Below are 115,343 nucleotides of genomic sequence, written 5' to 3' on the forward strand. Positions count from 1 at the left end.
CAGACGGTTGGTGTAGCCCCACTCGTTGTCGTACCAGCCGAAGACCTTCACCAGCTCGCCGTGCGCCTGCGTCAGCGGGGCGTCCAGGACGCACGAGGCGGGGTCTCCGACGACGTCACGGGAGACGATCGGGGCGTCCGAGACCCGCAGGATTCCCTTCAGCGGCCCGTCGGCGGCCTCCCGGAACGCGGCGTCGACCTCGTCAGCGGTCACGGGCCGCTCAAGGATCACGCTCAGGTCGGTCAGGGAGCCGTCCTCGACCGGCACGCGGACGGCGATGCCGTCCAAGGTCCCGGACAGCTCCGGCAGGACCAGGCCGACCGCGCGGGCGGCGCCGGTGGACGTGGGGATGATGTTGACGGCGGCGCTGCGGCCGCGCCGCAGGTCCTTGTGCGGGCCGTCGAGGACCACCTGGTCGTTGGTGTAGCCGTGGATGGTGGTCATCAGGCCCTTGACCAGGCCGAAGTGCTCGTCGAGGACCTTGACCATGGGGGCCGCGCAGTTGGTGGTGCAGGAGGCGTTGGAGAGGACGTGGTCGTTCTCCGGGTCGTACGTGCCCTCGTTGACGCCCATCACGATCGTGGCGTCGACTCCCTTGCCCGGTACGGAGAGCAGTACCTTGCGGGCGCCTGCCTTCAGGTGCAGGCCGGCCTGCTCGCGGGTGCGGAAGCGGCCGGTCGACTCGATGACCAGGTCCACGCCGGCGTCCGCCCAGTCCAGCTCGGCCGGGTCACGCTCCGCGGTCACCACGATGCGGTGGCCGTCGACGGTGGTCGAGTCGTCGTCGTGCTCCACGGTGCGGCCGAGGCGGCCGTACGTCGAGTCGTACGCCAGGAGATGGGCCAGCGCCTCCGGCGAGGTGAGGTCGTTGACCGCCACGACCTCGACCGGTGCGCCGGTACCGCTCTCCGCGCGCTCCAGCGCGCAGCGCAGGTAGTTGCGTCCGATGCGGCCGAAGCCGTTGATGCCCACGCGCACGCTCATGTCCGTCGCCCTCCCGATCAATGCTGCCCGGCGGTGTCCGGGTGTGCTGCCAGCCTGGGGGCCGGGGAGGGGGTCCGGCTTGGGCCGCACGGGGGTCAGGTGAGGGACGTTCGGCCCTGCGGGTTCCGACTGCGTGGGGAGGCTCAGTGTCCGTCGTGCCGCAGCCGGTCCTGGGCCTGCGTGGCGATGACCGCGGCCTGGATGCGCCGCTCCACGCCGAGCTTGGCGAGCAGGCGGGAGATGTGGTTCTTGACCGTCTTCTCGGCGAGGTAGAGCCGCTGGCCGATCTGGCGGTTGGTCAGGCCCTCGCCGATCAGGGCCAGGATCTCCCGCTCGCGGGCGGTGAGCCCCGGCAGGGCGTCCGGCTCCTCCTCCGGCTGCTGGTCCTGGCGCAGCCGGGCCATCACCTTGGCGGTGGCGCTCGGATCGAGCAGGGACTGGCCGGCGGCCACCGCGCGGACGGCCGAGACCAGGTCCGTGCCCTGGATCTGCTTCAGCACGTACCCGGAGGCGCCGGCCATGATCGAGTCGAGCAGGGCCTCCTCGTCGTCGAACGAGGTCAGCATCAGGCAGGACAGTTCCGGCATGCGGGAGCGCAGCTCGCGGCAGACGGTCACGCCGTCGCCGTCGGGCAGGCGCACGTCGAGCACGGCCACCTGCGGGCGCAGTGCGGGTACGCGCACCAGGGCCTGCTCGACGGTGCCGGCCTCGCCGATCACGGTGATGTCCGGCTCGTCGTTCAGCAGGTCGCGCACCCCGCGCCGTACCACCTCGTGGTCGTCCAGCAGGAAGACCCGGATCGGGTTGTCGGTACCGGGGCGCTCGCTGTCCGCCATCGACGGCTCCTGTCCTGTGTCGTCTGTTTCTGGAACCGGAAACCGCCGGATGGGCGGGACCGGTCCCTCCCTGTCGCAGATCCTGTGCGATTCCGGGCCGAACGGCCAGGGCCGACCGGCCCTTTTCGCTCTACCGTTCCCGCTTTCCCGCACGTACCGGTTTTGATCGCCTGCCCGGCGCCGGACGGTGCCGAACGCGGAGAAGACCGGAGGTCTCTCCCAACCTGCGCGACCCAGCTGTGTCGGACATAGCCCGATTATCGGGCAGCTGGCCCGCCAGGAAGGCGGCATCACGGGTCAGGCGGAGAAGGCACTGTCCGCTGCTCTCACGCCGTGGCGCGAGAAGTACCCGCAGGTCCCCGTCGCCCACACGGTCGATCTCGCCCGCCCCTCCGGAGTCGTGCTGAGAAGGCCGCCGCGCAGGCCGGACTCGTGGTGGTCGGCCGCCGGGTGCACCGTCCGGCGCTCGGTATGCGCCTCGGGCCGGTGGCCCATGCGGTTCTGCACCACGCCGCGGCCTCGGTCGCCGTAGTGCCCCACGACTGAGGGCCGGATTCCGCTCGGTTTGAGGGCCGAGCGGCCCTACAGGCGGGGACGTCCAGGACCTGCCCACCGCGTCGGAGCCCGTTCGACGCTGGAACCGCACCGACCAGACAGACCCGAGGAGCGTCACATGAAGGCAGCAGTCGTCCGGTCCTTCGGCGAGCCGTTGGTGCTCGAGGAGCGTCCCGATCCGGAGCCCGGCCCCGGACAGGTCCGCATCCGCCTGGAGGCGTCAGGACTGTGCCACACCGACATCCACGCCGCCCACGGTGACTGGCCGGTCAAGCCGACCCCGCCGTTCGTCCCCGGCCACGAGGGCGTCGGCATCGTCGAGGCGCTCGGCGACGGGGTGACCCACCTGGCCGTCGGCCAGCGGGTGGCCGTGCCCTGGCTGGGCTGGGCCTGCGGGCGGTGCGAGCACTGCCTGTCCGGCTGGGAGACGCTGTGCGAGAAGCAGCAGAACACCGGCTACAGCGTGGACGGCGGCTACGCCGAGAAGATGCTCGCCCCCGCGGACTTCGCCGCTGTGGTCCCCGACGGTATCGACCCGCGCGACGCGGCCCCGCTGACCTGCGCCGGCGTGACGACGTACAAGGCCCTGAAGGTCGCCGACGTACGCCCGACCCAGCTGGTGGCGATCTCCGGGATCGGCGGGCTCGGCCACCTCGCCGTGCAGTACGCGAAGATCGCCGGAGCCACCGTCGCCGCGATCGACGTCACCGACGACAAGCTCGAACTCGCCCGGGAACTCGGCGCGGACATCCTCATCGACGCCCGCAAGGAGGACCCGGCCGAGGTACTGAAGCAGCACGGCGGCGCCCACGCCGCGATCGCGCTGGCGGTCAACGAGCAGGCGTTCGCCTCCGTCTACGGCGGCCTGCGGCGCGGCGGCAAACTGGTCATGGTCGCCCTGCCCGCCGACGGCACCATCCAGGTGCCGATCTTCGACACCGTTCTCAACGGCACCTCCGTGATCGGCTCGATCGTCGGCACCCGCCAGGACCTGGACGAGGTGTTCCAGCTCCACGCCGCAGGACGCACCGAGGTCATCTACGAGACTCGTCCGCTGGCCGCCGTCAACGACTCCATCGCCGAGGTCCTCGACGGGCGGATCAAGGCACGCATCGTCTTCGAGATGTGACCCGCCCTCGCATGGCTGCTGCGCCCCATGCACCGACCGGGGCGCAGCTCGGTCAGTGGTCAAGGCCCGTACATCCCCCTGGGAAGCAGGAAGGAAGAACACCGTCATGGTCCGTTACGTGTACGACTTCACCGTGGGCGGCCGTGACATGGCCGGCCTGCTCGGCGGCAAGGGCGCCAACCTGGCCGAGATGACCCGGATGGGCCTGCCGGTCCCGCCCGGCTTCACCGTCACCACCGAAGCCTGCCGCGCTTTCCTGACCACCGGCACCGAACCGAACGGCCTGGCCCGCGAGATCTCCGATCACCTGACGGCATTGGAGGAGGCAGCCGGACGGCGGCTCGGGCAGCCCGACGATCCACTACTGCTGTCCGTCCGCTCCGGGGCCCGTTTCTCCATGCCCGGCATGATGGAGACGATCCTCGACATCGGCCTGGGCGACGAGTCCGTGCTGGGGCTGGCGAAGTCCTCCGGAAACGAGCGCTTCGCCTGGGACTCCTACCGCCGACTTGTGCAGATGTTCGGCAGCACCGTCATGGGCGTCGACAGCGCGCTGTTCGAGAAGGCCCTGGCCCGCCTCAAGGAGGCCCGCGGTGCGGCGGACGATCTGGGACTGGACGCGGCCGATCTGGCCGGGCTCGTCGAGATGTACAAGGAGCTGATCCGCCAGGAGACGGGCGAGTACTTCCCCCAGTCCCCGGCCGAGCAGCTGCGCCGGGCGGTCCTGGCCGTCTTCGCCTCCTGGAACGGCGAACGCGCCCGCCTCTACCGCCGCCGCGAGCACATCCCCGACGACCTGGGCACCGCCGTCAACGTGCAGACCATGGTCTTCGGCAACCTCGGCCCCGACTCCGGCAGCGGCGTCGCCTTCACCCGCGACCCGGCCACCGGCGCCCGAGGCGTGTACGGGGACTACCTGTCCAACGCGCAGGGTGAGGATGTCGTCGCCGGCATCCGCAACACCGTGCCGCTGGACGAACTGGGCCGCGTCAACCCCGAGGCGTTCGCCCAACTCCGCGACCACATGCGGACGTTGGAGGCCCACTACCGGGATCTGTGTGACATCGAGTTCACCATCGAGCGGGGCCGGCTGTGGATGCTGCAGACCCGGGTGGGCAAGCGCACCGCCGAGGCCGCGTTCGCCATCGCCGCCGAGCTGGCCGACGAGGGACTCATTACCTCCGACGAGGGTCTGGCGCGCGTCAGTGGCGACGGTCTCGCCCGTCTGATGTTCCCCCGCTTCGACACCTCTGCCGTCGGTGAGGCGCTCGCGCACGGCATCCCGGCTTCCCCGGGTGCCGCCGTCGGTGCGGCGGTGTTCGACTCCGCCGAGGCGGTACGGCGTGCCGCCGCCGGGGAGAAGGTCGTCCTCGTACGGCAGGAGACCACCCCCGACGACCTGCCCGGCATGGTCGCCGCCCAGGCCGTGCTGACCAGCCGGGGCGGCAAGACCAGCCACGCGGCGGTGGTCGCCCGCGGCATGGGCAAGGTGTGCGTCTGCGGTGCCGAGGAAATCACCGTGGACCTGCCGGGCCGCCGCTTCACCGTCGGCGGCACCACCGTCGAGGAGGGCACGGTCATCTCCGTCGACGGCTCCGACGGTGCCGTCTACGCCGGCGCGGCTCCGCTGGTCGACTCCGCGGTGATGCGGTACTTCGAGACCGGCGCGCCGGGTGAGCGGTCGGCCAGGCTGGTCGGCGCTGTCGTCGGCGCCATGCAACACGCCGACGGCGTACGGCGGTTGGGCGTGCGGGCGAACGCCGACACTCCCGAGGACGCGGCCCGCGCCCGCCGGTTCGGAGCGGAGGGCATCGGGTTGTGCCGCACCGAGCACATGTTTCTCGGCGATCGCCGGCAGCTGGTCGAGGCGATGATCCTGTCCCGTACCGACGCTGAGCGCGAGCGGGCGCTGGACGCGTTGCTGCCGCTGCAACGGCGGGACTTCATCGGGATCCTGGAGGCGATGGACGGCCTGCCGGTCACCATCCGCCTCCTTGACCCGCCGCTGCACGAGTTCCTGCCCGACCGCACCGAACTCGCCGTCCGCCTCGCGGCCGCCGAGGCCCACGGCACCCCGCCCAGCGCGCACGACGCCGAGCTGCTGGACGCCGTGAACCGCATGCACGAGGAGAACCCGATGCTCGGCCTGCGCGGCGTACGCCTGGGCCTGGTGGCGCCGGGCCTGGTCGCCATGCAGGTACGGGCCATCGCCGAGGCAGTCGTCGAACGCAAGCGCGCGGGCGGCGACCCGCGGGCCGAGATCATGGTGCCGCTGATCGACACGGTCAAGGAACTGCGACTCGTGCGCGAGGAGGTGGAGCAGGTCCTGGCCGACGTCTCCAAGGAGTCCGGCGTTCCCGTCGAGTGCCCGGTCGGCACGATGATCGAGCTGCCCAGGGCCGCGCTCACCGCGGGCCGGATCGCCGAGGAGGCGCAGTTCTTCTCCTTCGGCACCAACGACCTGACGCAGACCACCTGGGGCTTCTCCCGCGACGACGTCGAGGCGGCGTTCTTCTCCGCCTACCTCGACAAGGGCATCTTCACGGTCTCCCCCTTCGAGACCATCGACCGCGAGGGCGTCGGCCGACTGGTCGAGATCGCGGTCGCCGAGGGCCGTGCGGCCCGGCCCGGGCTGAAGATCGGTGTCTGCGGCGAGCACGGCGGAGACCCCGATTCCGTGCACTTCTTCCACGGCGTCGGACTTGACTACGTCTCCTGCTCACCGTTCCGTGTCCCGGTCGCCCGCCTGGAGGCCGGACGGGCCGCACTGCCCGAGACGAAGACCAGCGACAGCCGGTGACGCACGCCCGCGGGACCGGGGGTGAAAGACCCGGCCTCGGTCCTGCGGGCCGCCGACTGCACGTGACCCCGCGCACCCGGTTCGCCGACACCGGGACACTTCGATCCTTCGTCCGCCGAGGTGGTGCTTCGGACCCGGCCGTCAGTGCCCGTCGGTCGCGTCCGTCGGGCGACCGAGCCGTGTCCGGCCGTCCGGGGCCGCAGCGCGCGCGTGCTCCACCGCCTCGGCCACCAGACGGTCGGCCATGTTCCGGGTCCCGCCGTCGGGCGGGCCCAGCGGTGACGGGCCCAGGGGCACGTGCGGCGCGGGCCAGAAGAACGCGTGCACCACCCGTAGCCCCGCCCCGCGCAACCGCGCCTCCCGAGCCGCTGCCTCCACCGCGGCGAGACTGAGAGGGCGGTTCGGCCCGGGAGCTCGGGACCGGTTGGCCCTGCCCCGTCAAGCCCGTGCGCGGGAGGCTGAAGAAGCATCGACGGGTCGGCTACCCGGGGCAGTCCAATCCGGTGGCCCGCGACAGGCACCAGCGGAGAAGGGAACTGCCGTGAAGACCGCCAAGGTCGGTGAGGTGATGACCGCAGAGGTCATCCAGGCGCACCGGGAAACACCGTTCAAGGACGTGGCACGGCTGCTGGCCCGGTACCGAATCAGCGGCCTTCCGGTGGTGGACGCCGACGACAAGGTTCTCGGCGTCATCTCCGAGACCGACCTGGTGCACCGGCAGGCGGCGAAGGCCGAACGGGACCGGGAAGGCCGCCTCCGGCTGCCGGCACTGCGCCGGAAGGCACGTGTCGCCGCTGCCAAGGCCCGCGCCATGACCGCCGGGCAACTGATGTCGACACCCGCGATCACCGTGCACCCGGAACAACGCGTCGCGGACGCCGCACGGGTGATGGAGCGCGACCACATCGAACGGCTGCCCGTGGTGGACGAGGAGGACCGACTGATAGGCATCGCCACCCGCCGTGACCTGCTGCGGGTCTTCCTGCGCACGGACGAGGAGATCCGGCAGGAGATCATCGACGAGGTCCTCACCCGTGCCATGTGCCTGCCGCCCCGCACCGTCGTCGTCTCGGTCCACGACGGGACGGCCACGCTGGAGGGACGCCTGGAACGCCGCAGCGACATCCCGGTGGCGGTCCGACTGACCTGGCGGGTGGACGGCGTGGTGGGCGTGATGAACAGCCTCACCTTCCGCGACGACGACACCCGCCCACCCGAGAAGCACCCCTCCCGCCGGACCGCCCACCACTGGCTCCCCGAGCGGTGACCCCTCATCGTCAGGTCGCCGACCGGCCCCGACACCCCGGGACGCTCGGCCCCCGGTCGGGACCTTCGACGCCTGGGTGGCGGCTCCCGGCTGCGGGACGGTGGTGGTGGGAGCGGTACCGATGATCCGCAAAGCCCCGTACCCCCGCTCGGGCCCCCGCGGTGCTGCTCCCCACACGGCACGCTGCCGGTCTTCCGGCCCCCGACCTCGACGATGGAGGCGCAACCCCATGACCCGACAGGACGCCCGAACCCGCCCAGCCGCCCCGGGCGGCGAGCCGTCCGAGACCGTCATCGCCGTCGACCGGCTGGTCACGAACGGGCTCAAGGCGCTCGCCGACTACGAGGACCTGACGCAGGAGCAGGTCGACCACGTCGTCAAGAAGGCGTCGGTCGCCGCACTGGACCAGCACACGGCACTCGCACGGCTCGCGGTGGAGGAGACCGGCCGGGGTGTCTTCGAGGACAAGGCGGCCAAGAACATGTTCGCGTGCGAGCACGTCACGCACAGCATGGGCCGGATGAAGACCGTCGGCGTCATCGCCCGCGACGACATCGAGGACATGGTCGAGATAGCGGAACCGGTGGGTGTGGTCTGCGCGATCACGCCGGTCACCAATCCGACCTCGACCACGATCTTCAAGGCTTTGTTGGCGCTGAAGACCCGCAACCCGGTCGTGTTCGCCTTCCACCCCTCCGCCCAGCGGTGCAGTGCCGAGGCGGCCCGGATCGTGCGTGACGCGGCCGTCGCCGCAGGCGCGCCGGAGCAGTGCATCCAGTGGATCGAGACCCCGTCGGTCGAGGCGACCGGCACGCTCATGCGCCACCCGGGCGTCTCGCTGATCCTCGCCACCGGCGGCAACGCCATGGTCAAGGCCGCCTACTCGGCGGGCAAGCCCGCCCTGGGTGTGGGCGCCGGGAACGTCCCCGCCTACGTCCACCAGAGCGCCAAGCTGCGCCGCGCCGTCAACGACCTGGTGCTGTCGAAGTCGTTCGACAACGGCATGATCTGCGCCTCCGAACAGGCCGTCATCCTCGACAACGAGATCTACGACGAGGCGCTCGCCGAGTTCCGCACCCTGCACGCCCACCTGGCGACCCCCGAGGAGAAGCGGAAGCTGGAGGCGTACCTCTTCCCGGCGGACAAGTCCAACAGCGGCTGCGAGCCCAAGGTCAACGCGGCGGCCGTGGGACAGAGCCCGGCGTGGATCGCCGAGCAGGCCGGCTTCACCGTGCCCGCCGGCACCTCCCTCATCCTGGTCGAGGCCGAACGCGTCGGCCCGGACGAGCCGCTGACCCGCGAGAAGCTCTGCCCGGTGCTCGCCGTCCTGCGGGCCGGCTCCGAGCAGCAGGGCTTCGCCCTGGCCGCCGACATGGTCGCCTTCCACGGCCAGGGTCACAGCGCCGTCATCCACACCGAGGACCGAGAGCTGGCGGAGGCGTACGGCAAGCGCATCAAGACCGTACGGATCATCGTCAACGCGCCCTCCTCCCAGGGCGCCATCGGCGGCATCTACAACGGCCTCCTGCCGTCCCTCACCCTGGGCTGCGGCTCCTGGGGCAGCACATCGGTGTCCGACAACGTCTCCGCCGCCCAGCTCCTGAACGTCAAGCGGGTCGGCACGCGCCGCAACAACCTGCAGTGGTTCAAGGTCCCGCCGAAGATCTACTTCGAGCCGCAGGCCATCCGCTACCTGACCTCCATGCCGGACGTCCACCGCGTCACGATCGTGACCGACGCGGTCATGACCCGCCTCGGTTTCGTCGACCGCATCGACCGCGTGCTCCAACGCCGTCCCGAGCCCGTGACGCTGCAGATCATCGACAACGTCGAACCGGAACCCAGCATCGACTCCGTGCAGCGCGGTGCCCAGCTCATGCGGGACTTCCGCCCGGACACGATCATCGCGCTGGGCGGCGGCTCGCCCATGGACGCGGCGAAGGTGATGTGGCTGCTCTACGAGCACCCGGACATCGACTTCGCCGACATGCGGCACAAGTTCTCCGACATCCGTAAGCGCGCCTTCCGCTTCCCCGTCCTGGGCGAGCTCGCCCGCCTGGTGTGCGTGCCCACCACCTCCGGCACCGGCGCCGAGGTCACCCCGTTCGCGGTCATCTCCGACCCGGCCACCGGCAAGAAGTACCCGCTCGCCGACTACGCGCTCACCCCGAGCGTGGCCATCGTCGACCCCCTCCTCACCACCGCCCTGCCCCCGGCCCTGGCCGCCGACAGCGGCTTCGACGCCCTCACCCACGCCATCGAGGCGTACGTCTCCGTCTACGCCAACGACTTCACCGACGGCCTCGCCCTGCACGCGATCCGGCTGGTCTTCGGCCACCTCGAAGCGGCGGTGAACGACCGCGAGGACTCGGCTCAGGCCCGGGAGAAGATGCACAACGCCGGCACCATCGCGGGCATGGCCTTCGGCAACGCCTTCCTCGGCATCGTCCACGCCATGTCCCACACCCTCGGCGCCACCTTCCACATCGCCCACGGCCGCGCCAACGCCGTCCTGCTCCCCCACGTCATCCGCTACAACGGCACCGTCCCCACCAAGCTCACCGGCTGGCCCAAGTACGAGCACTACCGCGCCCCCGAACGCTTCCAGGACATCGCCCGCACCCTCGGCCTGCCCGCCGCCACCCCGCAGGCCGGCGTGGAGTCGCTCGCCTGGGCCGTCGAGCGACTGCGCGACGCCGTGGGCATCGAGCCGTCGTTCCAGTCCCTCGGCGTCGACGAGCGCGCCTTCCTCGACGCCCTGCCCCAGCAGGCCCTCAACGCCTACGAGGACCAGTGCGCCCCCGCCAACCCGCGGATGCCCATGCTCGACGACATGCAGGACCTCATGCGAGCGGCCTACTACGGCCCGGACCGGACAGTCGGCGCATAGTCCAGAAGCTGCCGGCGCCTGTTCAGAGCGCCCGCAGGCCGTGCTCCCGGAACTGCTCGCGCACTCGCTCAGTCAGGTCCGGGTGCGGCGCGGGTGTGTCGCGCAGCGGGAAGGGGATCCCCAGCGCGTCGTACTTGTGGGCGCCGAGCTTGTGGAACGGCAGGACGTCCACCCGGTCGACGTTGCCCAGCCCGGCGAGGAAACCGCCGAGTCCGTCGATGGCCGCCGGGTTGTCGGTCCAGCCCGGCACGAGGACGTAGCGGATCCACACCGGGACGCCGAGGCGGTTCAGGCGGGTGGCGAAGCCGAGGGTCGGGGCGAGGTCGCCGCCGGTCAGCTTCCGATAGGCCCGGATGTCGAAGGACTTGATGTCCAGCAGGACCAGGTCGGTGTCGGCGAGGAGTTCGTCGGTGGCGCGGGCGCCGAGGAAGCCGGAGGTGTCGAGGGCCGTGTGCACGCCGAGTTCCTTGCAGCGGTGGAAGATCTCGGCCGTGAACGCGGGCTGCAGCAGGGCCTCGCCGCCGGTGAGGGTCACTCCCCCGCCCGCGGTGGTGATGAACGGCCGGTACTTCTCGATCTCGGCCATCACCTCGTCGACTGTGGTCTGCTTACCGTCGCGCATGTGCCAGGTGTCAGGGTTGGCGCAGTACAGGCAGCGCAGCGGGCAACCGGAGAGGAAGAGTACGAACCGGGTCCCGGGACCGTCCACTCCCGTGGACAGGTCCCAGGAGTGGATTCGGCCCGTCACCGGCTCAACGGTGGTGTTCACAGCGATCCGTGGAAGGTGCGACTGATCACGTCGAGCTGCTGCTCGCGGGTCAGGCGGACGAAGTTGACGGCGTATCCGGAGACCCGGACCGTCAGCTCCGGGTACTCCTCCGGGTGTTCCATGGCGTCTTCGAGCGTCGCGCGGTCAAGGACGTTGACGTTCATGTGGAATCCGCCGGAGGCCATGTAGGCGTCGAGGATGCCGGCCAGGTGCGCGGCGCGCTCGTCCGGGTCGTGGCCCAGGCCCTCGGGCGTGATCGTCGTCGTGAGCGAGATGCCGTCGCGGGCCTGCTCGTACGGCAACTTGGCCACCGACAGCGCGGAGGCGGCCACCCCGTGGCGGTCCCGGCCGTTCATCGGGTTGGCGCCGGGCGCGAAGGGCTGTCCTGCGCGGCGGCCGTCGGGGGTGTTGCCGGTGTGCTTGCCGTACACCACGTTGGAGGTGATGGTCAGCACCGACTGCGTGTGCTCGGCATCCCGGTATGTGGGGTTGCGGCGCACCTTGGCCATGAACGACTGGACCAGGTCGGCGGCGAGGGCGTCCGCGCGGTCGTCGTTGTTGCCGTACGCCGGGTACTCGCCCTCGATCTCGTAGTCGACGGCCAGCCCGGTGGAGTCGCGGATCACCTTCACCCGGGCGTGCTTGACGGCCGAGAGGCTGTCCGCCGCCACGGAGAGCCCGGCGATGCCACACGCCATGAAACGGTGCACGGGGTAGTCGTGCAGGGCTATCTCGATGCGCTCGTAGGCGTACTTGTCGTGCATGTAGTGGATGACGTTGAGCGCGTTGACGTACGTGGCAGCCAGCCACTCCAGCATGCGGTCGTACGCCGCCGACAACTCCTCGTACTCCAGGTGCTCGCCCATCAGCGGTGGCATCGCGGGCGCCACCTGCTCGCCGGTCATCTCGTCCCGGCCTCCGTTGATCGCGTACAGCAGCGCCTTGGCCAGGTTGACCCGTGCCCCGAAGAACTGCATCTGCCGGCCCACCGCCATCGCCGAGACACAGCAGGCGATCGCCGTGTCGTCACCGGTACGCGGACGCATCAGGTCGTCGGACTCGTACTGGATCGCGCTGGTGTCGATGGAGACCTGGGCGCAGAACCGCTTGAAGCCCTCGGGCAGCCGCGGCGACCACAGGACGGTCAGGTTCGGCTCAGGGGCCGGGCCGAGGTTGTACAGGGTCTGCAGGAAGCGGAAGGACGTACGGGTGACCAGGGGGCGGCCGTCGGTGCCGATGCCGCCGATGGACTCCGTCACCCAGGTCGGGTCGCCGGAGAACAGGGCGTCGTACTCGGGGGTGCGCAGGAACCGTACGATCCGCAGCTTGATCACGAAGTCGTCGATCAGCTCCTGGGCGCGGGTCTCCGCGAGGGTGCCCTCGTCCAGGTCGCGCTGGAGGTAGACGTCCAGGAAGGTGGAGGTGCGGCCGAGCGACATGGCGGCGCCGTTCTGCTCCTTGACCGCCGCCAGGAAGCCGAGGTGGAGCCACTGCACGGCCTCGTGGGCGGTAGCGGCGGGACGGGAGACGTCGCAGCCGTACGAAGCCGCCATCTGCGTCAGCTCGCCCAATGCCCTTATCTGCTCGGCCAGTTCCTCGCGGTCGCGGATGACGTCGGGTGTGGAGGGATGCGCGTCCAGCCGGGCCCGCTCGGCCCGCTTGGCCTGGATCAGCCGGTCCGTGCCGTACAGCGCGACGCGCCGATAGTCGCCGATGATCCGGCCGCGGCCGTAGGCGTCCGGCAGGCCGGTGATGATGCCGACCTTGCGGGCGGGGCGCATCTCGGGGGTGTAGGCGTCGAAGACGCCGTCGTTGTGGGTCTTGCGGTAGGTGCTGAAGACACGGGTGACGAAGGGGTCGGCCTGGTAGCCGTACGCCTTCAGCCCGTTCTCGACCATCCGCAGCCCGCCGTTGGGCATGATCGCCCGCCTCAGCGGGGCGTCGGTCTGCAGACCGACGATCAGTTCGCGGTCGCGGTCGATGAAGCCCGGCCGGTGCGAGGTGATCGTGGACGGCAGGCCCGTGTCGACGTCGAGGATGCCCCGGCGCCGCTCCTCGGGGAACAGACGGGCGACCTTGCCCCAGACGGCGAGCGTGCGCTCGGTCGGCCCGGCCAGGAACGTGGAATCTCCTTCGTAGGGCGAGTAGTTGGCCTGGATGAAGTCGCGCACGTCGATCTGGTCCCGCCAGTGTGTACCGGCGAAGCCTCGCCATGCCTCGGTCGCCGCTCGTGCTCCAGCTGTCACCGTTGCCGTCATCGCCGGTCTCTCCCTCACTCTGCCCGTGGAACTTCTTCGCCTTTGATGCTCGTCGTCGGCGACGCCCCCGGGGAGGGCCTCTCGGCGCACCTGGGGCGCGCCACCCGTCCCTCGCGTGCCGGGCCATAGGTCCCTGTCAGGCCCTGACAGGGCGAACCCGGCATCGCCCGGCCGCTGACGCACATGCGACCGGGGCACCTCCGCTCGTCGGCGGAGGTGCCCCGGTGTGACGAGCGCGCGGTCCTCAGAGGAGCCAGCGGTTGCGGCTGACGAACGGCAGCCGCGCCCACGCCCTGCCCAGTCCCCAGGTGGCGCCGGCGCCCGCGGCCGCCAGGGCGATCAGGACGACGGCGTAGATGAGGTGGTAGTCGGCGAACGGGTTGGTCGACATGCTCGCCGAGCCGTCGGACAGGTGCTTGGCCGGCGGCCATTCGGCGATCCACATCAGCGCCATCATCGCGGTGCCGGCGACCGCCGCGAGCCGCAGGCCGATGCCCGCGGTCAGGGCGAGGCCGATGCCGAGCAGGCCGAGCATGAACAGCCAGTCGGCCCAGGTGGCGCCGGCCCAGTCGTGGAAGGTGGACTCCATCGGTCCGACCGCGACGCCGCTGAGGAAGCCCATGGTGGTGGACGACTCTCGTTGCACCTTCAATGTCCCGCGTCGTCGACGCCCGCCGGAGGGGCTGCAGGGCCCTGAACAGCGGGCCGAACGGCCCCCGATTCGGGCCCCGTCGGCGTCGGTCAGCCGTCCCAGGACCAGTCGGCGACCTCTGGCAGGTCGGTGCCGTGGACGCGGATCCAGTCGTGGTGGCGCAGGCGGGTGTCCTCCATCCGCTGCCGTACCGCTGCGGCGCGCACGGCGAGGCCGGGGACGCGGTCGATGACGTCCATGACGAGGCGGTAGCGGTCCATGTCGTTGCGGACGACCATGTCGAACGGAGTGGTCATGGTGCCGATCTCCTTGTAGCCGCGCACGTGCAGGTTCTTGTGGCCGGTGCGGTCAGCCAGTCGAAGCAGGGCTGTTTGCTAAAACCGGGCAGTAGGGTCCATCGGCCCTATCCACTCCTCGTCCTTCCCTGTTGTCTCGGACCATGTCCGCTATCGACCCCAGGTCCGCGCCTCACCACACGGAACGCACCGTCGGTGACACAACCGTCGTGGAACTGCGCGGCGAGATCGACATCTTCACCGCGCCGCACATCGCGGCCCAGCTGGAGGCCCTGACGGCCGGCCCGCACCCCGATCTGGTGCTGGACCTGCGCTCGATGGCGTTCATCGACTGCACCGGTCTGGGTGTCCTGTGCCGGGCTCGGAACCGAGCCGTGGCCCGGCACGGTCGGTTGCGGCTGGTCACCGACAACCGCAGCTTCCGGCGCATCCTTCGCATCGTGGGCCTGGCCGGCGTCTTCGAGCTGCACCCCAGCCTGAGTACGGTCCTGACCCCTGCAACGGAGGAGGTCACCGCGCCTGCCGCCGGGGGCTGAAGGCCAGGCGGACCGGCTGGCGACTCGCCATCACGCCGTCGAGCACCGTGCGCGGGGCGCGCCGCGGGGTCGCGGAGCCTTCCGGGCCGTATCCGAAGCGGATGAGCATCTGCGCGTGACCGGTCCGACCGGGAACCGGACTCATGGACCTGCGCAGGTCCGGCCACTCCAGCGCCTGGTGCAGCAGGGACGCGCGCAGGCCGTCGGCCGTGGCGAGGAGCCACACGTGCTGCAGAGCCTGCCCCGCCCGCAGCCAGTCGGCGCGACGGTCGTGCTCGGTGATCAGCACAGCGATCTGCGGGCCGGCCTCGAACGGCCGGGCGACCAGCCGCTCGGTGTGCCGTTGCGCGGTGAAGTTCCGCATGGGAAGGAGTTCGCGGGTGTCCTGAGGGCCGAGCACCGCCCGCGGCAGTCCTACGTCGGGAATGGGCTCCAGGTTTCGGTGCACCCAGCGGCTGTTCTCCGTGGCACGGTCGGTGTCGAGGCGTTGCGGCGCTCGGCCTCCGCGGTCAGGCGGAGCAGACGCGCCGTCCCGGCGGCGTCGGGGAACCACAGACGCGCGCCTTCCACCCGGGCGGCCTCTCCGAGTTCGTTGCGCAGGTACGAGGGCAGCGGCCGGCCCGAGAACGGGAGGCGGCTGCTGTGCCTGCGCCAGATCGCCTCGTAGAGGTCGGCCCGATGGCCGGTCCTGGACACCGGGTCGGTGTGCCGCAGGCCGCGCTCAGGGACGGCGCGTACCTGGAGGGTGAGCGTCTCGGGGGCCAGGCCGAAGCGCCACGGCTGGGTGTTGTGGATCGAGGGCGCGGCGACCGCGGCGGCCACGGACCTCTCCACCATCGCGGCGTCCAGGGACGGGGATGCGCTGTGCATGATGCCCTCCTCACGAGTCGGCGCGCGACAGATCGTGCCGTCCTCCGAGCGTGGGTCCCTGACCACGATCCGGTGAGGGGCCGATGGTCCCGCCCTCGGGGTCCCGGACGGGCCACACCGGCCTGAGTATCATTCCGGCGGTATCTCAGCCGAGGTCCGACCTTCCGTGGACGATCTCGTACGCCGCGTCCAGGGCGCCGATGGCGGCCAGTCCCCCGGTGCGTTCGACGAACCGGGCGGCGGCCTCCGTCTTGGGACCCATGGAGTCGGCGGGAAACCCTGCGCGGCGCAGGTCGTCGGGCGTGGCGTCGAGGACGGGCTGCCGTTCGGCGGTGCCGTAGCCGGTGTAGACGCACGGAACGTCGGTGAGGATGAGCAGGAAGTCGGCCTTGAGTTCCTCAGCGAGCAGGGCGGCGGTGAGGTCCTTGTCGACGACCGCGTCCACTCCGTGCAGCGCGCCGGTGTCGCTGTCGGCGGTGACGGGCACACCTCCGCCGCCGGCACAGATGACCAGCGCTCCGCAGGTGAGCAGGTCGTGGATGGTCTCGGTCTCGACGATGCCCTCGGGCATGGGTGAGGCGACGACCTGGCGCCACCCGGTGGCGTCCTTGGCTATGTGCCAACCGCGCCTTCGCGCGAGGGTGCGGGCGACGTCACGCGGGTACACGGGGCCGACGCGCTTTGTGGGCCGCGCGAAGGCGGGGTCGTCGGCCCGGACCAGGGTGTGGGTGACGAGCGCGGCGATCTTGTGGCCGGGCAGCGCGTCGTGCAGGGCCCGGACCAGCAGCGAGCCGATCAGACCCTCGGTCTGGGCACCCAGCAGGTCCAGCGGGTAGGGGGCGGTCAGGACAGGGTCGGCCGCGCTCTCCATGGCGAGCAGGCCGATCTGCGGTTCGTTGCCGTGGGTGAGAACGACCTCGTGTTCGAGGGCGAGAGCGGCGACGGCGGTGGTCACCCGGTCGATGTTCGCCTGCTGCACAGCCGCGTCGGGGCGATCACCCCGGCGCAGCAGGGCGTTGCCGCCGAGAGCGATGACGATGCGCATGGCTTTGGGTCCTCCAGGGGCCACGAGTGCGGCCTTGACGGTGTGCAGCCGATTCGTTCTGCGCCCGGTGGAAGTCGGGCGGGTGAGGGATTACGCACCGCCGGCGCTTCGACTCCATGGCGGGCAGGGCGTGCCTGACGTTCGGGCTGCCGGCGGCGGCCGGCGGTGACCGGTGTCTTGCCATTGACCTGATACGGCAGCGCCGGGCTTCTCCGGCTCAGCGATGGACCGCGATTCGATCAGGTCGGCAGGGCGGCTCCGTCGCCCGCCCGAGGGCCGGCCGACGATGGATGCGGCGCCGCTGTGCCCGCAGCACCAGCGCGTCGAGCGCGGCGCTGAGAACAAAGGTGGCCGCGGTGAAGATCACCAGGAGAACGGCGAACAGCCTCCAGAACTCCGAGGTCAGTGACGTGCCCACCATGTACCCCCTCGGGTTGGCTCTTTTCTCCATCGAACCTCCGGTCCCGTCCAGGCGCAGGGTCCCGAAGGGCCCGGACTCGGTGCCGGGCGGCCCAGTCATGGGGCCGGGTGGCCCATCGCCCGATACGAGACACGGGAACACGCTGGACGGGGCAGTTTCGTACGCCCGTACAGGAGGCATGTCATGAACGCTCCCGCCACGGCCGGCATGCTTCAGGCACTCCCGACCGAACACAGGCAGCGGCTGATGCGCTGTGCCCGGGAGGTGTCGTTCCCCCCAGGGCACCCGGCTCTTCGAGGAAGGGGGCCGCGCCGACCGGTTCTGACGGTGTACTGGCCCACCGTCTGCGCTCGGCCCGCACCCGGCTGCTGGACCTGTACGCCCCCTACGGCAGCGGCAGCCTCCTGTGACGGCGCCCACGACTCGAAGCACGACCGCTACCACCAGGGAGGGATGATGCACGGCACCCCGCACATCGTCAGCGACGTGATGACCCACACCGTGGCCGCCATCGGCCGCGGCGCCGCCTTCAAGGAGGTCGTGCGGATAATGCACGACTGGAAGGTCAGCGCCCTGCCCGTCCTGGAGGGCGAGGGCCGCGTCGTCGGCGTCGTCTCCGAGGCCGACCTGCTCCTCAAGGAGGAGTTCCGCGACGAGGACCCCGACCGGCACACCCAGCTCCAGCGCCTGACGGACCTCGCGAAGGCCGGCGCCGTGACCGCCGGGGAGCTGATGACCGCGCCGGCCCTCACCGTGCGTGCGGACGCGACGCTCGCGCAGGCCGCGCGAGTGATGGCACGCGCCAAGGTCAAGCGGCTTCCGGTCGTCGATGAGCTGGGCATGCTGCAGGGCATCGTCAGCCGCGCCGATCTGCTGAAGGTGTTCCTGCGCGACGACGAGGACATCGCCGAGGAGGTCCGCCGGGAGGTGGTGTCGTACCTCTTCCCCGCGCCCACGTCGGCCGTACGGGTGGCCGTGCGGGAGGGGGTCGTGAAGCTCGGCGGCCGTATCCGGGACACGTCCCTGGTCCCGGTGGCCGCACGTCTGATCCGGGCCGTCGCGGGGGTCGTGGACATCGAGTTCGACCTCTCCGAGCACGACCGTTCCTCCGAGTCGACCACGGTACCGTCAGCTCATGGCGAGAGCGCCTGGCCGTTGTGACCCGTCCCGAACGGCGGCGGTGAGACGTCCGCAGCGCAGGCAGGGCTCGCTGCATTGACTTGCTCCTCGGGCTGAAGCCCAAGGGTTCTGGCCTTCCCTGACTGGTTGCTGTGCCGCTACGCGGCAAGGTTTCCGGTCGGGAATCCGTGGCTTCCTGCTTCTTCGCGCTGTGCCGGGATTGCTCCTGGTCTTACCGGCGCTCCACAGGCTGACACCGCCAGTCCGGCGGCCGTCTTGATGTTGCGTGCGGCATTGGTGTCCCGGTCGTGGACGGTACCGCAGGCGGTGCAGGTCCATTCCCGCACATTCAGGGGTTTGGGCCCGTCCACGGCGCCGCAGGTGGAGCAGGTCTGGGAGGTCGGTTCGAACCGGCCGATCTTCACCAGGGTGCGTCCGTACCGGGCGGCTTTGTACTCCAGCATGCCGATGAACTGCGCCCATCCAGCGTCGTGCACGGACTTGGCCAGGCGCGTGCGAGCCAGTCCCACCACTGACAGGTCCTCCACGGCGATCCCTTGGTTCTCGCAGATCAGCTTCGTGGAGAGCTGGTGGTGGAACTCACGGCGTGCGTCGGCAACTTTGGCGTGGGCGCGGGCGACCTTCAGGCGGGCCTTGGCCCGGTTCTTCGATCCCTTCTGCTTGCGGGACAGCTCCCTTTGGGCCTTCTTCAGCTTCTTCTCAGCGCGCCGCAGAAAGCGCGGGGAGTCGATCTTCGTGCCGTCGGAGAGGACCGCGAAGTGGGTCAGGCCGAGATCGATACCGATGCTGCGGTCGGTCTCGGGCATCCGGGCCGCGTCGACGGCGGGGTCAGTGTCGATGACGAAGGAGGCGAAGAACCTGCCTGCCGCGTCCCTGACGACGGTGACGGAAGTGGGCGTGGCGGGCAGGGCGCGGGACCATTTCACCTTCACCGCGCCGATCTTCGGCAGGTTCAGACGGCCACTGTCGGTCATGTTCCAGCGAGCGTTGGCGGTGAACCGGATCGACTGCCGTGCGTCCTTGCGGGACTTGAAGCAGGGCGCACCCAGTTTCGGGCCCTTGCGGGTGCCCTTTAGGGAGGCGAAGAAGTTGCGGTACGCGGTCTCGGCGTCCCGCAGGGACTGCTGGAGCACCACCGCGGAAACCTCACTCAGCCAGGAGCGTTCCTTCGTCTGCTTGGCCTCGGTGATCAGCTTCCGGGACAGCTGACCGGCCGTCGGGAACGGCTGCCCGGCCGTGCGGGCGTCCTCGCGGGCGCGGACCGCGTCGTTGAACACGACGCGGGCGCACCCGAACGCCCTGGCCAGCGCGGCACGCTGAGCGACGTCGGGGTACAACCTGAAGGCGTACCGGAGCTGCATGACGATCACACTAGGCACGTCGAACCCACGTCGTCATCGGGAACATACGAGCGACCAGTCACCGTCACGACGCAGGTCCGGCTCCGCCGGAACGCCACTGCGACGCTCCGCGTCCCAGCCACAAGATTCGCTTCACCCCCGGCCTGAAGGCCGGAGCACTGCGAATGAATCCCTGTAGCGTGCTGTCCGGAGTCCCCCAGGTCCCCGTATGTCCCAGGCGATGGAGGCGGCATGGCTGGCGAGAAGGCGGCGACGCTGCCGCGCAGGACGTATGAGAAGGAACTGCTGCGCCTGCAGACGGAGTTGGTGAAGCTGCAGGAGTGGGTGCGGGCCGAGGGTGCCCGGCTCGTCGTCATCTTCGAGGGACGGGACGCGGCGGGCAAGGGCGGCACCATCAAACGGGTCGCCGAGCACCTCAACCCGCGCGTGGCCCGAATCGTGGCCCTGCCGAAGCCGACCGAGCGCGAGCGCACCCAGTGGTACTTCCAGCGCTACATCGAGCACCTGCCCGCCGCCGGCGAGATCGTGCTGTTCGACCGGTCCTGGTACAACCGCGCCGGAGTCGAGCACGTGATGGACTTCTGCACCAAGGAGGAGCACCAGCTGTTCCTGCGCCAGTGTCCGATCTTCGAGCGGATGCTGGTGGAGGACGGAATCCTGCTGCGCAAGTACTGGTTCTCCGTGAGCGACGACGTGCAGCAGGAGCGGTTCCGGCAGCGGCTGGAGGACCCGACGAAGCGCTGGAAGCTCTCGCCGATGGACCTGGAGTCGATCACCCGCTGGGAGGCGTACTCCCGGGCCAAGGACGAGATGCTCGTGCACACCGACATCGCCGAGGCGCCGTGGTACGTCGTCGAGAGCGACGACAAGCGGCGCGCCCGGCTGAACATGATCGCGCACCTGCTGAGCACCGTGCCGTACCACGAGGTACCCCCGCCGGTGCTCGACCTGCCCCCTCGTCCGCCGTCGACCGGCTACGTACGGCCGCCGCGCGATCTGCAGACCTACGTCCCCGATCACGCGGCGAGCCTCTGAGGCCGTTCGTCGTATCAACTGCGCTGCGGCACAACGGCGACCGGGCAGGCGGAGTGGTGCAGCACCGTGTGGGCGACCCGCCCGAGCTGAAGCCCGAAGGTCTGCTTCTGCCGCCGCGCCCCGACGACCACCAGGTCAGCGGTGGCCGAGGCGTCGAGCAGCACCTTGCGGGCCGGCCCCTCGGCGGTGCGCCGGTGCACCTCCACGGACGGGTGCTCGGCGGCCATCTCGTTCAGCGCGGCCTCCAGCGTCTCGGCGGCCCGCTGTTCGTGCAGGTGGGCGGGCTCTCCCGCGAGGAGGGGGTGGTCGGTGGTCTCGTGCGCGGGGCACCGCCAGGCCCGTACGGCCTCCAGCACGGCCCCGCGGCGCTCCGCCTCCTCGAAGGCGAACCGCACGGCCGCCGGACCGTGCGCCTCCTCGCCGACACCGAGCAGGATCCGCCCGTGCGTCACAAGCTGTGCCCTCTTGTCCCGGCCGCCGCGCAGCACGATCACCGGGCAGGTGGCGTAGGCAGCCACGGTCAGGCTGACGGAACCGAGCAGCAGCTCGGCGATGCCGCCCCGTCCCCGGCTGCCCAGGACCAGTGCAGAGGCGTGCCGTCCCTCCCGCACCAGCGCGTACTCCGGCTCCTCGGGCAGTACCTCGGTGGACACCTTCAGGTCCGGTTGCCGGGTGCGCGCCCGCCGGGCGGCGCCGTCGACGATGCCGTCGGCGAGCACCTGCTCGGACGGCTTGCCGAGGTCCTCGGCAAGCGCTGCACCCTCGTACCACTGCCACAGCGAGGCGTGCACCAGCCGCAGCGGCACCCCGCGCAGCACGGCCTCGTCCGCCGCCCAGTCGACGGCCCGCAGACTCGGCTCGGAGCCGTCCACGCCCACTACCAGGGGCAGTTCCAGGGCGGTGCGGTGTACCTCGTTCATGAGGTTCCTCCTCGTGGACTCGGGAGCGTCAGTCGTGTGCGACGACGGCGACGGGGGCGGTGGCGTGGTGCAGCACGGCGTGCGTGACGGGGCCGATGTGGGCGCCGAGCGGGTGACGGCGGATCCTGCGGCCGACGACGACCAGGGACGCCTCGCGGGAGGCCTCGACCAGGTGAACGGCGGCACTGCCGGAACGGGACTCCTCGATGACCTCGACGGCCGGGTACGTCTCCTCCCAGCGGTGCAGCACCTCGGCCAGCGTGGCAGCGTCCTGCTTGCCCAGCATGGCGTTGAGCTCGGGGTCTGCGGGCAGGCCGTACGCGAAGTACGGCGGCAGGTTCCAGGCGTGGACGACCCGCAGGGGTGTGACACGGCGGGCGGCCGCCTCGAATGCGTAGGCGATCACCGCGTCGTCAGGGTGGTCGGTGTCGAGCCCGAGGACGACGGGCCCGCCGACGGCCTGCTCCCTGTCACGGACCAGAATCACAGGCTGCTCGGCGTGCGCCACGACGGCCTGACCCACGGAGCCGACGAGGAATCCGCCGATGCCGCTCAGCCCTCGGGAGCCGAGGACCAGTAGCTCGGCGTCCTTCGCCGCATCGGTCAGCACCTCGGCGGGCCTGCCGGGGACCTGCTCCATGGACACGTCCAGTCCAGGGTGACGAAGCTTCAGCCCTTCGACCACCTCGCGCGGGATCTTCCCCCGGCCTCCGACCGGGGGTACCGCCCTCTCGCTTCGCTCGCTCCAGCGCTGCTGCGTCTCGGCTCCGAGGAACTGCGCCAGAGCCATGGGCTCGGGGACCGCCTCCAAGGCGTGGACCAGCTTGAGCGAAAGACCACGCCGCTTCGCCTCACGGGCCGCCCACTCCGCGGCGGCACGGCTCTCGGGCGAGCCGTCGAGACCTACGACAACATTGCGGATCACGGTTCTGCCTCCTCATCGGGGATTCGAACCAGCGTCGTGGCGTGGGAGCCGGTGGGACAGGGGCCGCAGGTCCCCGACCGGGGCCAGTGGGCCCTGCGGGCGGCGGCAAGGCGGCGGCACGGTGTGTGCCAACGGCCCTCTTCCAAGGACCCGTTGGACAGCGATCAGGAGTTCCCCGCCCTGGGCGCGGGCGCGCTGCACGGCTTCCCGGTCAGCAGCAGCGCCACCCGTACCGCGCTGGCCTCCTCGGCGGGCGCCCGCAGTCAGGTGTACCCGCTCGTCGCCGGCGCGGCCGTCCTGGCCGTGCTGCGCTACGACTCCCCGCTGTTCTTCGCCAACGCGGAGGACTTCCACCGCCGGGCCCTGACCACGGTCGACGAACAGACCAGCCCGGTCCGCTGGTTCGTCCTCAACACCGAGGCCAACGTCGAGGTCGACATCACCGCCCTGGACGCCGTCGACGCACTCCGCCGCGAACTCACCGGCCGCGGCATCGTCTTCGCCCTCGCCCGCGTCAAGCAGGACCTGATGGATGACCTGACGGCGTACGGCCTCACGGACACCGCTGTCAGCATGACCTGCAGGACGTACGGGTCGACGCGCGGGTCCAGAAGGGAGAGGAACGCCCGGTGCCCGGCCAGGTGCTTCTTCTCGCCGCCGGAGCCACGGGGGCTGCTGTTCGGCAGGCGGGCGCGGCCAGGATGGTGAGGCCGGGCCGGTGGGGCGGCCCGAGCGGGCGGGCGGCCAGGGGGTGCCGATCGTCGAACGGCCTGATCGCCGCCGGCGGCCCGGGGCCGCCGGCGGCGGAGTCGGCGGTGAGCGCCGCGCCACGGGGGGAGCGCGGCGTTCCGTCCGCCGGTCGGGGGTCCGCCAGGCCGTGGACGCAACCCCCGGTAACACCGTGCCCACGTCCACTCGAAGCCCGCTGGGATGTCCCTGGTGCCTGCGGTGGGTGCCGCGCTGGTTGCTCGCTCCAGCGGTCCTCGAGGCGGGCCCTCTAGCTTCGGGGCCCGGCACGTGGCGAAGGGAGGCCGTGGTGCGCAGGGTGCGGGCATGGCTGGGGCGGGCATGGCACGACATGGCGGCGGGACTGGTCGCCGTGGGGCACTGCTTCGGCGCCCTGACCCCGCCCGAGTGCTACGGCTTCGCCCCGTACGGCCTCCCGCCGACGCTGCCGGCGAACGACGGCCCGCGAACGCCGGGCCCCTCGGTGCCGGGCCCCGTGGCGGGCCACCCCGAACGCCTGGTCACGACCCCGCTCTCGGCCCTCCCCGCGCACGAACGCGCCCTGTGGGGCGACCTGGCGGACGTCTGGGACCGACCAGGCCCGGGGTGACGCGCCCGCGTCGGCGACCCGAGCCTGCCTGCTGACCCACCTTCGCCCCGGGAGTCCCGGCATCCGCGCTCCCGGTCCGCCGGCACCACCACGCCCGTCCGGGCGGCGGGGCCCGCCGCCCGGAAGCTCCGGTCCCGGCCCGAGCCGGTCGACGCGCGCCCTGCCGCTTCCCGCCCGTCGGCAGGCCACCCGGCGCGGAGCCGCCGCCGAGATCACCGACCTGAGCCGCTCGGATGCGGGTTCCGGGTTCCGGGACCCGCGAAGCACCGGGCGACCCGACCACTCCCTCCCGCACCACCGCTGCCCGAGCGGGTCGGGAGCACGGCGCGGCGGGTCGGACGCGGGGTGTGGCTGGTGGGGGCACGCGGCCGGTTGAACGCGGGGCGCGGCCGGTTGAACGCGAGGGCGCGGCCGGTTGGCCGCAGGCCCCGCCGGCCAGGCGCAGGGCCCGGCCAGTCAGGCGCAGGGCGCCGCCAGTCAGGCGCAGGGCCCCGCCCACCCGCCGGCCGAGGCCGGCGCCCCCGTCCGGCAGACCGGGGCATCCGGCACCCGGCAGCCCGGACGACCGGAGCATCCGGTATCCGGCAACCCCGGCCCAGGCCGTCAGACAGGTAACCGTCAGGCAGGTGGCCGCCAGCAGGCAGCCGTCAGGCAGGCACCCGGCAGCCCGGGCCCGTCACCGACGCCCCCGCCGCTCAGCCCCCGCCGACCGGCTTCGTATCCGGCCCCTCGGACCCACCGCGCCCCGCCGCTCCACCGGGACCGCCCTGCCCGCCAGGTCCGCCAGGACCGGCACCCGGCCCTCCCGGTCCGCCGCCCGGGCCCCCCGCCCCCCGCGCCGGCAAGCGGTCGTTCTTCAGCAGCAAGGACAAGGCCAGTCCGAGCAGGAGGATCGGGACCGCGGAGAGGAAGACGGTGGACATGGCCCTGCCGTAGACCTCGGAGACCGCGTCGGCGGTGCCGGGGGCGAGGGAGGCGGTGCGGGCGGGGTCCCAGGTGCCCGAGACGATCTGGTCCGCCGTCGTCGCGGGCAGCAGGTGTGGCGCCTCGGAGGCGAGCCGGGCGTTGAGGATCGAGCCGAAGACGGTGGCGCCGAAAGCCGTGCCCAGGTTGCGGGCGAGCCCCACCGTGGAGGTGCTGACGCCCATGTGCTCCCGGGGCGCGGTGCTCTGGGCGACGAGCGTGGTCACCTGCGAGGACAGTCCGACGCCGATGCCCATGACGGCGAGCAGCAGCGCGACGGTCGTGACGCCGGTGTCCTCGGACGTCAGTGACATGACCGCGGCGGCCCCCGCGGCCAGCGCGGTGCTCGCCACCGGGAACCACTTGTAGCGGCCGGTCTTCGCGATCACCTGTCCCGCCACCACCGTGGCCACCGCCATGCCGATCATCGCCGGCAGGAAGAGCAGGCCGGTGCGGGTGGCGCTCACGCCCAGCGCCGCCTGGTAGAAGAGCGGCACGAAGTTGACGCAGCCGAAGAAGGCGAAGCTGACCCCGAACGCCACGGCCACGCAGATGGTGAACGTCCGGTCCGCGAACAGGCCGAGCGGGACCACCGGTTCGGCCGCGGACCGCTCCTGGCGCAGCCACAGCACGGCCAGCAGCACGGCGCCGGCGTAGAGGGCGAGGACCGCCGGGTCGCCCCAGCCGTCCCGTCCGGCGAGGTCGGTGCCGAGGACCAGACAGCCGATGAGGAGACAGAGCAGCACCGTGCCGACGTGGTCGACGCGCGGCCGGACCGCTCGTCCCGCGCTGCCCGGCAGCAGGATGGCGAGGCCCGCGAGCGCGAGGAGCCCGAGCGGGATGTTGACGTAGAAGATCCAGCGCCAGCCGAGCTGGTCGGTGAGCACACCGCCGACGAGCGGTCCCGCCAGGTTGGCGATCACCATGACGCCCGCGAACCAGCCCTGGTACTTGGCGCGCTGACGCGGCGGCATCAGATCGCCGAGCACGGAGAAGGCGCTCACCTGGAGCCCGCCGCCACCCAGTCCCTGAAGGGCGCGGAAGGCGATGAGCTGGCCCATCGAACCGGCGGCTCCGCAGGCGATGGACCCCACGAGGAAGATGACGACGGCGGAGAGGTAGACCGTCCGGCGACCGAACAAATCGCCGAGCTTGCCGTAGATGGGCATGGACACGCTGAACGTGAGCATATACGCCGTGAACGTCCAGCCGTACAGGTTCAACGCGCCCAGGTCAGCGGTCAGACTCGGGCCCGCCGTGGCGACGATCGACTGGTCCAGCATCGACATCGCACTGGTCAGCAAGAGGGACGCAAGGAGGAGGGGGAAGCGCGACGGCAGCGGTCGAGAAGGCGCGGGTGTGGGGGCGGCCGCTCCGCTCGGGCGGCCCGAGCCGGTGTGCGTCATCGGGACTCCTTGTCAGGCACATACACAGCCGATCGGCAACTACATGCTTTTAGCACATGAATGCCATGTGTAGCATAGTTCGGCAGAGCCTTGCGATGTCGAGGGGGTATTGAGACAGACATCGGATCGCCAAGCACCTGTCGAGCGCACCTCAAGCAGAAGTCAAGGGGCCAACCCCAGGCTCACGACGAGCATCAGGCCGTGTCAGATGCGATCAACGGGAGGGCCAGTGCTGCAGATCGGGTTACTCGGAACCCTGCAAGTCGTCCATGAGGGCGTGCACGTCACGCCGTCCGCCCCGAAGGTACGTCAAGTCCTCGCGCTGTTGGCCCTCAGGGCCAACACCACGGTTCCGCTCCATCAACTGGTAGAGGAGCTGTGGGAGGAACGCCCGCCGTGCAGCGCCGCCACCACCCTTCAGACGTACATCTACCAACTGCGCAAGCTGCCCGGACTCTGCGAGCCGCGGCCCTCGGGCGGCACCGGAGGCTCCCCGGCGCTGCTGACCACCCCGGGCGGCTACCGGCTCTCCCTGCCCCAGGGCTGCCTGGACGCCCAGCAGTTCACCGACCTGGCGACACGCGGGAGACAGGCCATGGAGCGCGGCGCGGTCGCGGAGGCCGCCGACCTGCTCCACGGGGCGCTCGCCGTCTGGCGTGGGCCGGCCCTCAGCGATCTGGCCCCCGGCCCGATCGTCGGCATCGACGCCCTCCGGCTCGAGGAACAGCGCTACGAAGTCCTGGAGGAACGGATCGACGCGGATCTGCTCCTCGGCCGCCACCACCGTCTGATCAGCGAACTCACCGGACTGGCCGCCGACAACCCGACCCGGGAGGGGCTGCACGCCAAGCTCATGCTCTCGCTCTACCGGGCGGGCCGGCGGCCGGACGCCCTGGAGGTCTTCCAGCGCATCCGCCGCGTCCTCACCCGGGAGCTGGGCCTGGAGCCCTGCGCGGAACTCCAGCGGCTGCACCAGCAGGTACTGGCCGGGGATCGCGGGCTCGACCTGCCCGTGGAGCGGGCCACCGTGATCGGCGCGCACGCGGCCGTCGCGGACTCCGAGCCGCCGGTGACGCTGCCCCCCGATGTGCCGCTGCGCGGGCGGGCGGCCGAGATCTCCCGGATCACCCGGCTGCTGACGGAGCCGGGCGGCACGGACCGCGCCCGCTGTGTCGCCGTCGCCGGGCCGCCCGGCGCGGGCGTCACGGCCCTCGCCGTCGCCGTCGCCCACCGCCTGGGCGACGCGTTCCCCGACGGACGGCTGTACGTGACCTTCGGGGACCCGGCCGCGCCGCGGACCGCGGAGGACGTCCTGGCGGATCTGCTCGAGGCGGTCGGATGCCGGCGCTCCGACCTGCCCACGACCAGATCCGGGCGGGCCAGGATGCTCCAGGCCTGGCTCGCCCCACGCCGAGTCCTGCTGGTGGCCGACGACGTGGCGGCGGCCCACCAGGTCACCGATCTGGTGCCGGGGCACGCCGGGTCGGCCCTCCTGGTGGCCGGCTACCGACGCCTGTGCGGCGGTCAGCTCGGCACGCCCGTGGACGTCCCGCCGCTCCCCGCGGACCTGTCGGGGGAACTCCTCCTGGAGGCCCTGGGCGGCAACCGTCTGCTGGACGACCCCTCGTCGCTGCGCAGGATGGTCGACCTGTGCGGCGGCCTGCCCGGCCCGGTCCTGGAGGCCGCCGACCTGCTCGCGCTGCGTCCGCACTGGTCGATGCGCCAGCTCATCGACTGGATGGGCCGGGACCGCCCGACGACGGTCTCCCCGCAGCGCCCGCACCCCTTCCACCACGTCGTGCGGCGCTGTCGCGGCCTCGCCCCGCATCTGCGCGAGGTGCTCGGCAAACTGGCCGGGGCGGGTGAGGGCGTGCTGACGGTGGAGAACGCGGCCCACGTCCTGGGGACGGGCCTCGACGAGACCGAGGAACTCCTCGAAGAGCTGGTCGAGTTCCTCCTGCTGGAGGTGGACCTCGTCAGCGACGGCTCGTCGGAACGGTACTTCCAGTACCGCCTCCCGGCCCTGCTGCGGACCGCCCTGCGCGTGCCCATGACACCTGCCTACACCTGACCGCCACCCCCCATGGCTCAGGGGCGCCCTTCCTGGGCGCCCCTGAGTCGTGCCCGTCGGGGCCACCGGCCCGGGCTCACAGCTCCAGGCAGTCCCCGTGGGCCAGCAGCCAGCTGTTGACCTGGAGCGCCATCTCGACGTTCATGCGGTGCAGCCAGTCCCGCGTCTCCGCCTCACCCTCGGGGCCGACGACATGCCGCGCCCGGTCCAGGTCCAGCAGCGGCAGCACGGGCGAGGCCGGATCGGCCAGCACCTCCGCGAACTCCGCGTGCAGGGCCTTGGTGTAGGTGCTGTCCTGGCTCACCGGGAAGGGCGCCTTGGGCCGCTCCAGCACCTGCTCGGGCAGGAGGTCCGCGACGGCCGCCCGCAGCAGGCTCTTCTCCCTGCCGTCGAAGGTCTTCATCGCCCACGGGATGTTGTACGCGTACTGCACGAGCCGGTGGTCGCAGAACGGAACCCGCACCTCCAGACCGGAGATCATGCTCAGCCGGTCGTTGCGCTCCAGCAGCCGGGGCAGCCAGTGGGTCAGATGGAGATGGCAGATCTCGCGGGCGCGGCGCTCCTCCGCGTCCTCCCCGGCCAGCCGGGGGATGCCGGCCATGGCCTGCGCGTACCGCTCCGCGTAGTAGGCGCCCATGTCGAGCCGGTCCTTGAAGGCGGCGGACAGCAGCCCCTGCCCCAGTCCCTCGCGGGTGCCCGGATGCCACTGCTCGAAGGCGACCCAGGGGAACTGCTCCTCGTACGCCAGGTCGGGGATGTGCACCCAGCTGTAGCCGCCGAAGATCTCGTCGGCGCTCTCGCCGGTGAGCGCCACCTTGGTGTGCCGGCGCACGCCCGCGAAGGCCTGGTACGTCGAGGTGTCCATGTCCCCGAACGGGGCCGGGACGTCCTGGGCGCGCAGCACGCTGCGGCGTGCCGTCGGGTCGATCAGGTCCGCGGTGCTGAGCTCGATCTCCAGGTGGTCGGCGCCGATGTGGTCGGCGACGGCCCGCGCGTAGGGGGCGTCGGGGGCGCTGCGCACCAGGTCGGGCTGGAAGTTGTCGCTGTAGCCGCTGTAGGTGACGGTGGCGGTGCGGACCGGGCCGCCGCCCTCGCGGGCCAGGGCGCGGGCGGCGAGTGCCGCGACGGTGCTGGAGTCGAGACCGCCGGAGAGCAGCACGCTCAACGGCACGTCGGAGACCAGCTCGCGGGAGACGCTGCTCTCCAGCAGCTCCCGCACGGTGCGCACGGTGTCGTCGAGGCCGTCCTCGTGCGGGCGGGCCTCCAACTGCCAGTAGCGGCGCAGCCGTACGCCGCCGGGGCCGTAGGTCAGGGTGTGACCGGGCGGGAGGTCGCGGATGTCGCGGTAGACGCTCTCGCCGGGAGCGCGGGCCATCGAGAACAGCACCCGCAGCCCGTCGAGGTCGACGGTCGGACGCACCGCGGGGTGGGCGAGCAGCGTCTTGGGTTCGGAGCCGAAGACCAGCCCGTCGGCGGTCGGCGCGTAGTAGAGCGGCTTGATGCCGAAGCGGTCCCGGGCCAGCAGCAGTGTGCGGCGGCGCGGGTCCCACACGGCGAAGGCGAACATGCCTTCCAGGTGCTCCACGCACCGCTCGCCCCACTCCAGGTAGGCGTGGAGCACCACCTCGGTGTCGCTGCGGGTGACGAAGTGGTGGCCGCGGCCGGTCAACTCGGTGCGCAGCTCACGGAAGTTGTAGACCTCCCCGTTGTAGGCGAGTACCGCGGCCGGGTCCTCGCCGGCCGCGGTCGCGTCGGTCCCGGTCCGTCCGTCGGGCCGGGCGGTCATGGGCTGGCGGCCACCGCTCACGTCGATGACCGCCAGCCTGGTGTGGATCAGTGTCGCCCTGCCGTCCGCCCAGACGCCGGAGTCGTCCGGGCCCCGGCAGGCCATCGTCCGCGCCATGCCGGCCGCGACGGCGGGCTGCTGCCCGGCCGGTCCGTCCTCGCGGCCGGCCCAGCCTGCGATGCCGCACATAGGGGATCTCCTTCCGTGGCGTTCGGTGCCTGGGTTCCAAGATCTCCCCGGGCGCTCGAATCCACGTGGAGGGGCGCTGGACCCCCGTGCGCCGGCCGGGCGGCCGGTGTCAGGCGGTCCGGGCGTCCCGGCGGAAGGCCGGGACGAGGATCGCGCCCACCGAGAGGTGCAGCAGCACCAGCGTGACCCGGTTGCCCGCCTCCAGCCCCTCGCCGAACAGCGGCGCGAAGAGCGAGAGGACGAGGACGAGGAGCGCGGCGACGGTCCACAGGACGCGGGCGCGGGCGGTCACCCGTTCCAGTACGGCCAGCAGGGCCCAGCCCAGCAGGGAGACGACCGCCGTGCCGATCAGCACGGCCGGGAGGGCGAGTTCGGTGGTGGTGGTCGAGCCGGGGCCGTCCGGCACCCGCAGGTCGATGTCGAGGACCGAGTGGGCGACCAGCCAGATCAGCCCGCCGACGGCCACGGTGGCCAGGACGGCGAGGGCTCGGGTGCGCACCGGGCCCGCGGTGCGCGTGGCCGTGGAGTTGCTGGACATCTGTGCCTCCTCAGGGCTTCGTGGGACGTTCGAGCCGCGCCCGCATGATTGCCACGAGCACATGAATGACTTTCTCACATAAGTGTCTCACGCCCAGGAATGCACGGTCCAGTCGTATGCGAGTAGCCTCGAACTTGTGAGTAATAAGGACACCGTGGTGAACGAGGCCGTGCTCAACGCCGTGGAGCTGGCGATGATCCGGATCCGGCGGCGCCAGTCCCGGCGCAGTCTGGCCAGGCCGGTGGTGGAGGGCATGGCCGAGCCGCTGGACCTCAACACGCTCGCCGTCATCGACGTGGTCGACGAGGGGTCCAGCGAGGGCGACCGGGACGTCACCGTCGGTTTCGTCGCGGACCGGCTCGCCATCGACCCCTCGCGCGCCAGCCGGATCGTCGCCGACGCCGTCCGGTCCGGCTTCGTGCGCCGGATCGCCTCGCAGGAGGACGGCCGGCGCAGCTGTCTGGAGCTCACCGGGTCGGGCCGGGCCGCCGTGGCCGCCGCCCACCGTACCCGCCAGGACTTCTACTCCCGGGTGCTGGAGGACTGGGACCCGGACGAGCAGCAGGAGTTCGCCCGGCTGCTCACCAAGTTCGTGCTCTCCCTGGACGACACCGACCGCGGCTGACCGGCCGGGGGCCCTGCCACCGACCGCGGCCGACCGCCGCGGCCCCCTGTCACCGTCCACCGTGTTTCGAGTGGGCTTCGAGTTCGCCCCGGAACGCTGATCGCGCCACGAACCCGCTACCGACGGCGCATCAGAGCCCCGCTGCCGTGGGGCGGACGCGCCTTGTCCCGAAGGAGGCGCGACGGTGAGTACGACAGACCGGACCGGGCGCGAGAGGGTCGCGGAGGCGACCGCTCCCGCCCGACCGCCCGCCCGGGCGGTCCGCCCGGCTCCCCCGGCAGCCGCGACCGCGGCGCCCGTTCCCCGCCCGCCGGCGGCCATCGGCTGGGCCTACGCCATGGTGATCGTGGCGACGCTCGCCGCGATCGCGAGCAATGTCTTCGAGATCGCCCACCAGGTCGAGACCGGCGCCGCCGGCGCGGCGACCACCGGCGACCTGGCCCTGACCATCGCCTTCTGCGCGCTGTTCGGCTTCTTCGCCGAGATGCTGCGGGCCGGCCGTCAGTGGGGCCGGGTGCTGCTGACGGTGTTCACCTCCCTGGGCCTGCTGTTCACCGGCCTCGGGCTCGCGCAGCTCGGCGGCCGCCCCCTGGTCGGGCCGCTCCAGGCGAGCCTCGCCGTCGCCAGCCTGATCCCCTCCGTCGTCGGCCTGGTCCTGCTCTACGTGCCCTCCGTCAACCGGTGGATGGCGAGCGTGCGCGAGGAGGGCCGTACGATCTCGCAGCGCCTGCGCAAGGCGGTCCTCACGGCCCATGTGGCCATCTCGGTCGGCTGGCTGGGGCTGGTGACCGGCATGTTCGCCATGTCGGTGGCGGGCGCCACCACGCACAACGCCGAGCAGCAGGCCTCCATGTACCGCACGATGTCGATGCTCGACGAGATCTTCCTCGGCATGACCAGCATGTTCGCGCTGATCACCGGGATCGTGGTGGGCGCGGGCACCAAGTGGCGGCTGCTGCACCGCAGATGGGTGGCGGTGAAGTTCTTCCTGACGATGGGCGTCATGGTGCTCGGCTTCTCGGTCATCCACCAGCTGATCCTGCGGGCCAACGAACTCGTCGACGAAAAGGCCCCGGTGCGCGGCGGCGAACTCGACACCGTCGGCTGGAGCATGGCCGGCTCGGCCCTCCTCGCCCTGCTCTGCCTGGTCTTCATGACGGCCGTCTCCACGTACAAGCCCTGGGGCCTGACCTCCCGGGGCCGCCGGCACTCCCCCGCGAAGACCACCCGTGCCCCTCGAAAGGACGTCCACGCGTCATGATCACTCTCCAGGACACCCAGGTCCTGCGCCACAGCCGTCTGCTGGGCGTCGGCACCTACCGGCCCGAACGGTCCGTGCCCAACACCGAGATCGCCGAGCGGACCGGGCTCGACCCCGACTGGATCGAGAAACGCTCGGGCATCCGCTCCCGCCGTTACGCCTCCCCGGACGAGACGCTGCCGACGATGGCGACCGCCGCCGCCGAGAAGGCGCTCGCCGCCGCGGGGATCGGCGCCGACCAGCTCGGCGCGGTCATCGTGGCCACCATCACCTCCATGGAGCAGATGCCGGCCGTGGCCGTGGAGGTCGCGCACCGGCTGCGGGCCGAGCGGGCCGCCGCCTTCGACGTCTCGGCGGCCTGCGCGGGCTTCTGCCACGCGGTCGCGCTCGCCAGTGACCTGGTGCGCATGGCCCGCGCGGACCACGTCCTGGTGATCGGCGCCGAGCGGATGACGGACATCCTCGACCACTCCGACCGCGACACGGCGTTCCTCTTCGCCGACGGCGCCGGCGCGGTCGTCGTCGGCCCGTCCGACGAGCCGGGCATCGGACCGGTGGTGTGGCACGCCGACGGCTCGCGCAACGCGGCGCTGAAGATGACCTCACCCTGGCACGACGGCACCGGGGCCCGCCCGGACGCCCGGCCCGCCATCACGATGGCCGGCTGGAAGGTCTTCCGCTGGGCGACCGGCGAACTCGTCCCCGCCGCCCGGCGGATGCTGGACCTCGCGGGCGTCACCGTGGACCAGCTCGACGCGTTCATCCCGCACCAGGCCAACATGCTCATCACGGACTTCGTCGTCGAACAGCTGGGCCTGTCCGAGCGGACCGCCGTGGCCCGGGACATCGTCACCAGCGGCAACACCTCGGCCGCCTCGATCCCGCTGGCCATGGACGAGCTGCTGTCCACCGGCCGCGCCCCCAGCGGCGGCCTCGCCCTCCTGACCGGCTTCGGCGCCGGCCTGGTCTACGCGGGGCAGGTGGTACGCCTGCCCTGAGCAGGCCGTATCGGCGACAGGAAGCGGGCACCCGGTTCGGGTGCCCGCTTCCTGTGGTACCACGACCAGCCGCACGACCAGCCGCACGACGGGTTCCACGCCCAACCCCACGCCCACGCCGTACGCGGACACCCGCGCCCAAGGCACGCGGACGCCCGCACACACGCCTGTGCCGTGAGGAGCGGTGCTCCTCACGGCACAGGGCGGTGGTGGTGGGGCCGCGTCAGTAGCCGGCCTCCACCGCGAACAGGGCGAAGGGGCTCGGCCGTCCGGTGTCCTGGTAGGGCCGCAGCGGCGAGGTCGTGCCGCGGTGGCCCGCGCCGGCCTCCCAGTCGCGGAACGCGGCCAGGCTCTCCCACTCGCTGAGCACCGCGTACGCGCCGGGGTCGGTGACGTCGCGCAGCAGCTCGTTGCCCAGCATGCCGGGCGTGTCCGCCAGCTCCTTGCTGATCCGGTGGTACGCCTCCTCGACCGCGGGCACCTGCTCCGGCGTGGCCCGCAGGTACAGCAGGATCCGCACCCGGCCCGGCGCCCCGGTCATCCGGCGACCTCCACCAGGTGCATCATCGCCAGCGAGCCGCCCGTGCGGTACGGGTGCAGCTTCTCGCGGTGCCGTACGTGTTCGGCGCTGCTCTCGAAGGCGAGGAAGGAGTCCCGGTCGGTCCAGTCGCTCACCACGTAGTAGACGGACGCCTCCTGGGCGCTGCGCGCCAGGGTGTGGCCCAGGTTGGCGCGCTGGGCGGTGACCTCCTTGCTGCCCTCGGCCCACACCTTCTCGAAGTCCGCCTCCAGGCCCGGCTTGACCTGGACGGTCAGCAGCACCCGGAAGGCCCCGGCCCGCGCGGCCACCTCACACACCCCCGTCGACGTGCAGCGTCTCGCCGTTGACGTACGTGGACAGGTCGCTCGCCAGGAACAGCACGGCCCCCGCGATCTCCTCCGGGCGCCCGAACCGGCCGAGCGCCATCATCCGCAGGTAGCGCTCGTTGTAGGCGGCGCGCTGCTCGTCGGTCAGCTCCTCGGGGTCGGTGGTGTCGATGACGCCCGGGGCGACGACGTTGAACCGGATGCCCTTGCCGCCGAGTTCCTTGCACAACGTGCGGGTCAGACCGACCAGGCCCGCCTTGGAGGCGGTGTAGTGGCCCCGCAGCGGGATGCCGGCCATGGCGCCGCGCGAGCCGACGTTGATCACCGACGAGCCCTCACGCAGCAGCGGCAGCGCCTTGCTGATCACCATGAACGGGCCGGTGAGGTTGGTGCTGATCACCCGCTCCCACTCCTCGAACGGCAGCTGGGCGAAGGGGATCTGGCTGATCACCCCGGCGTTGTTGACCAGGATGTCCAGCGTCTCGAAGCGGTCGCGGACCTCCGCGAGGAGGGTCTCGACGCCCTCGGCGGTGCCGACGTCGGCGCGCACCAGGGTGTGCTCGCCCCCGATCTCCTTCAGCTCGCGGGCCAGGCTCTCCGCGGCCTCGCCCTCCTGCCGGTAGCAGGTCACCACCGACGCGCCGGCCTTGGCGAGCGCCAGCACGACAGCCCGCCCGATGCCCCGGCTGCCGCCGGTGACCAGCGCGTTCTTGCCCACCAGTCGAAGTTCCATGCCATCCTCCGTTCACTCGCGACCGTGGCCGCGCCGTCGTGTCGTACGGTCCGTACGGGTCCGTCCGTCTGTGTGTGCGGTCGTGCGCGGTTCACCGGGCGGGCTGGACGGGGCGGCACTCCAGGACCGCCCAGCGCCCGGGAACCGGCTCGTTCACCAACTCGAAGCCGGCGCCGTCCAGCAGCGCCCGCCACTCGGGCTCGCTGCGTTCCCGGCCGCCGAACCGGATGAGCATGTCCAGGTCGAGGAGCTTGCCGCGGTCCCACTCGTTGGCGGGCCCGACCAGGAACTCGCAGATCAGCAGCCGGCCCTCGGGGGTGTCGGCGAGGGCGTCGCGGATCCGGCCGAGGATCGCGGCGGCCCGCTCGTCGTCCCAGTCGTGCAGGACGGCCTTGAGCACGTACGCGTCCCGGCCCGCCGGGAGTTCCGCGAAGAAGTCGCCGGGGACGACCTCGACGCGGTCCGCGACCCGCGCCTCGTCGAGCAGCTTGTGCGCCTCGGCCACCACGGCCGGGCGGTCGACGAGCGTGCCGCGCACCTCGGGGTGGCGGCGGAGCACCTCGGAGAGGAAGTAGCCGCGTCCGCCCCCGATGTCGGCGATCCGGCCGAAGCGGCCGAAGTCGAAGCTGTCCAGCAGCATCCGGGTGGTGGCCCGGCTCATCCCGGTCATCGCCCGGTCGAACAGCGCCCCCGCCTGCGGGTCCTGCTCCAGGTGCGCGAAGAAGCCGTGCCCGTAGGCGGCCTCGAAGGCGGGCTGCCCGGTGCGCACGGTGTGCATCAGCGCCCCGTAGGAACGCCACAGCATCTCGTCGCCGTTGTAGAGCACCATGTCGCGCTGGCTGCCGGGCACATCGGCGCGCAGCACCTCGCCCAGGTCGGTGAGCGCGTACCGGCCGTCGGGCTGTTCGGCGAAGACGCCGAAGGCCGCGGCGACGCGCAGCACCCGCCCCAGGGAGTCCGCGTGGGTGCCGGTCCGTCCGGCGAGCTCCGCCACCGTGAGCGGGCCGTCGGCCAGCTCGTCGGCGACGCCCAGCTCGGCGACGACGTGCAGCACCCGGGATATCCGTTTGCCGTCGGTCAGCAGCAGAAGCCGTACGTGCGGCGGCAGCGCGGCGGTCATCGCCGGGCCGACCACTCCGGTCATGGTGTCCACACCTTCTCCTAGGGCGGTGTCGTGACGTGCGGGGCATGCGGGGAGGTCGCGGGTCGACGGGTCGTCAGATGAGTGCGGCGGCGGCGCTGACGTTCGCCAGCAGCGCCGCGACGGCGAACGCGCCCCGCACCCGGTTCCAGCGGATCCAGCGCTCGCGCGGGTCGCGGCGGTCGAAGTCGGCGGGCAGACGCTGCGGGTCGAGCGTCGACAGCCACCGGTTGATCGGCACGTTCTTGGTGAGCGAGACGGTCATGGCCGCGGCCAGCAGCAGCGCCCCGAGGGCCGCGAGCAGCCGGACGGCGCTGGTGGGGGCCGTGGCCACCAGGGCGATGTCGCACAGCAGGCAGCTCAGCAGCGACACCGGCATGAACGGGTCGAAGCGGGTGACCAGGCCCTTGTGCACCGGGACGTACATCGCGGTGGGCAGCGTGGTGAACAGCGGGGCCGCGAGCACGGAGATCGCGAGACCGCCGGCCGCGAGACCACCGGCGAGCAGCGCCGCGGGCATCAGTACCTGGACCGGATCCACCACAGTCCCCCTCCCGACCTGGCCGCCGTCCGATACGGCGGACCGCTGCCCCGACTCTCGGAGGGCCAGGTCGAAGGGGACTCGAAGACGGCTCGACGGGCCGGGGGCGGGCCGCGCGGGGCGGGCCGTCGAGCACCCCTCCACAGCGAATCGAGCAGGTGTGGCCAGGGTGACCTGGTACATCCACCACGGACCGGGAGTCGTGATGCTCAAGGAAGTACTGACCGGGGTCGTGCTGATCGGAACGGGAACCGTGACGGGCATCTTCGTGGCGGTTCTGGTCAGTGTGGCTCCCGCCATGGCGGCCATGGACCGCGCCGAGTACCTGCGGGCCCACGCCCTGCTGGGCAAGGGGTACCACCCGCTGATGCCGATCCTGGTCAACGTCGTCACCCTCAGCGGGTTCGCCCTCGCCGTGCTCGCCGAAGGGCCTGGCCGGGTGCTGTTCCCGGCGGCGTCGGTACTGCTGATCGGGGTGCAGGCCGTCTCGCACCTCGGCAACGTGCCGATCAACCGCTCACTGGCCGGGCTCGCCGCCGAGGGCCCCTGGCAGGACCCCCGGCCGCTGTGGCGCGCCTGGCACCGGCTGCGCACGGCACTGGCCGCGCTGGCCCTGGCCACGGTCACCGTGGCGGTGCTCGCTTCCCCCTGACGCACTCCGAGAGGAGAAATCCCCATGCCCCTGAACGCCATCACCTACCGGGTCCGTCCCGGACACGAGGAGGAGCTCACGGACGTCTTCGCCCCGCGCAACTTCACCCGGGTCGACTCGCCCGTCATCAAGGACACCTCCGGCGAGACCATCGGCATGCTGCTAGGCACCGGCCTGTTCGTCCAGGGCGACACCCTGGTCCGGGTGATCCACCACGACGGCGTCTCCGCCGACCGGATCGCCCGGCACATGTCGGTGCAGAAGGGAGTGCACGAGGCGGAGCGGGCGATCCTGCCGTACCTCTCCGAGCCGCGTGACACCGAGACCCCGGAGGGTTTCCGGCGGCACTTCCACCGCAGCTTCATGACCGTGCTGGAGCAGCACAGCCCGGACGAGCGGCCCGCCGCCGGCACGGTCGCGCTGCGCTATCCGCTGCGCCGGGGCGCGGGCGCCGAACTCGCCGCGACCCGCGCCACCGCCAACCGCCGGGCGACGCTGCTGCTGTCGCCGGAGCACCCGACGATCGTGCGCACCGCGCTGTTCCTGCACGAGGACGCCCTGGTGCGGGTCGTCCAGTACGACGGGCATCCGTACGACGTGGTGGGCTATCTGACGGACCGCTGCTTCGGCGACCGGGCCGAGACCTGGCTGGAGCCGTATCTGCTCGACACCGTCCGGCCCGCCCACCCGGACGCGTACCTGGCCCTGGTGCACGAGCAGGCCATGCTGTCGATCGCGCACATGTCCGTGCTGGGAGTGGACTGACGCTCCCTGAGAACCGCACATCGGAAAACCGCCGCCGGACCCCAGGCCCGGCGGCGGTTCTCGTTTCGTGGTGCTGTCGCGTCAGACCTCGGGGTGGTCGAACCACTCGCCGAGCTTGGTGCCCATCAGCGGGCTGCCGCGCAGCTTCAGCTTGCCCGTCAGGAAGGCCTTCGCGCCGGGGAGCTTGCCGACGCCCATGGCCAGCATGTCGGGGAACTTGATCCCGATGGTGATGTCGGGGCTGTCGTGCCGGCCCTTGTCGGTCCGGCAGGTGCCGGCCTCGACCTGCACGTAGTGGAGCTTCTGCCCCTCACCGGAGGCGATGTCGAACTGGAAGACGCCACCCTGGCCCTTGGCCTTCTCCGGGTTGAACTCCGACACCAGCAGCTCGAAGATCAGCGTCAGCGCGGCGTCGAGACCGCCCTCCCGCCGCGCCACCGCGGCCTCCAGCTCCTTGGCCGGCACGGACTCCACCAGCTCGATCAGCTCGGTCACCTGTTCCTGCTGCACACTCATCCGTTCCTCCTGGAACCTAGGCTTCGGCCGTCGCGGCCGGTGACAGTGCGTGGAGCGGTTCGAGCAGCCGCATCTCGCCGCCCTCCCGCAGCGGCCAGAGCACCTTGAGGTACGCCTGCTGCTCGGCGCTGCGCTCGAAGGCCCGGAAGGACGGCTCGTCCGTCCAGTCCGTCAGGACGGTGTAGCTGCCGGGCTCGGCGGTGTCGCGCAGCAGCTGCTGGCCGTGGTTGTCGGGGAACCGGCGCACGGTCTCGGCGTGAGCGCGCCACAGCTCCTCGAACTCGGCCTCGTGCCCCTCGGCGACCCGGATCCGCAGCAGGACCCGCAGCCCGGCCGCCGTCACGGCCCCACCGCCGTGCGGCGCGCCGCGGCCTCCTCGACCAGCCCCTTGATCCGGGCCATCTCCCGGCGGGTGTTGGTGTTCAGCCGCTCGGTCATCTCCGGGTCGCCGAACGGCAGCCCGGGGCGGACCGTGAACTCCTGCCGCCAGCGCATCTCCACACCGGAGTCGGTCTCGGTGTAGGTCCAGAAGATGTCCATGTGCTCGAAGGGGCCGGTCTCGATCCGGCGCGCCCGCACGGTGCGGGTCTCCGGGTCGGGCGTGCGCTCGGAGACCCAGCTCCACACCGCCCCGTTCTCGTCGGGGTGCAGGGTGAGCCGGAAGCGCACGGTGGCGCCGTCCCGGCCGAGGATCTCGGCCGCGGAGTACTCGGAGAACAGTCGGGGCCAGGACTCGACGTCGTTCGTCATCTCCCACACCAGGTCCATGGGCGCGTCGATGACGACGGTGTTGTCGGTGTGCGCCATGTCAGACCGCCGAGAGGCTGGCGTTGACGTAGTCGATCACGTCCTGGGGCGCGTTCATGCCCTCGATGGCCTCGTCCGGTATCTGCAGGCCGTACTCGCGCTGGATCTGGCTGGCGATCTCCAGGACCGCGAGCGAGTCGTAGCCGATGTCGGTGAAGGCGGTGCCGAGGTTGTCCGGGGTGAGTTCCTCGGCGTCGCCGGTGCACCGGCTCATGACCGCCTTGAGGTCGTCGAAGGTCATGGTGGCAGGCATGGGTTCCTCCTTGGTACGGGTGATGGATGGCGGTGCGTGAAGAGATGAGGAGATGCGCGAGAGGAGGGCGGAAGCCGGGGTTCAGGCGGTCCGCAGCACGACGGCCGCGTTGAACCCGCCGTAGCCGCGGCTGAGTACCAGCGCGGTGCGCAGCCGGGCCTCGCGGGGCCGGTCGACGACCAGGTCGAGCCGGTGCTCGGGGTCGGGACGGACGTTGACCGACGGCGGGATCACCTGGTCGCGCAGGGCGAGGACCGCGGCGGCCACGTCGAGGGCGGCGCCGCCCGCGTAGAGCCGGCCGGTCATGGTCTTGGGGACCGTCACCGGGACCGCCTCGGCGCCGAACACCGCGGTGAGGGCCTCGGCCTCCTGCCGGTCCAGCTCGGGCACGCCGTAGCCGTCGGCGAACACGACGTCGACCTCCGGCGGTGTCAACGACGCGTCGGCGAGGGCGAGTTCGGCTGCCCGGCGCAGTCCGGGCGGGCGGCCGGAACCGGGCCGCGGATCGAAGGTGGCGGCGTAGCCGGCGACCTCGGCGTAGATCCGGGCGCCCTCCCGGGCTCGGGCGTCGTCGCGGTTCTCCACCACGAAGATCGCGCCGCCCTCCCCGGGGACATAGCCGCGCGCCTCCGGGTCGAAGGGGACGTAGGCCCGCTCGGGCCGGTGTTCCTCGCTGAGCCGCCCGTTGGAGAGCTGACAGACCAGCCCGTACGGCGACAGCGAGGCGTCGGTGCCGCCCGACAGCACCAGCCGGGTGCCCTTGGCGAGCACCCGCCGGGCCTGGGCCAGCGCGTCGAGGCCGCCGGCCTGCTCCGAGCAGAGCACCCCGCAGGGACCGCGCATGCCGTGCCGGATGGACAGCTGTCCGGTCGTCGCCGCGTAGAACCAGGCGATCGACATGTACGCGCCCACGGCCTGCGGGCCCTCGCGGTACAGCTTCTGCAGCTCGCGCTGGCCGAACTCGACGCCGCCCGAGGAGTTGGCGGTGATGACCGCCATGTCGAGGTCGGCGAAGTCCTCGGGGACCACGGCCGCGTCGGCGAGGGCCTCGTTGGTCGCGGCGAAGGCGTACTGCGTCATGGCGTCGGTCTCGCTGACCAGGCGCTGCGGGGCGTGGTCGGCCGGGTCGAAGCCGGTGGCCTCGCCCGCGACCCGCACCGGGTAGCGGTCGGGGTCGAAGCGGCTGATCCGGCCGAGGCCGGACGTCCCGTCGAGGGTCGCCCGCCACCAGCTCTCGCGGTCCTGTCCGTTGGGCGCCACCACGCCCAGTCCGGTGATGACGGGAGCGCTCACCCGATCCTCCTCGGGGAGGTGAGGACCACCGCGCTCTGGAACCCGCCGAAGCCGCTGCCGACGCTGAGGACGACGTCGAGGTCCGCCTCCCGCGCGGTGCCCGGCACATAGTCCAGGTCGCACTCGGGGTCGCGTTCCTCGTAGTTGGCGGTGGGCGGGACCGTACCCCGCTCGATGGCCAGGGCGCTGGCCGCGATCTCGATCGAGCCGATCGAGCCGAGCGAGTGCCCGACCATCGACTTGATGGAGCTGACGGGGATCCGGTAGGCGTGCTCGCCCAGGCTGCGCTTGTAGGCGGCGGTCTCGTGCCGGTCGTTCTGCTTGGTGCCGCTGCCGTGGGCGTTGGCGTAGTCGATCTCGTCGGGGTTGATCCGGGCCTCGTCGAGCGCGGCGGTGATCGCCTCGCCCATCTCGCGCCCGTCGGGCCGCAGGCCGGTCATGTGGTAGCCGTTGGCGCGGGCCGCGTAGCCCGCGACCTCGCAGTAGATGCGGGCGCCCCGGCGCCGGGCGTGCTCCAGCTCCTCGATCACGAAGACCGCGGAGCCCTCCCCCAGCACCAGCCCGTTGCGCCGCCGGTCGAACGGGCGGCAGGCGTGCTCCGGATCGTCGTTGCTGGTGGAGGAGGCACGCAGGGTGTCGAAGCAGGAGACGGTGATCGGGTAGATCGGCGCGTCCGTGGCGCCGGCGACCATGACGTCCGCCGAGCCCTCCCGGATCAGGTCGACGGCGTACCCGACGGCGTCGATGCCCGCGCAGCAGCCGGAGCTGACCACGGTCGCCGGGCCCTCGGCCCCGGCCGCCCACGCCACCTCGGTCGCCAGCGAGCTGGACATCACGTACGAGTACAGGTGCGGCTTCATATAGCCCTGGTCGACGAGCCACTGCCGGCCGTTGTCGCTGACCGTGCGGTACTCCTGCTCCATGGAGATGGCGTTGCCGACACCGTTGCCGACGCTCACCCCGATGCGGTGCGGGTCCTCGGCGGCGGTGTCGAGCCCGCTGTCGGCCAGCGCCTCCCGGGTGGCGACCAGAGCGAACTGGCCGGCCCGGTCGGTGCGCCGGATCTCCTGGTACGACAGCCCGGCCCGCTCGGGGTCGAAGTCGCACTCCGCTCCGATCCGGCTGCGGAACGGGGTGGGGTCGAAGAGGGTGATGCGCCGGGTGGCCGTCCGGCCCTTGACGATCATCTCCCAGAACGCCTCACGGCCCGGCTGCCCGGGGGCGACGACACCGATACCGGTGATCACCGCGCGTCCGGTCATGCGGCACCCCCCACTTCGGGCAGCGTGCCCTCGCCGGGCAGCGGCTCGCAGTCGACGTGGCCGAGTTCCGGGCGCGGGGCGAGCGGGCTGAGGAAGAAGGCGACGAACGCCTGCTCCGTGCCCGGGTTCTCGATGCGGTGCCGCACCCCGATCGGGACCATGAAGGACTCGCCGGGCTCCAGGACCAGCTCCCGGCCGTCGATCCGCAGCAGCAGCCGGCCGCGGATGACGTGGAAGAACTCCTCGGAGTAGGGGTGGTAGTGCTCGGAGACGAACTCGCCGGGCTCCAGGGTGCCGACGCCCATGAACCCCGAGGTCGCTCCGCAGGTCTTCGGGCTGAGCAGGACACGCAGGTCCCCACCGCGCTTGCGGTTGGGTGGTACGTCGTCGATGGCGATCTTGATGAGGTCGGTGGTCTGCATAGGTGCTCCAGCTGGGGACGTGTGTCCCGGGCCGCCTGGGGAGGGCGGGCCGGGGTGCGGCGGACGTCTCGGTTCAGGCGGTCCAGGTGTAGAAGGGCTCGGCCATCGAGTCCTTGGGCTCCCGCCAGGTCGGGGAGTACGGCGTCATGAACTCCTGGAGCCGGGTGTTGATGTCCTCGTAGAGCGGGTGGCTGCGGGCCCGGTAGAGGTTGTCGTTGATGGGCTGCTCCGCCTCCACCAGGTGGAAGTAGAGGCCCTGGAAGCGGAAGAGGGTGCGCCGTTGGACGCCGATCATGTGGGGCAGCTCGGTCGCGTCGGACTCGGCGAAGAGCGCGGCGACCTTGTCCGCGTCGTCGTGCTGCATCCGCGCGACGATGAGCGTGCGATGCGCCATGGGGACTCCTTCGGGTAGCGCCCGCAGCGGTGGGTCCGTGGGGCGTCGGGCGGGTCCTTCGAGCGGTCGGACCTGCCGCTTTTGATGCTGGACGGGAGGGCTTGAGGCCCCGTCCAGGGCAACTCGACGTCAGATTTGAGCCGTTCTGCGGTACAGGAGCAGCGCGGTGACGACGGCCGTGGCGGCGAAGCCGGCCAGGTACACCCACAGCGGCAGGACGCCCACGAGGTGCGAGAGCTGGCCGCCCGCCCCGGCGCCCAGCGCGGCGCCCAGGTAGAAGAGCCCCATCATGCGGCTGCGGTGGCCCTGCGGGGCGCTCTCCGCCGTCGCGCTCAGCCCGACGGGCCCGAAGACCAGCTCGCCGCAGGTCATGCAGAGGAAGGCGGCCAGCAGCCAGAGCGCGGACACCCGTACGTCGCCGCCGTCCGCGAGCCGGGCGCCGACCGCGAGGACAGCGAAGCCGGCCGCCGCGCACAGCAGTCCGGCGGAGAACTTGCGCACGGTGCCCGTGCCCGCCGCGAGCCGCAGCCACAGCCAGGCGAAGAGCGGTGCGAGCAGCAGCAGGAACAGCGGGTGCGCGGACTGGAACCAGCTCGCCGGCACGGTGAACCCGGCGATCTCCCGGTCGGTGTGCTCCCGGGCGAACAGGCTGAAGACCGAGCCGAGTTGGCCGTACATCGCCCAGAACAGCACCGACGGGACGAAGATCTTCCGGTAGCCGCGGACCCGTTCGCGCTCGGCCTCGTCCAGCCCGGCCCCGCGCAGCAGCCGCCGGAAGTACCAGACGGGCACCACCAGCGAGGCCAGTCCGCACAGCGCCAGCACGGGGCGCAGCGGCAGCCCGCCGGCCGCCGTGACCGCGGTGATCAGCAGGGCGGCGACGGCCAGCGCCGCCCAGGCGCCGCGCACCAGCCGGCGCAGCGCGGCGGGCGGCAGCGGATGGGCGGGTCCGGTCCGGGCGCCGCGCAGCGTGGGGGCGCCGTGCAGGTACTGGAGCACGCCGAGGAGCATGCCGACGGCCGCGGCGCCGAAGCCCAGGTGCCAGTGGACGCGTTCGCCGAGGGCACCGGTGACCAGTGGGCCGATCAGCGCGCTGACCTGGACGCTCATGTAGAACACGGAGAACGCCGCCTGCCGCTGCGCGCTGCCCGCCCCCGGGTTCATCTGGTCGAACATCACGGGGAGGTTGGGCTTGAGCAGTCCCGTGCCGCAGGCGACCAGCAGCAGGCCCAGGTAGAAGGTGAGGTGGGCGGGTACGGCCATGCAGGCGTGCCCGGCCGCGATGACGAGGGCGCCGCCGAGCATCGCCCGGTGGGTGCCCAGGACCCGGTCGCCGAGCCAGCCGCCGGGCATGGCCGCCAGGAACGACGCGGAGATGTAGAGCCCGAAGAGGGCGCCGGCCATGCCGTCCGACAGTCCCAGTCCGCCCTCGGCGGCCGGCGCGGTGGCGTAGAGGAAGAGCAGCGCCTGCATGCCGTAGAAGCTGAACCGCTCCCACATGTCGGTCATGAACAGGGTGCTGAACCAGCGCTCGCGGAACAGTGCCCGGACCGGGCGGGTGGCGGCGTCGGCGGCCGGGCCGGGGACGGTGGTGCTCTGCGTGGTCACGTCCGCCCCCTCACAGTGAGATACCGCCGTCGATCTGCACCACCTGGCCGGTGATGTAGTCGGCGGCGTCGGAGAGCAGGAACGCGACCAGCTCGGCGACGGACTCGGCGCTGCCGAAGCGGCCCATGGCGACCTTGCCCAGGGCGGCCTCGCGGGCCTTGGCCGTCATGCCGTCGAGCATGTCGGTCTCGATGAACCCCGGCGCCACGGCGTTGACCCGCACCCCGTAGGGGGCGACCTCCTTGGCGAGGGCGCGGGTGAGGCCGTTCAGGCCCGCCTTGGCCGTCGCGTAGTTGGCCTGGCCGGGGTTGCCGTACACGCCGATCACCGAGGAGACGTTCACCACGGCGCCGGCCCTGCGGGTGATCAGTCCGCGCAGCACCGCGCGGCACATGTGGAAGGCCCCGTCCAGGCTCGTGCCGACCACCGAGTGCCAGTCGCCCTGCGACATCAGCGCCATGGGGCGGTCCCGCAGCACACCGGCGGAGTTGACCAGCGCGTACGGGGGCAGGCCCAGCTTCTCCTCGGTCTCGTCGGTGAATCTGCGCACCGCCTCGGCGTCGGTGACGTCGCAGACCACGTGGTGGACCGCCGCCCCGGCCTCGGCGACGAGCCGGGTGGTCTCCAGCGCCGCCTCGTCGGCGGAGCGGGAGCAGAACCCGATGTCGTAGCCCTCCTGTGCGAGCCGTACCGCGACCGCGCGTCCGATGCCTCGTGAGCCGCCGGTCACCAGCGCGCAACGCCTCTCGGCCATACCGTGTCCCTTCCTCGTTCCCGTCGAAAGCGTCGAAAGCATCGGCCACCGGGCTCAAGGCAGGCTCGAAGGGCACACGGCACGCTGCGCGCATGGTGGAGATCCTCTTCGAACAGAACCTGCTGTGGGCCGTGCTGGCGGCGGTCTTCTGGGGCTTCGCGGCCCGTGGCGCCCGCCGGCTGGCGACCCGCCCGACGGTCCGCTCACTGCGCCGCCGGGCCCGCCTCGGGCTGGTCCTGGTGGGCGTGTCGCTGCTGGTGCTGGCGGTGCGGGTGGCGCTGGCCGTCGCCCTCGCCGCCACGGCGGGCCGGCCGGCTGCCGCCGACTTCCTCCTGTTCGCGGCGGTGCCCCTGGCCGTGGCGGGCACGGCGGTCGCGGCCCTGTCGGTACCGGCGTACTGGCGCCTGTCCCGCACCCGTGTGCCGGCGCCGGCACAGACCCCGGAGCGGCCGTCCGCGGCCCTGGCCTCGACGGGAGTGCCGGCGCGGTCCCGAGACGGCGGCCCCGGCACGACCGCCGGGCAACCCGCCCTGACGCCGGTCGCGTCGGCCGACTCGCCGGGAGACCGCGCACTCGACGCCGTCGGCCCGAACCTCCCCGCCGGGCGGCGCCCCCCGGCACCGGCAACCCCCACCGACCCGACCGGAGACGGCGCCCCCGCGCCGAGTCCCGGTGGCCGGGGCACGCCCGCCGGGCGGCGTCACCCGGCGCCGGGCGGCCCCCGCGGGAGCGGCGGGCACCCGGCCGACTCCGCTCCGCCGGGTGTCCCCGCCGGGTTGCGGTCCGCCGCCGCGAGTGGGCGGCTGGTGGTGCCCGTGCGGGTCTGCTGGGTGGCCGCGCTCGCCGGGGCCGCGCTGACGCTGCATCCGCCGGCCCCTCCGTACGCCGGGCTGTTCGTGCTCGAACTCGTCCTGCTGGCGCTGGCCGCCGCCGGGCTGGTGCTGTGGCAGCAGCGGTGGCGTGCGGTCGTCGGGGAGCCCGGCTGGCGGCGGCCGTCGCGGGCGCGGCGCCTGGTGCGCTCGACGGCGACGGTGACCGCCCTCGCCGTGCTGTGCGCCGGGGGCTGGACCGTCGCCGCCGAGCGGAGCCGGCTGCCGGGGCGTCTGGGCCAGGCGCACCACGAGCACGCCTACGACACCGGCGGCGGCCCGGCGCCGGGACAGGCCCCGGTCCGCGATCTGGCCGGCCTGACCGGCCCCCGCACGGGCACCCCCGACCGGCGCTTCACGCTCACCGCCACCGAGCGCACCATGCGCCTGGCGTCGGGCGAGAAGGTGGCCGCCCTCGCCTTCAACGGACAGCTCCCCGGGCCCGAACTCAGAATTGTCAAGGGCGAGTTGGTGGAGGTGGTGCTCGTCAACGGGAACGTCGGGGACGGAGTCACCGTGCACTGGCACGGCGTCGACGTGCCCGCCGCCGAGGACGGCGTGGCCGGCGTCACCCAGGACGCGGTCGGCCCCGGGGAGCGCCATGTGTACCGGTTCCGGGCGCCGCGCGCGGGCACCTTCTGGTACCACGCGCACCAGCAGTCCAGCACGGCGGTGGCGCGTGGCCTCTTCGGCGCGCTGATCGTGGACGAGCCGACCGGCCGACCGGCGGGCGTGGACCGTACCGTCGTCGCCCACGCCTGGAGCGTCGAGGACGGCGAGGTCCGGGCCGACGGGAACGCCGCGCGGCGCGGCGGCGGGGGCGCGCTCAGCGGCCGCAACGGAGTCGGCGGCGTGCTGCGCACCGCGTTCGGCGACGACACCCGGCCGCGCCACGAGAAGGTCCCGGCCGGCACCCCGGTCCGGCTGCGCCTGGTCAACGCCGACAACTGCCCCCGCACCTACTCCCTCGCCGGCACCGCCTTCCGGGTCGCGGCGATCGACGGCAACGACATCTCGGCGCCCACCGACCTGCGGGGCACCCGGCTGCGCGTGGCGGGCGGCGGACGGTACGACGTGACGTTCCGCCAGCCGGACGGTCCGGTGCACCTGACCGTGGTCGGCGACGCCAACGCCTCGGCCGCCAGCCACGGCTTCGAGGGCTGCGGCGAGGACGGCGCCTACGGAGCGGGGCGGGCCGAGACGGCGTCCCTGCTGCTCGACCCCACCGGCACCGCGCAGCCGCCGCCCCCCGCCACGGGCCCGCTCTTCGACCCGCTGCGCTACGGCTCCCCCGCGACCGGCACCGCCGCCGCCGGGATCGGTCCCGGCACCCGCTACGACCGTGACTTCCACCTGGTCCTCGGCAACAGCTTCGGCTTCTACGACGGCCGGCCCATGGTGCTGTGGACCGTCAACAACGCCGTCCACCCGGACATCCCCGCCCTGCTGGTCCGGGAGGGCGACCGGGTCCGCGTCACGTTCGTCAACCGCAGCCTCGACGACCACCCCATGCACCTGCACGGCCACCGCATGCTCGTCCTGTCCCGCAACGGGCAGCGCACGACCGGCAGCCCCTGGTGGACCGACACCCTGAACGTCGCTCCCGGCGAGCGGTTCGAGGTCGCGTTCCGCGCCGACAACCCCGGCCTGTGGATGGACCACTGCCACAACCTCGACCACGCCCGCGACGGCATGGTCCTGCACCTGGCCTACGACGGCGTACGGACCCCCTACGAGGCGGGCAGCTCCACCGGCAACCTGCCGGAGTGATCCGCCGTCGGGCCGGCCCACGCCGACAGCCGCTCGCGTGCCGCGCGCACCGCACGCCGGTCCTCCTCGGGCCCCAGCGCCCGAGGGGGCAGCGTGGCGAGGACCGCGCTGCGGCCCGAGCGCACGGCCCGGTGCCCCCGGGCGAGCACCGTCAGGCTCTGCGCCGGGCCGGCCTCGACGAGCAGCCGGTCACCGTCGGCGAGCACCCGCTCCAGCGTCCGCCAGAACAGCACCGGGGCGGTCGGCTGCCCGGCCCAGAACGCGGCGTCGACCGCCTGCTCCGCGCTCAACGGCCGCGCGGTGTATGCGGAGTACAGCGGCGTACGGGGAGGCGCGAGCGGCATGCCGCGCACCAGGGCCTCCGTCTCGGCCACCAGCGGCGCCAGCGCCGGGCTGTGGTACGGGGTGCGGGTGGCGAGCCGCCGGAAGGTCCTGCCGTCCGCGGTCAGCCGCCGGGCGACGGCCTCCAGGGCGGCCCGTGGACCGGAGAGCACCGTGTGCCGGGGCGCGTTCACCGCGCCCACCACCACCCCGTCCGTCAGGCATCCGGTCAGTTCGCCGGGCGCCGCCGCGACCGCGAGCATCCCGCCCGCCGGAGTGGTCCGCTGCAACCGGACCCGCTCCCACAGCAGCCGGACCGCGTCGTCGAGCCGGAACACCCCGGCGAGCACGGCGGCGGCGAACTCGCCCATGCTGTGCCCGAGGTACGCCGCCGGACGCACCCCCCAGCTCTCCACCAGCCGCCCCATCGCGTAGTCCACGGCGAACAGCAGGGGCGCGGAACGGGCATCGGACTCCATCGGCACGGCGGGCCGCTCGGCCAGCCAGTCGGCCCTCGCGGCCTCGCCCGGCGCGCCGAGCAGGGCCAGGACGGAGTCCACCGCGTCGGTGAAGACCGGCTCGTGCCCGTAGAGTCCGGCCGCCATCTGCGTGTGCTGCGCTCCTGTTCCCGGGAACATCAGGACCACGGAGCGGCGCTGAAGGTCAGTCATGGCGCCAGGCTGGACCGCCCGGATCGAGCCGCTCTCCACCGGCTCTCGCGGAAGCCGTCGAGTCCGCCTTGAGCGGCCGGGCGCACGCTGCACTCCATGAGCGTTGTCGACGAAACGTCCCCGGCGTCGGTGACCACCCGGACCACGGCGGGCACCGCCACCGCCGTCGCGGACGCCACCACCACCCCCGTCCCGGACGCCACCGCCGCCCCCCGTGACGGTCATCTCCGCGACCGGGTCGCGGAACTCGCCGCGCTGCACGAGAGCGTGCGGTGCGGCCCGAGCGAGCGGGCGACCGAGGCCCAGCACGCGAAGGGCAAGCTGACCGCGCGCGAACGTCTCGCGCTCCTCTTCGACGAGGGCACGTTCGCCGAGATCGAGGAGCTGCGCCGGCACCGCGCCACCGGCTTCGGACTGGAGAACCGCCGCCCCCACACCGACGGCGTCGTCACGGGCTGGGGCCGGGTGGACGGCCGTACGGTGTTCGCGTACGCCCATGACTTCCGTATCTTCGGCGGCGCCCTCGGCGAGGCGCACGCGCAGAAGATCCACAAGCTGATGGACCTGGCCGAGAGCGCGGGCGCGCCGATCGTCGGCCTGTGCGACGGCGCCGGCGCGCGGATCCAGGAAGGGGTCACCGCGCTGGCCGGCTACGGCGGCATCTTCACCCGCAACGTGCGCAGCTCGGGGGTCATCCCCCAGATCAGCGTGGTGCTGGGGCCGTGCGCCGGGGGCGCCGCGTACTCGCCGGCGCTGACCGACTTCGTGTTCATGGTGCGCGGCACCGCGCAGATGTTCATCACCGGGCCGGACGTCGTGCAGGCGGTCACCGGGGAGGTCGTCACGCACGAGGCGCTGGGCGGCGCCGACACCCACGCGTCGCTCTCCGGCGTGGCCCACTTCGCCTACGACGACGAGCCCACGTGCCTGGAGGACGTACGCCATCTGCTGTCCCTGCTGCCGTCCAACAACCGTGAACTGCCCCCGCCGCGGCCCACGTCGGACCCGGCCGACCGCCGCACCGAGGCGCTGCTCGACCTGGTCCCGGCGGACCCCGGGCGCGCGTACGACATGCGGGCGGTGATCGCCGAGGTCGTCGACGACGGCGACTTCTTCGAGGTCCAGGAGAACTGGGCGACCAACGTGGTGTGCGCGCTGGCGCGGCTGGACGGGCAGGCGGTGGGCATCGTGGCCAACCAGCCCGCGTCGTTCGCCGGGGTGCTGGACATCCACGCCTCGGAGAAGGCCGCCCGCTTCGTGCAGACCTGCGACGCCTTCAACATCCCGCTCGTCACCCTCGTCGACGTCCCCGGCTTCCTGCCCGGCGTCGACCAGGAGCACGGCGGCATCATCCGGCACGGCGCCAAACTGCTGTACGCCTACTGCAACGCCACCGTGCCGCGGGTGCAGCTGATCCTGCGCAAGGCCTACGGCGGCGCGTACATCGTGATGGACTCCCGTTCGATCGGCACCGACGTCTCCCTGGCCTGGCCGAGCAACGAGATCGCGGTGATGGGGGCGGAGGGGGCGGCGAACATCGTCTTCCGCCGGGAGATCGCGACGGCGGCCGATCCGGAGGCGACCCGCGCCCGGCTGGTCAAGGAGTACCGCGCCGAGCTGATGCACCCCTATTACGCGGCCGAGCGCGGTCTCGTCGACAGTGTGATCGACCCGGCCGAGACGCGGGCCCGGCTGATCGGGGCGCTGGCGATGCTGCGCGCCAAGCACGCGCCCCTGCCGGCCCGCAAGCACGGGAACCAGCCGCAGTGAGCGGCGCCACCGTGCGGGTCGTCCGCGGTGCCCCGCGCGCGGAGGAGCTCGCCGCCCTGGTCCTGGTCCTGCACGCCCTGGCCGCGAAGGACGCGGCACGGGCCGCCCGAGCCGCGTCCCCGCGGGCGGCCGACTGGTCGCGCCCGGCCGCCCCGCTGACCGTCGCGTCCCTTTCCTGGGCCACCCGCCCTCCCCCGGCCTGGCGGGCGGCCTAGTACTCCAGTCTGCTTTCGCGATCTTGTGGTGGCCCGGCTGGGAACGAGTACGGCCACCGCGTGATCGTCGGGGGTTGTGTGGACTCCTGAAGATCGTGCGGTGGCCGCAGGCCATAGCGTAGACCCTGCCCGATGGCGGGCGATGTTCGACCAGACCATGGCCCGGATCGCGGGCCGCTTCGGGCGAGTTGAGCCACGGGCCACGGCCCGCGCCTATCTACGCGGGCTGCTGTCGAACGCCGAGCGCAAAAACTGCCGGCAGACGGCCGAGCAGGCCGGTCACGCCCGGCCCGGGCCGATGCAGCGCCTGCTGCGGTACGCCCGCTGGGATGCCGATGCCGTCCGTGACGACCTGCGCGCCTACGCCGCCGAACACCTCGGCACCGACGACGCGGTGCTGATCGTGGACGAGACCGGACCCGAGGCCGCGCGAATGCTGCGCCCGCGACCGTTATCCGCGGTCCTTCCGGCGCAGCTGCTTCGCTTGCTCGACGCCGCTGCTGTGAGCCGTGATGGCCTTGGCGTGGTTCTTGTCGGCTGTGATGGCCGCGCGGGCCTTCAGGTCTGCGATGAGCCGTACGGCCACTTCGCGGAGGTCGCCGCTCATGGCGACGAATTGGACCAAGTGCTGGAGGGCGGCGAGGCCCCCGGCACGGGCCGGGATTGAGAGGACGGTGTCCTCCGCCAGCACGGCATCGACAGCCCGGCGCTCTGCGGTCATATTCCGGGTGCGCCGAAGGCGGTCGTTGAACGAGCCCTTCCTGCCGAACGGGGCGAGTCGTTCAGCCAGGCTGTCGAGGTCATGGCCAGGCTTGCGGTAGTAGGGCCGGTCCTCGCTGCCGGCGTTGCGGAAGTCCAGGAGGCTAGAGAGGAAGAAGCCGGCGACCTTCTCAGGGTCGGGCGTCAGGCCGGCTCCCATCCAGCGCTCGACCGACGCGGCGCCCCGGACTTCCATGACCAGAGACCAGCCGCTGCTGGTGCTCCAGTCGAAGTGGACGTCCATCACGTCCTTCGGTGTCGACGGACGCGGTCTGTCGCACGGGCTGGCGCTGATGAACCTGCTCGACGGTCCGGGCCACCTGGCGCGGGACCGGCTCAACAGTGTCACGCTCGTTTCGGCGCCGGGCCACGGCTTCCACCCCGGGTCGGGTGTCAATGCCGACTTCCGGTTCACGGTGACCGCGGACGGCGGGGTAGCCGTCGATGATCGGTGTGTCGGCTTCGCCGAGGCCGGCGGGCGGACGCTGACCCTGCACGGCTACCTGATCGCCTTCGACGGGCGCGGTCTGCCTCACGATCTGGTGCCGATGTCCCTGCCGGAACAGGGCGGCGTCCTGCCCCGGGACCGGGTCAACGAGCTGACCCTCGTCCCGGCGGCGACCTATACCCTGAGGGCCGACAGGGAGCCGTTCACCGAGTTCCGCTTCGACGTCGCCACGACAGGAGCGGTCAGCCCGGGGTGACGGGCTTTATGACCAGGCGCTTGGCCAGGAAAGGCGCCACCCCCAGCTGGACAAGGAAACCGCTGCCAGCTCCCCATGCCGGCTAACTCAGAGCAGCGAGGCCCTTCTCCAGATCGTCGAGGTTCATGACGGGCTCGAAGGTGACCTCCGCGCCCATCTCCTGAAAGAACGGGTCGGCGATGGAGGGCAGTTGCGAGCTGTCCTTCATGTCGAAGACCATGATCATGGTGCGTCCGCCCTCGGGGGTGAAGTAGGCGGCCTCGGGCTTCAGCTGCTCGATGGTCGACTTCACCGACTGGGGCATCGCTCCGCCCTTGGTCACCTTGTTCGACATCTGGGTGTCCATGCGGGCCTTCATCATCATCCGCATCGCATGCTCTCCTCGCGCACCATGACCTGCGCGGTTCCGTCCGCGCTCGCTGGGATCCGGTGCATCCCACTCAGCTTTACCGCAGCCGTTCGCGGGCGCCAAGATCTGCTGGGCCCTACGTGAAAACCCCCAGCCGCGATCGCCTGGGGGTCCGTGCACCGGTGCCCCGGGCGAGTGAGCAGCGCGCTGACCTGCCGTGGTCGGGCAGATGGTCGGGGCTGTGGTCCGGGCGTGTCGCCGGAGTAGCAGAAGCGGCAGCTCACACCCTGGCCCGGCGTGCGGGGCTCGCCGGGGCGCGGGTCGCACAGGGCGCGGCCTCCGGGGAACTGCCCGAGCCCGGTGGACAGGGCCACGCCGTCGTCGACTTCCACGGTCCGCCATCCGTGGATGCCCAGCAGCAGGCCGTCCAGCGGTCCGCCCACCAGTTCGGCGTAGCCGCGTCCCGGCTTCGGGCCCGGATGGTCGTGGTCGGCTCCGTAGATCCGGCCGCGCAGCAACTGCTCGTCTCCATTCATCCGTCCAGCCTCGCAGCCGCCACCGACAGCACCCCGCGCGGCGGCGGGCCCGGCCCGTGCCTTGGTTCATCCAGGCCCCGGTGTCCTAGCTCAGACACCAGCCGCAAGGTAACCGGCGGGTAGCTTTCGCGTCGTCAGACAGCCCGCTAAAGGCTGTCCCGTAAGTGATCTCCGTTCACGTGCGGGACAGCATCCTGTCCCGCTGCGGACCAGAGATGTGCGGCAGACTTCGGTGAACAGGCGCGGTTGCGAGGACGGGGAGGGCGCATGGAACATGCCGGTGGGTCGCTGTTGGGTTGCAGGCCTTCAGTGCTGGACGCGCTCAGCGTGGCCGGGTGGACAGCGGATCGCCAGGTCGCAACTGGGGAGTGGACACATCAACTGACGGCGGCGGGGTTCGAGCTCAACGACGCGGCGCTCGGGGTTTGGGCGGAGTTCGGCGGACTGACGATCGCGAGCTCCCCGGCGCGTGTCCCCGGCTCGTCCCTGCACATAGACCCTGTTGACGCCTGCATCGACACAGCCGCGGAAGCCTCCAGGTTGAGGCTTAGATATGCGGAGAACTACAGCCCTCTGGGCATGTGGTCGGTCCAGTACAGATCATACATTGCAGCAAGCGGGCGCGTCATTGCTGTGGGACCGAATGTCCTCTGGCACCTGGGTTCAACCTTCGCAGAGGCGCTGGCCTACGTAGTGGATGGAGACGGCGGCGCCGATCGTACAGAGCGGGCAGACTGGCTCGCCAACTGTCGATGAATCGGTCCCTCGCGCACTGTCCGCGGGGCGCTGGCCGACAGGTGAGACGATCCTGCTGTGGCTGGTGGGATCACGGCGTCGGAGTCGTCCTGGATATCCCCGTTCACCGGGCTGAGTCCGCGTCAGTTCGGCAAGCTGATCACCGCGCTACGGCGCGAGGGTGCGGACCCGGTCCGCAAGGGCCAGCCCTGGAGCCTGCCGCTGGAGGACCGGCTCCTGCTGGTCGCCACGTACTGGCGGACGAACCTGACCCTGCGGCAGCCTGCCCCGCCGTTCGGGGTCTCAAAGTCCGCAGCCAGCCGCATCATCGACCACCTCGGGCCGTCGCTGGCACCACAGCAACGCAAACGGTTCCGCAGGGACACAGTGCTGATCGTGGACGGCACCCTGGTACCCACCCGCGACCACAAGGTTGCCGAACAATCGAAGAACTACCGATACTCCACCAACCACCAGGTCGTCATCGACGCCAACACTCGCATGAGCGTCATTGTGGGCCGACCAGTGCCTGGCAACCGCAACGACTGCAAGGCGTGGGACCTGTCCGGCGTGAAGGCCGCCGTCGGCAACACCATGGTGATCGCGGACGGCGGCTACAGGGGCACCGGCCTGGTCATCCCACACCGCCGCGAACGCGGTAAGGCCGAACTTCCGGCCTGGAAAAGAGGAGCACAACACCTCCCACCGCAAGGTCCGCACCCGCGTCGAGCACACCTTCGCCCGGATGAAGGGCTGGAAGATCCTCCGTGACTGCCGCCTGAAAGGCGACGGCGTCCATCACGCCATGCTCGGCATCGCCCGCCTGCACAACCTCACCCTCGCAGGGTGACAAAGAAACGAGCAGGTCAACAGGCACATCTGAGATCATTTACGGGACAGCCCTTAGGTATCAAGGACCGATTGTTGGCAGGAGTTGCACCACACCAACCGAAGGGGACCCGTCGATCTTGTAGAACGCGCGGACTCTCCATCGTCCTGCGGGCACGGGCACCGGGGCTTCATCCGGCTGACCCTTGCCATCCGGGTAGGGCACGCCGAGGTCTTCGCCGGCCTCGACTGAGTCCATCAGAACCGCGGGGCCGTCGGTCTCCCAGACTCCGCAGTACTCCCATGGCGTCGCCTCATCGCTCAGGACAGCACCGGCTGCGGCGACCAGCTCGGCTTCGGAGTTGGCGCCGAGCCACCGCACGAAGACCCTTCGTTCGGGTAGGTAGCAGGTCGTGGCTGGTTCGTCTCCCAGCACCAGCACGGATGTGCTCTCGGCATCACCCAGGCTGATCACTTCGGCGGACCCCTCGACGGCGCAGGCCCGGTCGTAATCGTCCGGCTGGTCGGTGCCACCGACGATGATGCCGCCCTCGGTGCAGCCGCTCCACTGGTGCAGCACGGACACAGGAACGACGATCAGCGGGCCGCCCATGGACTCCACCCATGTCAGGTCGAGCCTGTCGCGATTGGTGTTGTCGCTGTCACTCATGCACGCCGTCTGCCTTCATCCTGTGACAGGGCGAGACGCCTGACATCTGGACTGACCTCAACCCAGCACTCTCCCAGCTCCTGGGTCGACGGTGGACGGGATGGGAGCACTCCGCGCACGCCACTACGACGGCTGCCTCGCAACCGCCGGCCTGACCCTGGAGGACTGACGTAACTCATTCCTCCTCCCAGTTCGCGTAGTCGCCCATCGCCACGTCATCGCACAAGGTCTCCCACAACCCGTTGTCTGCGAGTGCGGTGGCATCGAGAGCAGCGAGGAGCCGACGAAGCTCGTCCGCCACCTCCTGGAACCTGTCCTCCTCGTCTTCCTCGTAGAACGGGAAGCGGGCGATAGTGCCCGCGACGCACCGGTGGAAGGCCCCGAGATCCCTGTTCACGTGCCAGGCGGTCGCGGACCCGATCTTGGGGATCTGCACGACGCGACGCGAAGCCACATCGACGCCGAGCCGACCGAACAGGCCGCTGGACCCAAAGACGACCAACCCGCTCTCACCGATCCCGTCCAGGAGTGTCGCCTCAGTCAGCGGTTGGTACTCATAACCGATCAGCCCTGCTGGCACGCCGATTTCCCGCAGATCGGCGGCGATCTCAGCAGGCACCCCTGGTGAGCAGCCGATACGGACCACGGCGTACTGGGGCAACGGCAACGGCGGGAAGTCTCGGATCACGCGAGCATCATCCTCGTGCTCCGGCCACACCGGGAAGGCGCGAGCTGACCCCTGCCACCCTGCGGCGGGCCCCCGACATCACTCAATCAAGTTCAGTATCCGGTGAGAGCGAGGTTGTGGAGGCGGGCGATGCCGAGCATGGCGTGGCGGACGCCGTCGCCCTTCAGACGGCAGTCGCGGAGGATCTTCCAGGTCTTCATGCGGGCGAAGGTGTGCTCGACTCGGGCGCGCACTTTGCGGTGGGAGGCATTGTGGGCTTCCTTCCAGGCCGGTAGCTCAATCTGGCCGCGTTCTCGGCGGTGCGGGATGACCAGGCCGGTGCCGCGGTAGCCGCCGTCTGCAATCACGGTGGTGTTGCCGACCGAGTTCTTGGCCCCGGACAGTTCCCATGCCTTGCAGTCGTTGCGGTTGCCGGGCACGGGCCGGCCGACGGAGACGACAAGGCGTGAGTCGGCGTCGATGACGACCTGGTGGTTGGTCGAGTAGCGGTAATTCTTGGACTGCTCCGCCACGCTGTGGTCCCGTGTCGGCACCAGGGTGCCGTCCACGATCAGCACAGTGTCTCTGCTGAAGCGACTGCGCGGCCGCAGCGCGAGCAAGGGCCCGAGCTGGCTAACGATCCGGCCCGCGGCCGACTTCGAGATCCCGAACAGGGGAGCCAGCTGCCGCAAGGTCAGGTTCGTCCGCCAGTAGGCGGCGACCAGCAGAACCCGGTCTTCCAGCGCCAGACTCCACGGACGGCCCCTGCAAACCAGGTGCGGGCCTCCGCGCCACAGCACGGTGATCAGTTTCCCGAACTGCTTCGGACTCAGCCCGGAGTACGGCGCTATCCATGACGGCTCCGACGCCGTGATCACAGCCCCCACAAGTAGATCATCTCAGCGGTGAGCCCAGCATCCCTGCGCGCTCCAGATACACGGGCCGTGGCTCTACCGGGCCAAGGTCAGTAGAGCCATCGATCCAGGAGTCCCGGCCAGAGAAGCCCTTCGTAGCCCTCGAAGGCCGGAGGGTCGATCTCCTTCAGCTCCTCGGCCAGCCGGTTCAGCTCGGCGAAAGCCTGCTCTTCCTCCTCTTCGGAGAGGTACTCCTCGGGGCCATCCGGTTCGCTGAGAAGCTCTGAGGCGGTGACGCGACTGCCGTAACGGTGAAGGACGTCGAGCCACACGTCGACACACGAGTTGGCGAACCATGCCTCCCCGTCCGGCATGACGAAGTAGACCGCCCCGGTCTCCGGCTCGACGCCGAACGATGACCGCTCGGCCGGCTCATCGAGGTCCGCCTGCTCGGTGAGACGGTAGAGCGGGCCGCGGGACGTGAGCAGGACCGGATCAGCCTCGCTCTGAATCACGACTCGCTCGATGAGACGTGGAGCTACCGGAATGCCCACCTCGACGAGCTGTACCTTCAGGAAGTCCGGGATCCGCCAGCCAGCCACAACGTCCCGTCTGGCTCGCGTGACACGGCCCAGACCGGCCCACTCGGTCAGCTGGTCATACGTCGCCATCGAACGATCCTCTTCGATCGGCTGCGGTCCTTACCCTATCGAGCCGGTCTCTGCTCAGAGCACGGCCGCACTTGCGGGACAGCCTTTAGCCCGAATTCCCGGCCACCGGAAACAGCCGTACGCCCCCGCGCACCGTTCTGATCGATTTGTGGAACGCGGGGAGAGGCGCAGAATGTGAACGAGCGCGCGAATACGGTCACCGGAGGGAACGAGTGACGTGCCGCCTGCGACGAGCCAGCACGTGACCACCTGCGCGCCGTCACCGGATGACGCGGAGGCGCTGAGCAGGGTGCATTTCACGGCCTGGCTCGAGAGCTATCCGAATCCTCGTTTCGGGATCGACGAGGACTGGATCAGACAGGCCGTGGGCCGGCTGGTCACGCCGGAGGGCGTCGCCCAGTGGCGGCGGGCCGTCGAGGACGCCCGCGACCACCCCGACCTGCATTTCTGTCGCGTGGCGCGCACGGTCACCCGCGCGGTCGGGTTCCTGTGCGGGCATCGGGCCGAGGCGGAGGTCGCGAGCATCGGCCCGATGTACGTGCTCGCCGAATTCAGCGGCCGGGGAATCGGCAGCCGGCTCATGAACGAATATCTGTCATGGGTGGGCGAAAGACCGGTATGCCTCTGGGTGACCGTCTACAATACGCGGGCCATCCGCTTCTACACCCGCCACGGCTTCGAGATCTCGGGCGAGCGGCGGCAGTGGCGGGGAAAGATGCCCATTGTCCGCATGATCCGTCACCCGGAGTGGGCCTAAGTGGATTCGAACCACTGACCTCTTCCTTATCAGGGAAGCGCTCTAACCGACTGAGCTATAGGCCTTTTGCGACAATCGCGCCGACAGATTATCAGACCACCAGGGCCGGTTCGGACCGCCCGGGAGCACCCCGCCCCACGGCCCCGTGGCCGCCCCGGAACCGACTTGCACGGGCGGTCGGCCGGTGGGGTAACCTCGGGGCACAGGCGTCGATCCGGCCATCACCGGGGAGCCTCCGGAAGAAACGGACCGCCACCCGGCGACTCCCGAGTAGAACCGGACGGGAGTGGCCCGTCACAGCCTCAATCGAGCGGTCGTCCGTGCGTGGACGGCAAGCGGGGTGGTACCGCGGCGTCCCAGGCCGGGACAGTCGTCCCCGCAGGCAGAGTCCGCACGCCGCGCGAGGAGCACCGCAATGGCTGACCGTCAGCCCGACCCGGCACAGTACCCGAACGTTCCCGCCCAGCCGTCCTTCCCTGAGCTCGAGCACGAGGTACTGAACTTCTGGGAAGCCGACAACACGTTCGTCGCGTCCGTCGAGTCCCGCCCCGCGGGGGACAAGAGCAGCAACGAGTACGTGGTCTACGACGGTCCGCCGTTCGCCAACGGACTGCCCCACTACGGGCACCTGTTGACCGGCTACGTCAAGGACGCCATTCCGCGCTACCAGACCATGCGCGGCAGGCGTGTCGAACGCCAGTTCGGCTGGGACACCCATGGCCTCCCCGCCGAGGTCGAGGCCGAACGGCAGCTCGGCATCGGGCACAAGTCCGAGATCGAGGAGATGGGCATCGAGGCCTTCAACGAGGCCTGCCGCTCCTCCGTCCTGCGCTACACCTCCGAGTGGCGCGACTACGTCACCCGGCAGGCGCGCTGGGTGGACTTCGACAACGGCTACATGACCTCCGACCTCTCCTTCATGGAGTCGGTCATGTGGGCGTTCAAGCAGCTGTGGGACAAGGGGCTGGTCTACTCCGGGTTCCGCGTCCTGTGGTACTGCTGGCGCTGCGAGACGCCGCTGTCCAGCACCGAGACGAAGATGGACGACGTCTATCTCGACCGGCAGGACCCCGCCGTCACGGTCGGTCTGCGGCTGTCCGCGCCGAACGCGCCCGAGAACGACCTGAACGGCGCTCTCGCGCTGATCTGGACGACCACTCCGTGGACGCTGCCGTCGAACCTCGCCGTGGCGGTGAACCCCGACCTCGACTACGTGCTCGTGCAGACCGACGCGGAACACGGCGGCGAGCGCTATGTCCTCGCCGAAGCCCGGGTCCCGCACTACGCCCGGGAGTTGGGCGAGGAGCCCACCGTCCTGCGCCGGCTCAAGGGGTCCGACCTGCTCGGACTCTCCTACACCCCGCCCTTCGACTTCTTCCTCGGCCGGGAGAACGCCCACCAGGTGCTGGCCGCGGACTACGTCACCGTCGAGGACGGCACCGGCCTGGTCCACATCGCCCCGGCGTTCGGTGAGGAGGACAAGGCGGTCACCGACGCGGCCGGGATCGAGGTCGTGATCCCGGTCGACAGCCGCGGCGAGTTCACCACCGAGGTGCCCCCCTACGCGGGCGCGCAGGTGTTCGACGCGAACAAGGCCATCATCAAGGACCTGCGCGACGGGGCGCCGTACGTGCTGGGCGTGCTGCTGCGGCACGAGACGTACGACCACCCCTACCCGCACTGCTGGCGGTGCAACAACCCGCTCATCCAGCGCGCCGTCGACTCCTGGTTCGTCCGGGTCACCGCGTTCCGGCAGCGGATGGTCGAACTCAACCAGGACATCAACTGGGTTCCGTCCAACATCCGGGACGGTCAGTTCGGCAAGTGGCTGGAAGGCGCCCGCGACTGGAACATCTCGCGCAACCGGTACTGGGGTTCGCCGATCCCGGTGTGGGTCTCCGACGACCCGCGCTATCCGCGCGTCGACGTCTACGGTTCGCTGGACGAGCTGGAGCGGGACTTCGGGGTGCGCCCGACCGACCTGCACCGCCCCTACATCGACCAGCTGACCCGGCCCAACCCGGACGACCCGACGGGCAACTCCACCATGCGCCGGGTCCCGGAGGTCCTCGACTGCTGGTTCGAGTCGGGCTCCATGCCGTTCGCCCAGGTGCACTACCCGTTCGAGAACACCGAGTGGTTCGAGGACCACTACCCCGGTGACTTCATCGTCGAGTACAACGGACAGACCCGCGGCTGGTTCTACACCCTGCACGTGCTCGCCACGGCCCTGTTCGACCGGCCCGCGTTCTCCTCGGCGCTCGTCCACGGCATCGTGCTCGGCGACGACGGTCAGAAGATGTCGAAGTCGCGGCGCAACTACCCCGACGTGCGGGAGGTGTTCGAGCGCGACGGCTCCGACGCCATGCGCTGGTTCCTGTTCTCCTCGCCCATCCTGCGCGGCGGGAACCTGGTCGTCACCGAACAGGCCATCCGCGAGGGCGTCCGCCAGGCGATCCTGCCGCTGTGGAACACCTGGTACTTCCAGTCCCTCTACGCCCGCGCGGCCGGCCACCGCGGGACGTGGCGGACCGACAGCGGACATGTGCTGGACCGGTACATGCTGGCCCGGACGGCCAAGCTCGTCGACGGGATCACGGCCGCCATGGACGCCCTGGACATCGACGGGGCGTGCGAGCAGCTCCGTGACCACGCCGAGGTGCTGACCAACTGGTACGTGCGGCGTTCCCGGAAGCGGTTCTGGGACGGCGACGCCGACGCCCTCGACACGCTGCACACCGTGCTGGAAGTGACCACGCGGGTCGCCGCGCCGCTGCTGCCGTACACCACGGAGAGCATCTGGCAGGGACTCACCGCGGGACGTTCGGTGCACCTCACCGACTGGCCGTCCTCCGGTGACCTGCCCCACGACAGCGACCTGGTCGTCGCCATGGACCGGGTGCGCCAGGTGGCGTCGGCCGCGCTGTCGCTGCGCAAGGCGCGCGGTCTGCGCGTGCGGCTGCCGCTGACCAGGCTGGTCGTCGCGGCCACCGACGCGGACTCCCTCGCGCCGTTCGCCGACATCCTGCGCGACGAGGTCAACGTCCGCGGCGTCGAGCTGACGACCGATGTCACGGCGCACGGCCGGTTCGAGATCGCGGTCAATCCGTCGGCGTGCGGTCCCCGCCTGGGTCCGGACACCCAGAAGGTGATCCGGGCGGTGAAGGCGGGCGAGTACGTCCAGCACGCCGGCGGGGTGACCGTCGCGGGGATCGAGCTGCTGCCCGGCGAGTACACCGAACGCCTCGTCGCGACCGACCCGGACGAGACGGCCGCCCTGCCCGGCAACACCGGACTGGTCGTGCTGGACACCACGTTGACGCCGGAGCTGATGGCCGAGGGCCTGGCGAAGGACGTGATCCGGCTGGTCCAGAAGGCGCGCCGGGAGGCCGGCTTCGACGTCTCGCAGCGGATCGCGCTGACGCTGGACGCCCCGGAGTCGGTGCTCGACGCCGTCCGCGCGCACGAGACGCTCCTCGCGGGCGAGGTACTGGCCTCGTCCGTGACCTACGCGGAGGTGACGGACCCCACCCTCACCGAGGCGGTGGCCGACGGCGCGCGGGTGAAGGCACGCGTGGAAGCGGTCTGACCCTGTTCCCTGGGCCGCGACGACGGGTTCCCCGCACGTCGCGGCCCACGGGCACCGGGGGTGCCGGACGGGCGGGTCTCAGATGGCCGCCTTCAGCTCGTCGGGCAGACGGATGACCGGGGGCAGGACGGGGGGCTCTCCTGGAACGGCCGCGAAGGCGCAGGCCAGGTGGAGGGTGGGCACGCCCACGGGGGTCACCTCGTGGAACCACCCCGGCGGCACGTAGAGGGCGTCACCGGCGGCGAGCTCGCCCTCCCAGAACAGCCCGGCCCGCACCCGCCGCAGCTCGTCGGGGGTTCCGCCGGCCTCACCGCGGGCGGCCGCCTGGATCCCCTCCTTGTAGGCGGTCGACTCCGGGCCGCGCACCGCGGGACGCGTGGGGCGGTAGATCCTCCAGTGCTTGCGGCCCGCCAGTTGCAGCACGAGGTTGTCGGTGTAGTCGTAGTGGAGCGCGAGCCCCTTGAGGCTGCCCCACGCGGCGTAGGCGTTGACGTAGACCGGGGCCCCGGGGCGCGACAGCTCGGCGGCGAGTTCGGCCAGCGGGGGATGCACCTCTTCCAGTGCCTCCACCCGCAGCGTCGCTCCCGCCAGACGTCGCCGCAGCTCGTCCGGGGACGTCCGGCGCGGCGCACGCCAGATGGACTCGCCGTTGGTGAGCACACAGACGCGGCTCATCCCGGGGTCCGGCAGCGACAGGTCCTTCTGGATGGTGGCGCTGCCCGGCCCCTCGAAGCACGACGTGGCCAGAATGCGTTCCAGGTCGCCCCAGGTCAGCAGCTGTTCCAGAGCCGGGATCGAGACGCGCCGCGGCTCGTCGCCCGGCGCGGCCGCTCCGGCCGGGAAAATGGTGTCCAGCAGGCTCATGCCATCCTCCGGAGAATCGAGTCGACGCAGCTGGTCGCGTTACGGCCGAAGAAGTCCGTGAAATGCGTGTCGACCGCGTACTCGCCCGGATGGGCGGCGGTGAAGTCCCCCAGGTCCGAGGACTTGCCCACGCTGTCCTCCACCACGATGTAGTCCCCCTCCTCCAGCCGTTCGTGCACGTACTCGAGCACGCCGCGGACACCGACGTGCGCGTCCTCGACGATCAGCCGCGGTCCACGCGCCAACGCGTCGGCCGGCACGATCTCGTCGATCCGGCGCGCGTCTCCGGTGAGGAAGTCGACGCGGGGATGGGCGACGGACACGGGCTGCACGTCGACGGAGACCACCCGGCAGTCCAGACCGTGCAGTTCCGCGAGATCGGCCATCCACAGGGCGCTCGCGCCGTTGCCGGAACCGATCTCCAGGACGACCGCCGGGCGCAGTTCCGCCAGGAGCATGGGCACGAGGGCGAAGTCGAACGCGCTCTTGAACAGGTCGTGTCCTCGCCAGCGGGTCGGCCGGGCCGTGCCCTGGCTCATGATCAGCACCTCGTCCGGGATCTCGCTGCGGCGGTGCGGATCGAGACCCGTGAGGTCGACGGCGTGCCGCTCGGCCCACGGGACGAAGCGTCCGGCCTCCCACGCGGCGCTGTGGCGGGCGAGCCGGGCCGCCCACCGCGGATCCCGCTCCTCCGCCTGGCGCAGCACCCGCCGGTCGTAGTACGTCGGAATCCCCTGCTGGCTCTGGTCCACCCGAGCGCGCGTGCGGCGCATCAGCTCGTCGATCGTCATCGTGGCTCCGTTGCTTGGCTGATGAGATGTACACCCCGGTCCAGCACGCGCTGCCGCCAGGCCGGCGAGACGGGCGCGAACGCGTGGGCGAGACGGGTGCGCGCCCAGACGGACCGCGGATCCTCGCGGCGGCCCCAGAACCACGCCCGGTTCTCCTGGTGGAGTGCCGCGACGACCTCCAGGGCGGAGACGGTGCCGAACTCGGCCGCGCACAGCGTGTACGCGCGGTCCGGCAGGAGTTCCTCGCACCAGTTCCCCAGGCCTCCCTGCACCCGGTAGTGCCGCACCTGCTCGAGCGCCGGGCGGGCGTCCGGGCCGAAGCGCCGGACCAGCGCGTCGGCTTCCGGCGTGCCCTGCCGCCGGGGAAGCAGCAGCTGAAGTCCGCCGCTGGTGCCGAGCCCCGTGTGGATGTCGAGGTGGAGGACCTCGCCGGCGCCCGCCGTCCAGCGGGGCAGGTTCTCGCGCAGCAGCTCCTGGAGCGCGGCGGGCCCCGAGCCGCCGTAGAAGAGTCCGCGGGGCGTCTCGTACTGGCCTCCGCTGACGGCCTGGAAGACCGCCTTGCGTCCCTTGCGCGCCGCGGCGAACAGGGCCTTCGGCAGGACCGGGTCCCAGCGGTTCGCCGGGCGGGGCGGGACCAGCCACGGCGCGACGTCCCGCCAGCCCGGGGGCGAGCCGGTGTACTTCTCCCCGGCCAGCAGGAAATTGCGGTTCAGGTCGATGTTGTCGGCGTCGACGCGCCGCTGCCACGCGAACCCGAACGGGTTGAGGATGTGGATCAGCACCACCCGCGTGGACGGCCCGGGCAGCCGCTCCAGCCACGCCCGCTGGATGGCGGAGCCGGCCACCCCCTCGACGCCGTGCAGTCCCGACGACACGATGACGCAGCGCTCCGCGTCGGAGGGCCCGAGCAGGGCCACGTCGACGGTCAGCGGCTCGCCCGCTGGGCTGCGGCCGCCGTGCGGGATCCGTTCCACCTCACCGTGGCGTCGCGCCAGGGTGCGAAAGGCGCCACTGGCCTCTTCCCACCCGTACAGCCAGCTCATATGACCTCCTCAAGGAGTACCGCGAGGTCTGTGCAGGGCTTCACGCCGGCCGCGGCGAGGTGCCGCCAGCTGTCCCGCCCGTCCAGCCGGCCGCCGCGCGGCCCGGCCGGATCGAGTGCCCCGCCGTCGCGTGACGCCCGGAGCAGTTCGAGATAGGGGGCCAGCGGATGGCCGGGATCGCGGCTGACGGCCGTCTCGACCCGGCGCAGCCACTTCTCCGGGGGCAGCGTCTCCAGCGCCCCCACCGCCTCGGCGAGTTGCCGGATCGTCGGGGCCACCGGCTCCTGGAGGTGCCAGGTGCGCGGCGGGGTGCCCAGGGCGGCGACGACGGCCGCCGCCGCCGCCCCGCGCCGGATCAGGGGGAGGTCGACGTCGACGTCCGGGAAGGCCCCGGTCGCCCGGCATCCGCGCACCAGCGCGCCGACGTAGTCGTCCAGCTCGGTGCGGCGGTCGACGACGAGGGCCAGACGGTGGACGTGGGCCCGGCCGCCGCGCTCGACGAACGACCGCACGAGGCTCTCCGCGGCCCACTTGCTCTGGGCGTAGCCGCCGCGGACCGGGGGGTTCGCCGGCAGTGGCGTGTCCTCGGGGAACGCGTCACGGCCGTGGTCGCTGAAGACGGACAGACTGGAGACGTAGTGCAGGACCGCGCCGTCGGCGCACAGGTCCAGTACGCGGCGAGTGCCCTCCACGTTGGCCGGCGCGAGCGTCGCGTAGTCCTTGACGTAGGAGACGTCCGCCGCCGCGTGGACGACCGTGCCGAACCGCGTGGTCGCCGTGTCCGGGTCGAGGCCGGCGAGGTCCCCTGCCCAGGCGAAGGCGCGGTGGGCGTGCTGTTCGACGCCCTCGGCGCGCAGCAGCTCGGCGAGCCGGGCGTCGGCGTCGCCGCGCAGCAGACAGTGCACCTCGTGGCCGCCTTCGAGGAGTTGCGCGAGCAGCGCGGAACCCACCATGCCGGTCGCGCCGGTGAGCAGCACCGGCCCCGGCCGGGGTTCGCGGGGCGTGCCGGACCAGACCGCGTCGGCGCGGATCCGCGAGGCCAGGGGGCGGCCGCCCAGGAGCGCGTGGACGACCCGGCGGCGGGGGCCCAGGTCCAGCGCGGCGCCCAGCCGGGCCTCGTCGACCGTCCCGACCGGGCAGAGGGCGAGGTCGTGGCCCGCGGCCTCACCCGCGAGCAACTGGCCCATGTAGCCGGCCTCGAGCGTGGCGAGCCGTGTGGCCGTCTCGCCGTAGAGGGGTTCGAGGGTGTCGAGATCCGCCACCAGGACCACGGCGAACGCCGCGCCGTGCGCGAGCGACCGGTTGGGGCCGGAGTCCGCGGTGGCGGGCTCCCACGGTGTCTCGGAGACCCGGGTGAGGCGTCCGGCCGCGCCGTCGAGGAACCAGCTGCCCGCCAGGCCGTCCACCCTGCCGTCGGCGACCTGGAGGTAGGTCTGCACGCCGTGGGCGCCGCCCGCGGAGGGGTACAGCCGCGTGCCGTCCTGGGATACGAGGAGGGCCAGCAGCCGTTCGAGGGCGTCGACGGGCAGCGGTTCGGGCACGAAGTCGCGGTGGCTGCGTCGGCTGTGCAGGGACTCGGAGGCCGACACTGTCGGCAGGTCGCGCGTGGGTCCGGCGAGTTCCCGGTGGCCCTGGCGTTGCTTCGCCCGGGCCCGCTCCCGCGGATCCAGCGTCACGGCGGGCCCGGCGTCCTCGGCGTGCAGCAGGGCCGACAGGCCGCGCACCGTGGGGTTGGCGAACACGTCACGGACCGGCAGCCGCCTGCCCAGCCTGGTCTCCACGAGGGTGAGCATGCGGATGGCGAGCACGCTGTCGCCGCCCAGCACGAAGAAGTCGTCGTCGACCCCGGCGTCGGGCTGCCCCAGGACCTCACGGAAGAGGGCGAGCAGCGTGTCCGAGGCGGGTGTCGCCGCGGCGGGCGCCGGCGCCACCTCCAGGGCCGTGCGGTCGACCTTGCCGTTCGCGGTGAGCGCGAGCGCGTCCACCAGGTGGATCTGCCGGGGCACATGGGCCTCGGGCAGGCGCTCGGTCAGATGGCGCCGCACGGACGCCTCGTCCGTCGCTCCCACGACGTGCGCCACGAGGTGGCGCTGTCCGGACGGGCCCCTGGGCGCGGTGACCGCGACCTGCCGTACGTCGGGATGCTCCAGTACGGCTGCCTCGATCTCGCCGAGTTCGACGCGGTGCCCCCGGATCTTGACCTGTCCGTCCCGGCGGCCCAGGAACTCGATCGTGCCGTCGGGGCGGAACCGTCCGAGGTCACCGGTCGCGTAGTAGGGCTCTCCGGTCCCGGGGTCGGTCCAGAACGCCGCCGCCGTGCGGGCGGGGTCCCCTCGGTAGCCGCGGGCGACGCCCGAGCCGGAGATGTGGATCTCCCCGGTGACCCACTCCGGCCGCGGAGCGCGGCGGCCGTCGAGGACGTGCATGCCCTGGTTCCGCAGCGGACGCCCGTACGGCACGCTCGGCCACGTCGGATCGTGGTCGCCGATCTCGTGCGCGATCGACCAGATGGAACCCTCTGTCGCGCCGCCCAGGCTCACCACCCTGCACTCGGGTGCCACCGCCCTGATCCGGTCGGCGAGGGTGACGGGGATCCAGTCCCCGGACAGCAGCGCCAGGCGCAGGCCGGGCAGCTTGCGGCCCGTCGCCTCCAGGTGCTCGACGAGCATCTCGGCGAGGGCGGGCACGCTGTTCCAGACGGTGATGTCCTCGCCGGTCATACGGTCCGCCCAGGCGGCCGGGTCGCGGGAGGCCTCGGGGTGGACGACGGCGCCGCCGGACAGCCAGCTGCCGAAGAGGTCGAAGACGGAGAGATCGAAGTGCAGCCCGGACAGGCCGAGCACGCGATCGCCGTTCAGTTCGAACCGGTCGCAGATGTCGGCGAGCGTGTTGACGGCGGCCGCGTGGGGGATCTCCACGCCCTTGGGCGTCCCCGTCGATCCGGAGGTGAACAGGATGTACGCCAGGTCCTGCGGGCCGGCGAGGTCGGGCGGGGCGGCGAGCGGTGCCTCGCGGTCGTCGTCGGACAGGGGGATCCGGGTCAGGCCGGACGCCCAGTCGGACGACGTGACCGCCCGGCGGGCGCCCGCGGTGCGCAGTACCGCGTCGATCCGGCGCTGCGGCCAGGCGGGGTCGATCGGGACGAACGCGCCGCCGGCGGCCATCACGCCCAGCGCCGCGGCGGCCTGGCGCCAGCCGTGGCGCGACTCGACGGCCACCACGTCGCCGACCGTGAGCCGGTCGTCCAGCAGCCGCCGGGTCACCGCGCCCGCCGCGGCGGCCAGGTGGCGCCGGGTGACCCGCTCGCCCTGCGGGGTCACCAGGGCGAGCGCGTCGGACACGTCGTCGGCGAGCAGTGTCCGGTGCAGCAGGGACGGGCCCGGCGCCGGCCAGGCGGTCGCCCCGTACGCGTCCCGGGTCCGCTGCTGGTCGGGGGGAAGCCCTGGGGTGGTGGTCGACCACTCGCCGCGCGCGATGCGGCGCAGCGTCGCCTCGAAGCGTTCCATCATGGCGTCGACGACTCCGGGGCGGAACAGCCCGTCCACGAAATCCCAGGTGCTGACCAGCGCGCCGTCCTCCTCGCGGACCTTGTGGTCGAGCCACACCTGCGAGGTCTGGGTCAGGGCGTAGGCCACCTCGCCCAGGCTGCCGCGCTGCGGGGCGTCGAGTCCGAGGGTGCTGGTGAACACCACCGGGAAGGTGTGCGGCCGGCCCAGGCGGCGCAGCGCCCGGACGCAGCGCACCGCGTCGTAGGCGTCGCTGTCGAGGGCTTCCCACAGGCGTCCCTGGAGGGTGGCGGCGAACTGTCCCAGGTCGTCGGCCGGTCCGGCCTCGACGAGCCGGGCGCTGGTGAAGTCGCCCACGACGAGGTCCACGTCGGGGTGGAGCGGAGGCCGGTCGAAGAAGGTGACGGCCAGCGCGAAGTCGGGTTCCTCCGCCCAGGCGCCGAGCACCCAGGCGAACGCGGAGAGCAGTGTGCCCGCCGGGGTCAGCCCGTGGGCCGTGCCGGCCTCGCGCACCGAGCGCCAGACGCTCGCGTCGAGCCGTAGCTCGCGCCGGTCGAACCGCACCGTGTCGAGTTGTTCGGGGTCGACGGCCAGGGGCAGCTGGGGGCCCGCCGGGAACGACGCGGCGCGGGAGGCGAACTCCGCGTCCTCCCGTGTGCGGTCACGCCGGGCCAGGGCCAGGGCGAGGTCCCGGTAGGCAGGGCCGGGCGGCGGCAGCTCGCGCCCTTCGAGGAGGGTGATCAGCTCACGGGCCAGGAGATACACGCTGTGGGCGTCAGCGATGAGCGCCGGGACGCTGATGTGCACCCGGGCCCGGTCGTCCAGGCGTGAGACCCAGACGCGCACCAGTGGCCAGCTCGCCGGGTCCGGCCTGTGGTGGGAGCGCTCGGTGCGGCGGGTGGCGAGGGCGGACTCGGGCGCGCCCCTGAGGTCCTCCACCACGACGGGGAACTCGCCGGGGTCGGTGAGGACACGCTGGCGGCCGTCGGCGTCGAACACCGCGCGCAGCATGTCGTGCCGTCGGACCAGCGCGCGGAACGCGTCGACGAGCCGGTCCACGGGGACCGTCGTGTCGATCTCCACATAGCCCTGCGTGCCGACGCTGCCCAGGGCCATGTCGTCGCGTCCGCCGACCCAGTAGGCCTGCTGGAGTTCGGTGAGCGGGAACGGCTCCTCGGCGGCCGAGGGGTCCGCGACGAGGACCGCGGTGTCCTCGCGGGCCGGTTCGGCGTCCCGCAGCGCCACCTCCAGCGCCGCGACGGTCGGATGGTCGAACAGCGTGCGCAGCGGTACGTGGACCCGCAGCCGGTCCTCGATCCGCCGGCACAGGGTGATGGCGAGCAGGGAGTGGCCGCCCAGCGCGAAGAAGTCCGCGTCGGGGCCCGGTACGGGGACGCCCAGGACCTCTTCCCAGACGGCGGCCAGGGCGGCCTGCGCCGGGTTGTCGAGGGACCCCGCCTCCAGGGGGGACCACTCGAGGCTCGCGAGGGCCTTCCGGTCGAGCTTGCCGTGGGCGCTGAGCGGGAGGCGCGGCACGACGATCCAGCGGGACGGCAGGAAGGGCGCCGGCAGGGTCTGCGCGAGTTCGGCCGCCCATGTCTCGGCCTGGCGCGGGGCCGCCTGGGCGGCGCCGTCGCAGCCGGCGGTGGGCACGATCCACGCCTCGACGAGGTCGCCGTCGAGCCGGCAGGCCGCGACGTCGACGCCGGTCAGGGCCGAGAGGTGGGCGTCGATCTCCAGGAGCTGGACGCGGTGTCCGCGGACCTTGACCTGGTCGTCGAGCCGCCCGAGGTAGGCGAACCGGCCGTCGGGCAGCAGTTGTGCGCGGTCCCCGGTGCGGTAGCCGTCGGGCGTGAACGCGGGGTGGTCCGGGTGTCCGAGGTAGCCCTTGGCCAGCCCGGCGCCGGTGAGCACGAGTTCGCCGCTCTCCCCCGGCTCGGCGCACGTCCCGTCGGACAGCCGCCGGATCCAGGCTCCCGTCCCGGTGATCGGCCGTCCGATGGTGGGTTCCACCGGCTCGGTGTAGTCCTCGAAGAACGCGTTCGACGTGCTCTCGGTCGGTCCGTACATGTTGCAGACGCGTTCCACCTCGGTGAGGAGGTTCGCGAGCAGGTCGGACGGGAGCGCCTCACCGCCGAGGTTCACGGTGCGGACCGTGGCGGGGAGGGCTCCGGCGGCGAGCACCGCGCGCAGCGCGGACGGCACGGTGTAGACGAGACGGACGGGCGCGGGGGGCGGCTCCTCGACGAGCGCCACGATGTCCCGCATCACCACGACGGAGCCTGGCCCGGCCAGCGGCACGTACAGTCCGAAGACGGACATGTCGAAGCGGATCGGGGCGGTCAGCAGGGCGCCGGTCAGCTCGTCGTCGCGGAACGCGGTCCGGGCCCAGCCGATGAGCGCGCGCACACTGTCGTGTCCGACGGCCACGGGCTTGGGGACTCCGGTCGAGCCCGAGGTGAAGATGATGTAGGCGAGTTCCTTCCCGTAGGGCTCCTCGTGCCGCTCGGGGCCGTCCTGGAACGGGTCGAGCCGGGGCACCTCCAGGTCGGTGTCGGCGACGGCCAGCCGTACGTCGGCCAGGTCCAGTTCGAGACGGCGCCGGGCGGCCGGGACGCCCGCGTCGAGGGGCACCACGGTGCAGTCCGCGAGCAGCACGCCGTAGACCGCCACGAGCATGGCGCAGCCGGGAGGCACCTGGACGCCGACCCGGGACCCGGCGGGCACGCGAGCCCGGACGGCGGCCGCCAGCCGGCGCGCCGCCCCGAGGAGTTCGGCGCGGGTGAGCGTCCCGTCGGGGCCGGTGACGGCGGTGTCCGAGGGGTGCCGCACGGCGTGCTCGACGAAGGCGGCGAGCAGGTGCGGGCCCCGCGCGAGGACGGCCGTTGTCGGTTCGACGCGGGCGAGGGCCGGTGCCGTGGCGCCGACGAGACGGTGCAGGCTGTCGCGGACCGCGGCGGCGAGGCGAGCCGCCTCGTCGTCGGTGAAGAGGCCCGAGTCGACGTCGAGCTGGAGGGCGAGGCCGTCGGGGCCCTCGGTCGCCACGAGGGTGGCGGGGAAGCGGGCCTGGCCGCCGTCGAGTTCGAGCCGCCGCCACCGCGACGGCCCCTCGGACGCGACCTCGGGCAGGTTCTGGTACAGCAGGGCCGCGTCGACGAGCGGGTCCGTGCCGGGCCGGTGTTCGGTGGCGTGCCGGGCCACGAGCCGGGCGTAGGGCACCTCGTGGTGCGCCAGCGCCTGGCGGGCCTGGTCGCGGACCGAGTCGAGGACGCCGTCCGAGGGGAGGCGCACCCGGAACGGCAGCAGGTTCACCAGGGGCCCGACGAGGCCTTCGAGTTCGTGACGGTCGCGATTGGCGTGGTGGAGCCCGACGAGGAAGTCGTCCTGGCCCGACCACCGGCCGAGGGCCTGGGCGAAGGCGGTGAGGACGACCTCGAAGCGGGTCGCCCCGGAGGAGCGGCACACGGCGCGCAGCGCCGGTTCCACGGCCGCGTCCAGCGGGACGGGGTGGACGCCGCGCCGGCCGTCGGCGACACCGCTGCCGAGCCTCAGCCGCGGCGGCAGGTCCCGCAGCGTCTCGTCCCACCAGCGGTCCTGTGCGTCCAGGTCGCCGCGGGCGAGGCGCTGTTCCGTCCAGGCGGCCCAGTCGCCGAGCTGGAGCGGCCGGCCGTCCGGGACACCGTCGAGCAGCTCACGCGCCAGGACGACGGTGGAGCTGCCGTCGGCGATGGCGTGGTGGCAGGCCAGGAGCAGCACATGGTGTTCGGGCCCCACGGTGAACAGCACCGCCCGCATCAGCGGTGCCCGGCGCAGGTCGAGCCCCTGGTCGAGGATCTCGCGGGCCTGACGCAGGGCGTCCGCCTCGCTGGTGACCGCCCGGGTCTCCAGGCCGACGGCGCGGTGGTCCCACACCACCTGCACGACCCGTCCGTCGCGCTCGTCGAGGGAGGTGCGCAGCGCTTCGTGCCGTGCGCACAGCGCCGCCAGCCGGGAGCGCAGTTCCGCCGGGTCGAGCGGTCCCTCCCACCGGACGAGGGTGGGGATCATCCAGGTGCCCGGTGTGTCGGACAGCTGGTCGAGGACCCACAGCTGGGCCTGGAGGGGGGCCGCCGGCAGCACCGCCGACCTGGGTACCGCGCGGCGCACCGGGGCCTGGACCAGTTCGCCCAGCAGCTCGACGCCCGCCAGCACCTGGTCGTGGGGGACGCCGAAGTCGATCAGGCACGCCACCTCGTCGGCGCCGGCGGCGCGGAGTCCGGCGAGGCGGTCACGACATCGGTCGAGGTCGCCCACGAGTCCGCCGTGGTCGACCATGCGTTCGGCCGACCGGAGCGCGAGTGCGCGGGCGTCCGCCTCCGACGGGCGCAGCGCCTTGTCCGCGCCGCGCGCGTGGGCCTGTTGCAGCACGAGGTTGTTCCGCGCGTAGTCGGCGTAGGCCGTGACGGCGGCCGTGCGGGCTTCGCCGTCGTCCTTCCCGACGAGGGTGTGCGTCATCACGGTGACGCGTCCGCCCGGTCGGTCGCCGCGGGCCCGGCGGTACCGGGCGGCTCGTTCGGCGAGCTCGTCCAGGGACTTGTAGTTGAGATTGGTCAGGACGTGCAGCCCGTGCCGTCCGGCGAGTTCGAACGTCTCGGGTGACTGGGAGGTCAGCCACAGTGGCAGGTGCGGCTGCACGGGCCGCGGCCAGGTCCCCACGGTCACGTGCTCGCCGTCCCCGTCCGGGAGTTCCAGTGTCTCGCCCTCCCACAGTCTGCGCAGGGTGTCGATCTGCTGGAGCAGACGGTTCTTGCGCTCCGCGTAGGCCCCCCTGGCCAGTACGAAGTCACGGCGGTGCCAGCCGGAGGCGATGGCCAGGTCGACGCGGCCGTCGGAGAGCTGGTCCACGACCGCCCATTCCTCGGCGACGCGGATCGGGTCGTGCAGGGGCAGGACCACGCTCCCGGCCCTGAGCCTGAGGTTGCGGGTCCGGGCGGCGAGGTGCGCGGCGAGGACGGCGGGGTTGGGGAAGGCGCCGCCGAACGCGTCGAAGTGGCGCTCCGGGGTCCATACGGCTTCCAGGCCCAGCTCGTCCGCGCGCAGGGCCGCCTCCATGAGGAGCCGGTAGGTGGCGGCCGGGTCGGCGGCGTGACCGGAGAAGAAGAAGAGGCTGAGGCGTGGGGTGTCGGCGGCGGGCGTGGGGCGGCTCGCGGGCTGAGCCCGCCAGTGCCGTTCGGCGCGGGGGACGGCTTCCGGGGCGGGCTGGGCGGGCGTCTCGGCCAGCGCCGCGACCAGCGCGAGCGGGGTGGGGTGGTCGAACAGCGACTGGAGCGGCACCGGTCGGGACAGCCGGTTCTCGAGTCGCCCCGCCACCCGGAGGGCGTCGAGGGAGTTGGCGCCCAGGTCGAACAGGCTGTCCTCGGGCCGTACGGCCGTGCCGACCACCTCCGCGAAGGTGGCGAGGACCGTCGAGAGGACGGCGTCCGAGGGGCCGTCGGCGGCCGTGCCGGGGCGGGGGGAGCGGTCCGGTTCCCGCAGTCCGGCGCGGAGGGCCGCACGGTCGACCTTGCCGTTGGCCAGCAGCGGGAGCCGGTCCCGTACGTGGACGCCGGCCGGGACGAAGGCGCTGGGCAGCCGGGAGGCCAGGGCACGCATCAGTACGTCGCCGTCGAGGGTGGCGGGGGTCGCGAACGCGTGCAGGCGGACGTCCGTGCCGTCCTGGACCGCGAGCACTTCCGCGGCCGTCACGCCGGGCAGGCCGGCGAGGACGGCCCGGACCTCTCCGGGCTCGACCCGGACTCCCCCGATCTGCACCTGGTCGTCGACGCGTCCGACGACCTCGATGCATCCGGAGGGCCGACGCCGGCCGCGGTCACCGGTGCGATAGCCGCGGCGTCCGTCCCAGGTCAGGAACCGGCCTCCGCCGTCGGGATCCCGGTGGTACCCGAGGGCGAGGGCCTCGCCGGTGAGGACGATCTCCCCCTCGGCCCAGGGGTCGTCGGCCGGTTCCCCGTCGGCGCCGCGGATCCACACGTCGGTGTCCGCCACGGGAAGGCCGACCGGGACGCGCGCCACCTGGGCACCGCGCTCGGCGAACCACTGGAGCCCCGTGGTGCTCTCGCTGGGGCCGTACCCGTTGACGAGAACGCATCCGGGGGGCGCGGTGCGGGTGAAGAGGTCCACATCGGACGGGAGGACGGCCTCCCCGCCCAGCACCACGGCACGCAACCGCCCCGGCAGCCCTTCGGCCGCGAGCAGCCGGAACAGGCTGGGGGTGGTGTGCAGGACGGTGGTGTCGGGCAGCACGTCGTGGCGCAGGGCCCGCAGCCCATGGCGCCTGGGGGAACCGATCACGAGCGTGGCCCCGACCACGGACGCGGCGAAGATGTCCATCACGGCGGCGTCGAACGCGAAGGAGGCCGTCATGCAGATGCGGTCGGAGGGGCGCAGCCCTATGGAGGACGCGAAGCGCCGCGCGTGGGCCAGGACGCCGGAGTGGCTCTGCACGACGGCCTTCGGCTCGCCGGTGGTGCCGGAGGTGTGGAGCAGGTAGGCGATCGTGTCGGCGGCGGGCGGACCGGGAGGGCCGGTGACCGGTACGGGGCCGTCCGGGAGCGGTCGCGCGCCGGCATGGGCCATGCGTTCGGCGTGGCGGGGGTCGGTGCGGTCGAGCGGGACGTACGTCCGTCCGGCGCGCAGGCAGCCGAGCATCTGGGCGATGGTCCGCGCCCGGGTGTCCGCCACCAGGGCGACGGGGCCGGCGGGCATGCCGTGGGCCAGGCGCGCGTAGCGCTCGGACTCGGCCAGGACGCGCTCCGCCGGCCAGTGGTCGTCGCCGTCGACGATGGTGGGTCCCGCGGCCAGGATCGCCTCGACCAGGCTCCCGGCCGGTACGGGTGGTCCGCCGACGCGGGCGCGCAGGGCCCGCTGTTCGAGCAGCTCGCGCTGTCCGAGCAGCCGGGCGGCGTCGTCGTCCATGCCGTCGGCCAGCGTCACGAGCCACTCCGCGAACCGCTGGGCGAGCAGGTCCACGGTGGTGTCGGTGAATCCCCCGGGGGGTGTCGCGAGCCGCAGCTCGATGTCCTCGCCTGGGACGACCGCCACGACCAGCGGCACATCCGCCTGCTCGTCCACCGAGATGTGCCGGATGTCCAGCGGGGAGTCGCTGAGCACGGCCTGGTCCAGGGGATAGTTCTCGACGACGAGCACCGAGTCGGACGACGACAGACCGGCGGCCCGCGCCACCTGGTCGAGCGGCGTCCAGCCGTGCCGCCGGTCGGTGACCAGCTCCTCCTGGACGCGTGTGAGCAGCGCGTGGACCGTCTCGCGCGGCTCGAACCGCACCCGGGTGGCGACGGTGTTGACGAACATGCCGATCATGTCGTCCACGCCGGGCAGGTCCGCCGGACGGCCGGAGAACAGCGAGGCGAACGTGACGTCCCGGGTGGCGTCCGGCTCGGCGAGACAGGCGGCCCAGCCGACTGCGGCGAGGGTGCCGAGGGTGACGGCCCGGCTCCGGCAGGCGGCACGGACCCGGTCGGTCGCGTCCCGGCCGAGCCGGATCCTGCGCTCGCCGCCCGTTCCGCCGGTCTCGCCGCCGACCCGGGTGAAGGAGGCGCCGTCCAGCCGCGTCCGCCAGTGCTCTCGCGCGGGTGTCGGGTCGGCGGCGCGCGACCACCTGATGAACTCACGGAACGGCGCGGCCGGCGCCAGCCCGGTGGCGTCCCCGGTCAGGGCGGCGCGATAGCGGTCGTCGACCTCCAGCAGCACCCGGCCGAGGCTCCAGCCGTCGAGCAGCAGATGGTGGAACGTCCAGATGAGCACGGCACGGTCGGGCAGCGGGACCAGGACGAGACGGAAGAGCGGCGGCCGTGCGAGGTCGAACCCGCGGTCCCGCTCCGCCCGGGCGAGCGCGGCGATGTCCTGCTCGGCCCGCTCACGCCGGTCCTCCACGCGCCAGGGCAGGGGGAATTCGGCGTGCACGACCTGCTGGGGCTCGGAGAGCCCGGCATGGTGGAAGGTGCTCCTGAGCGCCGGGTGGCGGCGACACAGCTCGCTCCACGCCTGCCGCAGCGCCTCCGGGTCCGGACAGGCGCCGAACTCGATCCGCAGTTGCTCGACGTAGGCGCCGGACTCCGGTTCCAGCACCGCACGGACCAGCATGCCCTGCTGAAGCGGCGTGAGACCGTGAATGTCCTCGACCTTAGTCATCCGTGGCCTCCAGACCAGCGAGAAGGGCGCGAAGCTCATCGTCGGGAAGTCCGCTGTCCGGGAAGTCGGCCGCACTGGCGGCGGCGGCCCGCGTCGTGTGCAGCAGGCTGTCCAGCGCGGACTGCAGAGCGGTCAGCCAGGTATCGGCCCCACCGCGGTGGTTCAGTTCGGCGTGCAGCCGTCCGGCGGTGGTGTACAGGGTCACGCGCCGCTCGTTGGGCCTGGGCAGTTCCGGGTCGCGCAAGGGGAGCGTGGTGTCCCGGACCAGTTCGAAGCGGGAGGAGGACTCGTCGCCCAGCGCCCCGAGCGGGTTGACCACCAGCGACGCCGACCGGCCGGAGCGGGCGTGGGCCGCGGCCGACGCGATGCCGCCGTCCGGCAGTTCCCGCAGTTGCTTCTTCACCTCCACCAGGACGTCGACGGGCGAGCCGGGGGGCAGCGCCAGCGGTATCAACGCGGTCAGCCATCCCGCCGTGCGGCTGAGGTCGAGCGTGCCGAGCATCCGGCCGTGGCGCTCCACCTCGATGTCCCAGCGACCGCTCACGCTGCCGTTGGCCCAGGCGGCGGCCGTCACGAGCAGTTCCTCCTCGGTGCAGCGCAGCCGCTCCAGTGCCGCCCGCAGGTCTTCGGCGCCGGGCGTCAGGACGCGCGTCGTCAGCTGTCCGTCACGCTCGACCCCGGTCTCCGCCGGTGCGGGGAGCTCCGGGAGCGTGACCGGCGGCAGCTGCGCCACGGCGTGGCACCAGGTCGCGTAGTCGGTGGGCTCGGCCACGAGCCTCACTTCATGCCCGGCCTCCAGCGCGTCGAGGGCTTCTTCCAGATCACCGACGATCACCCGCCAGGACTGCGCGTCGACGACCGTGTGGTGGGCACACAGGACGAGCGTGCCGGGCAGCAGGGTCGCCCGCAGCAGCGGGCCGTCGGTGGTGAAACCGCGGCACGCGGTCGCCAGGTCCGAGCCGTGTTCCAGCACATGGCCTCCGCTGCCGCCGTCCAGGGTGGAGCCCAGGGCCGGGTGCGTGGTGACCACCGCCGCCAGGGCGCGGTCGAGCAAGCCCGGGTCGAGGGGGCGCCGCAGGCGCAGCAGCACCGCCTGGTTGAAGTGCGGGGGCAGCCCCCTGGCCTCCAGCCAGGTACGCATCGGGGCCGGGGGCGTGGGGCCTTCGGGTGCGGAAGCGGGGGCGGCCGGGGCGGCCAGGTGCCCGGACAGGGCCCGGAACGTCGCGTCCTGCGCTATCGCGGCCGCCGGGAGCCGCCACCCGGTGCGGGACACCAGGGCGCAGACGCGCAGCCAGCTCACCGAGTCACCGCCGGAGGCGAAGAAGTTCGCGTCCGGTCCGGCCGGCGGAGCGCCCAGCACCTCCTCCCACGCCCGGGCGAGCACGTCCGCGTCGGTCGGCACGGCCTCGGGCGGGGCTGCCGCCGGGACGTGCGCGACCAGCGCCGAGCGGTCGATCTTCCCGTTGGGCGACAGCGGCAGGGCCGTCAGGAACACCAGGGCGTGCGGGACCATGTGGTCCGGCAGCTTCTGGGAGAGGTCCCGGCGCAGTGACTCCTCGCAGGCCTCGGCGCCCGGGCGGGGCACGACGAAGCCCACGAGCCGGCGGTCGCCGCGCGGGTCGCCACTGAGCAGCACCGCCGCGCGTTCGACGGCGGGCAGCGCCTCCAGCGCGTGCTCGATCTCGCCCAGTTCGACGCGGTAGCCGCGGATCTTCACCTGGTTGTCGACCCGGCCGAGGATCTCGATGGTGCCGTCGGGCAGCCAGCGGCCGAGGTCCCCGGTGTCGTAGAGCCGGACGCCGTCGCGGTCCACGAACCGCTCGGCGGTGCGTGTCTCGTCGCGCCAGTAGCCGTCGGCGAGACCCAGTCCCCCGATGAACAGCCTGCCCGCCACATGGACCGGGCACGGCTGGAGGCGGTCGTCGAGGACCTGCATCGTCTGGTTGGCCAGGGGGCGTCCGTAGGGGATGCTCGCCCAGCTCTCGTCGACCTGCTCGACCCGATGGGCGATCGACCAGATGGAGGCCTCCGTGGCCCCGCCGAGGGACCATACGGCCGCTTCGGGGGCGACGGCGCGCAGCCGCGACGGCAGCCGCAACGGGATCCAGTCGCCGGAGAGCATGAAGGTCCGCAGGTCCGGGGGCGAGAGATCGGGGTCGGCCTCCAGGGCGTCGGTGAGCATCTGCGCGAGGGCCGGTACGGAGTTCCACACCCGCACCCCGTGGGCCCGGGCGGCCCGGATCCAGGACGCGGGGTCGCCCCGGTCGGCGGGGTAGACCACGGCGGCTCCGCAGCGCCAGCTGCCGAAGAGGTCCCACACGGACAGGTCGAACGCGAGAGCGGAGAGGGCCAGGACGCGGTCCTGCGGTCCGAACGACATCCGCCGGCCGATGTCGACCAGGGTGTTGACGGCCGCCTCGTGCCGGATCATCACGCCCTTGGGCCGTCCGGTGGATCCCGAGGTGTAGATGACGTAGGCCAGGTCGTCCGGCCGGGGCAGGCGGCGGGCCCGGGCGGCGGGCAGGTCCTCGAGGGCGATGCCCTCCGTCCAGGAGCCGTGGGTGCGCAGCACGCACTCGGGCCCGGCCTCGTCGAGGATCTGCCGGATCCGCCCGGCCGGCTGGGAGGGGTCCACGGGCACGTACGCGGCGCCCGCGAGCAGGACGCCGAGCGCCGCGACGGCCTGCTGCCGGCCGTGCGGAAGGACGATCGCCACCAGGGCGCCGCGCGGTGTCCCCCGCTCCAGCAGCGCGGCCGCCACCGCCTCGGCCCGCGCGAGGAGTTCCGCGAAGGTGAGGGTGCCCGCGTCGTCGACGACCGCCGGCGCGTCGGGGGTGCGCGCGGCCGCGGCCAGCACACCGTCGACGAGCGTCTCGCGGACGACCGGTGCCCCGGTGGCGTTGGCGCGGGCCTGGAGGTGGCGCTGTGCCTCCGGGAGGAGGTCGGGCGCCGGCCCGTCCCAGGGGTCCCGCACCAGGGAGCGCAGGAGGGCGGACCAGGCGTCGAAGAGCGCGTCGAGCACTCCCGGCTCGAACATCTCCTCGACGCCGTCCCAGTTGTAGTGCAGACGGCCTCGGTGCTCGTAGACCTGGAGGTCGAGCCACACCTGGGGGGTCTGGGAGATGCCGTGGACCAGCTCACCCAGCCACTCCCAGTCGAACTCGCGGCCGAGTTCCGGGGTGGTGAGCGCGCTGGTGAACACGACGGGCATGCCCACCGCGTCCAGCCGTCCGGTGCGCCGGGCCAGCTCACGGGCCAGATGGACACCCGAGACGGAGCCGTGCGCCAGCTCCTGCCAGAGCCGGGCCTGGACGTCCCGCGCGTGCCGGTGGAAGGTCTCCCACCGGGCGTGCATGGCGTGCGGGAGCACCGAGGTGAAGTCGCCCAGCAGACGGTTCACGTCCGGGTGCACCGGCAGGCGCCGGAAGACGGTGACGTTGAGCGCCAGCCTGTCCTCGGCGCTCCAGCGCGCGAGGACCCAGCCGAACACGGCGAGCAGCGCGGCCGACGGAGTGACCCCGGACGCGGCGGCCCGCCGCCGGAACTCCGCCCACTCCTCCGCCTCGAGCCGGCCGTGCCGCCGGGTGAACCCGGAGCCGGTACGCCGTGCGAGCGGCAGCCGGGGAGCGGCCGGGAACGCGTCCAGTTCGGCGCGCCACCACTCCAGATCGGCTTCGCTGGGCGCGCCTTCGACGCTCACCACGTAGTCCCGGAAGGTCAGCTCGAGCGGCTCGGCCTCCCGCAGGGGGTCGTCGTAGAACTCCTTGAGCTCGTCCAGCAGCAGGACGCGGGACCAGGCGTCGCACACCCAGGCGTCGAGCCCGACGTGCAGCCGGATCTCGTGCGGCAGCAGGCTCGCCCGGACCTCGATCAGCGGCCATTGTTCGAGGGGACGCACGCGGTCGGCCATCTCGTGCCGCCAGGCGCGCACACCGGCCTCCGGATCGGCGGCGTCCCGGAGGTCCTGGACGGCGATCCGGAACGGCGGCGTCTGAGGCAGCACGCGTTGGCGGCCGTCCTCCGTGGCCACCGTGCGCAGCGAGGGGTGGCGGTCCATCAGCCGCTGGAACGCCCGCTCCAGGCGCGGCAGGTCCACGTCGATGCCGCAGCTCAGTTCCCGGTAGGTCTGGGCCGCGGCACCGCCCAGTTCGAGGAAGTCCCGCCGGCCGACCCAGTAGGCCTCCTGCACCGGGGTCATGGGGAACGGTTCGTACGCCGCGCCGGGTGCGGGGACGACCGTCGGCAGGGCGGCGGCGGGCGGCGCGGACGACGACAGCCCGCGGCGGGCCAGCTCGCGTGGCGTGCGGGCCTGGAGGATCTCCGCGAGGGGTATCTCGCGGCCCAGCGCCCGCTTGAGCGCGGCGGCCAGTTCCAGGGCCTTCAGCGAGTGACCGCCGTGCGCGAAGAAGTCCGCGTGCATGTCCAGGTCCGGCTCACCGAGCGTGGTCCGCCAGGCCTGGAGGACCGCTGCCTCCAGGGCGTCGGCGGGGGGTTCGGCGGTGACCGGGACGTCGTCCACCAGTTCCGGCAGGGCGCGCAGGTCGACCTTGCCGTTGGGGTGCACGGGGAGCGTCTCGCACGCCATCGCACGCTCGGGCACGAGGGCGGCGGGCAGCCGGTCGGCGAGCGCGTCGCGCAGGGCGCTCCACGGGCGGTCGGCGACGAACCAGGCCACGAGGCGGTGGCCGCCCTCGGCCGTGGGTTCGGCCCGGACGGCGGCCTGGCTCACCCCCGGCAGGCCGGAGAGCACGTCGGCCACCTCGGCGGGATCGACGGCGACGCCGTGCACCTTCACCTGGCGGTCGCCACGGCCCAGGATCTCGATGACCCCGTCGAGGCGCGCCCGGCCGAGGTCTCCGGAGCGGTAGGCGGTCTGTCCGCTGCCCAGGGGGTCGGGGACGAAGCGCCGCGCCTGGGCGACGGGCTCGTTGGCGTAGCCGGCGGTGGCGAACGGCGTGCGGATCAGGATCTCTCCCGGCTCCCCCAGGCCGCAGGGGGTGCCGGCCGCGTTCAGGAGGGTGACCGCCGTCTGCGGCAGGGGGCGGCCGATCGGCTGGACCCCTGGCTCGGGTGTCTCCGGCACACGGAAGAAGATCTTGGTCTGGGTGGTCTCGGAGGGGCCGTAGAAGTTCAGTACCTCGTAGTCGCCGGGGAAACGCTCGCGGAACCGGGCGACCAGGGTGTCGCTCAGCGGCTCCCCGGCGAAGAAGACGCTGCGCAAGGCGGGCAGCGGTGTCGTGTCGGTGGTGGCGAGCCAGCTGCGCGCGAGCGTGGGGACGAGGTGCAGCCGGGTCACTTCGCGGGCGGCCAGCAGGGGTGCGACGCGGTCTCCGCTCACGTCGGCGGGGTCCTCCAGGAGGTGCAGCACACCGCCCGAGGTCAGCGGCAGCCACACGTCGCGCAGCGCCATGTCGAAGGCGAGGTTGGTCAGCAGGACGAACCGGTCCTCGTCGCCCACCCCGAACTGCCGTCGCTGCCAGCCGAGGAAGTGGGCGATGCCGCGGTGGGTGCCGACGATCGCCTTGGGCGTGCTGGTCGAGCCGGTGCTGAAGACGACGTAGGCGGGGGCCGCCGGGTCGACGGGCACGATCTCGCCCACCGTCCCGCCGATCTCGACGAGGGTGCCGAGCTCGGCGTCGCGCTCGTCGTGGCCGTCCGCGCGCACCACCACGCGTGCCGCCGACTCGCGGACCATCGTCGCCAGCCGGCCGGGCGGGAGACGACGGTCCAGGTGGAGGACGGCGCCGCCCGCGAGCATCGTCCCGAGCGCGGCCGCGACGGTGTCGAACGCGGCGCTGCCGAGCACGCCGACGACGTCGCCCGGGCTCGCGCCGGCGGCCTGGAGGGCGCCCGCCACCCGCAGGGCTCGCGCCTGGAGATCGCCGTAGGTCCACGCCGTGTCCCCGCGCCGCAGGGCGATCCGGCCGGGATCGACGTCCATGACGGCGCCGGGCAGCGACCCCACCTCGGGGGTGGGCAGCGGATCGGCGAGCACCGGCAGGCGGTGATCGGCGCGCGGGGTGCGCAGCGACCACTCCAGGCAGCGGCTCCCGGGGCTGCGGACGAGCGCGGCGAGGGCGAGTTCCAGTTGCTCGGCGAACTCCTCGGCGGCGTCGTCCCCCAGGAACGAACGCTGCCGCAGCAGCACGAGGCGCAGTCCCTCGTCCTCGACGGCCGTGATGGTGAGAGGCACCTTGGCCTCCGGCGGGCACGTGTCGAGGGAGGTGCCGCGCAGGGTGAGGCCGCCCACCCGGGACGGCACCTCGAGGTGGTCGAGGACCACATCCACTTGGACGGCGTCGCGGGGCAGGCCGAGGCGCGACTGGAGCGACTCCAGCGGCAGCGAACTGTGGCCGCGCAGGTCCTGGAGTTCACGGGTGAGCTGCCGTACCAGTTCGACACCCGTGGTCCCCTCGGACAGGGATGCCCGGGCCCGCTGCATGGAGACGAGGCAGCCGACCGTGCGCGTCCACGGGGGTGTGCGGTTGGCGAAGGGCACGCCGACGGCGACCTCGTTCTGCCCGCTGAGGCGGCTCAGCACCACGGACACGGCCGCGAGGACCAGGGTGGCCACCGTGGTGTCGAGTTCCCGTGCCCGCCGCCGCAGCGCGTCGACGTCGGCGACCCGCCGTGAGGTGAGCGCGGCCCCGCTGTCCTCGGGGCGGCCCCAGGGAAGCCGTACCGCGCCGCCCGAGGGTCGTGCCCGCCAGAACGCGAGGTCGTCGGCGTCGTCGCCGGCCGCGAGCGTCGTGCGCTGGCGCGCGGCCCAGGCGAGCGCCGAGGGAGGGGCGGGCGGGAGCGGGCGGCCGGCCAGGAGGGCGTCCAGTTCCTCGATGAGGACACGCACCGACCATCCGTCGATCACCCGGTGGTCCCAGGCCAGCTCGACGTGGTCGGCTCCGCGCCGCACGGTGAACGGCCGTCCCGCCGTGAAGTCGGGGCGTCCTTCCGTCGGCGTCCACGGCACCCGCCGCTGGCGGCCCTGTGTGTCGGGCCCCGCGGTGGAGAGCACGGGGTGCCGCTGGACCAGGGTGGCGATCGCGGCCTCGACATCGGCTCCGGGGGGCACGCCGAGGGTGACCGAGACCGGCGGCAGCCCGGACGGGGACATCTGGGCCAGCAGCCACAGCCCCTCCTGCTGGAGGGAGAGCGGGGCCTCGTCGGGCTCCGGCAGCGGCTCCGTCGCCCGCGGCGCCCGGGCGACGAGGCCGGCCTGGGCCTCCAGGGTGCCGGCGGCGAGCAGGTCGACGGGTGACACGTGCACACCGAGCCGTTCCGCGATGCGCACGGAGAGTTCGACGGCCAGCAGGCTGGCCCCGCCGGTCGCGAAGAAACTCGCCCCGGCCGACGCGACGCGCACACCGAGCAGTTCCTGCCACAGGTCGGCGAGGAGTTCCTCCTGCGGGCCCGAGGGCGCCCGGCCGGCCTCCGAGGCGCTCCACCGGTGGGCCACCGGAAGTTCGCCCGCCTCCCACGCGGCCCGGCACGCACCGCGCTGAAGCTTGCCGCTCGTCGTGCGGGGCACGGCGCGTCCCCGCACGATCACCAGTTCGTCCGGTTCGAAGGCGAGCGCCTCGCGGAAGGCCCGGCGCACCCGTTCGACGACGTCGTCCGCGGCGCCTCGCGCCTCCAGGGCGAGCACCAGGCGTTCCGGTTCCCCGGGGGCCGCGAAGGCGCACGCCGTCAGGACGCCGTCCGCCTCCTTGGCGATCATTTCGAGGTCGTGCGGGTGGTGGTTCTCACCGCGCAGGATCACCAGGTCCTTGGAGCGTCCGCGGATGTAGAGCTCGCCGTCGTGCAGGACGCCGAGGTCGCCGGTGCGCAGCCAGCCGCCCCGGCCGTCGCTGGTGCTCAGGTCGCAGTTCTCGCTGTCGGGCGATCCGTGGTAGCCGTCGGTGACGCTCGGCCCGCGGACCCAGATCTCCCCGGTACCGGTGACCGGGGCTCCCGTCCCGTCCACGATGGCGACTTCCTCGACCGGGCGGCCGCAGCTCACGCCGTGGCCGGTCACGCGGGGTGCCTCGGCGACGGAGTGCGAGGAGACGAGCAGCGTCGATTCGGCCAGGCCGTAACAGGGAGTGAAGGCCTCCGCCCGGAAGCCGTGGCCCGCGAACGCTGTGGAGAAACGTTCAAGCGTCCGGGGTGAGATGGGCTCCGAACCTGTGAACGCGACGCGCCACCGGCTGAGGTCGACGTCCTTGAGGCGTTCGGGGTCGATCCGGTCGGCGCACCAGGAGTACCCGAAGTCGGGGCCTCCACTGGTGGTGACACCGAAATCGGAGACGGCTCGCAGCCAGGCACCGGGGTCGCGCACGAAGTGCTCGGGCGACATCAGGACGACGTGCAGCCCCATGCGCAGGGGGTGCAGGAGAGTGCCCACCAGGCCCATGTCGTGGAAGAGCGGGAGCCAGCCCGCGACCACGTCGTTCTCGTGCTGGTCGAAGGCCCGTTCCATCGCGGCGAGGTTGGCGTCGATGTTCACCGTGCGGACGCGCACGCCCTTCGGCGCCGCGGTGGACCCGGAGGTGTACTGAAGGACGGCGAGGTCACCGGGCTCGACGCGCGGATCCGGTTCCCGCTCCAGGTCGGGCACCGACGCGCCGGGCACCGTGTTCCTGCTGAAGGTGAGCGCGCAGCCGGCGTCCTTGGCGATCTGCTGGAGCCGTGCCTCGTTGCGCGGGCCGGCGGTGGACGGGGCCGGGACGGCGACGCGCCCCGACATCAGGACGCCCACCAGGGCCGCGACCAGCTCCTCCCCCGTCGGCAGGGCCACCAGGACCCGGTCGCCGGGAACGGTCGCCCGGCGGACCTGGTCGGCCACGCTGCCCGCGCGGCGGAACAGCTCGGCCCGGGTGAGGGTGACGGGCTCGGCATCAGGGGTCACGAACGTGACGGCGGGCGCCTGCGGACAGCTTTCGAGGTGCGTCAGTGCGTTGTGCAGAAATGTCACAGCAGCCTCCGGAGGCATGCGCTTACGACCTGGTCGGCGACGGCTGGATCGTCCAGCACCGCCATGTGCCCTCCGGGATGACGGAACAGGTGCATGGCGTCCTTGGTGTGTGTCGCCCAGCGGTGGAGTCCGGCGTCGTCGAGGGCGTCGTCGACCCCGGCGAAGACGAGCAGGGGTATGTCGATGGGCTGATCGGCCAGCGCGGGGAAGCTGTCCACCAGCGCCAGGTCGCCGCGCAGCGCCGGCAGGAAGAGCGCCAGGAACTCCGGCTGCTCCAGGATCTCCGGGGGCACGGCGCCCCAGCGCCGGTTGACCGCGAGCGCCAGTTCACGGTCCGGCAGACGGAGCAGATCGGCGTGCGTCTGCGCACCGCCGCCCGGCGCGATCTCCCCGGAGACCACCAGCGCGCGAGCCGTGCCGGGGGTCGCGGCGCACAGACCGTAGGCCAGGAGCGCGCCGAGGCTGTGCCCGAACACCACGGTGGGCAGCGGCGGCAGGGCCCGGACGGCTTCGGTCAGTCCGGCGAGCGCCTGCGCCGCCGAGGTCAGCGGTGGTTCCGCGAGCCGCGTCTCCCGCCCGGGCAGCCGCGCGACGCGCAGCTCCACCTCCTCGGGCAGTCGGGAACGCCAGCCGAACCACGCCGCCGTACCGCTCCCCGCGTGGGGCAGCACCAGCAGCCGCCTCGTGGCCGTGGTACCCGTCGCCGGTGCGGAGGGCAGCCAGACGTCCGCGTTCATCCGGCCGCCCGTCGACACGCGGACCGGCCGTCCAGCGGCCAGCCCGTACGCCGGCGGTTGGTGCTCAGCACGTCGTCCGTGACCAGGCGCCAGGCCTCGGCACGGCGCACTCCGGCCACCGCGAGACGTTCGTTCAGCCGGTCGGCCTCGTAGGCCACGACGTCCGCGGGAAGGGGCATGCCGCCCGGGTCGAGGATGCGGACGGCGCCGTCGAGGTCCCGCGCCGAGACCATCCGGCCGGCGTTGAACCTGCTCGGCGAGAAGGGCACGTCCAGATAGCCCCGGGCGAAGGCCTGCTCGACGCAGGCGCCGAGGTCACCGGGCGCGAGTGACAGGACCGCCCGCAGCAGGGACCGCACCGACGCCTCGATGCGCTGGGCCTCGGCCGCGTCCCGGACGTAGGCGGCCCCCTCGGCCTCGTCCACTCCGCGGGCGGCCAGCGCGAGGCCGCGGGCGTTGTCGTCGACACCCGGAATCCGTACCGCCTCGCACGGCGTCTTCACCACGATCCGGTCCGCCCCCGCCAGCGCGGCGGTCTCGGCGGACGTCCGGATGAGTTCCTCGGCGTCGTCGGGATGCCTCGGGAAGGCGCCCATGTACTGGTGGAACACGGTGGCCACCCGCACGTCCCGGCCGGCTCCGAGCAGTTCCCGGCCCAGTGCGCCCATGACCCGCACGGCGGCCACGTCCTGGGCGCGGCAGCCCTGCTCGGCGTAGGCGAGCGAGACCGAACGCACACCCGCCTCGACCGCGAGCATGCCCTCGAGCAGGTTGGTGGTGATGGCCACGCACGGCGGGATCAGGGTCGCGGTGAGCGTGCCGAAGAACTCCCGGTCGAGGACGACGCCGAGTTCGGCGTACCGCGCGGTGAGGCGGTCCACGTACCTCCACCGGTCGATCGAGACGGCCAGCGGGAGTTCCGCGTAGTAGGGGATGTTGTAGCAGATCGCCCCGCCTTCGAAGGCGGTCACGCCGCCCGCGTAGCTCAGCTCGGCCAGGAGGCGGGGGTCGCGGGCGCTGTGCCGGGTCTGCAGGGGGACGGGGCACTCGGCGCTGATCTCCCTCAGCGTCTCCACGCCGTGGTTCACGACCGGGAACCCGTTGAGTTCCCCGCGCCCCGACATGACCCGCTCGGCCTCCGCGTAGCGGCCGTCCCTCGTCATGGAGTCGACCTGGAAGGAGAGCACGTCGGCTCCGGCCGCGTGCAGTTCCGCGAAGAGGCGCCGCTGGTCCCCTCGGCCTCGCACCCCGGACCGGGGGTGCAGCAGAGGACGGGGCGCGCTGCCGTGCAGTTCCGCCAGCGACGGGCGGTCGGCGAGCACGGCGGCGTTCTCCTCCATGTCGCGCGCCCCCTCACCGGTCGGCCACTGGCCGAGCACCGCATCCCGGCCCTCGATCGACGGCTCGGCGCGGCGAGGTGGCAGCAACACGGGGCTGTAGGCCCTGAGTTGACGTCCCGCCAGGTCATCGCGCAGGGCGGCGACAACGACGTCCGTCTCCACGAAGTCCGTGTAGACGCGGGTGAAGCCGAGGCGCCGCAACGCCTCGGTGTCCCCGTCGATCGCCGGATGCCCGCCCAGATACCACAGGCAGTCGTCGGGCAGCTCCGGCACGTCGCACAGGTAGTGCCCCGCGTGACCGTCCATGTTCGACACGAGCACGGCGTCACAGTGCCGCGCGGCGGCGGCGAACCGGCCGAAATCGTTCTGGATCCCCAGGTCGCACACCTGGAAACCCGCCGACGTCAATGCGTGTTTGAGGACGAACAGTCCAACGGAGTGGCTGTCGGCACCGAGTCCGCCGACCGCCAGCGCCGCCCCCGCACGGCGTACACCCATCACTTGGGACTCCCATCGATGATCACTCGGCGAGCCCGAGAGGTTCGCACTCGCCCCACCGAAAAGCAGGCCCATGTGATCACCCGAAAACGTTCGGCCGCCACCCCTCCATCGCGTGTTCAAGCTCACGTTTCACTCGTGAATGCCATTCAACTCCGGCTGTGAAAAGGGAAGTTGGCGTTCAGGTCATTGAGTCAATTTCTCAAGACCCCTGCCTGAACCGGAGTTGACGAACGAGGTGCCGTCGGCGCCCGGTCTGGCCTGCCAGTTCTCCGATCTTGGAGCGTCAGGGGCGGACGTGGGAGCGGGCCCACAAGGACCGGCCCCTCTGTCGGAGAGTGACGTGCGAGGACAGGTTCCCTGAGTGTTTGCGACGCAGAATTCCTGGCCTCGGCGCCCTCATGAAGCCCGCTCGGGGACTGGCGAGAATGCGCCGTTCACGAGCCGGCGCTCCCGCTCGACGGGTCACCCTCGCAGACCCCCGGACACCTCACGGACCGGGCGTCCGCAGGAATCCGTCAGCGCCGGGCGGCGTGGGCGGGGGAACGCGACGACGGAGCCTCCCGGCTGTCTCCGGGAGGCTCCGTCAGGGGTGGCGATGAGTTGGGGGGACGTCGGGACCCGCCCCGCCGAGGCGGGTCCCCGGTGGTCAGCGGGCCGTCTGCGTGTGGACGTACTCCACGAGCCGGGTGAGCGCGTCCGGGTCGGTGGAGGGCATGACGCCGTGGCCGAGGTTGAAGACGTGTCCCTCCAGGCCGGCCGCCGCGTCCAGCACCTCGCGGGTCTTGGCCTCGACGGCCTCGCGGGTGGAGAACAGCACGGTCGGGTCGAGGTTGCCCTGGAGCGCCTTGCCGGGCCCGACGCGACGGGCGGCCTCGTCGAGCGGGACGCGCCAGTCGACGCCGACGACGTCCGCGCCGGCGTCGCCCATCAGCTTCAGCAGTTCGCCGGTGCCGACGCCGAAGTGGATGCGCGGGACGCCGTACCCGGCGACGGCCTGGAAGACCTTCGCCGAGGCGGGCATCACCGAGCGGCGGTAGTCGGCCGGGGCGAGGGCGCCGGCCCAGGAGTCGAAGAGCTGGACGGCGGAGGCGCCCGCCTCGATCTGCACCTTCAGGAACGCGGCCGTGATGTCCGCGAGCCGGTCCAGCAGATCGGCCCACAGCTGCGGGTCGCCGTACATCATCGCCTTGGCGTTCTCGTACGTGCGCGACGGGCCGCCCTCGACGAGGTAGCTCGCGAGGGTGAAAGGCGCGCCGGCGAAACCGATCAGGGGCGTGGCGCCCAGCTCGCGGGTGAGCAGTCCGATGGCCTCGGTGACGTAGGAGACGTCCTCGGGGGTGAGGTCGCGCAGCCGGGCGAGGTCGGCGCGGGTGCGGATCGGCTGCTCGACGACCGGGCCGATGCCGGGCTTGATGTCGAGGTCGAGGCCGATGGCCTTGAGGGGGACGACGATGTCGCTGAAGAAGATCGCCGCGTCCACGTTGTGCCGGCGCACCGGCTGGAGGGTGATCTCGGTGACCAGCTCGGGCCGCGTGCAGGACTCGAGCATCGGAATGCCCTCGCGGACCTTGCGGTACTCCGGCAGCGAGCGCCCGGCCTGCCGCATGAACCACACGGGGGTGTGCGGCACGGCTTCACGCCTGCACGCCTTCAGGAAGGCACTGTCGTACGTCGCTGTCGGCTGCTGGCCCGTGGGGGATGCGTTGGCACTCACGACGGCAAGTCTCGCACGGCGCCGAGGGCCACGTGGTCGCGCCCCAGCGGGTGTCTTGCCCTGCGCGAGGCCGCGCTTCCCCTTAATCTTCCCCGCATGGCTGCGGCTCAGGGACGACTGTCGGACGGCACGGGCGGAATGGACGACGAGAGGGGCACCGGGGAGGGGGACCGACGGGACGATGGTGCGCCGCCGCCCTTCCGGGCCGCGGTCGACGCGCTGCGGGCCGCCCGGCTGCGGCCGCAGATCGAGGTGGAGCCGTCGCCGGCCCCGCAGCGGCTCGCCCCCTTCGCGTACGCGCTGGAGGCGACCGTGGTGGACGGTGAGCAGGACCTCGCCGACGGCCGGCTGGTGCTGCTGCACGACCCGGCCGGGCACGACGCCTGGCACGGCACCTTCCGGCTGGTGACGCTGATCCGGGCGGAGCTGGAGCCGGAGATGGCGGTCGACCCGCTGCTGCCGGAGGTGTGCTGGTCCTGGCTGACCGGCGCGCTCCAGGCGCGCGGACTGACGTACGGCGAGCCGAGCGGGACCGTGACACGGGCGGGTTCGCACTACTTCGGCGGGCTGTCGGAGCGTCCGGCCACCTCGCAGATCGAGATCAGGGCCTCGTGGACGCCCCGGGAGGGCCTCGGCGGGGTGCCGGACACGGGGGCGCACCTGGCGTCCTGGTGCGACCTGCTGGCGCAGGTGGCGGGGCTGCCGCCGGCCGGCCCGGGGGACGCGTCGGTGGTGACGCTGCCGCAGCGGCGGGGCCCGCAGTCGCGCTGACCGCCCCCGCCGACCGCCCCTGCCGCCTGTCCTTGCCGCCCCCCGGCCCGTCCCTGCCGTCCTTCCCTGCCGACCGTGTCTCCCGCCGGCTGTCGTCCACTGACCATCTCTTTGTCGATACGGCCACTTTCAGTCAGGAGTGACCCCTCGAACGACCCCATTCGATCGCCGAACGATCGACAGCGTGTCCGAATTAAGCAGATTGATACTCACTAAATCGTGATCTTTCTCTAAAGGGCCACAGGTTTGATGCCGAAGACGACTGTGACCTTGGAAGTCGTCCCCACCATCCAGGAGGCCTGGTGTCCGTTCTCCTCGAGCAGCCCGCAAGCCTGGTCGCCTACCGCCCGAACAAGCCCACCGCCATGGTGGTCGTGGCCGATCCCCGCGTCCGCTCCACCGTCACCCGCCATCTGTGGGCGCTCGGTGTGCGCGATGTCATCGAGGCCTCGTCCATCGCGGAGGCTCGTCCCCGCATCGGCAACCCCCGCGACATCTGCGTCGCCGACGTCCACCTCCCCGACGGCTCCGGCCTCACCCTTCTGTCGGAGACCCGCGCCGCCGGCTGGCCCAACGGGCTCGCCCTCTCCGCCGCCGACGACATCGGCGCCGTCCGCAACGCCCTCGCCGGTGGCGTCAAGGGCTACGTCGTCACCGGCACCCGCACCAACGTCGGGCTCCCCACCCGGCCCGGTGCTGCCCCCATCGGCGCGGCCGCCGCCCGCCTCCACCGCCGCCACCCGGGTGCCCCGAGCCACCCGGGCGGCTACCGCGAGCTGTCCGGTCGCGAGGTGGAGGTTCTGCGGCTGGTCGCCGAGGGCCAGTCCAACAAGGCCATCGGCGTCTCCATGGGCCTGTCCGCGCTGACCGTCAAGAGCCACCTGGCCCGCATCGCCCGCAAGCTGGGCACGGGCGACCGCGCCGGCATGGTCGCGGTCGCCCTGCGGACCGGCATCATCCACTGATCACCGATCCCCGTAGCCCGATCGCCCACCCACGCGGCCCGATCACCGGTCGCCCGCCCGAGAGCCGCCGGGCCCTTGTCCTGATCCCCCACCCACCTGACTGGTTCACGACACTGTGACGCCCGTCGACGGAACGTTCCGTCGACGGGCGCCGTCGATACACGGATACCCTTGACAGGTGACCGACGCCCAAGAAGCCGCAGCAGCCAGCTCACTGCGAACCACCGGGGGCGCCCCTCCGGACGACGACGGATCCACTGCTTCCGGGGCGCCGACACCTCTTCTCGAACCGCGGGACGGCATTCCCGAGGTGATCGCCGACGAGGCCTCCCTCGCGGCGACGATCGCCGCGTTCGCCGCCGGCTCCGGCCCCGTCGCCGTCGACGCCGAGCGGGCCTCCGGCTACCGCTACGGACAGCGCGCCTATCTGGTTCAGCTGCGCCGTGAGGGGGCCGGCACCGCGCTGATCGATCCCGTCGCCTGCCCCGACCTGTCCGCCCTGGGCGAGGCGCTGTCCGGCGTCGAGTGGGTGCTGCACGCCGCCACCCAGGACCTGCCCTGTCTGCGGGAGATAGGCATGGTGCCGACGCGGCTGTTCGACACCGAGCTGGCCGGGCGGCTCGCCGGTTTCCCCCGGGTCGGCCTCGGCGCGATGGTCGAGGGCGTACTGGGCTTCGTCCTGGAGAAGGGCCACTCCGCCGTCGACTGGTCGACGCGCCCGCTGCCCGAGCCGTGGCTGCGCTACGCCGCCCTGGACGTCGAGCTCCTCGTCGACCTGCGCGACGCGCTGGAGAAGGAGCTGGACCGGCAGGGCAAGCTGGAGTGGGCCCACCAGGAGTTCGAGGCGATCGCCTCGGCCCCGCCGCCCGAGCCCCGCAAGGACCCCTGGCGCCGTACGTCCGGCATGCACAAGGTGCGCCGGCGGCGGCAGCTCGGTGTCGTGCGCGAGCTGTGGCAGACCCGGGACCGGATCGCGCAGCGGCGGGACGTGTCACCGGGCAAGGTGCTCTCGGACGCGGCCATCGTGGAGGCCGCGCTCGCCGTTCCGGCCGATGTGCACGCGCTCGCCGCGCTGAACGGCTTCGGGCACCGCATGGGGCGGCGCCAGCTGGAGCAGTGGCAGGCGGCGGTCGACCGGGCGAAGGCGCTCAGCGAGGCGCAGCTGCCCCAGCCCGGGCAGCCGGTCACCGGGCCGCCGCCGCCGCGGGCCTGGGCCGACAAGGACCCGGTGGCGGCGGCCCGGCTGAGCGCGGCGAGGTCGGCCGTCTCCGCGTTGGCCGAGCGGTTGAACATGCCGCAGGAGAACCTCGTCGCGCCGGACACCGTTCGGCGCGTCTGCTGGGAGCCGCCGAATCCGCTGGACGAGGAGTCGGTCGCGGCGGCGCTGTTCGGGCTGGGCGCCCGGACGTGGCAGGTGGAGCAGGTCGCACCGGTGCTGGCCACGGCGCTCTCCGCGCAGGTCAAGGAGGCCTAGCCGCTGCGGCCAGGGCGCTGTCCGCAGCGGGGCGGGCAGGCCCGGTCCGCTGCGGTCACGGCACTGTCCGCGCGGGTCAAGGGGGCCCGGTCCGCCGCGAGGGGCGGATCGGGCTCATCTCGACGCCCCTCTCATGAAGCCGTTGTAGATGTACTTCTGCAGCGCCAGGAAGACGATCAGGGTCGGCAGGATCACCAGGACCGCTCCTGCCGAGATCGTCTCCCAGTGGGCGGCGTAGGGGCCCTTGAAGCGGAACAGCGACGTCGAGATCACGCCAAGATCTTGCGAGGGCATGTAGAGGAAGGGGATGTAGAAGTCGTTGTAGACGGCGATCCCCTTCACGATCACGACCGTCGCGATCGCCGGCTTCAGCAGCGGAAAGATGATCTTCCGGTAGATGGTGAACGCGTTGGCGCCGTCCAGGCGGGCCGCCTCGTCCAGGGAGACGGGGATCGAGCGGACGAACTGCAGGAAGATGTAGATCGACACGATGTCCGTGCCCATGTAGAGGGCGATGGGGGCCCAGCGGGTGTCGAACAGACCGAAGCCGTGGACGATCTGGAAGGTGGCGACCTGGGTGGTCACCCCCGGGACGAGCGCGGCCACCAGGAAGAGCGCCAGCACCAGCCTGCGGAACGGGAAGGTGAAGCGGTCGATCGCGTAGGCGGTCATCGAGCCGATGAGGACCGTCCCGCCGACGGAGATCACCAGGATGAAGGCGGTGTTGCCGAAGGCCGTGAGCATGCCGCCGTCCTGGAACGCCGTCACGTAGTTGTCGAAGTTGAGGGGATCGCGCGGGAGGGTGAGCGCCCCGCCGTCGTTCGCCGTCTCCCGCTCGGTCTTCAGCGACGTCAGGAAGACGACGCCGAGCGGGAGCAGGACGACGACCGCCGCGAGGACCAGCGACAGGTACACGAGGGTGCGGGCAACGGCGCGGCGTGTCATACGAGGTCCACCCTGTCGTCGGGGACGAGGCGTCGCTGCACCCAGGTGACCGCCAGGATGATCAGCAGCAGGACCACGGCCGCCGCCGATGCGAGCCCCGTCTTGTTGAACTGGAACGCCAGCTTCACGGTCTGGATCACGAAGGTCTCGGTGCCGGTCGCCCCGCCGGTCATGATGTACGGGATCTCGAAGGCGGAGAGCGATCCTGAGACCGAGAGGATCACCGTCAGGGTCAGCACCGGCTTGATGCCGGGCAGGATGATGTGCCGGAACTGGTGCCACCGGTTGGCGCCGTCCAGCTCCGCCGCCTCGTAGATCTCCCCGGGGATGGACTGGATCGCGCCCAGGAACAGGACGAAGTTCATGCCCAGGTAGCGCCAGACCGACACGCCCGCCAGCGAGGTGTTCGCGGAGAACGGGGTGCCCAGCCAGGCCTGGTCGGCGTGGTACCCGAACAGGCCGAGGACCGTGTCGAGGGTGCCGCCGTCCTGGAAGAAGTAGAGGAAGACGAAGCCGATCGCCACGCCGTTGACCAGGGACGGGAAGAAGAGCACGCCCTTGAAGAAGTTCCGGAAGCGGACGTTGTAGCTGAGGATCGTCGCGAAGTACAGCGCGGCGACGATCTGGATCACCGACGCGGCCAGGTAGTAGCCGCTGACGAAGAACACCTGGAAGAGGTCCTCGCGGGTGAAGATCTCCCGGTAGTTCTCGGCGCCCGTGTAGTTCAGCTCGGGGCTCACGCCGTCCCAGTCGGTGAAGCTGTAGGCCACCATGTTGGCGATCGGCGCGTAGGTGAAGGTGACCAGCAGGGCGAGGGGGGCGAGCAGGAACAGCCAGGGGGTCACCACCCGCCGGACGCGTGCGCGGCGCGGGACCCGCCGTGGAGGGGTGGACTCCAGGGCCGGCGCCACGGCCCCGGAGTCCGCCTTCTCGGTGGTCTCCGTCATCAGGAGCCCACGTTCTTCCGCGTGTCGGTCCACTTCTTGCCGAGGCCCGCGAGGAAGTCGTCCAGGCTGCCCTTCTTCGCGCCGCGCGCGAGGTCGACCAGCTCCTGCCGGTACTCGGGCTTGTAGATGCCGACCTCCGACTCGTCGTCGATCAGCTTGACCTCGGCGCCCGCCGAGTCGTCCAGCTCGATCAGCTTCACGCCGGCGTCCTCGTACGGCTTGAGCACGGCGGGCATCGAGGCGTTCTGGAGCGGGGAGATGGCCAGGTTGTCCCGGTCGTAGCCGGACTTGTCGGTGAACCAGTCGATCCAGGCGCGGGCGGCCTCCTTGTGCTCGGAGTGGATGTTGACGGCCTGGTTGTAGTCGGGGCCGATGGTCGAGCAGAACGCGCCGTCCTTCTGGGCCGGGAAAGGCATGAAGCCGATGTCGTCGGGGTTCACGCCGGCCTTCTTCGCGGCGTCCTGGAACTGGACGATGGCCCAGGTGCCGAGCCACTGCGTGGCGATCTCGCCCTTCGCCAGCTGCGGCTTGGACAGCTCCCAGTTGGTGGTCGTCGGGTCCTTCTCGGCGAGGCCCCGCTTCACGATGTCGTAGAGCAACTGGTCGCCCACGCGCAGGTCGGAGCCGTTCGCCCACGGGTCGCCCTCGGCGAGCTTCGCGGTGGCGCGCGGGTCGCAGGAGACCGAGCCGTTGACGTACGTCCAGGAGGTCAGCGGCCACTGGGCGGCGAAGTTGGTGTAATAGGGGGTCGCGTCCGTCTTGTCCTTGATGGCCTTCAGGGCGGCGAGGAACGCGGCCGGGGTGGTGGGCCACTCGGTGACCCCGGCCTCCCGCCAGACTCTCTTGTTGTAGACGAAGCCGGGCATCACGCCGACCGGGCTCTGGCCGTAGACCTTGCCGTCGACGGTGGTGAAGTCGGTGAAGCGGTACTTCTTACGGCGCTCGGCCTCGGTGCCGAGGGACGCGAAGAACTTCGGGTAGTCGTCCTTCTTGATCACCGCCGGGATCAGCAGGACGTCCCCGTAGTCCTCGGTGTTCATCCGGATCTTGATCTCGGACTCGTAGTTGGTGAGGGCCTGGAACTCGACCTTCACCTTCGGGTACGTCTTGTTGAACTCGGCGGCGTACTTCTTCATCGTGCCGTCCTGCACGAGGTCGGTCCGCACGGTGAGGACCGTGATGTCTCCGCTCACTTGCGACGGGTCGTCGGGCGCCTTGGCCTCCGCGCCCTTCGAGGTGCCTGCTGTACCGGTGCAGCCCGGGAGCAGCAGGGCGGCTCCCGCGACGACGGCGAGGACTGTACGGCGGTTCATGTGCATCAGCTCCGTTCTTGGGACGGACGAGCACGAGCGGGTTGGCTGATTCGGCACTCTGACAGCGCTTTCTCAACCGGTAAAGTCCCATTCCCGCCAAGGCTTGGGCAGATGGCAACCATCGCTCGGATTTACCGGTTTAGGGAGTGCGCATGCTGGAGGCGACACCGCTCACCGACGGCTGGATCCTGCGGCACGAGGGGGCGGAACTCCCGGCCGCGGTGCCGGGCTGTGTGCACACCGATCTGCTCGCGGCCGGGGTGATCCCGGACCCGTTCCTCGGCCGGAACGAGACCGACGTCGCCTGGGTGGGGCGGCGCGCGTGGACGTACGAGACGCGGCTGCCGGAGGTGGCGTCCGGGCACGAGCAGACCGACCTCGTCTTCGAGGGGCTGGACACGGCCGCCGAGATCCTGGTGGACGGCCGGCTCGTGGGCCGGGTCCGCAACATGCACCGCTCCTATCGCTACGACGTGACCGGCCTCGGGGGGCCGCTGACCGTGCGGTTCCGCTCCGCCTACGCGGAGGCGGAGGCCGTGCGCGGGCGGCTCGGCGAGCGGCCCGCCGCGTACACCGAGCCGTACCAGTACATCCGCAAGATGGCCTGCTCCTTCGGCTGGGACTGGGGGCCGACCCTGGTGACGGCCGGGATCTGGCGGCCGGTGCGGCTGGAGCGCTGGTCGACGGCGCGGATCGCCCGGGTGCGCCCGCTGGTCACCGTCGAACGGGGCGTCGGCGTCGTCGAGCTCTGTGTCGACGTGGAGCGGACCCGGGCGGAGGCCGCGCTCACCCTGGAGGCCCGGGTGGGCGGCCGACGGGTGCGGGCCGAGGTGCCGGGCACGAGCGCCGTCGTCCGGGTGGAGGTGCCGGACGCCGAGCTGTGGTGGCCGCGCGGGTACGGCCGACAGCCGCTGTACGACATGGAGTTGACGCTCCACCATGACGAGGCGCCGCTCGACGTCTGGCGCCGGCGGGTCGGCTTCCGCGAGGTCGGGCTGGACACCTCCGCGGACGCGCACGGCACCGGCTTCACCCTCGTCGTCAACGGCGAGCGGCTCTTCGCGCGGGGCGTGAACTGGATCCCGGACGACGTCTTCCCCTCCCGGGTCACCCGCGAGCGCTACCGGGAGCGGCTGCGGCAGGCCGCGGACGCCGGAGTGGACCTGGTGCGGGTGTGGGGCGGCGGGATCTACGAGAGCGAGGACTTCTACGACGCCTGCGACGAGCTGGGCCTGCTGGTGTGGCAGGACTTCCCCTTCGCGTGCGCCGCCTATCCCGAGGAGCAGCCGCTGCGCGGCGAGGTGGAGGCGGAGGCCCGGGAGAACGTCGTACGGCTGATGCCGCATCCCTCGCTGGTGCTGTGGAACGGGAACAACGAGAACCTGTGGGGGTTCCGGGACTGGGGGTGGCAGGAGCGGCTCGGCGGGGACTCCTGGGGCGAGGGGTACTACCTGGGCGTCCTGCCGCGGGTGGTGGCCGAGCTGGATCCGACCCGGCCGTACACGGCGGGCAGCCCCTGGTCGGGGTCGTGGCGGCGGCACCCGAACGATCCGGCGCACGGCACCCACCACTCGTGGGAGGTGTGGAACCGGGAGGACTACGCGCGGTACCGCGCGGACGTGCCGCGGTTCGTGGCCGAGTTCGGCTGGCAGGCGCCGCCCGCGTACGCCACGCTGCGGCGGGCGCTGCCGGGCGAGGGGCTCGCCCCGGACTCCCCCGGTGTGCTGCACCACCAGAAGGCCGAGGACGGCAACGGCAAGCTGGAGCGCGGGCTGGCCCGCCATTTCGCCGCCTGGCAGGGGGACTTCGACCGCTGGCACTACCTCACCCAGGTCAACCAGGCCCGTGCGGTGGCCGCCGGGATCGAGCACTGGCGGTCGCACTGGCCGGTCTGCGCGGGCACGGTCCTCTGGCAGCTCAACGACTGCTGGCCGGTGACCTCCTGGGCGGCGGTCGACGGGGACGGCCGGGAGAAACCGCTCTACCACGAGCTGCGCCGGCTGTACGCCGACCGGCTGCTGACCCTGCAACCTCGCGAGGGCGGGCTGGTGGCGGCGGCCGTCAACCAGGGCGCCGGGCGGTGGACGGGCACGCTGGAGCTGCGGCGGATGACGGTCGCCGGGGACGTGCTCGGTTCGGCCCGGGTGGAGCTGGCCGCGGCGGCGCGGACGGTGGCCGAGGTGCCCGTGCCGGCGGAGCTGACGCCGGCCGGGGCGAAGGAGTTCCTGGTGGCCGACGCGTGGGAGTCCCCCGGTTCGAGCGGGGGCGGGCCGCGGGCGCTGCACTTCCCGGTGCCCGACCGTGAGGTCGCCTACCCGCGGCCGGAGTTCGAGGTGTCCGTCGTGCCGGGCGGCATCGAGGTGAGCGCCCGTACCCTCGTGCGGGACCTGCTGCTCCAGGCCGACCGGCTGGATCCCCGGGCGCGGGCCGACCGGGGGCTCGTGACGCTGCTTCCCGGGGAACGGGTGACCATCGGGGTGGCGGGCTGGGAGACTCCGGACGCCGACGCCGCCCGCGCGGCCCTGTACTGCCTGGAGCCCATGACATGACCGCACCCCGTGTCACCATCAAGGACGTCGCCGCGCGCGCCGGCGTGTCCAAGGGGGCCGTCTCGCTCGCCTTCAACCGCAAGCCGGGGCTGTCGGAGGCGACCCGGGACCGCATCTTCGCGGCGGCGCGGGAGCTGGGCTGGGAACCGAACCTGACCGCGCGGTCGCTGTCGAGTTCGCGGGTGGACGTGGTGGGGCTCGCGATCTGCCGGCCGGCGCGGATGCTGGGCCTGGAGCCGTTCTACATGGAGTTCGTCTCCGGGGTGGAGAGCGTGCTGAGCGAGCGCTCCTGCTCGCTGCTGCTGCGGCTGGTGCGCAGCCCGGAGGAGGAGGTCGGCGTCCAGGAGTCGTGGTGGCGGGGCCGGCAGGTCGGCGGGTCGATCCTGGTGGACTTCCGGGCGGACGATCCCCGGGTGGCGGCGGCCGAGCGGCTCGCGATGCCGGTGGTCGCCGTCGGGCATCCCTCGCTGACCGGGGGCCTGACCTCGGTGTGGACCGACGACGCCACGGCCGTCACCGAGGCGGTGCGCTATCTGGCGGCGCTCGGGCACCGGCGGATCGCCCGGGTCGGCGGGGCGGCGGCCCTCGGGCACACCGTCATGCGGACCGCGGCCTTCGACGAGGCGGCGCGCGCGGTGGGACTGACCGGAGCCTGGCAGGTCGACACCGACTACTCCGGGGAGGCCGGCGCCCGGGCCACCCGCTCGCTGCTGGCCGCCGCCCCGCCGGAACGTCCGACGGCGATCGTCTACGACAACGACATCATGGCGGTGGCGGGTCTGTCGGTGGCGGCCGAGATGGGGCTCGCCGTGCCGCGCGACGTGTCCCTGCTGGCGTGGGACGACTCCCAGCTGTGCCGTCTCACCCATCCGCCGCTGTCCGCGATGAGCCACGACGTGCACGGATTCGGCGCGGAGGCGGCCCGTACGCTGTTCGGGGTGATCACCGGGGAGGGCCCGGGGTCCCATCCGGTGCCGACGCCGGTCCTGACGCCGAGGGGGTCGACGGCGCCTCCGACGGTGTGACCTTCACCGCTTGGGGCGAGGGGGCTGGGCAGCCTGGTTACTCATAAGTAGCATGGGTGCTGAGCGCGCGCTCAGCGTGCCGCAGCAGTGCCATCCCGCACCCTGGAGGAGAGCCATCGTGCCTCGTACCGTCAGGGACGTCGTCTTCGTCGACGGCGTCCGTACCCCGTTCGGCAAGGCGGGCCCGAAGGGCATCTACCACGAGACCCGCGCCGACGACCTCGTCGTGAAGGCGATCCGGGAGCTGCTGCGCCGCAACCCCGGTCTCGACCCGAAGAAGATCGACGAGGTCGCCATCGCCGCGACCACGCAGATCGGCGACCAGGGCCTGACCATCGGCCGCACGGCCGGGATCCTGGCCGGTCTCCCCCAGTCGGTCCCCGGCTACTCCATCGACCGCATGTGCGCCGGTGCCCTGACCGCCGTCACCACGGTCGCCGGCTCCGTCGCCTTCGGCGCGTACGACATCGCCGTCGCGGGCGGTGTCGAGCACATGGGCCGTCACCCGATGGGCGAGGGCGTCGACCCCAACCCGCGGTTCGTCAGCGAGAAGCTGGTCGACGAGTCCGCCCTGTTCATGGGCATGACCGCGGAGAACCTGCACGACCGCTACCCGCAGATCACCAAGCTGCGCGCCGACGAGTACGCCGTGCGCTCGCAGGAGAAGGCCGCCAAGGCGTACGCCAACGGCAAGATCCAGGCCGACCTGGTGCCGATCTCCGTGCGCCGCACCAACCCCGAGGGCGGCGAGACCGGCTGGGGCCTGGTCACCGCCGACGAGCCGATGCGCCCGGGCACGACCCTGGAGAACCTCCAGGGCCTGAAGACCCCGTTCCGTGTGCACGGCCGGGTCACCGCCGGCAACGCGGCCGGTCTGAACGACGGCGCCACCGCCTCGCTCATCGCCTCCGAGGACTTCGCCCGCGAGAACGGCCTGCCGGTCAAGATGCGCCTGGTCTCCTACTCCTTCGCGGGTGTGGAGCCGGAGGTCATGGGCTACGGCCCGATCCCGGCCACGGAGAAGGCCCTCGCGCAGGCGGGCCTGTCCATCTCCGACATCGGTCTGTTCGAGATCAACGAGGCGTTCGCCGTCCAGGTCCTGGCCTTCCTCGACCACTACGGCATCGCCGACGACGACGAGCGCGTCAACCAGTACGGCGGCGCCATCGCCTTCGGTCACCCGCTGGCCTCCTCCGGTGTGCGTCTGATGACGCAGCTGGCCCGCCAGTTCGAGGAGCAGCCGCACGTCCGCTACGGCCTGACCACCATGTGCGTCGGCTTCGGCATGGGCGCGACGGTCATCTGGGAGAACCCGCACTTCGAGGGGGACAAGTGAGCACCACCGCCGAGCTTTTGAAGCAGGCCTCGGAACTGTTCCCGGACGAGGTCGTCACGAGCGCGCACGTACGCCACCTCGACCTGCCGTCCGGCGCCGGGCGCTTCGCCCTGATCACGCTGGACAACGGCTTCGACCACACCAAGCCGACCACCTTCGGACCGGCCTCGCTCGCGAACCTCGACACCGCGATCGACCAGGTCGAGAAGGAGGCCGCGGACGGCGAGATCGTCGGCGTCGGCATCACCGGCAAGCCGTTCATCTTCGCGGTCGGCGCCGACCTCAAGGGCGTCGAACTGCTGAAGGAGTACGAGCACGCGCTCGCCATCGGCAAGGGCGGCCACGAGGTCTTCAAGCGCCTCGCCGGCCTCGCCGTGCCGACCTTCGCGTACTACAACGGCGCGGCCATGGGCGGCGGCGTCGAGGTCGGTCTGCACTGCACCTACCGCACGGTGTCCGCGGCCCTCCCGGCGTTCTCCCTGCCCGAGGTCTTCCTCGGCCTGGTCCCCGGCTGGGGCGGCTGCACGCTGCTGCCGAACCTGATCGGCGCGGAGAAGGCCGTCTCGGTGATCATCGAGAACAGCCTCAACCAGAACAAGCAGCTCAAGGGCGCGCAGGTCTACGAGCTCGGCATCGCCGACGCCCTGTTCGAGGGCGCGGACTTCCTTGAGCAGTCGCTGATCTGGACGGCGTCCGTCCTCAAGGGCGAGATCGTCGTCGAGCGCCCGGTGATCGACCGCGGCGAGGCCTGGGACCAGGCCGTCGCCAAGGGCCGCTTCATCGCGGACGGCAAGGTGCACGGCGCGGCCCCGGCCGCCTACCGCGCCCTGGACATCGTCGCCGCCGCCAAGAACGGCGACCTCCAGCAGGGCTACGACGCCGAGGACAAGGCCCTCGCCGACCTGATCATGGGCGGTGAACTGCGCGCCGGCATCTACGCCTTCAACCTGGTGCAGAAGCGCGGCAAGCGCCCGGCGGGCGCCCCGGACAAGAACCTGGCGCGTCCGGTCACCAAGGTCGGCGTCGTCGGCGCCGGTCTGATGGCCTCGCAGCTGGCGCTGCTGTTCCTGCGCCGCCTGGAGGTCCCGGTCGTCCTCACGGACATCGACCAGGAGCGCGTCGACAAGGGTGTGGGCTACGTCCACGCCGAGATCGACAAGCTGCTCGGCAAGGGCCGGATCAACCAGGACAAGGCCAACCGCCTCAAGGCGCTGGTGACCGGTGTCCTGGACAAGGCCGAGGGCTTCTCCGACGCGGACTTCATCATCGAGGCCGTGTTCGAGGAGATCGGCGTCAAGCAGCAGGTGTTCGCGGAGGTCGAGGCGGTCGCCCCGGCGCACGCGATCCTCGCCACCAACACCTCCTCGCTGTCGGTGTCGGAGATGGCGTCGAAGCTCCAGCACCCCGAGCGGGTCGTCGGCTTCCACTTCTTCAACCCGGTCGCCGTGCTGCCGCTGCTGGAGATCGTGCGCGGCGAGAAGACCGACGACGCCTCGCTGGCCACGGCGTTCGCCGTCGCCAAGAAGCTGAAGAAGACCGCGGTCCTGGTGAAGGACGCCCCGGCGTTCGTCGTGAACCGCATCCTGACCCGCTTCATGGGCGAGGTCCAGAACGTCATCGACGAGGGCACCCCGGTCGCGGTCGCGGAGAAGGCGGTGGAGCCCCTGGGCCTGCCGATGTCCCCGCTGGTCCTGCTGGAGCTGGTCGGCCCGGCCATCGGCCTGCATGTCTCCGAGACGCTCAACCGGGCGTTCCCGGACCGCTTCAAGGTCTCCCCGAACCTCAAGGCGGTCGTCGAGGCGGGCAAGCGCGGCTTCTACGTCTACGACAGCGGCAAGCCCGAGCTGGACCCGGAGGTCGCCGCGCTGCTGAAGCAGGGCGATGTCGCCCTCACCGAGGAGCAGGTGCGGGCGCGGGTCCTGGAGGCGGTGGCGCAGGAGATCGGGCTCATGCTCGACGAGGGCGTCGTCGCCGAGGCCCAGGACATCGACCTGTGCCTGATCACCGGCGCCGGCTGGCCCTTCCACTTGGGCGGCATCACGCCGTACCTGGACCGTGAGGGTGTGTCGGAGCGGGTGAACGGCAAGCGGTTCCTGGCTCCGGGCGTGGCGTCGATCCCGGCGTGACGCCCGCCCCGCGGGGCAGGTGAAGAGGGCCTCCGCCGTCATGGCGGAGGCCCTCTTCTCACGCGCTCGCGTCGTCCTGTCGTTCGGCCGCGGCGAGCCGCGCCCTCAGTTCGGCGTTCTCCGCCTCCAGGGCCACCATGCGCTTGCGCGCGAAGTACAGCTCCAGGACGGCGTCCTGGAACTCGGCGACGAGCTGTTCGGGGGTCAGTTCCATGGGGGTGCGCCTCACGCCAGCCGGACGGGTGTGCTGTTGATGCCCTTCCAGTACAGCTTGCCGCCCTGGGCGTAGAGGGAGCCGCCACCGGCCGTGGCGGGCGCGTTGTTCGGCTCCGTGTCGACGTCCGCGAGCCGCACCGCGCCCTCGGCGAGGATGGCCGAGTGGGCGTTGGCGCCCTGGACCACGTGGAGTTGGGACTCGGGAGCGTTGCCACGGCCGACGCCTATGCCGGTCAGGCCGTTGCCCTTGACGACGAAGTCGTCCAGGCCCTTGTTGTTGCGCAGGACGAGCAGCGCGCCCTTGGTCGGGCCGGTGGTGGCGGTCACGAAGATGCCCTGGGCGGCGGTGCCGCCCTGATCGACGGTGCCGGTGGTCTTCAGGTCGATCGACAGGGCGGACCCGTCGGCGTCCGAACCGTCGAGGTAGCCGTTGTGGGTGATCTTCAGGGTGCCGCGCGCGGTCTCCGCGCCGGCCAGGTTCATGGCCGAGGTGGCCGGGTTCTTCGAGGTCACGTTGAGCGCCGAGGCCGGTCCGGAGGTGGCGGCGCAGTTGATGGTGACCGTGTACGCCGTCGTCGACGAGCTCCAGAAGTTGGCGGGCGCGGCGTAGTCGGTGTACTCGCCGTCGGCGGCCGCCTCCGTGCCGGCCGCGACGGTGACCGCGCCGGCGGTGAAGGCGCCGAGGAACACTCTTCGTCCCACTGCCATGGGTGTACTCACATTCCGTGTCGTCGATCCGCTGTCGCCGGTGCGTTCCGTCGAAAGCGCTGTGGGGATCATGTGATCACCCCGCACGAGACGAGCACAACGCCGTTCCGGCCGCTGAGGAGGGCCCGGGGACCGGGGCGCCACGCCGGTCACCGTCGCCCGCGCACGGCACGAGCAGAGCCCGATCGCGCCCCCGCCCAGCGCCCGGCACGAGCACACCCCGGCCGCTCCGTCTCACACTTCCTGCCACGCCTTCAGCGCGAGTCCCGGCTCGTCCTTGCGGCGGGTGACCAGCAGGCGGCCGGACGACGGGGAGAGGGTCGCGGCGGCCACCCGGTTCTCGTGGTCCTTGGCGAGGGCCACCTCGGCGTCCGGTGGCAGGCCCGGGCCGGACTCCGTCCACCAGGCGCCGGCCGCTTCCTCCTCGGTGGGGTAGGCGGCGAAGGCGACCCGGCCGCTCGCCGAGCGCTGGGCGAGCAACGTGCAGTCGTGGCCGTCGAGTTCGCAGCGCACGGCCGCGACCGGGCCGGGACCCGCGGCGGCGAGCACCGGGACCGGCTTGCTGCCGGGGCGCCACGCGCACACGTCACCGGACTCGTCGGTGAAGAAGAGGGTGGTGCGGTCGGCGGAGGTGGCCAGGGCCCGCAGCGTGCGGGGGCGGACCGGTACCTCCAGCGTCTCCTCCCACACCGGGATCGTGCCGGGCTTCGCCTGCCGGTAGTACAGGATCGCGCCGGAGACGGCCGCGTACGCCTCGACGCACCCGGACTCCGCCGTGACCGCCACCGGCGCCCCCTGCACGCCCTGCCCCTTGAGGTCGCGCCACGGGTCCCAACCGCCCCGCTCCTTCTGCGCGACCATGCTGATTCCGGTGCCGACGTTGCGGACGAAGACATGCGCCCGGCCCTGGGCGTCCACCGCCACGGCGGGCGTGCCGGTACGCTCGCCCTTCTTGTTGGGGTGGCCGATGGGAGACCAGTCCAGGGCCGCGAGCAGGGGCCGGTAGTGGGTGGAGTGCACCAGGACCGACTCCCCCGACCCGGTGGACCGCCAGGACGCCAGGTGGGCGTACCCGTCGGCGCCGTGGCCGACGGCCACGCCGGGATGCACCTTGTCGTCGCCGCCCACCTCGCGAGGCGGATCCCAGGCGCCGCCCGGGATCCGCTCCGCCCGGCACAGGGCGCCGTCGTCCGACGTCAGGTAGACACTGAGCCGCCCGTCGCGGCCGCGTATGAGCCATTCGCCGTTCACCCGCTCACTGTATGTCGGCGGCTGCCCGGTCATGTCGCGTGGGGCGGGTCCGTGGCGACGGGCGTGCGACCCTGGGCCCCATGGACGACAACACCCCCCTGCTCGTGATCGTCGACGCCGCGAACGTCGTCGGGTCGGTGCCCGACGGGTGGTGGCGGGACCGGCGGGGCGCCGCGGAGCGGCTGCGCGACCGGCTGGCCGCCGACGGGCTGCCGGGGCACACCGGACCCGAGGAGATCGTCCTCGTCGTCGAGGGCGCCGCGCGCGGGGTTCGGCCGGTGCCGGGTGTGCGGGTGGAGTCGGCTCCCGGCAGCGGCGACGACCACATCGTCGACCTGGTCGCCCGCGCGGGAGACCGTCCCCGCCTGGTCGTCACCGCCGACCGGGAGCTGCGCCGCCGGGTCGCGGAACTGGGCGCGCGGGTCACGGGGCCGCGCACGGTACGGGGCTGAACACGCGCGCCGGCCCCGCGCGTTCCGCCGGAGCGGGAGGCACGGGGCCGGTGCGGGGCGTCGGCGTCAGCGGCCCTCGGCGGGGCCGGGCCCCGCCACCTCGTCGACGGTGGTCTCCTCACCGCGTCCCAGCCGGCTGTGGGAGCGGCCGTAGATGAAGTACACGACGAAGCCGGCCGCCATCCAGATGCCGAACCGCACCCAGGTCTCGGCGGGCAGATTGATCATCAGCCACAGGGAGGCGAGCACGGACAGGATCGGGATGACCGGGACCCACGGGGTGCGGAAGGCCCGGTGCAGGTCGGGGCGGGTCCGGCGCAGGATGATCACGCCGATCGCGACGACCACGAACGCGAAGAGCGTGCCGATGTTCACCAGTTCGGCGAGTTCGCTGAGGCTGGTGAAGCCGGCCAGGATCGCGATGACCACACCGAGCAGGATCGTCGGCCGGTGCGGGGTCTTGAACCGGGGGTGGACCTGGGAGAAGAAGCGCGGCAGCAGCCCGTCGCGGCTCATCGCGAAGAAGACGCGGGTCTGGCCGAGGAGCAGGATCATGCAGACCGTCGTCAGGCCGACGGCGGCGCCGAAGCTGATGAAGCCCGCGTACCAGGGGTGCCCGGTGGCCTTGAAGGCGTCGGCGAGCGGGGCGTCCACGGACAGCCGGCTGTAGTGCTGCATGCCGGTGACGACGATGGACACCAGGACGTAGAGGGTGGTGCAGATGAGGAGGGAGCCGAGGATGCCGCGGGGCATGTCGCGCTGCGGGTTCCTGGTCTCCTCCGCGGCCGTGGCCACCACGTCGAAGCCGATGAAGGCGAAGAAGACGACCGAGGCGGCGGTGAAGATGCCCATGACGCCGAAGTTGGACGGCGCCCAGCCGAAGATCAGCTGGATGAGGGGGGAGTCGAGACTCTCGCCCGCCTCCACCTTCTGCGCCTTCGGGATGAACGGGTCGTAGTTGTCGCCCTTGACGAAGAAGGCGCCCGCGATGATCACGGTGAGGACGACGGTCACCTTGATGGCGACCACGATGGAGGTGACCCGGGCGGACAGCTTGGTGCCGAGGACGAGGATGCCGGTGAGCACCAGGACGAGGGCGGCGGCGAGGATGTCGAAGCCGAACCCGTCGGCGCCCTCGCGCCCGCTGAGCGCCTCCGGCAGCTGCCACCCCGCGTTGTCCATCAGCGAGGCGACGTAGCCGGACCAGCCGACGGCCACCACCGCCGTGCCGAGCGCGAACTCCAGGACGAGGTCCCAGCCGATGATCCAGGCGGGGAACTCCCCCAGGGAGGCGTAGGAGAAGGTGTAGGCGGAGCCCGCCACCGGGACGGTGGAGGCGAACTCGGCGTAGCAGAGCGCGGCGAGCGCGCAGGCGACACCGGCCGCGACGAAGGCGAGGGCCACGGCGGGACCGGCGTTGTTCTTCGCCACCGTGCCGGTGAGGACGAAGATGCCGGTGCCGATGATGACACCGACGCCGAAGACGGTCAGATCCAGCGCGGACAAGGATTTCTTGAGCGCGTGCTCTGGCTCCTCGGTGTCGAGGATGGACTGTTCTACCTTCTTCGTCCGGAAGAGGGTGCTGCTCACGGGGTTACCTCCCACGCTGTGTCGTCCTCGACATGATCGAGAGGGGGCGTAGTGCGTATGCCCCGGCGCGGGCGCGTTCACGCAAATGGGCCGACCGCACCACCCTTCACAGTGGCACGACCGGCCCATTCGGGCGGGTTCGGCTAGGCCCTGTCGTTTGGATCAGGCCGGCTGTGAGGCGCGGTGCCTGTCAGCCGACCCGAGCGGGGCCTGGTGCGTGCAGATGCAAGGCGGAGGAGGGAGTCGACGCGATGGGGGCCCCTCCCGCGCGAGCGAAGCCGAGCGTGGGGGAGTCGGCGAATGACGACAACGCCGCAGATGTGCGTGCCAGGTCCCGCGACGCCGGGACGATCCAAACGACAGGGCCTAGGCCGTGTTTTAGAAGTCCCCGTGGAAGAGGGAGCGGCGTTCGGCGCGTGCTCTCGGCATGCCGGGCGTCGCGACGCTGCGGGTGAATACACCCAGGCCCTGGGCCGCCGTCCAGGCCCTGGTCGAGCACGGGTTTTGCGCACCTGAAGAACTGGCGCGCGCTGGCCAAGGTCCGCCTTACAAGTCGCGCAAATCGGGAGCCTGTTGATCTATTTCTTCCCTTCAAATCGGTTGACATTCAGGGGTGGAATGTCCGACGTTCAGCCGTGACCCACCGATGCGCCACAGGGACGGAGAGATGGCACACAGATGACTTTCAGAGGAGGGAACCCGAAGCCAGGGCGCGGGAGGCGCCCGGCGGCGCCTGCCGCGGTGGACGCGGGCCCGCGGTATGAGCTGAGGCAACCGGTCCGCGCGAAGAGCGTCTCGGAGCAGGTGCACACCGCAGGGCGGGTCAAAAATCTGGGGAAGACGGTGCAGTTCAGCTGGCCCGGGGTGTACTTCGAGGGCCGCTTCCGCGGGACCGGGATCGGGGTGGTACTCGACTGCGCGGCCGCCGACTACGACGTCCAGGTCGACGGGGCCACCGTCGCCACTCTGGTCACACCCGGCGACACCACGCACTGGATCAACGGCCTGCGGGACAGCGAGCACACGGTCCGGGTCGTCAAACGCAACGACACCCCGGGGGACACCAGCACTTTCGGAGGCTTCGTCGCCGCGCCCGGGGGCGCCGTACTGAGCAAGCCGGCGCCCCGGGACCGCCAGATAGAGTTCATCGGGGACTCCATCACGGTGGGCTACGGCAATGTCTCGGGCACCCGCGACTGCAATCCGGAGCAGCTCAAGCGGAACACCAACACCGACGTGAGCCACGGCGCCCTCACCGCCCAGCAGCTGGACGCCGATTACCAGATCAACGGCTTCTCCGGCCTCGGCATGGTGCGCAACGTCGCCGGCATCTCCCCGGACGTCACGTACCGGACCTACTACGACCGCGCCCTGCTGAACGTGGACGGCGACGTCTGGCAGAACCCGGGAACGTGGCGCCCCCAGATCGTGGTGGTCAACCTCGGCTCCAACGACTTCTCCGACCTCACCCCCGGTGAACCGTGGACGCCCGACAGCCTCGCGGCCGCCTACCGCACCGCCTACGGCGAGTTCCTCCGGAAACTGCGGACTCGCTACGGTGCCGGCACCACCCTCGTAGCCGTCGGCTTCGACAGAAACGCCGAGCATGTGCGGCAGGTGGTCGAGGCGCGCAACGACGCCGGCGACAGCCAGGTCCACTACTGGTTCCTCGAACAGTCGGGCCTGGACTTCCTCGGATGTGACGGGCACACCTCGGCTCACGACGACCGGGTGATCGCCGGCCGGCTTGCCCCGTTCCTCAGGAGCCTGCCGACGGGATGGTAAGGGACGTGGCCACCCGTGAACCGGGCCAGGGACTGCTGCCCGCCGCCGGAACCCCCTGTGTGCCCTGCCGCTGGCCGACTTGATCACCTGAGTCGAGAGCAGCAGCACTAGCGAAGGCTACGGGGGTCCGCTGTGGGACAGGCTCACCGCGGCAGCGGTCCCCGGCCCCACTGTCGGGTCTGGCCGCCGAGTGAGGAGCTGATCTCGTAGCCGAACTGGGCGTCGCCTTACGCGGCGCTCATCGCCGCTGTCTCCCCTCGATCCGCTGACCTGATCCCGGCCAGAATGACGTGCGGGATCGAGACGTTCGACAGGTCACAGCCACTCGTTGATCGCGGCGATGAGGACGGTCGCTTTGAAGCGGACCGCGAGCTTGTCGAACCGCGTGGCCACGGCCCGGTTCCGCTTGAGCCGGTTGATGCCGCACTCGACCGCGTGCCGGGCCTTGTAGTCCTCGCGGTCGAAGGCCGGAGGACGCCCACCGGCCGCTCCCCGGCGTTCACGGTGGCCTGCCTGATCGGCAGGTTCCGGAATCGTGCAGCGGATCCCGCGCTGCCGCAGACAGGCACGGTTCGCGCGCGATGAATAGCGCTTTATCTCCTCGCACCCGCAGCGGACGAACCCGGGGCCGCCCCAGTCCGAGACGAGGAACCCGGATGGCTTCCAGCACGGCTGTGAACTGCGGGCTGTCACCCCGCTGCCCTGCTGTGACCAGCAGCGACAACGGCCGCTGGCCTTGCTCACAGGCCAGGTGAATCTTCGTGGTCCAGCCGCCGCGGGACCTGCCCAAGCCGTGATCGCCAGGTTCGCTCTGGTGGCCGCCCGGCGGTTCTTTCTGTGCTTGGCCGTCCCGCCGGGCACCGGCCGCGTGCTGATGTGCCCGGCAGATCGTGGAGTCGACGTTCACCTCCCAGGTGATCAGCCCGACTGCGTCCGCCCGCGCTTGCAGTCTGGTCAGTACCGACGACCAGACCCCATTGCGTTGCCAGCGGCGGAAGAGCCCGTAGACCGTCTGCCACGGACCGTACTCCGCCGGCAGATCCCGCCACGGGGCCCCGGTCCGAACCCGCCAGCGGATCCCATTGATCAGCTTCCGCTGGCACACCGACGGCCTGCCCAACACCGCGACCGGCAGCAACGGGCACAACACTGCCCACTGGTCATCAGAAAGATCCCCTCGCCCCACACCGAGATCATCACGGTACGAGGCGAGACACTGGAGCCACTTCTAAAACACGGCCTAGTCGCGGGCGGGCTGCACCGAGTCGACCTCGGTCGGAGTGCCGGTGTACCGGCCGTCGAGCCGGGAGACCAGGCCGGTGACCTGGCGGGCGATGTCGGGGGCGGTCAGGCCGATCTCGGCCATGACCTCGGCCCGGGAGGCGTGGTCGAGGAAGCGCGGCGGGATGCCGAAGTCGCGCAGCGGGACATCGACGCCGGCGTCGCGCAGGGCCTGCGCGATCGCCGAACCGACGCCGCCGACACGGGAGTTGTCCTCGACGGTGACGACCACGCGGTGCCGCTCGGCGAGCGGGGCCATGGCCTCGTCGACGGGCTTGACCCAGCGGGGGTCGACGACGGTCGTGGTGATGCCCTGCCGGTCGAGCAGGCCGGCGATCTCCAGGCACATCGGCGCCAGGGCGCCCACGGAGACGAGCAGCACGTCGGGGGTGTCGGTGCCCGGCTCGCGCAGCACGTCCATGCCGCCGACGCGTCCCACGGCGGGTACGGCGGGGCCGACGGCGCCCTTGGAGAAGCGGACCACGGTCGGCGCGTCGTCCACCTCGACGGCCTCCCGCAGCTGCGCGCGGACCTGGTCGGCGTCGCGCGGCGCGGCGAGCCTGAGGCCGGGCACGACCTGGAGGATCGACATGTCCCACATGCCGTTGTGGGAGGCGCCGTCGGTGCCGGTGATGCCGGCCCGGTCCAGCACGAAGGTCACGCCGCACTTGTGCAGGGCGACGTCCATGAGGACCTGGTCGAAGGCCCGGTTGAGGAAGGTGGCGTAGACGGCGAAGACGGGGTGCACGCCCGCGTGGGCGAGGCCCGCCGCGGAGACCGCGCCGTGCTGCTCGGCGATGCCGACGTCGTAGACGCGCTCCGGGAACCGCTTGGCGAACCGGTCGAGGCCCACCGGCTGGAGCATGGCGGCGGTGATCGCGACGACGTCCTCGCGCTCCTCGCCGAGCTTGACCATCTCGTCGCCGAAGACGGAGGTCCAGTCCGCGCCACTCGTGGCGATCGGCAGGCCCGTGTCGGGATGGATCTTGCCCACCGCGTGGAAGCGGTCGGCCTCGTCCTGGAGGGCGGGCTGGTAGCCGCGGCCCTTCTCGGTGAGGCAGTGCACGATCACCGGGCCGCCGAAGCGCTTGGCGCGGGCCAGCGCCGACTCCAGCGCCTCGATGTCGTGCCCGTCGATGGGGCCGACGTACTTCAGGCCGAGGTCCTCGAACATGCCCTGCGGGGCGATGAAGTCCTTCAGGCCCTTCTTCGCGCCGTGCAGGGTGTCGAAGAGCGGCTTGCCGACGACCGGCGTGCGGTCGAGGATCTCCTTGGTGCGGGCGAGGAAGCGCTCGTAGCCGTCGGTCGTGCGCAGCGTCGCCAGGTGGTTGGCGAGGCCGCCGATGGTCGGGGCGTAGGAACGCTCGTTGTCGTTGACGACGATGACCAGCGGGCGGTCCTTGGCCTCGGCGATGTTGTTGAGCGCCTCCCAGGCCATGCCGCCGGTCAGCGCGCCGTCGCCGATGACCGCGACGACGTGGCTGTCGCGTCGCAGGAGCTGGTTGGCCTTGGCGATGCCGTCGGCCCAGCCGAGCACCGTGGAGGCGTGGCTGTTCTCGATGACATCGTGCTCGGACTCGGCCTGCGAGGGGTAGCCGGACAGGCCGCCCTTCATCTTCAGCTTCGAGAAGTCCTGCCGGCCGGTGAGCAGCTTGTGCACGTAGGACTGATGGCCGGTGTCCCAGAGCACCTTGTCCCTGGGGGACTCGAACACCCGGTGCAGGGCGATGGTGAGCTCGACCACGCCGAGGTTGGGTCCGAGGTGGCCGCCGGTCTTGGAGACCGCGTCCACGAGGAAGGTCCGGATCTCCTGTGCCAGCTGGTCCAGCTCCTCCAGGCTGAGCCGGTCCAGATCGCGCGGTCCCCTGATGCGGGTCAGCAGCGGCACCCGTGCCTCCTTGCAGTAGAGCTGATCGAGCTGTTGCCGGGCTCGTCGAGTCTAATGTTCCGCCCCGACCGGCGGAGCCCGGCCCATGCGTCATGGGTCACGCGTCGGCCGTACCCCGGAACGGCCTTCTCCATGACACGCCTGTGCCCGGCACGGGAAAGTGCCGGGCACAGTGGGGTGGCCGGAGCCGCCAGGCCCTGCCTTTCGGCCGGCCTGATCCAAACGAAAGGGCCTAGCCGCGGCCCGCGGCCTTCTGGCTCCTGCGGGAGATCGAGTCGATGACCACGGCGCCGAGCAGAACGCCACCGGTGATCATGTACTGGATCGAGGTGTTCATGTTCAGCAGGTCCAGGCCCGTCTGGATGGACTGGATGACCAGCATGCCCAGCAGCGCGGACCACACCGTGCCGCGGCCGCCGAAGAGGCTGGTGCCGCCGATGACGGCCGCCGCGATGGCCAGCATCAGGGTGTTGCCGCCGCCGGCGCTGAGCGTCGCGCTCGCGGTCTGACCGGCGAAGAACATACCGCCGACCGCCGCGAAGCCGCCCGCGATGGCGAACACGGTGATGCGGATCATCGGCACGTTGATACCGGCGCGCCGCGCCGCCTCGATGCCGCCGCCGACCGCGAAGACCTGGCGGCCGAAGGTGGTGCGGCGGAGCACGAAGTCCACGACGACCAGCGCCGCCAGGAAGATCACCAGCGCGTTGGAGACGCCGGCGGAGTTGTTCAGCACCGCGGCGGCGGCGAAGGACGCGACGGCGAGCGCGCCCACGCGCAGCAGGATCTCGCTGGTCGGCCGGAACGGCACACCCGCGGCCTTGCGGCGGCGCTGCTCACCGAAGTTGCCGACGAGGGTGAGCGCGACGCCCAGCCCGGCCAGCAGGTAGGCGCCGATGATGGCCTGGTCCATGAAGAAGGAGCTCTGGCCGAGCAGGTGCACGGGGCCGGAGTCCGACGGGATGTTGATGGTGCCGCTGGAGCCCAGCAGCCACAGCATCAGACCGTTCCAGCCGAGGAAGCCGGCCAGGGTCACCACGAACGCGGGCACGCCGATCTTGGCGAAGAACCAGCCGTGCAGGGCGCCGATGGCGATACCGGTGAGGATGGTCAGCAGCAGCGACAGCCAGGCGTTCATGGTGTGGTCCACCACGAACACGGCGAACAGGGTGGACGCCAGGCCGCTGACGGAACCGACCGACAGGTCGATCTCACCGAGCAGCAGCACGAAGACCAGGCCGATGGCGAGCATGCCGGTGGCCGACAGGAAGTAGCTGATGTTCGAGAGGTTGTCGGCGCTGAGGAAGCGGTCGTTCTGCAGCTGGAAGATCGTCCAGATGACGATCAGGCCGATGACCACCGGCAGCGAGCCCAGCTCGCCGCCCTTGACCTTGCGCTTGAACTCGGTGACGTAGCCCTTCAGGCCCTCTTCGCGTACCAGCAGGCGCGGGTCGACGACGGGGACCGGAGCGGCCGTGGGGTCGTCGGCGGGGGCGACGGTGGTCTGCTCCTCCACCACGCCCTCGGTCTTGCCGGCCTTCTTGACCTTCGTGGCCTCGTTCTTGGAGTTGTCGCTCTTCACGGTCTTGGACGTGTCGCTCACTTTGCCGCCTCCGCGGTGCGACGCCCCGCACGACGGGTGACGGCGTTGTCCGTGGCACCCGTGATCGCGGCGATGATCTCTTCGTGGCTGGGGTCCTTCACGGGGAAGGAGCCGTTGTTCTTGCCCAGGCGCAGCACGGCCACGGTGTCCGCGACCGCCTTGACGTCGGCCATGTTGTGGCTGATGAGGATGACGCCGAGGTCGCGCTCGCGCAGCCGCTCGACCAGGTCGAGGACCTGCGCGGTCTGCTCGACGCCGAGGGCGGCGGTGGGCTCGTCGAGGATGACGACCTTGGGGTCGCCGATCAGGGCGCGGGCGATGGCGACGACCTGGCGCTGACCGCCGGAGAGACTCGCGATCGGGATGCGCACGCTCGGGATCCGGATGGAGAGCGTGGACAGCAGCTCGCGGGCGTTCTTCTCCATCGTCACCTCGTCGATGACGCCGCGGTGCAGCAGCTCACGTCCGAGGTAGAGGTTGCCGACCACGTCGAGGTTGTCGCACAGGGCGAGGTCCTGGTAGACCGTCGCGACGCCGAGTCCCTGGGCGTCGTGCGGCTTGGTGATGCTGACCGGCTTGCCCTGCCACTCGATGACGCCCTCGTCGATGGGGTGGACACCGGCGATCGTCTTGACGAGGGTCGACTTACCTGCGCCGTTGTCGCCCACCAGGGCGACGACTTCTCCGGCGTGAACCTCCAGATCGACGTCGGTGAGTGCCTGCACCGCACCGAATCGCTTGGAGACTCCGCGCAACGCCAGCACGGGCGTAGCGGACACGTGAACCATCTCCTTCGCCGCCTGACCGGCGGGGATGCCGCGCTGTGGGACAGGCGCGGAGGGGTGTGCGCTCGGCGCCGGTGGGCGACGAGGCACGAGGT

The 115,343-nt window shown here is 71.9% G+C and carries 85 protein-coding genes, 1 tRNA gene and 7 pseudogenes (1 of these 93 running past the window's edge); 35 read left to right on the forward strand and 58 right to left on the reverse strand.

Annotated elements, in window-relative coordinates; translation table 11 throughout:
- Together gap and ALMP_RS20390 are read right to left on the reverse strand one after the other, a co-directional pair.
- Positions 1 to 984: the 5' portion of a type I glyceraldehyde-3-phosphate dehydrogenase gene (gene gap, locus ALMP_RS20385; RefSeq protein ID WP_264930336.1), read on the reverse strand. 45 nt of this gene lie to the left of the window's left edge; the window shows 984 of its 1,029 coding nt (coding positions 1-984); its start codon is at positions 982 to 984; the stop codon falls past the left edge of the window.
- 143 nt (positions 985 to 1,127) lie between these two features.
- On the reverse strand, positions 1,128 to 1,820 hold the full coding sequence (locus ALMP_RS20390) for a response regulator transcription factor (protein WP_264930337.1): 693 nt from the start codon (positions 1,818 to 1,820) through the stop codon (positions 1,128 to 1,130).
- Positions 1,821 to 2,270: 450 nt separating this feature from the next.
- On the opposite strand from ALMP_RS20390, the gene ALMP_RS20395 reads away from it, so the two are divergent.
- The 3 genes from ALMP_RS20395 to ppdK all read left to right on the forward strand — a co-directional run bounded on the left by ALMP_RS20395 (position 2,271) and on the right by ppdK (position 6,304).
- Positions 2,271 to 2,366, forward strand: coding sequence for a hypothetical protein (locus ALMP_RS20395; RefSeq protein WP_309299509.1), 96 nt, complete (start codon positions 2,271 to 2,273; stop codon positions 2,364 to 2,366).
- Between the two features lie 127 nt (positions 2,367 to 2,493).
- Positions 2,494 to 3,504: an alcohol dehydrogenase AdhP gene (adhP, locus tag ALMP_RS20400; RefSeq protein WP_264930338.1), complete on the forward strand. Its 1,011-nt coding sequence runs from the start codon at positions 2,494 to 2,496 to the stop codon at positions 3,502 to 3,504.
- 106 nt (positions 3,505 to 3,610) lie between these two features.
- Positions 3,611 to 6,304 carry a pyruvate, phosphate dikinase gene (gene ppdK / locus ALMP_RS20405; RefSeq protein WP_264930340.1) on the forward strand — a complete coding sequence of 898 codons (2,694 nt, stop codon included), beginning with the start codon at positions 3,611 to 3,613 and terminating at the stop codon, positions 6,302 to 6,304.
- 189 nt (positions 6,305 to 6,493) lie between these two features.
- Here the strand turns inward: ppdK and ALMP_RS20410 are convergent.
- Positions 6,494 to 6,682: pseudogene (locus ALMP_RS20410) on the reverse strand (universal stress protein); the annotation flags it as partial.
- A 163-nt stretch (positions 6,683 to 6,845) separates the two neighbouring features.
- Between ALMP_RS20410 and ALMP_RS20415 the strand changes: the two are divergent.
- Positions 6,846 to 7,571, forward strand: a complete 726-nt coding sequence (locus tag ALMP_RS20415; protein WP_264930342.1) for a CBS domain-containing protein — start codon at positions 6,846 to 6,848, stop codon at positions 7,569 to 7,571.
- A 229-nt stretch (positions 7,572 to 7,800) separates the two neighbouring features.
- Positions 7,801 to 10,461, forward strand: coding sequence for a bifunctional acetaldehyde-CoA/alcohol dehydrogenase (gene adhE / locus ALMP_RS20420; protein WP_264930344.1), 2,661 nt, complete (start codon positions 7,801 to 7,803; stop codon positions 10,459 to 10,461).
- A 22-nt stretch (positions 10,462 to 10,483) separates the two neighbouring features.
- Here the strand turns inward: adhE and pflA are convergent, their stop codons facing one another.
- From pflA to ALMP_RS20440, 4 genes and pseudogenes are all read right to left on the reverse strand, one after another.
- Entirely contained in the window at positions 10,484 to 11,230 is a 747-nt protein-coding gene (gene pflA, locus ALMP_RS20425) for a pyruvate formate-lyase-activating protein (protein WP_264930346.1), read from the reverse strand.
- The gene (gene pflB, locus ALMP_RS20430; RefSeq protein ID WP_264930348.1) at positions 11,227 to 13,488 is read right to left on the reverse strand and encodes a formate C-acetyltransferase; all 2,262 of its coding nucleotides are present in this window, start codon (positions 13,486 to 13,488) and stop codon (positions 11,227 to 11,229) included. Before pflB ends, pflA begins: the two co-directional genes overlap by 4 nt.
- 244 nt (positions 13,489 to 13,732) lie before the next feature.
- Entirely contained in the window at positions 13,733 to 14,290 is a 558-nt protein-coding gene (locus ALMP_RS20435) for a hypothetical protein (protein ID WP_375803513.1), read from the reverse strand.
- Positions 14,230 to 14,487: pseudogene (locus ALMP_RS20440) on the reverse strand (phosphoketolase); the annotation flags it as partial. The pseudogene ALMP_RS20440 and the gene ALMP_RS20435, both read right to left, overlap by 61 nt.
- A 92-nt stretch (positions 14,488 to 14,579) precedes the next feature.
- On the opposite strand from ALMP_RS20440, the gene ALMP_RS20445 reads away from it, so the two are divergent.
- On the forward strand, positions 14,580 to 14,972 hold the full coding sequence (locus tag ALMP_RS20445; protein WP_264930350.1) for an STAS domain-containing protein: 393 nt from the start codon (positions 14,580 to 14,582) through the stop codon (positions 14,970 to 14,972).
- On the opposite strand, the pseudogene ALMP_RS20450 reads toward ALMP_RS20445, so the two are convergent.
- The 3 genes and pseudogenes from ALMP_RS20450 to ALMP_RS20460 all read right to left on the reverse strand — a co-directional run bounded on the left by ALMP_RS20450 (position 14,947) and on the right by ALMP_RS20460 (position 17,338).
- Positions 14,947 to 15,842, reverse strand: a pseudogene (locus tag ALMP_RS20450) (hypothetical protein). The gene ALMP_RS20445 and the pseudogene ALMP_RS20450 sit on opposite strands and share 26 nt — an antisense overlap.
- A gap of 145 nt (positions 15,843 to 15,987) precedes the next feature.
- Entirely contained in the window at positions 15,988 to 16,887 is a 900-nt protein-coding gene (locus ALMP_RS20455; RefSeq protein WP_264930353.1) for a carbamate kinase, read from the reverse strand.
- Between the two features lie 217 nt (positions 16,888 to 17,104).
- Entirely contained in the window at positions 17,105 to 17,338 is a 234-nt protein-coding gene (locus ALMP_RS20460) for a hypothetical protein (protein WP_264930355.1), read from the reverse strand.
- A 153-nt stretch (positions 17,339 to 17,491) separates the two neighbouring features.
- On the opposite strand from ALMP_RS20460, the pseudogene ALMP_RS20465 reads away from it, so the two are divergent.
- Positions 17,492 to 17,718, forward strand: a pseudogene (locus ALMP_RS20465) (hypothetical protein).
- Between the two features lie 46 nt (positions 17,719 to 17,764).
- Entirely contained in the window at positions 17,765 to 18,469 is a 705-nt protein-coding gene (locus tag ALMP_RS20470) for a CBS domain-containing protein (RefSeq protein WP_264930565.1), read from the forward strand.
- A gap of 116 nt (positions 18,470 to 18,585) precedes the next feature.
- Here the strand turns inward: ALMP_RS20470 and ALMP_RS20475 are convergent, their stop codons facing one another.
- A complete protein-coding gene (locus tag ALMP_RS20475; protein WP_264930357.1) occupies positions 18,586 to 19,809 on the reverse strand; it encodes a transposase in 1,224 nt (407 codons plus the stop codon).
- 231 nt (positions 19,810 to 20,040) lie between these two features.
- Between ALMP_RS20475 and ppk2 the strand changes: the two genes are divergently transcribed.
- Positions 20,041 to 20,844 (forward strand): polyphosphate kinase 2, encoded by an 804-nt coding sequence (gene ppk2, locus ALMP_RS20480; RefSeq protein WP_264930359.1) that lies wholly within the window; start codon positions 20,041 to 20,043, stop codon positions 20,842 to 20,844.
- A 14-nt stretch (positions 20,845 to 20,858) separates the two neighbouring features.
- Here the strand turns inward: ppk2 and ALMP_RS20485 are convergent, their stop codons facing one another.
- Together ALMP_RS20485 and ALMP_RS20490 are read right to left on the reverse strand one after the other, a co-directional pair.
- Positions 20,859 to 21,764, reverse strand: coding sequence for a universal stress protein (locus ALMP_RS20485; RefSeq protein WP_264930361.1), 906 nt, complete (start codon positions 21,762 to 21,764; stop codon positions 20,859 to 20,861).
- A 28-nt stretch (positions 21,765 to 21,792) separates the two neighbouring features.
- Entirely contained in the window at positions 21,793 to 22,689 is an 897-nt protein-coding gene (locus ALMP_RS20490) for a universal stress protein (RefSeq protein WP_264930363.1), read from the reverse strand.
- 153 nt (positions 22,690 to 22,842) lie between these two features.
- Here ALMP_RS20490 and ALMP_RS20495 point away from each other — a divergent pair.
- A pseudogene (locus ALMP_RS20495) lies at positions 22,843 to 23,253 on the forward strand (STAS domain-containing protein); the annotation flags it as partial.
- Positions 23,254 to 23,725: 472 nt separating this feature from the next.
- Entirely contained in the window at positions 23,726 to 24,025 is a 300-nt protein-coding gene (locus tag ALMP_RS20500; protein ID WP_264930365.1) for a DUF6059 family protein, read from the forward strand.
- Positions 24,026 to 24,720: 695 nt separating this feature from the next.
- On the opposite strand, the gene ALMP_RS20505 is transcribed toward ALMP_RS20500, so the two are convergent.
- A complete protein-coding gene (locus ALMP_RS20505) occupies positions 24,721 to 26,394 on the reverse strand; it encodes an MDR family MFS transporter (RefSeq protein WP_264930366.1) in 1,674 nt (557 codons plus the stop codon).
- Positions 26,395 to 26,623: 229 nt separating this feature from the next.
- Here ALMP_RS20505 and ALMP_RS20510 point away from each other — a divergent pair, with 229 nt between their 5' ends.
- Positions 26,624 to 28,465, forward strand: coding sequence for an AfsR/SARP family transcriptional regulator (locus tag ALMP_RS20510; RefSeq protein ID WP_264930368.1), 1,842 nt, complete (start codon positions 26,624 to 26,626; stop codon positions 28,463 to 28,465).
- A gap of 76 nt (positions 28,466 to 28,541) precedes the next feature.
- On the opposite strand, the gene asnB is transcribed toward ALMP_RS20510, so the two are convergent.
- Together asnB and ALMP_RS20520 are read right to left on the reverse strand one after the other, a co-directional pair.
- Entirely contained in the window at positions 28,542 to 30,440 is a 1,899-nt protein-coding gene (gene asnB, locus ALMP_RS20515; protein WP_264930370.1) for an asparagine synthase (glutamine-hydrolyzing), read from the reverse strand.
- Positions 30,441 to 30,549: 109 nt separating this feature from the next.
- Complete coding sequence (locus ALMP_RS20520) at positions 30,550 to 30,978, reverse strand: DUF6069 family protein (RefSeq protein ID WP_264930372.1); 429 nt, start codon at positions 30,976 to 30,978, stop codon at positions 30,550 to 30,552.
- A 193-nt stretch (positions 30,979 to 31,171) separates the two neighbouring features.
- Here ALMP_RS20520 and ALMP_RS20525 point away from each other — a divergent pair, with 193 nt between their 5' ends.
- The 3 genes from ALMP_RS20525 to ALMP_RS20535 all read left to right on the forward strand — a co-directional run bounded on the left by ALMP_RS20525 (position 31,172) and on the right by ALMP_RS20535 (position 33,862).
- Entirely contained in the window at positions 31,172 to 31,603 is a 432-nt protein-coding gene (locus ALMP_RS20525) for a MarR family winged helix-turn-helix transcriptional regulator (protein WP_264930567.1), read from the forward strand.
- Positions 31,604 to 31,787: 184 nt separating this feature from the next.
- A complete protein-coding gene (locus ALMP_RS20530; protein WP_264930374.1) occupies positions 31,788 to 32,864 on the forward strand; it encodes a hypothetical protein in 1,077 nt (358 codons plus the stop codon).
- Complete coding sequence (locus tag ALMP_RS20535) at positions 32,861 to 33,862, forward strand: beta-ketoacyl-ACP synthase III (RefSeq protein ID WP_264930376.1); 1,002 nt, start codon at positions 32,861 to 32,863, stop codon at positions 33,860 to 33,862. Before ALMP_RS20530 ends, ALMP_RS20535 begins: the two co-directional genes overlap by 4 nt.
- Before the next feature lie 223 nt (positions 33,863 to 34,085).
- Here the strand turns inward: ALMP_RS20535 and ALMP_RS20540 are convergent, their stop codons facing one another.
- From ALMP_RS20540 to ALMP_RS20560, 5 genes are all read right to left on the reverse strand, one after another.
- Positions 34,086 to 34,403 (reverse strand): antibiotic biosynthesis monooxygenase, encoded by a 318-nt coding sequence (locus ALMP_RS20540; RefSeq protein ID WP_264930379.1) that lies wholly within the window; start codon positions 34,401 to 34,403, stop codon positions 34,086 to 34,088.
- On the reverse strand, positions 34,400 to 34,711 hold the full coding sequence (locus tag ALMP_RS20545) for an antibiotic biosynthesis monooxygenase (protein WP_264930381.1): 312 nt from the start codon (positions 34,709 to 34,711) through the stop codon (positions 34,400 to 34,402). The genes ALMP_RS20540 and ALMP_RS20545 overlap by 4 nt, the downstream gene beginning before the upstream one ends.
- 1 nt (position 34,712) lies before the next feature.
- The gene (locus ALMP_RS20550; RefSeq protein ID WP_264930383.1) at positions 34,713 to 35,462 is read right to left on the reverse strand and encodes an SDR family NAD(P)-dependent oxidoreductase; all 750 of its coding nucleotides are present in this window, start codon (positions 35,460 to 35,462) and stop codon (positions 34,713 to 34,715) included.
- Between the two features lie 91 nt (positions 35,463 to 35,553).
- Positions 35,554 to 36,606 (reverse strand): acetylserotonin O-methyltransferase, encoded by a 1,053-nt coding sequence (locus tag ALMP_RS20555; protein WP_264930386.1) that lies wholly within the window; start codon positions 36,604 to 36,606, stop codon positions 35,554 to 35,556.
- A 73-nt stretch (positions 36,607 to 36,679) separates the two neighbouring features.
- Positions 36,680 to 37,147 carry a DUF1772 domain-containing protein gene (locus ALMP_RS20560; protein ID WP_264930388.1) on the reverse strand — a complete coding sequence of 156 codons (468 nt, stop codon included), beginning with the start codon at positions 37,145 to 37,147 and terminating at the stop codon, positions 36,680 to 36,682.
- Positions 37,148 to 37,313: 166 nt separating this feature from the next.
- Between ALMP_RS20560 and ALMP_RS20565 the strand changes: the two genes are divergently transcribed.
- Both ALMP_RS20565 and ALMP_RS20570 read left to right on the forward strand, forming a co-directional pair.
- Positions 37,314 to 37,796: a DUF1772 domain-containing protein gene (locus ALMP_RS20565; protein WP_264930390.1), complete on the forward strand. Its 483-nt coding sequence runs from the start codon at positions 37,314 to 37,316 to the stop codon at positions 37,794 to 37,796.
- Between the two features lie 24 nt (positions 37,797 to 37,820).
- Positions 37,821 to 38,561, forward strand: coding sequence for a SchA/CurD-like domain-containing protein (locus ALMP_RS20570; RefSeq protein WP_264930392.1), 741 nt, complete (start codon positions 37,821 to 37,823; stop codon positions 38,559 to 38,561).
- Positions 38,562 to 38,642: 81 nt separating this feature from the next.
- Here ALMP_RS20570 and ALMP_RS20575 read toward each other — a convergent pair whose 3' ends face one another.
- From ALMP_RS20575 to fabG, 10 genes are all read right to left on the reverse strand, one after another.
- On the reverse strand, positions 38,643 to 39,077 hold the full coding sequence (locus ALMP_RS20575) for an SCP2 sterol-binding domain-containing protein (RefSeq protein WP_264930394.1): 435 nt from the start codon (positions 39,075 to 39,077) through the stop codon (positions 38,643 to 38,645).
- Positions 39,078 to 39,093: 16 nt separating this feature from the next.
- Positions 39,094 to 39,420: an antibiotic biosynthesis monooxygenase gene (locus tag ALMP_RS20580; protein ID WP_264930396.1), complete on the reverse strand. Its 327-nt coding sequence runs from the start codon at positions 39,418 to 39,420 to the stop codon at positions 39,094 to 39,096.
- Positions 39,417 to 39,884 carry an SRPBCC family protein gene (locus ALMP_RS20585; protein WP_264930398.1) on the reverse strand — a complete coding sequence of 156 codons (468 nt, stop codon included), beginning with the start codon at positions 39,882 to 39,884 and terminating at the stop codon, positions 39,417 to 39,419. The genes ALMP_RS20580 and ALMP_RS20585 overlap by 4 nt, the downstream gene beginning before the upstream one ends.
- A 1-nt stretch (position 39,885) precedes the next feature.
- Positions 39,886 to 40,137, reverse strand: coding sequence for an acyl carrier protein (locus ALMP_RS20590; protein ID WP_264930400.1), 252 nt, complete (start codon positions 40,135 to 40,137; stop codon positions 39,886 to 39,888).
- Between the two features lie 81 nt (positions 40,138 to 40,218).
- The gene (locus ALMP_RS20595) at positions 40,219 to 41,430 is read right to left on the reverse strand and encodes a ketosynthase chain-length factor (RefSeq protein WP_264930401.1); all 1,212 of its coding nucleotides are present in this window, start codon (positions 41,428 to 41,430) and stop codon (positions 40,219 to 40,221) included.
- Positions 41,427 to 42,692 carry a beta-ketoacyl synthase gene (locus tag ALMP_RS20600; RefSeq protein ID WP_264930402.1) on the reverse strand — a complete coding sequence of 422 codons (1,266 nt, stop codon included), beginning with the start codon at positions 42,690 to 42,692 and terminating at the stop codon, positions 41,427 to 41,429. The genes ALMP_RS20595 and ALMP_RS20600 overlap by 4 nt, the downstream gene beginning before the upstream one ends.
- Positions 42,689 to 43,114, reverse strand: a complete 426-nt coding sequence (locus ALMP_RS20605) for a cupin domain-containing protein (protein WP_264930404.1) — start codon at positions 43,112 to 43,114, stop codon at positions 42,689 to 42,691. Before ALMP_RS20605 ends, ALMP_RS20600 begins: the two co-directional genes overlap by 4 nt.
- A 73-nt stretch (positions 43,115 to 43,187) precedes the next feature.
- On the reverse strand, positions 43,188 to 43,508 hold the full coding sequence (locus tag ALMP_RS20610) for a TcmI family type II polyketide cyclase (RefSeq protein WP_264930406.1): 321 nt from the start codon (positions 43,506 to 43,508) through the stop codon (positions 43,188 to 43,190).
- Between the two features lie 129 nt (positions 43,509 to 43,637).
- Entirely contained in the window at positions 43,638 to 45,116 is a 1,479-nt protein-coding gene (locus ALMP_RS20615; RefSeq protein WP_264930408.1) for a peptide MFS transporter, read from the reverse strand.
- A 10-nt stretch (positions 45,117 to 45,126) separates the two neighbouring features.
- A complete protein-coding gene (fabG, locus tag ALMP_RS20620) occupies positions 45,127 to 45,870 on the reverse strand; it encodes a 3-oxoacyl-ACP reductase FabG (protein ID WP_264930410.1) in 744 nt (247 codons plus the stop codon).
- A gap of 92 nt (positions 45,871 to 45,962) precedes the next feature.
- Between fabG and ALMP_RS20625 the strand changes: the two genes are divergently transcribed.
- Positions 45,963 to 48,509, forward strand: a complete 2,547-nt coding sequence (locus tag ALMP_RS20625; protein WP_264930411.1) for a multicopper oxidase domain-containing protein — start codon at positions 45,963 to 45,965, stop codon at positions 48,507 to 48,509.
- On the opposite strand, the gene ALMP_RS20630 is transcribed toward ALMP_RS20625, so the two are convergent.
- Positions 48,470 to 49,501 (reverse strand): acyltransferase domain-containing protein, encoded by a 1,032-nt coding sequence (locus tag ALMP_RS20630; protein WP_264930414.1) that lies wholly within the window; start codon positions 49,499 to 49,501, stop codon positions 48,470 to 48,472. The two genes, ALMP_RS20625 and ALMP_RS20630, sit on opposite strands and share 40 nt — an antisense overlap.
- 96 nt (positions 49,502 to 49,597) lie before the next feature.
- On the opposite strand from ALMP_RS20630, the gene ALMP_RS20635 reads away from it, so the two are divergent.
- The 4 genes from ALMP_RS20635 to ALMP_RS20650 all read left to right on the forward strand — a co-directional run bounded on the left by ALMP_RS20635 (position 49,598) and on the right by ALMP_RS20650 (position 52,949).
- The gene (locus ALMP_RS20635) at positions 49,598 to 51,271 is read left to right on the forward strand and encodes an acyl-CoA carboxylase subunit beta (RefSeq protein WP_264930416.1); all 1,674 of its coding nucleotides are present in this window, start codon (positions 49,598 to 49,600) and stop codon (positions 51,269 to 51,271) included.
- Positions 51,268 to 51,486 (forward strand): acyl-CoA carboxylase epsilon subunit, encoded by a 219-nt coding sequence (locus ALMP_RS20640; protein WP_264930418.1) that lies wholly within the window; start codon positions 51,268 to 51,270, stop codon positions 51,484 to 51,486. Before ALMP_RS20635 ends, ALMP_RS20640 begins: the two co-directional genes overlap by 4 nt.
- A gap of 142 nt (positions 51,487 to 51,628) precedes the next feature.
- Positions 51,629 to 52,153 carry a transposase gene (locus ALMP_RS44410; RefSeq protein WP_375803510.1) on the forward strand — a complete coding sequence of 175 codons (525 nt, stop codon included), beginning with the start codon at positions 51,629 to 51,631 and terminating at the stop codon, positions 52,151 to 52,153.
- A gap of 286 nt (positions 52,154 to 52,439) precedes the next feature.
- The gene (locus ALMP_RS20650) at positions 52,440 to 52,949 is read left to right on the forward strand and encodes a hypothetical protein (protein WP_264930420.1); all 510 of its coding nucleotides are present in this window, start codon (positions 52,440 to 52,442) and stop codon (positions 52,947 to 52,949) included.
- Between the two features lie 82 nt (positions 52,950 to 53,031).
- Here ALMP_RS20650 and ALMP_RS20655 read toward each other — a convergent pair whose 3' ends face one another.
- Both ALMP_RS20655 and ALMP_RS20660 read right to left on the reverse strand, forming a co-directional pair.
- Positions 53,032 to 53,319 (reverse strand): DUF3303 family protein, encoded by a 288-nt coding sequence (locus tag ALMP_RS20655; protein WP_264930422.1) that lies wholly within the window; start codon positions 53,317 to 53,319, stop codon positions 53,032 to 53,034.
- Between the two features lie 227 nt (positions 53,320 to 53,546).
- Positions 53,547 to 53,834 (reverse strand): annotated as a pseudogene (locus ALMP_RS20660) (hypothetical protein); the annotation flags it as partial.
- 267 nt (positions 53,835 to 54,101) lie between these two features.
- Here ALMP_RS20660 and ALMP_RS20665 point away from each other — a divergent pair.
- Positions 54,102 to 54,590, forward strand: a complete 489-nt coding sequence (locus ALMP_RS20665) for an SUKH-3 domain-containing protein (protein WP_264930424.1) — start codon at positions 54,102 to 54,104, stop codon at positions 54,588 to 54,590.
- A gap of 57 nt (positions 54,591 to 54,647) precedes the next feature.
- Positions 54,648 to 55,419 (forward strand): annotated as a pseudogene (locus ALMP_RS20670) (transposase).
- 60 nt (positions 55,420 to 55,479) lie between these two features.
- On the opposite strand, the gene ALMP_RS20675 reads toward ALMP_RS20670, so the two are convergent.
- From ALMP_RS20675 to ALMP_RS20690, 4 genes are all read right to left on the reverse strand, one after another.
- Positions 55,480 to 56,067 carry an immunity 21 family protein gene (locus ALMP_RS20675; RefSeq protein ID WP_264930426.1) on the reverse strand — a complete coding sequence of 196 codons (588 nt, stop codon included), beginning with the start codon at positions 56,065 to 56,067 and terminating at the stop codon, positions 55,480 to 55,482.
- A gap of 175 nt (positions 56,068 to 56,242) precedes the next feature.
- On the reverse strand, positions 56,243 to 56,755 hold the full coding sequence (locus ALMP_RS20680; RefSeq protein WP_264930428.1) for an SUKH-4 family immunity protein: 513 nt from the start codon (positions 56,753 to 56,755) through the stop codon (positions 56,243 to 56,245).
- Between the two features lie 92 nt (positions 56,756 to 56,847).
- On the reverse strand, positions 56,848 to 57,621 hold the full coding sequence (locus tag ALMP_RS20685; protein ID WP_264930431.1) for a transposase: 774 nt from the start codon (positions 57,619 to 57,621) through the stop codon (positions 56,848 to 56,850).
- Positions 57,622 to 57,698: 77 nt separating this feature from the next.
- The gene (locus ALMP_RS20690; protein WP_264930433.1) at positions 57,699 to 58,259 is read right to left on the reverse strand and encodes an SUKH-4 family immunity protein; all 561 of its coding nucleotides are present in this window, start codon (positions 58,257 to 58,259) and stop codon (positions 57,699 to 57,701) included.
- 241 nt (positions 58,260 to 58,500) lie between these two features.
- On the opposite strand from ALMP_RS20690, the gene ALMP_RS20695 reads away from it, so the two are divergent.
- Positions 58,501 to 59,016: a GNAT family N-acetyltransferase gene (locus ALMP_RS20695; RefSeq protein ID WP_264930435.1), complete on the forward strand. Its 516-nt coding sequence runs from the start codon at positions 58,501 to 58,503 to the stop codon at positions 59,014 to 59,016.
- Here ALMP_RS20695 and ALMP_RS20700 read toward each other — a convergent pair.
- Positions 59,008 to 59,080: transfer RNA gene (locus tag ALMP_RS20700), tRNA-Ile, on the reverse strand. The two genes, ALMP_RS20695 and ALMP_RS20700, sit on opposite strands and share 9 nt — an antisense overlap.
- A gap of 351 nt (positions 59,081 to 59,431) precedes the next feature.
- Between ALMP_RS20700 and ileS the strand changes: the two genes are divergently transcribed.
- Entirely contained in the window at positions 59,432 to 62,605 is a 3,174-nt protein-coding gene (gene ileS / locus ALMP_RS20705) for an isoleucine--tRNA ligase (protein ID WP_264930437.1), read from the forward strand.
- 78 nt (positions 62,606 to 62,683) lie between these two features.
- Here ileS and ALMP_RS20710 read toward each other — a convergent pair whose 3' ends face one another.
- The 8 genes from ALMP_RS20710 to hemE all read right to left on the reverse strand — a co-directional run bounded on the left by ALMP_RS20710 (position 62,684) and on the right by hemE (position 90,238).
- Positions 62,684 to 63,469 (reverse strand): cupin domain-containing protein, encoded by a 786-nt coding sequence (locus ALMP_RS20710; protein ID WP_264930439.1) that lies wholly within the window; start codon positions 63,467 to 63,469, stop codon positions 62,684 to 62,686.
- Complete coding sequence (locus tag ALMP_RS20715) at positions 63,466 to 64,260, reverse strand: CmcI family methyltransferase (protein WP_264930440.1); 795 nt, start codon at positions 64,258 to 64,260, stop codon at positions 63,466 to 63,468. The genes ALMP_RS20710 and ALMP_RS20715 overlap by 4 nt, the downstream gene beginning before the upstream one ends.
- Positions 64,257 to 65,303, reverse strand: a complete 1,047-nt coding sequence (locus tag ALMP_RS20720) for a M14 family metallopeptidase (protein WP_264930443.1) — start codon at positions 65,301 to 65,303, stop codon at positions 64,257 to 64,259. The genes ALMP_RS20715 and ALMP_RS20720 overlap by 4 nt, the downstream gene beginning before the upstream one ends.
- Positions 65,300 to 76,996, reverse strand: coding sequence for a non-ribosomal peptide synthetase (locus ALMP_RS20725; protein ID WP_264930445.1), 11,697 nt, complete (start codon positions 76,994 to 76,996; stop codon positions 65,300 to 65,302). The genes ALMP_RS20720 and ALMP_RS20725 overlap by 4 nt, the downstream gene beginning before the upstream one ends.
- A complete protein-coding gene (locus tag ALMP_RS20730) occupies positions 76,989 to 85,964 on the reverse strand; it encodes a non-ribosomal peptide synthetase (protein WP_264930447.1) in 8,976 nt (2,991 codons plus the stop codon). Before ALMP_RS20730 ends, ALMP_RS20725 begins: the two co-directional genes overlap by 8 nt.
- Positions 85,943 to 86,683: a thioesterase II family protein gene (locus ALMP_RS20735; RefSeq protein WP_264930449.1), complete on the reverse strand. Its 741-nt coding sequence runs from the start codon at positions 86,681 to 86,683 to the stop codon at positions 85,943 to 85,945. Before ALMP_RS20735 ends, ALMP_RS20730 begins: the two co-directional genes overlap by 22 nt.
- Entirely contained in the window at positions 86,680 to 88,521 is a 1,842-nt protein-coding gene (locus tag ALMP_RS20740) for a hypothetical protein (RefSeq protein WP_264930451.1), read from the reverse strand. Before ALMP_RS20740 ends, ALMP_RS20735 begins: the two co-directional genes overlap by 4 nt.
- Before the next feature lie 649 nt (positions 88,522 to 89,170).
- Positions 89,171 to 90,238 (reverse strand): uroporphyrinogen decarboxylase, encoded by a 1,068-nt coding sequence (gene hemE, locus ALMP_RS20745; protein ID WP_264930454.1) that lies wholly within the window; start codon positions 90,236 to 90,238, stop codon positions 89,171 to 89,173.
- A 96-nt stretch (positions 90,239 to 90,334) separates the two neighbouring features.
- Here hemE and ALMP_RS20750 point away from each other — a divergent pair, with 96 nt between their 5' ends.
- The 3 genes from ALMP_RS20750 (at position 90,335) to ALMP_RS20760 (ending at position 93,448) form a co-directional block, all read left to right on the forward strand.
- The gene (locus tag ALMP_RS20750; RefSeq protein WP_264930456.1) at positions 90,335 to 91,009 is read left to right on the forward strand and encodes a DUF3000 domain-containing protein; all 675 of its coding nucleotides are present in this window, start codon (positions 90,335 to 90,337) and stop codon (positions 91,007 to 91,009) included.
- Between the two features lie 302 nt (positions 91,010 to 91,311).
- Positions 91,312 to 91,974: a response regulator transcription factor gene (locus tag ALMP_RS20755; protein WP_264930458.1), complete on the forward strand. Its 663-nt coding sequence runs from the start codon at positions 91,312 to 91,314 to the stop codon at positions 91,972 to 91,974.
- A gap of 178 nt (positions 91,975 to 92,152) precedes the next feature.
- Positions 92,153 to 93,448 carry a ribonuclease D gene (locus ALMP_RS20760; protein ID WP_264930460.1) on the forward strand — a complete coding sequence of 432 codons (1,296 nt, stop codon included), beginning with the start codon at positions 92,153 to 92,155 and terminating at the stop codon, positions 93,446 to 93,448.
- Positions 93,449 to 93,562: 114 nt separating this feature from the next.
- Here the strand turns inward: ALMP_RS20760 and ALMP_RS20765 are convergent, their stop codons facing one another.
- From ALMP_RS20765 to ALMP_RS20775, 3 genes are read right to left on the reverse strand one after another with little or no spacing between them, the layout of a single operon-like run.
- Positions 93,563 to 94,393, reverse strand: coding sequence for a carbohydrate ABC transporter permease (locus ALMP_RS20765; RefSeq protein WP_264930462.1), 831 nt, complete (start codon positions 94,391 to 94,393; stop codon positions 93,563 to 93,565).
- The gene (locus tag ALMP_RS20770) at positions 94,390 to 95,340 is read right to left on the reverse strand and encodes a carbohydrate ABC transporter permease (protein ID WP_264930464.1); all 951 of its coding nucleotides are present in this window, start codon (positions 95,338 to 95,340) and stop codon (positions 94,390 to 94,392) included. Before ALMP_RS20770 ends, ALMP_RS20765 begins: the two co-directional genes overlap by 4 nt.
- Complete coding sequence (locus tag ALMP_RS20775; RefSeq protein ID WP_264930466.1) at positions 95,340 to 96,653, reverse strand: ABC transporter substrate-binding protein; 1,314 nt, start codon at positions 96,651 to 96,653, stop codon at positions 95,340 to 95,342. Before ALMP_RS20775 ends, ALMP_RS20770 begins: the two co-directional genes overlap by 1 nt.
- Positions 96,654 to 96,805: 152 nt before the next feature.
- Between ALMP_RS20775 and ALMP_RS20780 the strand changes: the two genes are divergently transcribed.
- The 4 genes from ALMP_RS20780 (at position 96,806) to ALMP_RS20795 (ending at position 103,689) form a co-directional block, all read left to right on the forward strand.
- Complete coding sequence (locus tag ALMP_RS20780) at positions 96,806 to 99,202, forward strand: glycoside hydrolase family 2 protein (protein WP_264930468.1); 2,397 nt, start codon at positions 96,806 to 96,808, stop codon at positions 99,200 to 99,202.
- Positions 99,199 to 100,227, forward strand: a complete 1,029-nt coding sequence (locus ALMP_RS20785) for a LacI family DNA-binding transcriptional regulator (RefSeq protein WP_264930471.1) — start codon at positions 99,199 to 99,201, stop codon at positions 100,225 to 100,227. The genes ALMP_RS20780 and ALMP_RS20785 overlap by 4 nt, the downstream gene beginning before the upstream one ends.
- 118 nt (positions 100,228 to 100,345) lie before the next feature.
- Positions 100,346 to 101,563: an acetyl-CoA C-acyltransferase gene (locus ALMP_RS20790; protein ID WP_264930473.1), complete on the forward strand. Its 1,218-nt coding sequence runs from the start codon at positions 100,346 to 100,348 to the stop codon at positions 101,561 to 101,563.
- Positions 101,560 to 103,689, forward strand: a complete 2,130-nt coding sequence (locus ALMP_RS20795; RefSeq protein ID WP_264930475.1) for a 3-hydroxyacyl-CoA dehydrogenase NAD-binding domain-containing protein — start codon at positions 101,560 to 101,562, stop codon at positions 103,687 to 103,689. Before ALMP_RS20790 ends, ALMP_RS20795 begins: the two co-directional genes overlap by 4 nt.
- Before the next feature lie 58 nt (positions 103,690 to 103,747).
- Here ALMP_RS20795 and ALMP_RS20800 read toward each other — a convergent pair whose 3' ends face one another.
- From ALMP_RS20800 to ALMP_RS20810, 3 genes are all read right to left on the reverse strand, one after another.
- Positions 103,748 to 103,903: a hypothetical protein gene (locus tag ALMP_RS20800; protein WP_264930477.1), complete on the reverse strand. Its 156-nt coding sequence runs from the start codon at positions 103,901 to 103,903 to the stop codon at positions 103,748 to 103,750.
- Between the two features lie 11 nt (positions 103,904 to 103,914).
- The gene (locus ALMP_RS20805) at positions 103,915 to 104,613 is read right to left on the reverse strand and encodes a hyaluronoglucosaminidase (RefSeq protein ID WP_264930479.1); all 699 of its coding nucleotides are present in this window, start codon (positions 104,611 to 104,613) and stop codon (positions 103,915 to 103,917) included.
- Between the two features lie 234 nt (positions 104,614 to 104,847).
- Positions 104,848 to 105,864 (reverse strand): hypothetical protein, encoded by a 1,017-nt coding sequence (locus ALMP_RS20810; protein WP_264930481.1) that lies wholly within the window; start codon positions 105,862 to 105,864, stop codon positions 104,848 to 104,850.
- Positions 105,865 to 105,944: 80 nt separating this feature from the next.
- On the opposite strand from ALMP_RS20810, the gene ALMP_RS20815 reads away from it, so the two are divergent.
- Positions 105,945 to 106,316, forward strand: a complete 372-nt coding sequence (locus ALMP_RS20815; protein ID WP_264930483.1) for an NTP pyrophosphohydrolase — start codon at positions 105,945 to 105,947, stop codon at positions 106,314 to 106,316.
- Between the two features lie 66 nt (positions 106,317 to 106,382).
- On the opposite strand, the gene ALMP_RS20820 is transcribed toward ALMP_RS20815, so the two are convergent.
- Positions 106,383 to 107,906: an amino acid permease gene (locus ALMP_RS20820; protein ID WP_264930485.1), complete on the reverse strand. Its 1,524-nt coding sequence runs from the start codon at positions 107,904 to 107,906 to the stop codon at positions 106,383 to 106,385.
- Positions 107,907 to 108,584: 678 nt separating this feature from the next.
- Here ALMP_RS20820 and ALMP_RS20825 point away from each other — a divergent pair.
- Positions 108,585 to 109,691, forward strand: coding sequence for an SGNH/GDSL hydrolase family protein (locus ALMP_RS20825; protein WP_264930487.1), 1,107 nt, complete (start codon positions 108,585 to 108,587; stop codon positions 109,689 to 109,691).
- A gap of 315 nt (positions 109,692 to 110,006) precedes the next feature.
- Here ALMP_RS20825 and ALMP_RS20830 read toward each other — a convergent pair.
- The 4 genes from ALMP_RS20830 to ALMP_RS20845 all read right to left on the reverse strand — a co-directional run bounded on the left by ALMP_RS20830 (position 110,007) and on the right by ALMP_RS20845 (position 115,251).
- Positions 110,007 to 110,877 (reverse strand): IS5 family transposase gene (locus tag ALMP_RS20830; RefSeq protein ID WP_264930489.1). Its coding sequence is split into 2 segments (ribosomal slippage): positions 110,007 to 110,279 and positions 110,281 to 110,877, totalling 870 coding nucleotides; the frame shifts between segments, so codons are not numbered across the junction.
- 54 nt (positions 110,878 to 110,931) lie between these two features.
- Positions 110,932 to 112,860, reverse strand: coding sequence for a 1-deoxy-D-xylulose-5-phosphate synthase (gene dxs, locus ALMP_RS20835; RefSeq protein ID WP_264930491.1), 1,929 nt, complete (start codon positions 112,858 to 112,860; stop codon positions 110,932 to 110,934).
- Between the two features lie 232 nt (positions 112,861 to 113,092).
- Positions 113,093 to 114,463, reverse strand: a complete 1,371-nt coding sequence (locus ALMP_RS20840; RefSeq protein ID WP_375803511.1) for a sugar ABC transporter permease — start codon at positions 114,461 to 114,463, stop codon at positions 113,093 to 113,095.
- Positions 114,460 to 115,251, reverse strand: coding sequence for an ATP-binding cassette domain-containing protein (locus ALMP_RS20845; RefSeq protein WP_264930494.1), 792 nt, complete (start codon positions 115,249 to 115,251; stop codon positions 114,460 to 114,462). Before ALMP_RS20845 ends, ALMP_RS20840 begins: the two co-directional genes overlap by 4 nt.
- Positions 115,252 to 115,343: the final 92 nt, after the last annotated feature.

Origin of the sequence: Streptomyces sp. A012304, from assembly GCF_026008495.1 — a bacterium.
Taxonomy (GTDB): Bacteria; Actinomycetota; Actinomycetes; order Streptomycetales; family Streptomycetaceae; genus Streptomyces.

Coding starts and splice junctions, on each gene's coding strand:
- ALMP_RS20505 (WP_264930366.1), bottom strand. CDS start 26,394: ATGACGCACACCGGCTCGGGCCGCCCGAGCGGAGCGGCCGCCCCCACA.
- ALMP_RS20625 (WP_264930411.1), top strand. CDS start 45,963: ATGGTGGAGATCCTCTTCGAACAGAACCTGCTGTGGGCCGTGCTGGCG.
- ppdK (WP_264930340.1), top strand. CDS start 3,611: ATGGTCCGTTACGTGTACGACTTCACCGTGGGCGGCCGTGACATGGCC.
- ALMP_RS20520 (WP_264930372.1), bottom strand. CDS start 30,978: ATGTCCAGCAACTCCACGGCCACGCGCACCGCGGGCCCGGTGCGCACC.
- ileS (WP_264930437.1), top strand. CDS start 59,432: ATGGCTGACCGTCAGCCCGACCCGGCACAGTACCCGAACGTTCCCGCC.
- ALMP_RS20800 (WP_264930477.1), bottom strand. CDS start 103,903: ATGGAACTGACCCCCGAACAGCTCGTCGCCGAGTTCCAGGACGCCGTC.
- ALMP_RS20390 (WP_264930337.1), bottom strand. CDS start 1,820: ATGGCGGACAGCGAGCGCCCCGGTACCGACAACCCGATCCGGGTCTTC.
- ALMP_RS20575 (WP_264930394.1), bottom strand. CDS start 39,077: ATGAGTGTGCAGCAGGAACAGGTGACCGAGCTGATCGAGCTGGTGGAG.
- ALMP_RS20740 (WP_264930451.1), bottom strand. CDS start 88,521: ATGGGTGTACGCCGTGCGGGGGCGGCGCTGGCGGTCGGCGGACTCGGT.
- ALMP_RS20475 (WP_264930357.1), bottom strand. CDS start 19,809: ATGCAGCTCCGGTACGCCTTCAGGTTGTACCCCGACGTCGCTCAGCGT.
- adhE (WP_264930344.1), top strand. CDS start 7,801: ATGACCCGACAGGACGCCCGAACCCGCCCAGCCGCCCCGGGCGGCGAG.
- ALMP_RS20630 (WP_264930414.1), bottom strand. CDS start 49,501: ATGACTGACCTTCAGCGCCGCTCCGTGGTCCTGATGTTCCCGGGAACA.
- ALMP_RS20765 (WP_264930462.1), bottom strand. CDS start 94,393: ATGACACGCCGCGCCGTTGCCCGCACCCTCGTGTACCTGTCGCTGGTC.
- ALMP_RS44410 (WP_375803510.1), top strand. CDS start 51,629: ATGTTCGACCAGACCATGGCCCGGATCGCGGGCCGCTTCGGGCGAGTT.
- ALMP_RS20735 (WP_264930449.1), bottom strand. CDS start 86,683: ATGAACGCGGACGTCTGGCTGCCCTCCGCACCGGCGACGGGTACCACG.
- ALMP_RS20785 (WP_264930471.1), top strand. CDS start 99,199: ATGACCGCACCCCGTGTCACCATCAAGGACGTCGCCGCGCGCGCCGGC.
- ALMP_RS20455 (WP_264930353.1), bottom strand. CDS start 16,887: ATGCGCATCGTCATCGCTCTCGGCGGCAACGCCCTGCTGCGCCGGGGT.
- ALMP_RS20535 (WP_264930376.1), top strand. CDS start 32,861: ATGATCACTCTCCAGGACACCCAGGTCCTGCGCCACAGCCGTCTGCTG.
- ALMP_RS20750 (WP_264930456.1), top strand. CDS start 90,335: ATGGCTGCGGCTCAGGGACGACTGTCGGACGGCACGGGCGGAATGGAC.
- asnB (WP_264930370.1), bottom strand. CDS start 30,440: ATGTGCGGCATCGCAGGCTGGGCCGGCCGCGAGGACGGACCGGCCGGG.
- ALMP_RS20610 (WP_264930406.1), bottom strand. CDS start 43,508: ATGGCGCATCGCACGCTCATCGTCGCGCGGATGCAGCACGACGACGCG.
- ALMP_RS20650 (WP_264930420.1), top strand. CDS start 52,440: ATGACCAGAGACCAGCCGCTGCTGGTGCTCCAGTCGAAGTGGACGTCC.
- ALMP_RS20815 (WP_264930483.1), top strand. CDS start 105,945: ATGGACGACAACACCCCCCTGCTCGTGATCGTCGACGCCGCGAACGTC.
- ALMP_RS20470 (WP_264930565.1), top strand. CDS start 17,765: ATGCACGGCACCCCGCACATCGTCAGCGACGTGATGACCCACACCGTG.
- ALMP_RS20730 (WP_264930447.1), bottom strand. CDS start 85,964: ATGCCTCCGGAGGCTGCTGTGACATTTCTGCACAACGCACTGACGCAC.
- ALMP_RS20770 (WP_264930464.1), bottom strand. CDS start 95,340: ATGACGGAGACCACCGAGAAGGCGGACTCCGGGGCCGTGGCGCCGGCC.
- ALMP_RS20825 (WP_264930487.1), top strand. CDS start 108,585: ATGACTTTCAGAGGAGGGAACCCGAAGCCAGGGCGCGGGAGGCGCCCG.
- ALMP_RS20445 (WP_264930350.1), top strand. CDS start 14,580: ATGTCCGCTATCGACCCCAGGTCCGCGCCTCACCACACGGAACGCACC.
- ALMP_RS20775 (WP_264930466.1), bottom strand. CDS start 96,653: ATGAACCGCCGTACAGTCCTCGCCGTCGTCGCGGGAGCCGCCCTGCTG.
- ALMP_RS20655 (WP_264930422.1), bottom strand. CDS start 53,319: ATGCGGATGATGATGAAGGCCCGCATGGACACCCAGATGTCGAACAAG.
- ALMP_RS20665 (WP_264930424.1), top strand. CDS start 54,102: ATGGAACATGCCGGTGGGTCGCTGTTGGGTTGCAGGCCTTCAGTGCTG.
- ppk2 (WP_264930359.1), top strand. CDS start 20,041: ATGGCTGGCGAGAAGGCGGCGACGCTGCCGCGCAGGACGTATGAGAAG.
- ALMP_RS20590 (WP_264930400.1), bottom strand. CDS start 40,137: ATGCCTGCCACCATGACCTTCGACGACCTCAAGGCGGTCATGAGCCGG.
- ALMP_RS20555 (WP_264930386.1), bottom strand. CDS start 36,606: ATGACCGGAGTGGTCGGCCCGGCGATGACCGCCGCGCTGCCGCCGCAC.
- ALMP_RS20845 (WP_264930494.1), bottom strand. CDS start 115,251: ATGGTTCACGTGTCCGCTACGCCCGTGCTGGCGTTGCGCGGAGTCTCC.
- pflB (WP_264930348.1), bottom strand. CDS start 13,488: ATGACGGCAACGGTGACAGCTGGAGCACGAGCGGCGACCGAGGCATGG.
- ALMP_RS20725 (WP_264930445.1), bottom strand. CDS start 76,996: ATGACTAAGGTCGAGGACATTCACGGTCTCACGCCGCTTCAGCAGGGC.
- ALMP_RS20720 (WP_264930443.1), bottom strand. CDS start 65,303: ATGAGCTGGCTGTACGGGTGGGAAGAGGCCAGTGGCGCCTTTCGCACC.
- adhP (WP_264930338.1), top strand. CDS start 2,494: ATGAAGGCAGCAGTCGTCCGGTCCTTCGGCGAGCCGTTGGTGCTCGAG.
- ALMP_RS20570 (WP_264930392.1), top strand. CDS start 37,821: ATGCCCCTGAACGCCATCACCTACCGGGTCCGTCCCGGACACGAGGAG.
- ALMP_RS20635 (WP_264930416.1), top strand. CDS start 49,598: ATGAGCGTTGTCGACGAAACGTCCCCGGCGTCGGTGACCACCCGGACC.
- ALMP_RS20715 (WP_264930440.1), bottom strand. CDS start 64,260: ATGACGATCGACGAGCTGATGCGCCGCACGCGCGCTCGGGTGGACCAG.
- ALMP_RS20525 (WP_264930567.1), top strand. CDS start 31,172: ATGATCCGGATCCGGCGGCGCCAGTCCCGGCGCAGTCTGGCCAGGCCG.
- ALMP_RS20600 (WP_264930402.1), bottom strand. CDS start 42,692: ATGACCGGACGCGCGGTGATCACCGGTATCGGTGTCGTCGCCCCCGGG.
- ALMP_RS20460 (WP_264930355.1), bottom strand. CDS start 17,338: ATGGAGAAAAGAGCCAACCCGAGGGGGTACATGGTGGGCACGTCACTG.
- ALMP_RS20805 (WP_264930479.1), bottom strand. CDS start 104,613: ATGGCAGTGGGACGAAGAGTGTTCCTCGGCGCCTTCACCGCCGGCGCG.
- ALMP_RS20585 (WP_264930398.1), bottom strand. CDS start 39,884: ATGGCGCACACCGACAACACCGTCGTCATCGACGCGCCCATGGACCTG.
- ALMP_RS20485 (WP_264930361.1), bottom strand. CDS start 21,764: ATGAACGAGGTACACCGCACCGCCCTGGAACTGCCCCTGGTAGTGGGC.
- ALMP_RS20690 (WP_264930433.1), bottom strand. CDS start 58,259: ATGGCGACGTATGACCAGCTGACCGAGTGGGCCGGTCTGGGCCGTGTC.
- ALMP_RS20540 (WP_264930379.1), bottom strand. CDS start 34,403: ATGACCGGGGCGCCGGGCCGGGTGCGGATCCTGCTGTACCTGCGGGCC.
- ALMP_RS20710 (WP_264930439.1), bottom strand. CDS start 63,469: ATGAGCCTGCTGGACACCATTTTCCCGGCCGGAGCGGCCGCGCCGGGC.
- ALMP_RS20675 (WP_264930426.1), bottom strand. CDS start 56,067: ATGAGTGACAGCGACAACACCAATCGCGACAGGCTCGACCTGACATGG.
- ALMP_RS20780 (WP_264930468.1), top strand. CDS start 96,806: ATGCTGGAGGCGACACCGCTCACCGACGGCTGGATCCTGCGGCACGAG.
- ALMP_RS20550 (WP_264930383.1), bottom strand. CDS start 35,462: ATGGAACTTCGACTGGTGGGCAAGAACGCGCTGGTCACCGGCGGCAGC.
- ALMP_RS20605 (WP_264930404.1), bottom strand. CDS start 43,114: ATGCAGACCACCGACCTCATCAAGATCGCCATCGACGACGTACCACCC.
- fabG (WP_264930410.1), bottom strand. CDS start 45,870: ATGGCCGAGAGGCGTTGCGCGCTGGTGACCGGCGGCTCACGAGGCATC.